This is a genomic window from Flavobacterium chungangense LMG 26729 (assembly GCF_000735715.2).
GTDB classification, from domain to species: domain Bacteria; phylum Bacteroidota; class Bacteroidia; order Flavobacteriales; family Flavobacteriaceae; genus Flavobacterium; species Flavobacterium chungangense.
Genome location: NZ_JASY01000004.1, coordinates 115,343 through 230,685 on the forward strand (window position 1 = coordinate 115,343; position 115,343 = coordinate 230,685).

The 115,343-nt window shown below is 33.3% G+C and carries 109 protein-coding genes and 2 tRNA genes (2 of these 111 running past the window's edge); 73 read left to right on the top strand and 38 right to left on the bottom strand.

The annotated features are described in order from the left end of the window. From JE46_RS09755 to JE46_RS09795, 9 genes are all read right to left on the bottom strand, one after another. On the bottom strand, nucleotides 1-240 hold the 5' portion of the coding sequence (locus tag JE46_RS09755) for a hypothetical protein (protein WP_031455091.1). 174 nt of this gene lie to the left of the window's left edge; only the first 240 of its 414 coding nucleotides appear in the window; the start codon lies at nucleotides 238-240; its stop codon lies off the left edge, out of view. 8 nt (nucleotides 241-248) lie between these two features. Continuing rightward, nucleotides 249-776: an NADAR family protein gene (locus JE46_RS09760; RefSeq protein ID WP_031455092.1), complete on the bottom strand. Its 528-nt coding sequence runs from the start codon at nucleotides 774-776 to the stop codon at nucleotides 249-251. Nucleotides 777-787: 11 nt separating this feature from the next. After that, nucleotides 788-1,870 carry an adenylosuccinate synthetase gene (locus JE46_RS09765; protein ID WP_031455093.1) on the bottom strand — a complete coding sequence of 361 codons (1,083 nt, stop codon included), beginning with the start codon at nucleotides 1,868-1,870 and terminating at the stop codon, nucleotides 788-790. Nucleotides 1,871-2,043: 173 nt separating this feature from the next. Then, on the bottom strand, nucleotides 2,044-2,910 hold the full coding sequence (locus tag JE46_RS09770) for a hypothetical protein (protein WP_031455094.1): 867 nt from the start codon (nucleotides 2,908-2,910) through the stop codon (nucleotides 2,044-2,046). A 2-nt stretch (nucleotides 2,911-2,912) separates the two neighbouring features. Further along, on the bottom strand, nucleotides 2,913-3,248 hold the full coding sequence (locus JE46_RS09775) for a hypothetical protein (RefSeq protein ID WP_031455095.1): 336 nt from the start codon (nucleotides 3,246-3,248) through the stop codon (nucleotides 2,913-2,915). Nucleotides 3,249-3,345: 97 nt separating this feature from the next. Then, nucleotides 3,346-4,164: a TIGR02452 family protein gene (locus JE46_RS09780; protein WP_031455096.1), complete on the bottom strand. Its 819-nt coding sequence runs from the start codon at nucleotides 4,162-4,164 to the stop codon at nucleotides 3,346-3,348. Beyond that, nucleotides 4,161-4,988: a ribose-phosphate diphosphokinase gene (gene prs / locus JE46_RS09785; protein ID WP_031455097.1), complete on the bottom strand. Its 828-nt coding sequence runs from the start codon at nucleotides 4,986-4,988 to the stop codon at nucleotides 4,161-4,163. Before prs ends, JE46_RS09780 begins: the two co-directional genes overlap by 4 nt. 76 nt (nucleotides 4,989-5,064) lie before the next feature. Further along, complete coding sequence (locus tag JE46_RS09790) at nucleotides 5,065-5,757, bottom strand: NUDIX hydrolase (protein ID WP_031455098.1); 693 nt, start codon at nucleotides 5,755-5,757, stop codon at nucleotides 5,065-5,067. A gap of 176 nt (nucleotides 5,758-5,933) precedes the next feature. Next, nucleotides 5,934-6,833: a LysR family transcriptional regulator gene (locus JE46_RS09795; RefSeq protein WP_031455099.1), complete on the bottom strand. Its 900-nt coding sequence runs from the start codon at nucleotides 6,831-6,833 to the stop codon at nucleotides 5,934-5,936. Between the two features lie 84 nt (nucleotides 6,834-6,917). Here JE46_RS09795 and JE46_RS09800 point away from each other — a divergent pair, with 84 nt between their 5' ends. From JE46_RS09800 to JE46_RS09810, 3 genes are all read left to right on the top strand, one after another. Continuing rightward, complete coding sequence (locus JE46_RS09800; protein WP_083480872.1) at nucleotides 6,918-7,682, top strand: type 1 glutamine amidotransferase domain-containing protein; 765 nt, start codon at nucleotides 6,918-6,920, stop codon at nucleotides 7,680-7,682. 4 nt (nucleotides 7,683-7,686) lie between these two features. Then, entirely contained in the window at nucleotides 7,687-8,844 is a 1,158-nt protein-coding gene (locus JE46_RS09805; RefSeq protein ID WP_031455101.1) for an iron-containing alcohol dehydrogenase, read from the top strand. A 420-nt stretch (nucleotides 8,845-9,264) separates the two neighbouring features. Beyond that, nucleotides 9,265-10,260 (top strand): NAD(P)H-dependent glycerol-3-phosphate dehydrogenase, encoded by a 996-nt coding sequence (locus tag JE46_RS09810; protein ID WP_031455102.1) that lies wholly within the window; start codon nucleotides 9,265-9,267, stop codon nucleotides 10,258-10,260. Nucleotides 10,261-10,331: 71 nt separating this feature from the next. Here the strand turns inward: JE46_RS09810 and JE46_RS09815 are convergent, their stop codons facing one another. The 8 genes from JE46_RS09815 to JE46_RS09850 form a co-directional block, all read right to left on the bottom strand. Next, nucleotides 10,332-11,078: a tetratricopeptide repeat protein gene (locus JE46_RS09815; RefSeq protein ID WP_031455103.1), complete on the bottom strand. Its 747-nt coding sequence runs from the start codon at nucleotides 11,076-11,078 to the stop codon at nucleotides 10,332-10,334. Between the two features lie 99 nt (nucleotides 11,079-11,177). After that, complete coding sequence (locus JE46_RS09820) at nucleotides 11,178-12,932, bottom strand: BatD family protein (protein WP_031455104.1); 1,755 nt, start codon at nucleotides 12,930-12,932, stop codon at nucleotides 11,178-11,180. Nucleotides 12,933-13,057: 125 nt separating this feature from the next. Next, the gene (locus JE46_RS09825) at nucleotides 13,058-13,825 is read right to left on the bottom strand and encodes a tetratricopeptide repeat protein (protein WP_031455105.1); all 768 of its coding nucleotides are present in this window, start codon (nucleotides 13,823-13,825) and stop codon (nucleotides 13,058-13,060) included. 38 nt (nucleotides 13,826-13,863) lie between these two features. Beyond that, nucleotides 13,864-14,898: a VWA domain-containing protein gene (locus JE46_RS09830; RefSeq protein ID WP_031455106.1), complete on the bottom strand. Its 1,035-nt coding sequence runs from the start codon at nucleotides 14,896-14,898 to the stop codon at nucleotides 13,864-13,866. A gap of 150 nt (nucleotides 14,899-15,048) precedes the next feature. Beyond that, nucleotides 15,049-16,050, bottom strand: coding sequence for a vWA domain-containing protein (locus tag JE46_RS09835; protein WP_031455107.1), 1,002 nt, complete (start codon nucleotides 16,048-16,050; stop codon nucleotides 15,049-15,051). After that, nucleotides 16,050-17,684: a hypothetical protein gene (locus JE46_RS09840; protein ID WP_031455108.1), complete on the bottom strand. Its 1,635-nt coding sequence runs from the start codon at nucleotides 17,682-17,684 to the stop codon at nucleotides 16,050-16,052. Before JE46_RS09840 ends, JE46_RS09835 begins: the two co-directional genes overlap by 1 nt. A gap of 130 nt (nucleotides 17,685-17,814) precedes the next feature. Continuing rightward, the gene (locus tag JE46_RS09845; RefSeq protein WP_031455109.1) at nucleotides 17,815-18,678 is read right to left on the bottom strand and encodes a DUF58 domain-containing protein; all 864 of its coding nucleotides are present in this window, start codon (nucleotides 18,676-18,678) and stop codon (nucleotides 17,815-17,817) included. A gap of 78 nt (nucleotides 18,679-18,756) precedes the next feature. Further along, complete coding sequence (locus JE46_RS09850; protein WP_017497457.1) at nucleotides 18,757-19,761, bottom strand: AAA family ATPase; 1,005 nt, start codon at nucleotides 19,759-19,761, stop codon at nucleotides 18,757-18,759. A 224-nt stretch (nucleotides 19,762-19,985) separates the two neighbouring features. Here JE46_RS09850 and JE46_RS09855 point away from each other — a divergent pair, with 224 nt between their 5' ends. From JE46_RS09855 to JE46_RS09865, 3 genes are all read left to right on the top strand, one after another. Continuing rightward, complete coding sequence (locus tag JE46_RS09855) at nucleotides 19,986-20,858, top strand: aldo/keto reductase (RefSeq protein WP_031455110.1); 873 nt, start codon at nucleotides 19,986-19,988, stop codon at nucleotides 20,856-20,858. 128 nt (nucleotides 20,859-20,986) lie between these two features. Then, nucleotides 20,987-21,739: an SDR family NAD(P)-dependent oxidoreductase gene (locus JE46_RS09860; protein WP_031455111.1), complete on the top strand. Its 753-nt coding sequence runs from the start codon at nucleotides 20,987-20,989 to the stop codon at nucleotides 21,737-21,739. A 130-nt stretch (nucleotides 21,740-21,869) separates the two neighbouring features. After that, nucleotides 21,870-23,009 (top strand): ATP-binding protein, encoded by a 1,140-nt coding sequence (locus JE46_RS09865; protein ID WP_031455112.1) that lies wholly within the window; start codon nucleotides 21,870-21,872, stop codon nucleotides 23,007-23,009. Between the two features lie 51 nt (nucleotides 23,010-23,060). On the opposite strand, the gene JE46_RS09870 is transcribed toward JE46_RS09865, so the two are convergent. After that, nucleotides 23,061-23,804 (bottom strand): DUF3298 and DUF4163 domain-containing protein, encoded by a 744-nt coding sequence (locus JE46_RS09870; RefSeq protein WP_031455113.1) that lies wholly within the window; start codon nucleotides 23,802-23,804, stop codon nucleotides 23,061-23,063. 105 nt (nucleotides 23,805-23,909) lie between these two features. Here JE46_RS09870 and JE46_RS09875 point away from each other — a divergent pair, with 105 nt between their 5' ends. Further along, nucleotides 23,910-25,052 carry a cystathionine gamma-synthase gene (locus JE46_RS09875; protein WP_031455114.1) on the top strand — a complete coding sequence of 381 codons (1,143 nt, stop codon included), beginning with the start codon at nucleotides 23,910-23,912 and terminating at the stop codon, nucleotides 25,050-25,052. 48 nt (nucleotides 25,053-25,100) lie between these two features. On the opposite strand, the gene JE46_RS09880 is transcribed toward JE46_RS09875, so the two are convergent. Further along, nucleotides 25,101-25,886: a THC0290_0291 family protein gene (locus tag JE46_RS09880; RefSeq protein ID WP_031455115.1), complete on the bottom strand. Its 786-nt coding sequence runs from the start codon at nucleotides 25,884-25,886 to the stop codon at nucleotides 25,101-25,103. A gap of 323 nt (nucleotides 25,887-26,209) precedes the next feature. On the opposite strand from JE46_RS09880, the gene gdhA reads away from it, so the two are divergent. The 11 genes from gdhA to JE46_RS09935 all read left to right on the top strand — a co-directional run bounded on the left by gdhA (nucleotide 26,210) and on the right by JE46_RS09935 (nucleotide 45,313). Beyond that, nucleotides 26,210-27,553 (top strand): NADP-specific glutamate dehydrogenase, encoded by a 1,344-nt coding sequence (gene gdhA, locus JE46_RS09885; protein WP_031455116.1) that lies wholly within the window; start codon nucleotides 26,210-26,212, stop codon nucleotides 27,551-27,553. A 158-nt stretch (nucleotides 27,554-27,711) separates the two neighbouring features. After that, nucleotides 27,712-29,982 (top strand): type IX secretion system anionic LPS delivery protein PorZ, encoded by a 2,271-nt coding sequence (gene porZ, locus JE46_RS09890; protein WP_031455117.1) that lies wholly within the window; start codon nucleotides 27,712-27,714, stop codon nucleotides 29,980-29,982. 17 nt (nucleotides 29,983-29,999) lie between these two features. Further along, nucleotides 30,000-31,034, top strand: a complete 1,035-nt coding sequence (locus tag JE46_RS09895) for an acyltransferase family protein (RefSeq protein ID WP_083480873.1) — start codon at nucleotides 30,000-30,002, stop codon at nucleotides 31,032-31,034. Next, nucleotides 31,024-31,737 carry a DNA repair protein RecO gene (gene recO / locus JE46_RS09900; RefSeq protein WP_031455119.1) on the top strand — a complete coding sequence of 238 codons (714 nt, stop codon included), beginning with the start codon at nucleotides 31,024-31,026 and terminating at the stop codon, nucleotides 31,735-31,737. Before JE46_RS09895 ends, recO begins: the two co-directional genes overlap by 11 nt. Nucleotides 31,738-31,815: 78 nt before the next feature. Continuing rightward, nucleotides 31,816-35,217, top strand: a complete 3,402-nt coding sequence (gene ileS / locus JE46_RS09905; RefSeq protein WP_031455120.1) for an isoleucine--tRNA ligase — start codon at nucleotides 31,816-31,818, stop codon at nucleotides 35,215-35,217. 9 nt (nucleotides 35,218-35,226) lie between these two features. After that, nucleotides 35,227-35,607: a TraR/DksA family transcriptional regulator gene (locus JE46_RS09910; RefSeq protein ID WP_031455121.1), complete on the top strand. Its 381-nt coding sequence runs from the start codon at nucleotides 35,227-35,229 to the stop codon at nucleotides 35,605-35,607. Nucleotides 35,608-35,696: 89 nt separating this feature from the next. After that, nucleotides 35,697-36,305, top strand: a complete 609-nt coding sequence (locus tag JE46_RS09915; RefSeq protein ID WP_031455122.1) for a lipoprotein signal peptidase — start codon at nucleotides 35,697-35,699, stop codon at nucleotides 36,303-36,305. 159 nt (nucleotides 36,306-36,464) lie between these two features. Beyond that, the gene (locus tag JE46_RS09920; protein WP_031455123.1) at nucleotides 36,465-39,623 is read left to right on the top strand and encodes a UvrD-helicase domain-containing protein; all 3,159 of its coding nucleotides are present in this window, start codon (nucleotides 36,465-36,467) and stop codon (nucleotides 39,621-39,623) included. Between the two features lie 73 nt (nucleotides 39,624-39,696). Next, a complete protein-coding gene (gene kbl, locus JE46_RS09925) occupies nucleotides 39,697-40,890 on the top strand; it encodes a glycine C-acetyltransferase (protein ID WP_031455124.1) in 1,194 nt (397 codons plus the stop codon). A gap of 112 nt (nucleotides 40,891-41,002) precedes the next feature. Continuing rightward, nucleotides 41,003-42,463 carry an OmpA family protein gene (locus JE46_RS09930; RefSeq protein ID WP_031455125.1) on the top strand — a complete coding sequence of 487 codons (1,461 nt, stop codon included), beginning with the start codon at nucleotides 41,003-41,005 and terminating at the stop codon, nucleotides 42,461-42,463. A gap of 84 nt (nucleotides 42,464-42,547) precedes the next feature. Continuing rightward, entirely contained in the window at nucleotides 42,548-45,313 is a 2,766-nt protein-coding gene (locus JE46_RS09935) for a PD-(D/E)XK nuclease family protein (RefSeq protein WP_031455126.1), read from the top strand. Nucleotides 45,314-45,826: 513 nt separating this feature from the next. Here the strand turns inward: JE46_RS09935 and JE46_RS09940 are convergent. Then, a complete protein-coding gene (locus JE46_RS09940) occupies nucleotides 45,827-46,633 on the bottom strand; it encodes an alpha/beta fold hydrolase (RefSeq protein WP_031455127.1) in 807 nt (268 codons plus the stop codon). Between the two features lie 510 nt (nucleotides 46,634-47,143). Here JE46_RS09940 and JE46_RS09945 point away from each other — a divergent pair. Both JE46_RS09945 and JE46_RS09950 read left to right on the top strand, forming a co-directional pair. Beyond that, the gene (locus JE46_RS09945) at nucleotides 47,144-47,500 is read left to right on the top strand and encodes a hypothetical protein (protein ID WP_031455128.1); all 357 of its coding nucleotides are present in this window, start codon (nucleotides 47,144-47,146) and stop codon (nucleotides 47,498-47,500) included. Nucleotides 47,501-47,589: 89 nt separating this feature from the next. Beyond that, nucleotides 47,590-48,108 (top strand): ferritin, encoded by a 519-nt coding sequence (locus tag JE46_RS09950; RefSeq protein ID WP_031455129.1) that lies wholly within the window; start codon nucleotides 47,590-47,592, stop codon nucleotides 48,106-48,108. Nucleotides 48,109-48,170: 62 nt separating this feature from the next. On the opposite strand, the gene JE46_RS09955 is transcribed toward JE46_RS09950, so the two are convergent. The 3 genes from JE46_RS09955 to JE46_RS09965 form a co-directional block, all read right to left on the bottom strand. Further along, nucleotides 48,171-49,463, bottom strand: a complete 1,293-nt coding sequence (locus JE46_RS09955) for an aminopeptidase P family protein (protein ID WP_031455130.1) — start codon at nucleotides 49,461-49,463, stop codon at nucleotides 48,171-48,173. Nucleotides 49,464-49,561: 98 nt separating this feature from the next. Then, nucleotides 49,562-49,960 carry a hypothetical protein gene (locus JE46_RS09960; RefSeq protein WP_031455131.1) on the bottom strand — a complete coding sequence of 133 codons (399 nt, stop codon included), beginning with the start codon at nucleotides 49,958-49,960 and terminating at the stop codon, nucleotides 49,562-49,564. Nucleotides 49,961-49,966: 6 nt separating this feature from the next. Further along, nucleotides 49,967-50,860 carry a hypothetical protein gene (locus tag JE46_RS09965; RefSeq protein WP_031455132.1) on the bottom strand — a complete coding sequence of 298 codons (894 nt, stop codon included), beginning with the start codon at nucleotides 50,858-50,860 and terminating at the stop codon, nucleotides 49,967-49,969. Between the two features lie 307 nt (nucleotides 50,861-51,167). Between JE46_RS09965 and JE46_RS09970 the strand changes: the two genes are divergently transcribed. From JE46_RS09970 to JE46_RS10010, 9 genes are all read left to right on the top strand, one after another. Beyond that, nucleotides 51,168-52,520, top strand: coding sequence for a DUF6602 domain-containing protein (locus JE46_RS09970; protein WP_031455133.1), 1,353 nt, complete (start codon nucleotides 51,168-51,170; stop codon nucleotides 52,518-52,520). A gap of 63 nt (nucleotides 52,521-52,583) precedes the next feature. Continuing rightward, nucleotides 52,584-53,141 carry a hypothetical protein gene (locus JE46_RS09975; protein WP_031455134.1) on the top strand — a complete coding sequence of 186 codons (558 nt, stop codon included), beginning with the start codon at nucleotides 52,584-52,586 and terminating at the stop codon, nucleotides 53,139-53,141. Nucleotides 53,142-53,197: 56 nt separating this feature from the next. Next, nucleotides 53,198-54,043, top strand: coding sequence for a tetratricopeptide repeat protein (locus JE46_RS09980; RefSeq protein WP_031455135.1), 846 nt, complete (start codon nucleotides 53,198-53,200; stop codon nucleotides 54,041-54,043). Between the two features lie 9 nt (nucleotides 54,044-54,052). Beyond that, nucleotides 54,053-54,424: a hypothetical protein gene (locus JE46_RS09985; RefSeq protein ID WP_157505905.1), complete on the top strand. Its 372-nt coding sequence runs from the start codon at nucleotides 54,053-54,055 to the stop codon at nucleotides 54,422-54,424. Nucleotides 54,425-54,499: 75 nt separating this feature from the next. Continuing rightward, nucleotides 54,500-54,679, top strand: a complete 180-nt coding sequence (locus JE46_RS09990; RefSeq protein ID WP_031455137.1) for a hypothetical protein — start codon at nucleotides 54,500-54,502, stop codon at nucleotides 54,677-54,679. Between the two features lie 168 nt (nucleotides 54,680-54,847). Then, entirely contained in the window at nucleotides 54,848-55,582 is a 735-nt protein-coding gene (locus JE46_RS09995; RefSeq protein WP_035136477.1) for an alpha/beta hydrolase, read from the top strand. A gap of 27 nt (nucleotides 55,583-55,609) precedes the next feature. Then, nucleotides 55,610-56,068, top strand: a complete 459-nt coding sequence (locus tag JE46_RS10000) for an SRPBCC family protein (protein ID WP_031455139.1) — start codon at nucleotides 55,610-55,612, stop codon at nucleotides 56,066-56,068. Nucleotides 56,069-56,120: 52 nt separating this feature from the next. Then, a complete protein-coding gene (locus JE46_RS10005) occupies nucleotides 56,121-56,690 on the top strand; it encodes a Crp/Fnr family transcriptional regulator (RefSeq protein WP_031455140.1) in 570 nt (189 codons plus the stop codon). A gap of 78 nt (nucleotides 56,691-56,768) precedes the next feature. Then, nucleotides 56,769-57,506, top strand: coding sequence for an SDR family oxidoreductase (locus tag JE46_RS10010; RefSeq protein ID WP_031455141.1), 738 nt, complete (start codon nucleotides 56,769-56,771; stop codon nucleotides 57,504-57,506). An 80-nt stretch (nucleotides 57,507-57,586) separates the two neighbouring features. On the opposite strand, the gene JE46_RS10015 is transcribed toward JE46_RS10010, so the two are convergent. Beyond that, nucleotides 57,587-58,948, bottom strand: a complete 1,362-nt coding sequence (locus JE46_RS10015; protein ID WP_031455142.1) for a hydroxymethylglutaryl-CoA synthase family protein — start codon at nucleotides 58,946-58,948, stop codon at nucleotides 57,587-57,589. A 362-nt stretch (nucleotides 58,949-59,310) separates the two neighbouring features. On the opposite strand from JE46_RS10015, the gene JE46_RS10020 reads away from it, so the two are divergent. The 6 genes from JE46_RS10020 to JE46_RS10045 all read left to right on the top strand — a co-directional run bounded on the left by JE46_RS10020 (nucleotide 59,311) and on the right by JE46_RS10045 (nucleotide 65,843). Beyond that, entirely contained in the window at nucleotides 59,311-59,976 is a 666-nt protein-coding gene (locus tag JE46_RS10020; RefSeq protein ID WP_031455143.1) for a succinate dehydrogenase cytochrome b subunit, read from the top strand. Between the two features lie 15 nt (nucleotides 59,977-59,991). After that, entirely contained in the window at nucleotides 59,992-61,992 is a 2,001-nt protein-coding gene (locus JE46_RS10025) for a fumarate reductase/succinate dehydrogenase flavoprotein subunit (RefSeq protein WP_031455144.1), read from the top strand. Between the two features lie 94 nt (nucleotides 61,993-62,086). After that, nucleotides 62,087-62,833, top strand: a complete 747-nt coding sequence (locus tag JE46_RS10030) for a succinate dehydrogenase/fumarate reductase iron-sulfur subunit (protein WP_031455145.1) — start codon at nucleotides 62,087-62,089, stop codon at nucleotides 62,831-62,833. Between the two features lie 152 nt (nucleotides 62,834-62,985). Continuing rightward, nucleotides 62,986-63,834: a hypothetical protein gene (locus JE46_RS10035; protein WP_031455146.1), complete on the top strand. Its 849-nt coding sequence runs from the start codon at nucleotides 62,986-62,988 to the stop codon at nucleotides 63,832-63,834. Nucleotides 63,835-63,966: 132 nt separating this feature from the next. Further along, nucleotides 63,967-65,004: a hypothetical protein gene (locus JE46_RS10040; RefSeq protein WP_031455147.1), complete on the top strand. Its 1,038-nt coding sequence runs from the start codon at nucleotides 63,967-63,969 to the stop codon at nucleotides 65,002-65,004. 71 nt (nucleotides 65,005-65,075) lie between these two features. Further along, nucleotides 65,076-65,843, top strand: a complete 768-nt coding sequence (locus JE46_RS10045; RefSeq protein ID WP_031455148.1) for an amidohydrolase — start codon at nucleotides 65,076-65,078, stop codon at nucleotides 65,841-65,843. On the opposite strand, the gene JE46_RS10050 is transcribed toward JE46_RS10045, so the two are convergent. After that, a complete protein-coding gene (locus JE46_RS10050; RefSeq protein WP_031455149.1) occupies nucleotides 65,840-67,531 on the bottom strand; it encodes an Ig-like domain-containing protein in 1,692 nt (563 codons plus the stop codon). The two genes, JE46_RS10045 and JE46_RS10050, sit on opposite strands and share 4 nt — an antisense overlap. 183 nt (nucleotides 67,532-67,714) lie before the next feature. On the opposite strand from JE46_RS10050, the gene JE46_RS10055 reads away from it, so the two are divergent. The 5 genes from JE46_RS10055 to JE46_RS10075 all read left to right on the top strand — a co-directional run bounded on the left by JE46_RS10055 (nucleotide 67,715) and on the right by JE46_RS10075 (nucleotide 72,048). Continuing rightward, on the top strand, nucleotides 67,715-68,719 hold the full coding sequence (locus JE46_RS10055; RefSeq protein ID WP_031455150.1) for a hypothetical protein: 1,005 nt from the start codon (nucleotides 67,715-67,717) through the stop codon (nucleotides 68,717-68,719). Next, nucleotides 68,679-71,000: a hypothetical protein gene (locus tag JE46_RS10060; RefSeq protein WP_031455151.1), complete on the top strand. Its 2,322-nt coding sequence runs from the start codon at nucleotides 68,679-68,681 to the stop codon at nucleotides 70,998-71,000. Before JE46_RS10055 ends, JE46_RS10060 begins: the two co-directional genes overlap by 41 nt. A gap of 33 nt (nucleotides 71,001-71,033) precedes the next feature. Continuing rightward, nucleotides 71,034-71,438 (top strand): methylmalonyl-CoA epimerase, encoded by a 405-nt coding sequence (gene mce / locus JE46_RS10065; RefSeq protein WP_035136483.1) that lies wholly within the window; start codon nucleotides 71,034-71,036, stop codon nucleotides 71,436-71,438. Between the two features lie 135 nt (nucleotides 71,439-71,573). After that, nucleotides 71,574-71,647 (top strand) — tRNA-Ile (locus JE46_RS10070). A 164-nt stretch (nucleotides 71,648-71,811) separates the two neighbouring features. Continuing rightward, nucleotides 71,812-72,048, top strand: coding sequence for a hypothetical protein (locus JE46_RS10075; protein ID WP_031455153.1), 237 nt, complete (start codon nucleotides 71,812-71,814; stop codon nucleotides 72,046-72,048). Between the two features lie 34 nt (nucleotides 72,049-72,082). On the opposite strand, the gene JE46_RS10080 is transcribed toward JE46_RS10075, so the two are convergent. After that, a complete protein-coding gene (locus tag JE46_RS10080; protein WP_031455154.1) occupies nucleotides 72,083-72,673 on the bottom strand; it encodes a riboflavin synthase in 591 nt (196 codons plus the stop codon). A 415-nt stretch (nucleotides 72,674-73,088) separates the two neighbouring features. Here JE46_RS10080 and JE46_RS10085 point away from each other — a divergent pair, with 415 nt between their 5' ends. From JE46_RS10085 to accC, 19 genes are all read left to right on the top strand, one after another. Continuing rightward, nucleotides 73,089-73,754: an HAD family hydrolase gene (locus tag JE46_RS10085; protein WP_031455155.1), complete on the top strand. Its 666-nt coding sequence runs from the start codon at nucleotides 73,089-73,091 to the stop codon at nucleotides 73,752-73,754. A 2-nt stretch (nucleotides 73,755-73,756) separates the two neighbouring features. Beyond that, a complete protein-coding gene (locus JE46_RS10090; protein WP_031455156.1) occupies nucleotides 73,757-74,563 on the top strand; it encodes a phosphoribosyltransferase family protein in 807 nt (268 codons plus the stop codon). Nucleotides 74,564-74,566: 3 nt separating this feature from the next. After that, nucleotides 74,567-75,121, top strand: a complete 555-nt coding sequence (locus JE46_RS10095; RefSeq protein WP_031455157.1) for a TerD family protein — start codon at nucleotides 74,567-74,569, stop codon at nucleotides 75,119-75,121. Nucleotides 75,122-75,124: 3 nt separating this feature from the next. Beyond that, the gene (locus tag JE46_RS10100) at nucleotides 75,125-75,733 is read left to right on the top strand and encodes a TerD family protein (RefSeq protein ID WP_031455158.1); all 609 of its coding nucleotides are present in this window, start codon (nucleotides 75,125-75,127) and stop codon (nucleotides 75,731-75,733) included. A 2-nt stretch (nucleotides 75,734-75,735) separates the two neighbouring features. After that, entirely contained in the window at nucleotides 75,736-76,824 is a 1,089-nt protein-coding gene (locus JE46_RS10105; RefSeq protein ID WP_031455159.1) for a toxic anion resistance protein, read from the top strand. Between the two features lie 35 nt (nucleotides 76,825-76,859). After that, nucleotides 76,860-77,828, top strand: coding sequence for a hypothetical protein (locus JE46_RS10110; RefSeq protein WP_031455160.1), 969 nt, complete (start codon nucleotides 76,860-76,862; stop codon nucleotides 77,826-77,828). Nucleotides 77,829-77,837: 9 nt separating this feature from the next. Next, nucleotides 77,838-78,389 carry a TerD family protein gene (locus tag JE46_RS10115; RefSeq protein ID WP_031455161.1) on the top strand — a complete coding sequence of 184 codons (552 nt, stop codon included), beginning with the start codon at nucleotides 77,838-77,840 and terminating at the stop codon, nucleotides 78,387-78,389. 19 nt (nucleotides 78,390-78,408) lie between these two features. Continuing rightward, nucleotides 78,409-79,068 (top strand): TerD family protein, encoded by a 660-nt coding sequence (locus tag JE46_RS10120; RefSeq protein WP_031455162.1) that lies wholly within the window; start codon nucleotides 78,409-78,411, stop codon nucleotides 79,066-79,068. A 125-nt stretch (nucleotides 79,069-79,193) separates the two neighbouring features. Next, nucleotides 79,194-79,829 (top strand): vWA domain-containing protein, encoded by a 636-nt coding sequence (locus JE46_RS10125; RefSeq protein ID WP_031455163.1) that lies wholly within the window; start codon nucleotides 79,194-79,196, stop codon nucleotides 79,827-79,829. 216 nt (nucleotides 79,830-80,045) lie between these two features. Then, nucleotides 80,046-81,098, top strand: a complete 1,053-nt coding sequence (locus tag JE46_RS10130; protein ID WP_031455164.1) for a TerY-C metal binding domain-containing protein — start codon at nucleotides 80,046-80,048, stop codon at nucleotides 81,096-81,098. A gap of 3 nt (nucleotides 81,099-81,101) precedes the next feature. Continuing rightward, nucleotides 81,102-82,511: a PP2C family serine/threonine-protein phosphatase gene (locus tag JE46_RS10135; protein ID WP_031455165.1), complete on the top strand. Its 1,410-nt coding sequence runs from the start codon at nucleotides 81,102-81,104 to the stop codon at nucleotides 82,509-82,511. Between the two features lie 2 nt (nucleotides 82,512-82,513). After that, the gene (locus JE46_RS10140) at nucleotides 82,514-84,025 is read left to right on the top strand and encodes a helix-hairpin-helix domain-containing protein (RefSeq protein WP_031455166.1); all 1,512 of its coding nucleotides are present in this window, start codon (nucleotides 82,514-82,516) and stop codon (nucleotides 84,023-84,025) included. A 29-nt stretch (nucleotides 84,026-84,054) separates the two neighbouring features. Next, nucleotides 84,055-85,047, top strand: a complete 993-nt coding sequence (locus tag JE46_RS10145; RefSeq protein WP_031455167.1) for a TerC/Alx family metal homeostasis membrane protein — start codon at nucleotides 84,055-84,057, stop codon at nucleotides 85,045-85,047. 197 nt (nucleotides 85,048-85,244) lie between these two features. Then, complete coding sequence (pdxA, locus tag JE46_RS10150; RefSeq protein ID WP_031455168.1) at nucleotides 85,245-86,294, top strand: 4-hydroxythreonine-4-phosphate dehydrogenase PdxA; 1,050 nt, start codon at nucleotides 85,245-85,247, stop codon at nucleotides 86,292-86,294. 106 nt (nucleotides 86,295-86,400) lie between these two features. Continuing rightward, nucleotides 86,401-86,970, top strand: coding sequence for a YceD family protein (locus JE46_RS10155; protein WP_031455169.1), 570 nt, complete (start codon nucleotides 86,401-86,403; stop codon nucleotides 86,968-86,970). 9 nt (nucleotides 86,971-86,979) lie between these two features. Beyond that, nucleotides 86,980-87,174, top strand: coding sequence for a 50S ribosomal protein L32 (gene rpmF, locus JE46_RS10160; protein WP_031455170.1), 195 nt, complete (start codon nucleotides 86,980-86,982; stop codon nucleotides 87,172-87,174). Nucleotides 87,175-87,346: 172 nt separating this feature from the next. Next, nucleotides 87,347-88,345 (top strand): beta-ketoacyl-ACP synthase III, encoded by a 999-nt coding sequence (locus tag JE46_RS10165; protein ID WP_031455171.1) that lies wholly within the window; start codon nucleotides 87,347-87,349, stop codon nucleotides 88,343-88,345. Nucleotides 88,346-88,368: 23 nt separating this feature from the next. Further along, entirely contained in the window at nucleotides 88,369-88,854 is a 486-nt protein-coding gene (gene accB / locus JE46_RS10170; protein ID WP_031455172.1) for an acetyl-CoA carboxylase biotin carboxyl carrier protein, read from the top strand. A gap of 95 nt (nucleotides 88,855-88,949) precedes the next feature. Further along, nucleotides 88,950-90,296, top strand: coding sequence for an acetyl-CoA carboxylase biotin carboxylase subunit (accC, locus tag JE46_RS10175; protein ID WP_031455173.1), 1,347 nt, complete (start codon nucleotides 88,950-88,952; stop codon nucleotides 90,294-90,296). 361 nt (nucleotides 90,297-90,657) lie between these two features. Here accC and JE46_RS10180 read toward each other — a convergent pair whose 3' ends face one another. Beyond that, nucleotides 90,658-91,914, bottom strand: coding sequence for an OmpA family protein (locus JE46_RS10180; protein ID WP_031455174.1), 1,257 nt, complete (start codon nucleotides 91,912-91,914; stop codon nucleotides 90,658-90,660). Between the two features lie 555 nt (nucleotides 91,915-92,469). On the opposite strand from JE46_RS10180, the gene JE46_RS10185 reads away from it, so the two are divergent. The 5 genes from JE46_RS10185 to JE46_RS10205 all read left to right on the top strand — a co-directional run bounded on the left by JE46_RS10185 (nucleotide 92,470) and on the right by JE46_RS10205 (nucleotide 95,175). Beyond that, nucleotides 92,470-92,766 carry a hypothetical protein gene (locus tag JE46_RS10185; protein ID WP_031455175.1) on the top strand — a complete coding sequence of 99 codons (297 nt, stop codon included), beginning with the start codon at nucleotides 92,470-92,472 and terminating at the stop codon, nucleotides 92,764-92,766. Between the two features lie 26 nt (nucleotides 92,767-92,792). Beyond that, the gene (locus JE46_RS10190; protein WP_031455176.1) at nucleotides 92,793-93,083 is read left to right on the top strand and encodes a hypothetical protein; all 291 of its coding nucleotides are present in this window, start codon (nucleotides 92,793-92,795) and stop codon (nucleotides 93,081-93,083) included. Nucleotides 93,084-93,098: 15 nt separating this feature from the next. Further along, nucleotides 93,099-93,395 carry a PepSY-like domain-containing protein gene (locus JE46_RS10195; RefSeq protein WP_031455177.1) on the top strand — a complete coding sequence of 99 codons (297 nt, stop codon included), beginning with the start codon at nucleotides 93,099-93,101 and terminating at the stop codon, nucleotides 93,393-93,395. Between the two features lie 16 nt (nucleotides 93,396-93,411). After that, nucleotides 93,412-93,708, top strand: a complete 297-nt coding sequence (locus JE46_RS10200; protein ID WP_031455178.1) for a hypothetical protein — start codon at nucleotides 93,412-93,414, stop codon at nucleotides 93,706-93,708. 126 nt (nucleotides 93,709-93,834) lie between these two features. After that, nucleotides 93,835-95,175, top strand: a complete 1,341-nt coding sequence (locus tag JE46_RS10205) for a sigma-54-dependent transcriptional regulator (RefSeq protein WP_031455179.1) — start codon at nucleotides 93,835-93,837, stop codon at nucleotides 95,173-95,175. On the opposite strand, the gene JE46_RS10210 is transcribed toward JE46_RS10205, so the two are convergent. Continuing rightward, nucleotides 95,172-97,610, bottom strand: coding sequence for an ATP-binding response regulator (locus JE46_RS10210; RefSeq protein WP_031455180.1), 2,439 nt, complete (start codon nucleotides 97,608-97,610; stop codon nucleotides 95,172-95,174). The genes JE46_RS10205 and JE46_RS10210 overlap by 4 nt on opposite strands. A gap of 133 nt (nucleotides 97,611-97,743) precedes the next feature. After that, on the bottom strand, nucleotides 97,744-99,645 hold the full coding sequence (locus JE46_RS10215; protein ID WP_031455181.1) for a S9 family peptidase: 1,902 nt from the start codon (nucleotides 99,643-99,645) through the stop codon (nucleotides 97,744-97,746). A 250-nt stretch (nucleotides 99,646-99,895) separates the two neighbouring features. Here JE46_RS10215 and JE46_RS10220 point away from each other — a divergent pair, with 250 nt between their 5' ends. From JE46_RS10220 to JE46_RS10235, 4 genes are all read left to right on the top strand, one after another. Then, the gene (locus tag JE46_RS10220) at nucleotides 99,896-101,008 is read left to right on the top strand and encodes an NAD(P)/FAD-dependent oxidoreductase (RefSeq protein WP_031455182.1); all 1,113 of its coding nucleotides are present in this window, start codon (nucleotides 99,896-99,898) and stop codon (nucleotides 101,006-101,008) included. Further along, the gene (mtgA, locus tag JE46_RS10225; protein WP_031455183.1) at nucleotides 101,008-101,775 is read left to right on the top strand and encodes a monofunctional biosynthetic peptidoglycan transglycosylase; all 768 of its coding nucleotides are present in this window, start codon (nucleotides 101,008-101,010) and stop codon (nucleotides 101,773-101,775) included. Before JE46_RS10220 ends, mtgA begins: the two co-directional genes overlap by 1 nt. Further along, complete coding sequence (locus tag JE46_RS10230) at nucleotides 101,762-102,721, top strand: lipid A deacylase LpxR family protein (protein WP_230408805.1); 960 nt, start codon at nucleotides 101,762-101,764, stop codon at nucleotides 102,719-102,721. Before mtgA ends, JE46_RS10230 begins: the two co-directional genes overlap by 14 nt. Before the next feature lie 108 nt (nucleotides 102,722-102,829). After that, nucleotides 102,830-103,159: a YegP family protein gene (locus tag JE46_RS10235; RefSeq protein WP_031455185.1), complete on the top strand. Its 330-nt coding sequence runs from the start codon at nucleotides 102,830-102,832 to the stop codon at nucleotides 103,157-103,159. A 237-nt stretch (nucleotides 103,160-103,396) separates the two neighbouring features. Here JE46_RS10235 and JE46_RS10240 read toward each other — a convergent pair whose 3' ends face one another. Next, on the bottom strand, nucleotides 103,397-103,960 hold the full coding sequence (locus JE46_RS10240; protein ID WP_031455186.1) for a DUF6642 family protein: 564 nt from the start codon (nucleotides 103,958-103,960) through the stop codon (nucleotides 103,397-103,399). Between the two features lie 189 nt (nucleotides 103,961-104,149). Between JE46_RS10240 and JE46_RS24265 the strand changes: the two genes are divergently transcribed. After that, nucleotides 104,150-104,323, top strand: a complete 174-nt coding sequence (locus tag JE46_RS24265) for a hypothetical protein (protein ID WP_167343429.1) — start codon at nucleotides 104,150-104,152, stop codon at nucleotides 104,321-104,323. A 54-nt stretch (nucleotides 104,324-104,377) separates the two neighbouring features. On the opposite strand, the gene JE46_RS10245 is transcribed toward JE46_RS24265, so the two are convergent. Continuing rightward, nucleotides 104,378-104,451: transfer RNA gene (locus JE46_RS10245), tRNA-Ala, on the bottom strand. Between the two features lie 106 nt (nucleotides 104,452-104,557). Here JE46_RS10245 and JE46_RS10250 point away from each other — a divergent pair. From JE46_RS10250 to JE46_RS10260, 3 genes are all read left to right on the top strand, one after another. Then, nucleotides 104,558-105,322: an enoyl-CoA hydratase/isomerase family protein gene (locus JE46_RS10250; RefSeq protein WP_031455187.1), complete on the top strand. Its 765-nt coding sequence runs from the start codon at nucleotides 104,558-104,560 to the stop codon at nucleotides 105,320-105,322. Nucleotides 105,323-105,483: 161 nt separating this feature from the next. Next, a complete protein-coding gene (locus JE46_RS10255) occupies nucleotides 105,484-105,936 on the top strand; it encodes a 6-pyruvoyl trahydropterin synthase family protein (RefSeq protein ID WP_031455188.1) in 453 nt (150 codons plus the stop codon). A 109-nt stretch (nucleotides 105,937-106,045) separates the two neighbouring features. Beyond that, the gene (locus JE46_RS10260; RefSeq protein WP_031455189.1) at nucleotides 106,046-106,789 is read left to right on the top strand and encodes a UDP-2,3-diacylglucosamine diphosphatase; all 744 of its coding nucleotides are present in this window, start codon (nucleotides 106,046-106,048) and stop codon (nucleotides 106,787-106,789) included. On the opposite strand, the gene JE46_RS10265 is transcribed toward JE46_RS10260, so the two are convergent. The 5 genes from JE46_RS10265 to recJ form a co-directional block, all read right to left on the bottom strand. Further along, nucleotides 106,790-108,004, bottom strand: coding sequence for a cytochrome c3 family protein (locus tag JE46_RS10265; protein WP_031455190.1), 1,215 nt, complete (start codon nucleotides 108,002-108,004; stop codon nucleotides 106,790-106,792). It lies immediately after the preceding gene. 72 nt (nucleotides 108,005-108,076) lie between these two features. Beyond that, nucleotides 108,077-108,433 carry a hypothetical protein gene (locus JE46_RS10270; protein ID WP_031455191.1) on the bottom strand — a complete coding sequence of 119 codons (357 nt, stop codon included), beginning with the start codon at nucleotides 108,431-108,433 and terminating at the stop codon, nucleotides 108,077-108,079. Between the two features lie 155 nt (nucleotides 108,434-108,588). After that, a complete protein-coding gene (locus tag JE46_RS10275) occupies nucleotides 108,589-109,503 on the bottom strand; it encodes an alpha/beta fold hydrolase (protein ID WP_031455192.1) in 915 nt (304 codons plus the stop codon). After that, on the bottom strand, nucleotides 109,503-110,783 hold the full coding sequence (locus tag JE46_RS10280) for an MFS transporter (RefSeq protein WP_031455193.1): 1,281 nt from the start codon (nucleotides 110,781-110,783) through the stop codon (nucleotides 109,503-109,505). Before JE46_RS10280 ends, JE46_RS10275 begins: the two co-directional genes overlap by 1 nt. Further along, nucleotides 110,773-112,473: a single-stranded-DNA-specific exonuclease RecJ gene (recJ, locus tag JE46_RS10285; RefSeq protein ID WP_031455194.1), complete on the bottom strand. Its 1,701-nt coding sequence runs from the start codon at nucleotides 112,471-112,473 to the stop codon at nucleotides 110,773-110,775. The genes JE46_RS10280 and recJ overlap by 11 nt, the downstream gene beginning before the upstream one ends. Before the next feature lie 227 nt (nucleotides 112,474-112,700). Here recJ and ade point away from each other — a divergent pair, with 227 nt between their 5' ends. Then, nucleotides 112,701-114,323, top strand: coding sequence for an adenine deaminase (gene ade / locus JE46_RS10290; protein WP_031455195.1), 1,623 nt, complete (start codon nucleotides 112,701-112,703; stop codon nucleotides 114,321-114,323). A 76-nt stretch (nucleotides 114,324-114,399) separates the two neighbouring features. Here ade and JE46_RS10295 read toward each other — a convergent pair whose 3' ends face one another. Both JE46_RS10295 and JE46_RS10300 read right to left on the bottom strand, forming a co-directional pair. Continuing rightward, the gene (locus JE46_RS10295; protein ID WP_031455196.1) at nucleotides 114,400-114,747 is read right to left on the bottom strand and encodes a HopJ type III effector protein; all 348 of its coding nucleotides are present in this window, start codon (nucleotides 114,745-114,747) and stop codon (nucleotides 114,400-114,402) included. A 36-nt stretch (nucleotides 114,748-114,783) separates the two neighbouring features. Continuing rightward, nucleotides 114,784-115,343: the end of an AAA family ATPase gene (locus JE46_RS10300; RefSeq protein WP_031455197.1), read on the bottom strand. The gene runs 1,333 nt beyond the window's last position; only the last 560 of its 1,893 coding nucleotides appear in the window; its start codon lies beyond the right edge, outside the window; the stop codon is at nucleotides 114,784-114,786.

Genomic DNA, 115,343 nt, shown 5'->3' on the forward strand with positions numbered 1-115,343 from the left:
AACTTCATACTTTTCCAGAAAGGCTGAATTGACATCAAAAGCAGTTACAATTCCAATAAATCCCGAAAACTCGTCAACGGTATTCCATTCAAAAGCAATCTGATCTGCATATTGCTGATTTGTTACCGGATAAAAAATAGGCTGCCATTCTAATCTTGACGGAAATACTTTGTAGCCTGAATCTGCAATTAATTCCATCTCTTTCAATCCAACCGGACGATATAATCTTGTTGTTTTCATAATCATTTTTATCTCAATTCATCCCTAACTTCCATCAAAGCAAAACCCAAAAGATTCAAACCTTTCCATTTCTCCGGATTCATAACATCTTTATGATCGCCTGCCATTCCAATTCCCCAGATTGAGTCGACCGGACTTGCTTCTACTAAAACTCTTTCTTTTGTATTTAATAAAAAGGTTTTCAAATCAGCATTTTGACTGAATTTGTGAAAGTTTCCTGCTTTTACGATTTCATATCGGTTTTCTAGCCAGATTTTATCATCGTAATTTCTCACTTCTCTTCCTAATTTTTTGGCTTCTGCCGGAGAATTGATATTGAGGATTTTTTCTAAAATTTCCTGATCCTGAAACAATTCGGCTTTTTTTGCCATCATCCAGTGCTCAGCAGTTTTATAGGTTACTTTTTCTACCTTAAAAGAATTTAACCACCATTGACTGAAACAGTTTTTGGTAATTTTTCCGTCTTTGTTTGGCTGATGTCCCCAGAAAAATAAAAACTTACTTTCCGGAGCTAGGGTATCTATAGTGTATTTCATTTTTTCTCTTTTTATTGAAACAAAGAAGTAATCTCTTTAAAATCTTTTGAATCAGGTGAAAATGATCCGTAGATTTCATTGAATTCCGTTGTGAGGCTTTCAAACTCATAATCCTGCTCCAGCTGATCCATACAGGTTACAACCAAATTTCGTTTTGCCATTGGGCTGTAAGCTGCATCGAGTTTTAGAGCATAATTTAAAAGTTCATAATTCAGACTTCCAAATCGTAAGTGTTTTTGGTATTCGTTAAAAACACAGGTTTCTTCTTCGTTGTTTTTTAATTTTATTTCTCCTTCATTTGCCATCCAGCCGTGTCCGTGTCGGGTTGCATAACTCCGGGTTACGTAATAAACTGCTACATCTTCAATCCTTAGTTTATTACAAATTTCAATCGCATTTTTTGAAGTTGTATTGGCGTACGTTACATTCGGAAAAACGCCGTGATCCATGTCGAGCAAAATTCCCTGACTGCCCTCAAAAATCAGATTTTCGTATTTTGAAAGCAACGTATAATCGACAATATTCCATTTCAATTTATCGATTGCTTCCAGATATTGACTGACTTCTTCGTCGATTTCACTTTCGTTTAAAAAGCCATAATAATAGGCGATTTGGTTTAGTTTTTCTAAAAGCATTTCGCGGGGCGCAATCAAATCGATGGCAAATAATTTATACGGACCTTCGTTTCTTTTCATGGTTGAACCGATACCTTTTCCGCAAGTTCCGTTTTCGATGTTTCGCACATTTCCTCTGTTATGCCAGACATCAAAAGGAGTGGTGACTTTTGCTAAAGGATGAATGTACAAATCCAGATTAGCTTCTTTTTCTTTTAATTCTTCTCTTTCATTATATAAAAAAAGCGGATGAATGGTGCAATACTCGCTGTAGTAAGAAGGTAATCCCCGAAGTGCACCGCTCGCAAAACTCGAATGAACGTGTTTTTTATCCCCAATCATTACGGTATGTGCTGCTTGTTGTCCGCCAGAAAACCGAATAACTATAGATTCAGGATTTTGCTTCGCCAGAAAATCTGTTGTTATGCCTTTTCCTTCATCACCAAATCCTAAACCTATAACTATTTGAGCTGTTTTCATTTTTTTAACTGTTGTGCAATTATTTTAAACACATAGAATCATAGACTTTGTAAGCTTAAAAAAGGCGTTTCACTAGTTTAAATTCACACAGTTACTATGTGTTAGAAACTAGTTTCTTTTTGTTTTCTTTTATTCACAAACAAAAACCTATGTTTTTATGTGTTTATAAAAAATTAAAGCATCTCTATATTATCTAAACCTGTACTTGTTGTATCAGAAACTGTAATTCCTTTTCCTGAACTTTTATGTTTATCGCAAATGATTTTCTTAATTACATTCGGGATTTCTCTGTGATCTTCGATTGACAAACAATTCTGTCCCAGTAATTCTTTCCACGCCACATTTGCTCTTATTGCCTGATCAGAATGTAAAACGCTGATATGGTACACTTCGTAACGTTTTTGCGCTTCTTGTAATAATTCGAGAGCCGTATACGTTTGCTGTCCCTGACCCATAATTTCCTTTATGGCTGATGCCGGAAGTGTGCCTAAATTTGGTTCATCACCAACAGTAAACAACAATCCTTTTTGTCCTCTTTTTTCGAAAGCATCAGTTTTCGTGTGAAAAGCTGCAAAATACCATGCAAGAAGATAACTTTCTCCGGCGTTTCCACCTCCGCCTGACTCAATATACGTTCGGGTTAACCACATATCGAGTTCTTCATCGCCAGATTCAAACTGTCCAACCTGAAGCGGATATCTGTCGCATTCGTGATCGCCAATTCCTAAAAATAAAAGTGCGGGATCCGGAACACCGCCCTGAATAATTCCGCCCATCAATTTTGGCAACCCTTCTTTGATCAGTTCATGCGGAATGTGACCCATACTTCCGGTAACATCCAGACCTAAAATAATCGGAACAGAATTGGGATGCACTTCAGAATCTCTGGCTTCCCGAAAAGTAATGCCATTCGGATTCATAGATTCATGCGCCATTCGTAAAGAATTCTGTGTGAAAATTTCACTTGCAGATTTTTTTCCATAACCTGCTGCTTCTGCTCTGCTCAAACGAGCTCCTAAATCATATCTTGTACCTCCCATGACTAAAATGTTTTACCAAATAAATATTCGAATCGTTTTTTTGTCACTTCAAACTGAATATTTAGATTTCTGATTGTTAATGATAATTCCATGTCTTTCTGAACAAAAGCTTCTGGTTGAAAATCGGCAAAGGTCAGACTGTTTTTATCCAGTGGACTAATGTCAATTAATCCTTCTTGTTCTCTTTCGAGCCTTTTGATTTTTAATTCAATATCTTCGACTCTTCTTCTGTAAATTAATTCAGAATCTTCACCAATTGTTTTGGCTCTGTCTTCTCTAATCTGATCATTGTTTCTTTTTAAAGACTCAATAAATCTTGGTTTTAAATCGTCGCTCATTATTTTTTGGTTTATTGTTAATAGTTTGTTGTTTCAGGTTTCAGGTTTTCTTTGTTTCAAGTTACTCTATACAACTTCAAACTTGAAACCTTTCAATTTAATTAAATGTCTCTTCAAATTGTTTAAAATTTGATTTCTTTTCAGAATTGTCAAATATGGCAAAGACAATTTTCTTAAAAGCTCCAGCATACTTTTCTGCAATAATTTCTTTGAATAATTGTGCCACATCTTTGGGCTCATTTCTAAATACACCACAGCCCCAGGCTCCCAAAATCAGTGTGTCGTTTTTTTGTTTTAAAGCAATTGCTAATACTTTATCCATTCTTGCTATTAAAATCTCGTCTGCTTTGGCAATTTCTTCTTTCCTGTTATGTTGCTGCATCGCACCTTTATTTGGTGCTGGTGAGGTAATCATATCTACAAGAAATGGTTTTTCAAAATAATTTCCATTGTCATCATTCCAAAACAAAACATTCGGGCTATAAATCATGTAATCTGAGTATAAAAACGAAGATTGATTTCTGTTAAAATCGTACATCGTTTTGTCTTTGATTTGTGTTGCATACAGATTTGACGATCTGGCCAGACTTTCTTCCTGAGCAGAAGCTCCTCCTAAGAACCCACCACCCGGATTTTTTGCAGAAGCAAAATTCAAAACGCAGATTTTACCATTTTTCTCCTGAACAATTGCTTCAATGGTTGAACAATTCTTTATAACAATTTCTGTTTCAAACTTATTTTCGATTGGAGTTTTTAAGATTTCATTCCAGTCATTTGGTGCAATTGTAAATGTATTTTGTATGGAATCTTTGAGTTCTTTTTCTACAGCAATCTTTTTTTCTTTGTATTCATAAAAACCATTCTGTATGATTTCTAATGTTTTATTTGCTATTTCTGTTCTATAATTTTTATTCATAATTCTAATTTTACGACTTCAACCTTTTCGTTGTCAAAATCTTTAAAAGAATTCGTTGTAAATATTTTGTCAAAACAATCTAAAACTTCAAATCCTTTATTGAAAATTCCGTGGCTTACGGCTAGGTATAATTTACCTGCATTTTTCTTTTTAAGTTCTTCGGCTAATCCTACGAAAGTTCCTCCTCCGTCGCAGATATCATCTACAATTAAACAATCCATTCCTTGCAAATCATCATTGTAAACTTTAAAACCAGATAATTTTCCGGTTTTTACGTCACGGCTTTTACTGCATTCTACAACTTCAACTCCGCCTAAGAATTCAGAAACTTTGTAGATTTTCTTCAAAGCGCCACCATCGGGAGAAATCAATTTTACGTTTTCTCCGATTACTTTTAAAACTTCCTTGATAAAAGTATGATTCGGAATGACTTCACAGTTATTTACCAATGCCGGAGTAACTTCAGAGTGTGCATCAAAAACAAAAACTTTATTCAATTGAAGCGTATTGATAATATCGGCATATACTTTTACAGATAAAGATTCCCCTTTAATCATCACACGATCTTGTCTTGCCGCCGGGAAATACGGAATAAAAAGATCAATGATTTTAACGTCCATTCTGCGTAAAGCATCAACAGTAATACACAACAAACCTAAATCGTTGAATGAATTTAACCGGTGAGTGATGGTTACTTTTTGTGTTGTATCAAAATCAGGATTGATTTTAATATGTGGTTCTCCGCCAGAAAAGGTAAAACTTTGAAACTGGATTTCTTCCTGGTTAAGGATAGGAGCGAATTTTGGGTCTAAATTTAGTATCATAGTTTTTTTTATTTTGCGTTAATTATACGCAAATATAGAATTATATTTTTGATTGACAATTTATTTTGTGTAAAAATTACGCAAACTTTATTTCAAAGTGAAAGCCTTTTTTGGTTAATTCATTATATTTCAATTTGTTAAACTTGAAAAGTTTTGCCGGACGTCCGCTTTTTGAGGATCCAAATTGTTCTGTTTCTTCAATGATTTCAAAACTTAATATTTTTTTTCTGAAATTTCTCCTGTCAATTTCTTTCTCTAAAATGGTACAGTATAAGTTTTCAAGTTCAGAAAAAAGGAATTCTTTTGGCAGTAAATCAAAGCCAACCGGTTCATAAGTAAGTTTTGCTTTTAGGCGTTCGATAGCTTTTTTTAGAATGCTATTATGATCAAAAGCTAAGGTTGGAACCTCATTAATTTTGAACCATTGTGCATGCTCGGCATCAGAATCGGCTTTGATGGTTAATTTGGAAGGATCAACCAGAGCAAAATAGGCCACAGAAATCACACGATTTCTGGGATCTCGATTTACATCATCACCAAAAGTAAAGAGCTGTTCAAAATAAGTTACGGTAACATTGGTTTCTTCTTTTAATTCTCTTTTTACTGCATCCTGCAACGATTCATCATTTTTGACCAAACCTCCCGGTAAGGCCCAATACGATTCCTTTGTGCCGAATTTCTGTTGTATTAAAAGGACATACAATTGGTTGTGCTGGTAGCCAAATACAATTGCATCAACAGCTACTCTGATATTTTGAATGTTAGTCATATTCTAAATGCGTAAGATTTACACAAATATAAAGTTTTATATTTCTTACGCTGAGCAATTTAAAGTTTAACTCAGAAAAAGTTCACAAAAATCAAATTCGCTATACGACAAATTTAATGTGGAATAGAATAGTACAACTCATCATTTTTGATGATTTTAAGTAAGGATTTTATCTTTTAAGTAGATAAAGCAATTCTTACCTCGTTGGCAATAATATCAAAAAAGGTTTTCAGATTGTTGTTTTTAGCAGCCAGTAAATAGACATATTCTTCAGGAACGTGAAAACTATTCCAGACCAATTGCAATTTGTTTTGCTGAATAAATTTTCTGGCATTACAATTCCAGGTTACGGCAACACCGGAATTTTTAGAGAGCATTTCCAGCATTTCATATTCTGACGGAATGATATAATTGGGAACCATGGAAGGTCTCTTTTTATGGAAAGCATGCAGCCAGAATAATTTTATATGTGGAATCCTTGCATCATGCGAATACCATTTTTGTTCGTTCAGCCATTGTTCTGCTTCCGAAAAATTATCTGATTTGAGTTTCTGTCGAAATTCGGTAATATCTAAATTCGTTGGTCCAACCATTACCAGTTTAATTTTGGCAACCGTTTCCTGAATGGTATCAAACGTATCATATTTTTTCGAAACAATAGCAAAGTCCAGTTTTTTAGAATCGACCAGGGAGAAAAGAGTATCATCATCGGCAAAAGTAAAATCGATTAAATCAAATTTTGGAATTAAAGCATTACCAACACTACTGAAAAGATGTTTTGAGATTCCCACAGAAATTAACCGGGTTGCATCTTCTGCTTTAGCCCTGAATGTGTTTTCCACATTTTCAAGCCGATCGAGTGCATCTATTATTAAGTTATTCAGTAACTTAGCATACTCGGTTGGTTCTACGCCTTTAGACTTTCGAATAAATAATTTGTTTCCAACATGAGCTTCGAGCATAGAGATCTGCTGACTTACTGCAGGCTGACTCATAAATAACTCCTTTGCAGCGATAGAAAAGTTTCCATTTTTATAAACCGCTTTAAACGTTCTGTACCATTCCAGATTTACCATGATATAGTTTTATTTATAACAAACATAGTTTATTTTATTTTTACAAATATCACATAAGCCGTAAATTTGTTTAAAATTAATCAAATGAACAAAATAGCATTATTTGCGATAATCGCTTTCACAGCAGGTAGCATTTCGACTACTGCTCAAAAATTAAATAAAAAACAGATGAAAAAAGTATTATTTGTGCTTACGAGCCATGACAAATTAGGAGATACAGGTGAAAAAACAGGATTTTGGACAGAAGAATTTGCTGCTCCTTATTATACGCTGATAGATCAGGGATATATTGTAGAGATTGCAAGTCCTTTAGGTGGTCAGCCGCCAATCGATCCAAAAAGTAATGATCCGAGTGCTGCTACAGAAGACACTAAACGTTTTGATGCGGATTTAGCTTTGCAGGAAAAGTTAAAACATACACATAAAATTACAGATGTGAATCAGAAAGATTTTGATGCAGTCTTTTATCCGGGTGGTCACGGACCAATGTGGGATTTAGCTGTAGATCAAAACTCAATCGCTTTGATTGAATCTTTTTACAATCATAAAAAACCAGTAAGTTTTGTTTGTCACGCACCGGCAGCATTAAAAAATGTAAAAATCGATGGTTCTTATTTAGTAAAAGACAAAAAAGTTACCGGATTTTCAAATACCGAAGAAGAAGGTGTTGGATTGACAAAAGTGGTTCCGTTTTTATTAGAGGATGCGTTAAAAGCCAATGGTGGTGAATATTCAAAAGGAGCTGATTGGGCACCTTATGCAGTAGAAGACGGTTTGTTGATTACAGGTCAAAATCCGGCTTCATCAAAACTGGTTGCTGAAAAATTAATGGCACAATTAAAAAAATAAGCAGATGTTAAACTTTGAATTATACAATCCGACAAACTTAATTTTCGGAAAAGGACAAATTGAAAAACTTTCGACTTTGGTTCCAAAAGATGCCAAAATATTATTGGCTTATGGCGGTGGAAGTATTTTTAAAAACGGAATTCACGAACAGGTAATTAATAACTTAAAAGGTTTTGATATTGTTGAATTTGGAGGCATTGAACCCAATCCGCATTTTGAGACTTTAATGAAAGCGGTTGAAGTTATAAAGGCAGAAAAAATCGATTTTATCCTGGCTGTTGGTGGCGGATCTGTTATTGATGGTGTAAAATTTATTTCGGCAGCGGTTCATTTTGATGGGAATCCGATTGATATTTTGCAAAAGCGTCTGTTCATTAAAGAAAATGCCGTGCCTTTTGGAACCGTTTTGACATTGCCAGCAACAGGAAGTGAAATGAATTCCGGTTCTGTTGTTACGATTAAAGCAACGCAAGAAAAACTGGCTTTTGGTGGAAGCGCTATGTTCCCAAAATTTTCTATTTGTGATCCAACTGTAATTGAATCTTTGCCAAAAAGACAAATTCAGAATGGGGTTGTAGATGCTTACACACACGTAATGGAGCAATATCTGACGTATCCGCATGAAGGTTTTTTACAAGACCGGATTGCTGAAGGAATTCTACAAACTTTAATTGAAGTTGGTCCAAAAGTTGTCGAAGATCCAACGGATTATGCTTTGGCATCCAATTTTATGTGGAGTTGTACAATGGCTTTAAACGGATTAATCCAAAAAGGAGTTCCCTCTGATTGGGCGACACATATGATTGGTCACGAATTAACCGCTTTATACGGAATCGATCACGCAAGAACTCTGGCGATTATTGGCCCAAGTTTGTATAATGTGATGTTTGAAACCAAAAAAGGAAAACTAGCGCAATACGGGAGAAGAATCTTCAACTTAACAGGTTCTGATGATGAAGTTGCAAAAGAAGCTATAAATAAAACAGTTGAATTTTTCCATACTATGGGAATGGATACTAAACTTTCTCAATACACAGATGATTACAGCGAAACAGCAGATTTTATTGTAAATCGTTTTGATGAAAGAGGCTGGAAAGGTTTAGGAGAAAATCAATTGGTGACTTTAGATAAAGTGAAATCTATTGTTGAAATGAGTTACTAAAAATAAAATTTCAAGTTTTTTTAAATTCCAAATTCCAACAGTAAACTAAATTATTGGAATTTGGAATTTTTGTTTAAGTTGAAACCTCTATTTAATATCAAGAGATAGAAATTGTTATTGGCAGCTTAAATTTTGGAATTTGAATTAAAAAAAAGGCGTTCTTAATTTTTTTAGGAACGCCTTTTTAAAATACTAAAACAAAACTAACTAACTCAATTCTTACTAAATTCATTTAAAAATCTAATTTATAATGTGTTACAACGTAATGATTTAGTTTTTATTGTGATAGAAGAAAAATAGTTGCTTTTTTTAAAGAAACTTGAAACCATCGTGTTTAAAGGCTTTTTTATGAAATTCTTAAACTACATTTTGTGATATTACTGCATTATTAAGTACTTTTGCTTTAAATTAATTAAAATAATGAGCCAAAATTTAAAATTTGCAGTAATTGGAGGAGGGAGCTGGGCAACTGCAATTGCAAAAATGTTATGTGTGAATCTTCCTGAAATTTCGTGGTATATGCGAAATGATGCAGCGATAGAACATATTCAGAAATACAAGCATAATCCAAATTATTTAAGTTCAGTTGAATTTGATACTACAAAGCTTAAATTAACCAACAATATAAACGAAGCAGTTGAATATGCAGATTACTTGATTTTTGCTATTCCTTCGGCTTTTTTAAGTGCAGAATTAGAGCCGTTAACGGTTTCTCTGGAAAATAAAATTATCTTTTCGGCTATTAAGGGAATTGTTCCTGAAACAAGTTTGATTGTTGGAGAACATTTTCATATTCAATACGATATTCCATACTATAATATTGGAGTGATTACAGGTCCTTGTCACGCTGAAGAAGTAGCTTTGGAAAGGCTTTCTTATTTAACTATTGCCTGCGGTGATCCTGATAAAGCCTGTACAGTTGCCAAAATATTATCGAGTAATTATATCAAAGCTAAAATTTCGGACGATATTATCGGAACTGAATATGCAGCAATGCTGAAAAATATTTATGCCATAGCTGCCGGAATTGCGCATGGTTTAGGATATGGTGATAATTTTCAGTCTGTAATGATGAGTAACGGAATCCGGGAAATGCGAAAATTCATCAAGAAAGTACATAAAATGAAACGAGATATCAATGACTCAGCTTATTTGGGCGATTTATTGGTAACAGGATATTCGGTATTTTCAAGAAACAGAATGTTCGGAAATATGATCGGAAAAGGCTATACCGTAAAAAGCGCCATGATGGAAATGAGTATGGTTGCTGAAGGGTATTACGCGACTAAAAGTGCTTATAAATTAAATCAGGGATATGGTGCAAAAACACCAATTATCGATGCGGTTTACGCTGTATTGTATGAAGGTAAAAATGCCAAAACAGTTTTCAAAAAGCTAACAGAATCTTTAGACTAGAGAGAGAATATAATCCCATAAAAAAGTCCGTTTCTGAATTTAGAAACGGACTTTTTTTATGAAATAATTTACTATTTAACTTCCCTGATAGCAGAAGCGTCAATCCAGCCTTCTGTACCATCCGTCAATTCGATTTTTTTCCAGTTTTCCAAAGCTTCTTTTACATAAACTTTGGCACCTTCATGCAATAAAAAAATGCTTGATCCTGCTTTTTGAGGTTCGCTTCGTACTTCTGTCATTTCGGCAAAAACTATCGCAGGACGATCATTATTATAGTGGTCTTTTTCAGTTATTCCTGCAGAGGCACTTAATACCAAAGCAAACAATAAAATGAACATTCCTATAAAATATATTCTCTTTGAAAGTGTAAGCTGTGAGAAATAATAGCCAATAAAACTCAGTAAAAAAGCAAATGCAATTCCTACCGAAATCCAGGCCCAGATGTTATAGTTAAAAATACCTGTAAAATTCTGAATTAGTTTTGCAAAACCAACTTTTGGGACTTCCTTAATTTCGTCGATGGTTAGTTTTTTGGCAAATTTTAAATTGTTTAAAGTCTCGGCATCATGTGGTTTTAGAACAAGAGCCTTTTCATAATTATAAATCGAAAGCGCTACTTTATTAAGTTTATAATAACAATTTCCTAAGTTAAAATACAATTCAGCAGAATGTTGTTTGTCTTCCTTAATGATGCTTTCATAAGTTTGCGCTGCTTGCTTGTATTGCCCCTTTTGATATAAGGTATTTCCCTTTTCAAAGCTGTTCTGAGCAAAGAAAACCTGCGAGATTAATAAAAAGAGATATAGTATGTTTTTCATTTGTTTATGATTTTCATTTTGTCAAGTTGAGCGAAGTCGAAACTCTCAAATGGTAATCTCGACTCCGCTCGATTTGACAAATGATTATAATTTATTCAATTAAACAATTTGTTTTTCTAATGCTGATATAATCAAAACAGCCTTATCATAATCCTGTTGAATTGATGCACTTGATGCCGGTGCATATCTTGCAAACTCGCAGTTTTCAGTTAAATTAATAAAGCTTTGAACAGTTTCCGGATTTGCATTTCTGGATAACAATAATTCACGGATGTTGTCTTTGCTCATTTCTGAAGTTTCAATATGCAATTTAGCTTTCAGGAAATTATGCATTGCTTTTTCCAATGCAATATAAAATGGCTCTTTATTGTTAAGCTGTTTTTTTGCTTCAGATAAATATTTCTTCGCAAGCTTATTATTCATCTTAATTCTATTGCCGGTAACATCGCTGTCAATTGCTTCTTTTTTCTTCTTAGCAATCACAATAATCGGTAAAATCACGAAAGGCAATAACAATAAGCTATAATACAAATCAGATCCGTAAAAATCATCTTTGGCTATAGCAACTAAAATGGTTTTTGGTTTAATGTATTTAAATTGCTCCGATTTTGAAATCACATTTTTCGATTTATTTGATGAAACGGCTTCAGTCTGCATCGGTCCATCCAGCACATCAATCATAATTTCCGGTGAAGTTATGGTTTTGTAACTGCCTGAATTCAAATCGAAATAAGAGAATTCCATTGGTTTTATAGCATATTTCCCTTTATATTGAGGGATAATCGTATACTTGTCCGAAATTGTACCTGACATTCCTGCAAGTGATGTATTCACTTTTTCATCATGTACAGGATCATACATTTCTAATGCATTTGGAACAACAGGCTTAGGTAAAGTAAACAATTTCATGTTTCCTGTACCGGTAGCACTTACAACCAAATCAAGGCTCTCCCCATTTTTTAAAGAAGTTTTTGATGGGGTTACTTTAAAATCAAGTTTACCAACAGCTCCTGTAAATCCAATTGGCTTATTTACTTCTGGTAGTGCTCTTACGTTGATCGTTTTGGCACCCGCAGAAACGGTTTTATTTCCATCATCAGTAACGATTCGTCCAAACATATCACGACCCCTTGGTACCTGAATACCGATGTCTAAAGAAAGCGGTTCAATAGTAAGATTTCCTGATTTTTGAGGGTATAGGATCGTTTTTTTAAGAACAACAAAATAACAGCGTTCCCCTTTATACAATCCTTCTTCAACTTGTAGTTGCTTGATATCGATGTTCTGATTCCAAAAGTCTTTGTATTTAGGTTTAGCCAGTTCTTTAAAGCCTGTTACACCAATACCATTAAAATATAATTTATAAACAACAGTTATGGGCTGATTTATATAAGGATTTGTTTTTGAAATTTCTGCTACCAGATTTAAAACTTCATTTCCGTTTACACCTCCTTGCTGTTGTTGCTGCACATTAGGGTCTCTTTCCTGAGCAACCGCATTGGTAACCGTTATTTTGATAGGAGATGTTTTGTAAATCTGACCATTATATTCAATTGCAGCCTGTTTGATTATAAATGTACCTTTTTGATTTGGCAATAAATAATAAGAATAAACTTTCTGAAAAGAGCTTCTTCCATTTACCCAGGACTGACTTATTTGTTGACTTGGCCCTCCTACAATCCTGAAACCGTCAAATGAAGGCTGTTCAAAATTATCACCATCGACATTCATGATAAAGTCAATTCGAAGTCTTTCGTTAACTCCAAGCGTATTCTTGCTTACTCTGGCTTCAAATTGAACCTGAGCCATAAGCCCCTGAAAAGTGAATAGTAATAGAATTAAATATCTTTTCATTACTTGTTTAATCGTTTTTTAAATCTTTTTAAATTAAAAAATTACATCGTTTATTATTTGTGAAGCTTAAGGGAGTCAAAGCCATTCCTTTTAAAAAAAACCTGATATTTATTTAAAAATAAAATCTACCAGTCTTTTTCATTTTTTTTAGGACTTCCTTTTACTTTTTTGGCATTTACTTTGTCCTGAATTTTCTTTTCTTCATTATTTACCGCATCTAGTAAATTCTGGACACGATCTTTAGAAATTCCTCCGGGCATAGGTTTTGGCTCTCCGTTATTGTTAGATTTCTCATCTTTTTTCGGATCGTTTTTTCCATCTTTTTTATTCTTGTCTTTATCGCCTTTGTCGTCTTTCTTTTGATCGTCCTTTCCGTCTTTCTTGTCTTTCTTGTCTCCGTCCTTTTTTTGGTCGTCTTTTTTATCGTTTTTCTTATCCTTGTTGTCTTTTTTATCGTTTTTAGGAGGATTCTCTTTTAATTTTTGTTTTGCATATGCATAATTGTACCTTGTTTCATCATCGGTAGGGTCATTACGAAGTGCATTTTTATAGGCTTCAACTGCTTGAGAATAATCTTTCTCTTTCATAAACACGTTTCCTAAATTATGGAAAGCCTTGTGTTTTTCCGGTCTGGTTTTGGCATTTTTAATAGCTTTTGCATAAGCAAATTTTGCCTCTGACGCCTGATTTTGTTTGTATATAGTATTTCCTAAATTATAAGAAGCTATAGCCTTTTTAGGAAATTTTGATTGTGAAATTCTGTAATTTGCCTCAGCATCAACAAATTTATTCTGTTTATATTCTTCATTGGCGTCTGGCAATGTTTTGTCTTTTTCCTGGGCGGAAACTGCCAAAGAAAAGGTTAGTAAAATATAAAGAAGTAAATTTTTCATTCTGTTTTTATTTTTTTGTTCCCGATTTATCAGAACAATTATTTCTTTTCGTTAAATAAATTCAGCTCGTTTATCCAGTTTGTTTTTCTTTCCAGTAGAAAGATGTCAAGGAATAATAGTAAGAAGGCAAAACCTAAAAACCATTGAAATTGCGATTGAAAGTCTGCCATTTGTGTAGCTTCAAATTCTGTTTTCTGAATATTATTCAATGCATTTTTTACGTATTCGAGAACTTCTTTAGTACTTCCTCCGTAAACATATCCGCCTTTGGTAGCTTTTGCAATCGCTTTTAAACCTTCCTGATTTAGTTTTGTAATAACAACTTCTCCGTTTTGATCTCTTTGAAAGCTTTTTACAACTCCATTTTCTTTTAATGGAATAGTTCCGCCTTTTTCTGTTCCAACACCAATTGTAATAATTTTCATTCCTAATTTGTTGGCTTCTTCCGCTGCTGCTGAAGCTCCTTCAGAATGATCTTCTCCGTCAGAAATCAAAATTAATAACTTACTGGTTTTACTTTTTTCATCAAAATATTTTGAAGATAAAACAATCGCTTCGTCCAATGAAGTCCCTTGAGATGATACCATATCAGGATTCATGCTTTGCAGGAACATTTTGGCTACACTATAATCTGTTGTAATGGGTAAAACCGGGAATGCACTTCCGGCGTAGGCCACAATTCCAATTCTGTCACTTCCTAAGTTATTGATGATTTGCGAAACTAATTGCTTGCTTTTTTCTAAACGGCTTGGTGCCACATCTTCGGCAAGCATACTTTTTGAAACGTCAACGGCAAAAACAATATCAATTCCTTCACGTTTCACAGTTTCCATTTTGGTTCCAATTTTTGGATTAACCAAACCTATAATCAAACAGGTTAAAGCCAAAAGAAACAATACTAATTTTAAAACAGGTTTAAAAACAGAACGTTCAGGGCTTAGTTTTTTTACCATTTCCAAATCACCAAACTCACGCTGTTTTTTTCTTTTCCAATACATATTGAAAAGAAAAACACATACCACAATCGGGATGAGAAATAATAGATATAAATATTTTTTTTCGTCTAATTCCATAAATATTTTAAAATTCCAATCTCACTAGTTTTTTGAGATAAATTCCAAATTCCAAATTTTGCTTTCGTACTAAATTAATTCCCAAATTTTAAATTCATAATTCCAAGTTGGGATTTGGAATTTAAAAATTGAAATTTTTTGATTTGAAAATCAAATGAAGCTTCTGTAAATTGTATTTTTTAAACCAACCTCCAACAATAGTAAAATCCCGGCGAGTAATACAAAAAATCTGTATTTTTCATCATAATCGTAGAATTTTAATTCCTGTATTTCAGTAGTTTCTAATTTATTGATTGCATTGTATATCTCCGCCAATTTATCATTACTGGTAGCTCTAAAATAAGTACCGTCTGTTTTTCTGGCGATGCTTTTCAGTAATTGTTCGTCAATTTCTACTTTTTGCATTTTGAATAAAAAACCACCATTTGGAGCATATGCGTAAGGAAATTCAGCCATTCCGTTAGTTCCTATTCCAATGGTATATACTTTTATTCCGTATTGTTTTGCAATGTCCGAAGCTGTTTCCGGTTCGATGAATCCGGCATTATTAACACCATCTGTAAGCAGAATAATAACCCTGCTTTTTGCTTTACTGTCTTTAAGTCGGTTTACGGCAGTTGCAAGCCCCATTCCAATTCCCGTTCCATCCTGTAATACGTTATCGTATTTAATTTCTTTAATAGCTTCTAAAATAATGGCCTTATCGCTTGTCACAGGAGTTTTTGTATAAGCTTCAGAAGCATATAAAACCAATCCGATTCGGTCATTTGGTCTTTCGTTAACAAAGTCAGCAGCTACTCTTTTTAAAGCCTCCATACGGTTTGGCTTTAAATCTTTTGCCAGCATACTTCCTGAAACGTCTATTGCCATTACAATATCAATTCCTTTAGTAGTTTTTGTCTGATTGCTGATATCAACTGTTCTTGGCCTTGCTAATGCAACAATCAAAGAACACAATGCAATAATCCTGAAGACATATAAGCAAGGTTTTAATTTTGTCAAAAGAGATTCAGAGTTTTTAAAGCCCTGAGTTGAACTCATTTTTAAGGTAGCAGATTGCTGGTTTCTTTTCCAGAAAAACCATCCAATTGCAATTGGTATTAGTAAAAAAAGCCAAAAGAATTCCGGATTTAAAAAAGTTATTTTTTCCATTAGTTTCCTGCTTTTTTAAGTTCAACAGAATTTAAAATTCTGTCCGAAATATCATTAGCATAAGTGTCACCCTCTTCATGAAATATAGCAATTTGCTGCAGACCGCCATCTTGCTTAAACATCAGGACTTCATAATAAAGTTTAGTACTCGAATTCAGTTTGTCGTTGATAAGAGTAAAAGTTCCATAGCCTTTTATCCCAGTGATTCCTTCTTTGGTTTCAAAATCTTCCTGTTTAACAATCATATTTTTAGCGCCCTGAGCTTCGATAATTTTTAAGTTACCTTCCAGTGCTTTTGCTAGATCAATGTCTGTTGGGTTTTTAAATTTCGCTGTAGAAACGGTAATGTAAAAGTTGTCAAGTAAACTTCCATACCCAAAAAGCTGCATTTCCTTAATTAGGGCCATAGCTTCTTTTGGCAAGACTTTTTGCGTATCAAGTCGCTGTAAAACCTTTGGAGTTTCTACTAAAACACCCGGGTTTCCATACTCACTTTTGACCCATTCCCCTTCGAGTAATTCTTTGGTTGGATGTCCAATTAAATTATCTTTTACGTAGTTGAAACCTTTAGTGACAACAAAATAAGTAGTTGTGGCGGTAAGTAAAAAAACAACTGCAGCAACCGAAATTATAATTCGTTTGTTTCTTTTTTTCTTTAACAGAAGCTGAATTTGCTTTTGTTTTTGTGCTTCATTTAATAATTGATCTTCTTGCTCAGCAGGAACTTCTGTTGGAATAGCATTGTCAAGCGTTAAAATTGCTTTCTGAATTTTATTTCTGTCTTCAGTAATTTCAAATTCTAAGGGTTTTGACTTTGCAAATTTTACCAAATCCGCCTGTCTCAAAACTCTTTCAAGGTTTTCAACAGTTTCAGGAGTCAGGCTCATTTTCTTTTTGGCAGAAGCCGTTTTAAGCCCTTGGATCAATTCAGAAGTTGTACTTTCCATTGCCGGTATCTGAATTGCTTCTTCGATATAATTTCGGGCAATATCGGTCAGTTCACTGTAATATTCTTTTATTTCGCCTTTTTGCCAAAGTTCTTTTTTCTCCAGAACATTTAATAAGCTGGTCGCTTTTTCGATAGGTGTTTTATAAACTTCCTCTTCAATTTTTTTCTTCTGATGTTTTTTGATGTACCAATACACAAAAGCACCAATTGCCAGAATAATTACACCAATTAAAAGATAAATCCACCAGTCTCCGATACCATTTTCTACAGTAGAAATGTCTTTTATGTCGTACATTTTTTGTTGTAGAGTATCGACTTTTATATTGTTTATTTCAACTGAAACAGGATCACTTAAATGTGGTTTTTTATCAATTAAGATTTTTACGCCTGGAATAACATATCTTCCCGAATCAAATTGTGTCAGGCCATATTTTTTAATCAATTCGTATGTGTCGTCTTTCTTAACAGTGTCAACAGGATACGATTGGATTACTTCTAAAGCGCCAATGTTTTTCAAATTTGGAAAAACAACTTTAGATTTTGAGCTGACTACCGTTTTAAGCGTGAGCTTAAACTCGGCACCAATTTTATTTTTTGTAGTATCAATACTCGTTTCAATCTGCTTGTTTTGTGCAAAAACAGCTGAAGAAAGTAAAAATAGAAATATGTAAAATTTTAATTTCATTTGATTTTTTGATTTCAGATTTTAGTCTAAAATGAATGCTTAAAACAGATTCAGCTTAAGCGATTTTATTTATAATTATTCTTCAAATTAATCTAATATTCTAACAATCTAAGATGTCTGATAATCTAAATTATCTCGATTTAAAATATCCCAGTAATTTAGTCACGTAATTCTCATCAACCCTTGTATTTACTACGCCAGCTCCGGATTTACTAAAAATATCTTTGAAATAATTTACGCGTTCCTGATAATGTTTTTCATAATTCATTCGAACCTTTTTCGAACCCGTATCAACCAGCTGAGTTTTTCCGGTTTCAGCATCAAGCATCGTTACCATTCCTAAATTTGGTATTTTTTCTTCACGGATATCATAAACACGAACACCAGTAATGTCATGTTTTTTAGAAGCAATTTTTAAAGTGTGCTCATAATTTTCAGACATGAAATCTGAAATCATAAAAACAATTGCTTTCTTTTTTTGTGTTCCTGAAAGAAATTTTAAAGCTTGGGCGATATCTGTTTTTTGGCTTTTTGGTTCAAATTCGATCAATTCACGAATGATTCTCAAAACATGCGAGCGGCCTTTTTTGGGCGGAATGTACAATTCGACATTATCCGAAAACAATATTAAACCAATCTTGTCGTTATTTTGTGTAGCTGAAAAAGCCATCGTTGCCGCAATTTCGGTTACGATGTCTTTTTTAAACTGACTTTTTGAGCCAAAACCTTCAGAACCCGAAATATCCACCATTAAAACCATGGTTAGTTCGCGTTCTTCTTCAAAAACTTTTACGTGGGCTTCGTTGTAACGTGCGGTTACATTCCAGTCGATGTTACGAATATCATCGCCATATTGGTATTGGCGCACCTCGCTGAAAGTCATCCCGCGCCCTTTAAATGAAGAATGGTATTCTCCCGAAAAGATATGATTGCTCAGTCTTTTGGTTTTGATTTCTATTTTCCGTACTTTTTTTAAAAGCTCTTTTGTATCCATTTTTGATTTGGTTTATGGTTTATGGTTAGGGTTGATGGCACATAAACCATCAACAAAAAACTATCAACCATCAACTTTTTAAGGTACTTCAATCTCGTTTACGATTTTGTTGATAATGTCTACAGAAGTAATGTTTTCAGCTTCAGCTTCGTATGTAATTCCAACTCTGTGACGCAGAACATCATGTACTACAGCACGTACATCTTCCGGGATTACATATCCGCGACGTTTGATGAATGCATAACATTTTGCCGCATTGGCTAAATTGATACTTCCACGTGGTGATGCTCCAAAACTGATAAGCGGTTTTAAGTCGGCTAGTTTGTACTTCTCCGGATAACGGGTAGCAAAGATGATATCTAAGATATATTTTTCGATTTTTTCGTCCATGTAAACTTCGCGAACCGCTTCCTGCGCACGCAGAATTTGTTCTACAGAAACTACAGGGTTTACTTTTTCGTAAGATCCTTTTAGGTTTTGGCGAATTACAAAACGTTCTTCGTCAATTTTTGGATAATCAATTACGGTTTTCAGCATAAAACGGTCAACCTGCGCTTCAGGAAGCTGATATGTTCCTTCCTGTTCAACAGGATTCTGAGTTGCCAATACTAAAAACGGACGATCAAGTTTGAAAGTTGTATCACCAATTGTAACTTGTTTTTCCTGCATTGCCTCAAGTAGCGCTGACTGCACTTTTGCAGGAGCACGATTTATCTCATCAGCAAGTACAAAGTTGGCAAAAATTGGTCCTTTTTTAATAGAGAATTCGTTTGCTTTGATGTTGTAAATCATCGTTCCGATAACATCGGCAGGTAATAAATCCGGCGTAAACTGGATACGGCTGAAAGAACCTTGTACTGCCTGAGACAATGTATTTATCGCTAAAGTTTTGGCCAGACCCGGAACACCTTCGAGTAAAATATGCCCTTGTCCCAAAAGACCAATTAATAAACGTTCGACCATATGTTTCTGGCCCACAATAACTTTGTTCATTTCCATTGTAAGAAGGTCTATAAAAGCACTTTCTCTCTCAATTTTTTCATTTATCGCTCTAATGTCTAAAGTCGTTGTATTTTCTTCCATATAAATATTTTTAAAAACCTTTTAAAACTCCTGATTTTTATACCTGATTTTTGAGAGTGCAAATTGAATATTTTTTGAGAAGTAGGATGTTAAAAAATGGTTAAAACTTCGACCAAGGACCTAATTTTAAGGACGAATTGTGAATCTATTTTTATATTTTTAAGAACTTTGATGATTATGCTATAAATAAGTATCATTATTACTAAAAATAATACAGCAAAACAATGAGCAAAACATTATTATCGCCTGTAATTTCGGGTATTAGGAATTGGGGTGTTTGGGACAAAAATCTTACTTCAAAAGAAATGGAAAGTATGATACAGCTCTGTATCGAAAACAAAATTACAACATTTGACCACTCTGATATTTACGGAGATTACACCACCGAGGCAGAATTTGGAAAGGCTTTTAAAGACAGTAAAATTTCCCGCGAAAAATTGCAATTAATTACCAAATGCGGTATCCAGATGGTGACTGAAAACCGTAACAATAAAATAAGACATTATGAACATTCGAAAGAATACATTATCTGGTCTGCAGAAGAATCACTGAAGAAATTAAAAACAGATTATATTGATGTTTTTTTACTGCAAAGACCAAGTCCATTAATGCTGGCTGAAGAAATTGCCGAAGCGGTTGAAAAATTAAAATCAGAAGGAAAGATTATTGATTTTGGAGTTGGAAATTTCAGCAATTCGCAAGTTGAATTAATTCGTCAGAAAACAGAAGTTAGTTATCATTCAGTTCAATTCTCGGCTACAAATTTTGAACCGATGGCAGACGGAACTTTTGATTATGCGCAAATACACGGAATCCGACCATTGGCATGGAATCCTCTTGGAACCGTTTTTAGGGAGGATACCAAACAAACACGCCGTTTGAAAAAATTACTTTCGACATTAGTAGAAAAATATCATTTAGGCTCTGATACACTTTTACTCGCATGGATTTTAAAACATCCTGCTAAAGTAATTCCGGTTGCAGGAACTGTAAATGTTGCCAGAATTCAATCCTTGATGAAAGCAGTTGAACTTGAAATGGATAAAGAAGATTGGTTTGCCATCTGGGCAGAAAGCAGAGGAGAAGACTTGCTTTAAAACAAATAGTTTACAAGTATAAAAAATTTTAAAACTCGCTTTAAGCGAAAAAACATTTGCCACAGATTAAAATTGGATTTTTCAATCTATGAAGGTTTTTTAATTTGTGGCAAAATATAAGAGTCAAAATGAAAAAAACAGTTCTAATTACCGGAGCAACCAGCGGGATTGGTAAAGCAACCGCTCAAATATTTGCCCGCAATCATTATAAAATTATCATTTGCGGAAGACGAAAAGATCGTCTGACTGAACTTGAAGAAGAACTTTCAGAATATACAGAAGTACATTCTTTGTCTTTTGATGTCAGGGATAAAAATGCTGTTTTTGAAAGTATAAATTCATTGCCGGAATATTTTTCTGCAATTGACGTTTTAATTAATAATGCAGGAAATGCACATGGATTAGATCCAATTCAGAATGGTGATATTGACGATTGGGATGCTATGATTGATATTAATGTGAAAGGGCTTTTGTATGTTTCGAAAGCTATTATTCCGCAAATGGTTGAAAGAGAATCAGGACACATCATCAACATCGGTTCAACAGCTGGAAAAGAGGTTTACGCCAACGGAAATGTATATTGTGGGTCAAAACATGCGGTAGATGCTATTACACAGGGAATGCGAATCGATTTGAACCCATACAAAATTAAAGTAAGCGGAATTCATCCTGGTTTGGTTGAAACAGAATTTAGCGAAGTGCGATTTAAAGGCGATACAGAAAGAGCTTCAAATGTATACAAAGGTTTCGATCCTTTAAAAGCAGAAGACATTGCTGATATTATTCATTTTGTGGTTTCACGACCGTACCATGTTAATATTGCGGATTTGATTGTTATGTCTACTGCTCAAGCATCATCGACGATTGTTAAAAAGGATTAATTAGATTTTAGACTGACTTAGACTTTCTTAGATTTAGCTGTTTAAATAATCTGAGAATTCTAAGGGCAAGATATTAAAAGTCCAATCTAAGAAATCTAAAAATCTAAGTCAGTCTAACATCTAAAAAATAATGATCAATAAACGCCTTTTAATAAAAAACCTGCTTGCTCACAATGATGAGAGCAGTTTTTATGATAAAAAAAGGCAACTGAATTTGCATTCACGTGAAGGAAAAGGAAAGTTTCTGAAACATATCTGTGCTTTGTCAAATTCAAATCCAACTAATAATTCTTATATCGTTGTTGGTGTCGAAGATCATGATAACGAAATCGTGGGTGATGATTTTTTTGATGATAGCCGGATTCAGAATCTGGTTAATGCATTTTTAGAAAACCCGCCTAAAATTCAGTACGAAAATGTGCCTTTTCCAAATCTTCCAAAAGACAAGGTAATAGGATTGGTTACCATTAAGCCTAAAAGCCAGATTTCGTTTTTCAAAAAGGGAATCCATACCATTCCGGCGAATAGTATTTTTGTGAGGCGCGGAAGTAATTCGGTCCCTGTAGAAGGCGAAATCGAAAAAAATTACCACAATACCGAAACTGTTATCGGAATCGAAAACAGTTCCCGAAACAGTATTCAGTATACACTTGACGGCGTATTCGATTTTATGAATTTCAGGCATAAAGACATGATGCCAAAATATCGTGTTTTTAAAGAATTGTTTGTGATTTGCTGGGCTGGAGTACCTAAAAAGTCAAGAGATAAAACGTTTCTTTCCCGTGTTGATATTGAATTGATAAATGAACAGATCAAGCTTTTTTATTCGGCTCAGGACGTTGTTACGATTGTTTTTGATGATGATACTTTTACCATAACCGAATATGTTCCTCTTGGATTAAATGATAAAACAAGCTATTATCCGTTAGAAAAACAGACTATACATTTTTTTGATAACGGTTATTATAAAATTGACCGTCAAATGTTGTTTAAGCCTCCTGAATTCAATAAGAGAATGCTGTTTCATATTTATAATTCGAATATCGCATTGCTTCAAAAACTGCAGAAAGGTTTTGCTTTATCTGAACGTGAATTAAAAGATTTAGAAAACCTGCCCTCTACTTTTATGATTTGTTATTTGAATGGTTTTGATGAAGCCAAACAAAAACTGATCGATGCTAAATTACTTTTAAAGCCTTTTGGACAGATATATTTATCTTTTAAGGAAGCATTACGGGTTTTACGTAAAATGAAATATGATATTCAATGATTTTCTGTAGAAATACACAGCAGTGTATCTAAATTAATTTATATTTAAGAATTATAGAAGTTTCAAATATTTACTCACCTGTTCATACGGAAACAATACCTCTTTTGGACCATCTGCATAAGAAGCCGCTTCGTAAGAGTTGTAATATAAAAGCAGGCCTTCATTCGTATAAAATATATTTTGTGGTAATTGAAATTTATCATTTTCAAACATTAATCCTGTTGCATTGATATTTGATTTCGATGGGATTTTATATTTGTTTCGAAACTCTTTTTCAGCAAAATCCTTAAACTCTTTTTCGTTTTTAAATAATTCATCGCAAAAAATAGTTTTTCCTGTATTTGGGTTAAATAGTAAAGAACGGTACCCCTGATAGCCATGAGCTCCGCCAGTAAATGTATAATGATCCAATTTGATGTTTAATATCTGATCAGATTGATATTCAACATCTCCTTTAACTTTGGCCTCCCAGCCGAATGTTTCTGTTGGAAATTTTTTATGCATTTCTTCATAAGAAGCAATAAAAGAATCAGCCAGACTATTGTAATCTTTTGCGTTTGATGGTTTTTCTCCAAAATAGAGGATTTCTTTTAAAACACTTAGTATTTTTTTATTAATGCTGTCTGCTACAACAGGAGCATTTCTTGCTACTGGTACATTTATTGTAATTTTAGGACAATCTTTTTTGCAGGGTATCTTTGATTCTTTTTCAATAATCTCGTTTTCAATAGTTAATGTTTTAGTGCAGCCATTAACTAATATAAGCACTATAACAAGAAGAGAGTAGTGTTTCATCTTAAAAAGTGTTAATTATATACAAAGGTAAGAGGTTCAGTCAGGATTAAAATAAATTAAACGGTAAATTTGTGAAAGAATTAAGTTTTAAAAATTTGTAACTATATGAAATTCAATACTAAAGTAATACATGGAGGTCAGCATCATGACCCGAGTACAGGAGCCGTTATGCCGCCCGTATATCAAACTTCAACTTATATTCAGACAAGTCCCGGACAGCCTTTGGGTGATTATGAGTATAGCCGTGCTTCAAATCCTACCCGTACTGCGCTGGAAAATGCATTGGCTAGTATCGAAAATGGTACTCGTGGACTAGCTTTTTCATCAGGTTTGGCAGCGACTGATTGTATTTTAAGATCTTTTAAAGCAGGTGATGAAGTTATTGCTATGGATGATTTGTATGGAGGTACCTATAGAATGTTTTCAAGGATTTATAAAGATTCGGGTATTAAATTCCATTTTGTTGATATGACGGATGTTACAAAATTAAAGTCTTTGATTAATGAAAATACTAAATTGATCTGGATTGAAACACCTACGAATCCTTTAATGAAACTTGCCGATATTGAGGAAATTGCCAAAATCACAAAAGAAAACAAAATCTGGCTGGCTGTAGACAATACGTTTGCAACACCTTATTTGCAAAAACCACTTGATTTAGGTGCTGATATCGTGATGCACTCGGCAACCAAGTATTTAGGAGGTCACTCAGATGTTATTGCCGGAGCTTTAATTGTAAAAGATGAGGCTTTGGGAGAACAATTGCATTTTCAGCAGTTTGCAACCGGGGCAACATTGGGGCCAATGGATAGTTTTTTGGTTTTGAGAGGAATTAAAACACTATCGTTAAGAGTTCAGAGACATTGCGAAAATGGTGAGAAAGTTGTGGCTTTTTTAAATAATCATCCAAAAATTAAAACGGTTTATTATCCAGGTTTGACAAGTCATCCGTTTCATGAAATTGCTAAAAAACAAATGAAGGCTTTTGGCGGAATGGTGTCTTTTACATTTGTTTCAGGTAAAAAAGAAGATTCAATCGCTTTTTTAGAGAAATTGAAAGTGTTTACATTAGCTGAATCTTTAGGAGGGGTTGAATCATTAGCTAATCATCCGGCTTTAATGACCCATGCTTCAATTCCGGCGGATAAAAGGGCTGAAGTTGGAATTACAGATGACCTAGTTCGTCTGAGTGTAGGGATCGAAGATGCCGAAGATTTAATAGCCGATTTAGAACAGGCTTTATCGTAAAAAAAACAAGACCCCAATTCTTTCGAGTTGGGGCTTTTATATATTTTTTTAGAATTCTAAATAATGGGAGTATCCAAAATTGAACCAGACTTGAGAATCTTTTGATTTGTTTTCTTTGTAAATATCTTTATTAGGATTTAATCCGTCAATCCAGTCTGAATCAAAGCCCTGATAACGTACTTCAAATAGTAAATCATTCATCTCATCTAATTTATATTGAACTCCAACCCCAAGAAGGACAGAGAATGTTATGCCGCTTTCGCTTGAAAAACCGTATTGATGACCGTCTGAAGGGACTAAATATTTGTCAAAAGTTGTAGCTGGTGTTCCTAATGGTCCAAGAGAAGAACTGGCCGTAGTAGCATAATAACTCGCCATAGCGCCTACACTTAAGTAGGGATAAAAACTGCCTACATATTTTTCAAACTCATGTATTGTTGTAAAAGGCGAAAAATTTAACTGAGCTCCAAGGTTTAACATGCTTGTTTTTCCACTCATGGCTTTTAATTTTTCTTTTCCAGCTGATGGTTTGCCTTCTATCCATTTTCCAAAATGCTGGAAATTGGTGTGAGTGAAAGAAAGTTCAGAACGAACTTTAAAATGCTCGTTAAAATATTCGTTTCCATTTGCAGCTGATGAAAAGTTTATCCAATGCACCGCACCAATACCAAATCCTGTATTTCCGATGTTTGTTGATTGATCATGCCTTTGTCCATAATCAGACTGAAAAGCTACAGGACCACCTATGAATCCAATTTCGTAGGCTAATTGTGCATTTGATACCGAGGAAATACCAAATATTGTAAAAAAAGTTAAGGCTATTTGCTTGAGCATGAGTTTTTCGGCTTTCAAATGATTGCAAATATATAAAAAACATAATCTATTTAAAATAATTTAATTTCTTAATTAAAAAATAAGTAGCAAAATGCTTAAAAAGATAATTATAATATTGAGGTTAGATTCTAAAAGAATAGTTGTAAATGCTAATTTTAAATTTGTTTGAAAAATATGCAATTATGATAAAAATGTTATAAAATTAATTTCTGAATTATGTTTTTAATCTACCTTTGTTGGAACAGCGAAAACGTTTTCTTAAGCATGTTTTCTTATGTAATTAATACAAATTATGATTTATTTGAATAATTTATTTCAAAATGATGAAACAAAAAATAAATGAGTTTATGGCTCTGGTAGAGTCAAAAAATCCAAATGAGCCTGAATTTCTTCAGGCTGTCAGAGAGTTTGCTGAAACGGTAATTCCGTTTATTGCCGAACAAAAAAAATACGATGGAAAAAACTTACTTCTTAGAATTGCTGAGCCGGAGCGTTCTATAATATTTAGAGTTCCCTGGGTAGATGATAAAGGAGAAATTATTGTAAACAGAGGCTTTAGAATTCAGATGAATTCAGCTATTGGACCATACAAAGGCGGAATTAGATTTCATCATACTGTAAATCTTTCCGTTTTAAAATTTTTGGCTTTTGAACAGGTATTTAAAAACAGTCTGACAACACTTCCTATGGGAGGTGGTAAAGGAGGCTCTGATTTTGATCCGGAGGGAAAATCAGATGCTGAGGTAATGCGTTTTTGTCAATCATTTATGACCGAATTATGCCGTCATATAGGCCCGGATCTGGATGTGCCTGCCGGAGATATTGGTGTTGGAGCCAGAGAAATTGGTTATTTGTTTGGGCAATATAAAAGAATTAGAAATGAGTTTACCGGTGTTTTAACCGGAAAAGGAATTGCATACGGTGGTTCTTTAATAAGACCTGAGGCTACAGGATATGGAGTTGTTTATTTTACAGAGCAAATGTTGCGTACTATTGGGCATGAAATAAAAGGCAAAACGGTCGCTGTTTCAGGTTTTGGAAATGTTGCCTGGGGTGTTGCTTTAAAAATAAATGAATTGGGAGGAAAAGTGGTAACTATTTCCGGTCCAGATGGCTATATTTATGATGAAGAGGGGATTTCAGGAGATAAAATTGACCATTTGCTTGAAATGAGAGCAAGCGGCGATAATCGTGCAGAACTTTATTTGAAGAAATATCCAAAAGCAATTTTTTATAAAGGGAAAAGTCCATGGGAAGTAAAAGTTGATATTGCAATTCCGTGCGCTACTCAAAATGAATTAAATGGAGAAGATGCCCAAAAACTCATTGATAATGGTGTTTTGTGTGTAACAGAGGCTGCAAATATGCCTTCTACATTGGATGCAATTAAATTATTTTTAGATAATAAAGTTTTATTTGCGCCTGGTAAAGCAGCAAATGCAGGTGGTGTAGCGGCATCCGGTTTAGAAATGACACAAAATTCAATTCGTTTAAACTGGACAAGTGAAGAAGTAGATTTGAGGCTCAAAGATATAATGATTGGAATTCATAATCAATGTAAGAAATACGGCAAGGGCGAGGATGGTTATGTTAACTACGTTAAAGGAGCTAATATTGCCGGATTTGTTAAAGTTGCTGATGCCATGCTTGCTCAGGGAGTTGTGTAGTGTTTTTTAAAATTTAAAAATGCCTTCATTCGTCTTTTAACAAGGGATAGAATTGAAGGCATTTTTGTTTGTTTTAAATTTTGAAAATAATAATTTAAAACAGAACAAAAATCAAATACTTTCGTTTGTATTATATTTGTGAATCTGAATTTGTCAAAATGAAAAAGAGTTTTCTGTATATTTTATTTTTAATAGTTTTTCCAAATTGCTTTTGCCAGGGGACTTTATCTTGGGAGAGCTATTTTTCATATTATGAAATTAATGATCTTTCTATAAGTTCAACTTCAATAATAGCAGCTTCAGAAAACGCCTTGTTTTCAAAAAATTTAACTACAAATATTCTTAAAACAACTACAACTGTTGATGGGTTATCCGGTCAGACTATATCGTCAATATATCATAATGAGGTTTTAAATAAAACTTTGATAGGGTATGAAAATGGTTTGATGATTGTGATTAATGAAAAGGATGGAAGTATGCTCAAAGTGGTGGATATTATCAATAAACAATTGCCATCTAGTATAAAAAAAATCAATCATTTTATGGAATATAATGGATTGATTTATGTTTCTTGTGATTTTGGAATAGTGCAGTTTAATTTAGCCACTTCAAAATTTGGAGACACTTATTTTATTGGCGATACCGGTGCGGAAATTAGTGTAAAACAAACCGCCGTTTTTAATGGTTTTATATATGCAGCTACATCACTCGGAATTAGGCGTGCAAACAGTACCAGTACAAATTTGGTCGATTATAATCAGTGGTCAGTTGTAAATTCTGGAGACTGGTCTAGTGTTGAAACTTTGGATTCAAATTTGATTGCTGTGAATTCTGCAGGTTATATTCATAAATATAACTCAGGTTCTTTTATTGGTTTTTTACAGCTTTCTCAGTCTTCTACAGATATGCGGTCCGTAAATCATAATTTATTTATTACGACGCCAAGTTCAGTTTATGTTTATAACAATCAGATGGCTCTTATTCGTCAGATTTCAAATACTCAGGTTTTAGATGGTAGTTTGAGTTTTACTTGTGCAACATCAAATGGAGATGTTATTAGTATAGCTACTAAGGAAAATGGTTTATTTAATTCTTCGTTTTCTACTTCAGCTTCTTTTGAAAATAGTATGCCGTCAGGACCATTACGAAATAGTATTTTCGCGCTTCAAACAGGAGAAAATTCTTTATGGGCTGTCTATGGAGATTATGGAGGAGATTATAATCCTTATCCAAAGGATAGTTATGGGATTAGTAAATTTACTCAAAGTGGATGGCTAAATATACCTTATGAAAAAGTCTTAGATGCCAAATCCTTAATAAGGGTCGCTATTGATCCTAATGATGAAAATAAAGTTTATATTGGATCATTTGATACGGGGCTTTTAAAAGTAGAGAATGATGTACCAACGTATTTATATGGTAAAGCAAATAGTTCTTTGGAACCTATTCCAAATACCCCAGATGTTTGGGTAAATGGACCTGTGTTTGATAAATCAGGAAATCTTTGGATGAATAATAGTCAGGTTGATAACGGAATAAAAGTTCTTAAAGCAAATGGTAGCTGGGAAATTTTTTCAACCAAATCGATAATAAATGATGTTTCAAGTTGCACTTTCGGTAGAATGTCAATTGATAAAAACGGAACTAAATGGATGGCAACCATTAATAATGGAATTATAGGTTTTAATGAAAAAGAAAATGTTTTCAAAAAAATAACAACTGGTACCGATACTGGGAATTTACCTATAGTTGATGCCAGGGTCGCCGTTCCAGATAATAATGGCCAATTATGGATAGGTACTACAAGAGGACTTAGAGTTTTAACAAATGTGAATAGCTTTCAAACCGAAAACCAATTAACGACCAAACCGATTATTATTGTTGAAGATGGGTTGGCACAAGAATTACTATACGAACAGTTTATTACAGATATAGTTGTAGATGGTGCTAATAATAAATGGATTGGCACTGCTGACTCCGGAGTATTTTTGGTTTCTTCAAATGGTCAGGAAACAAAATATCATTTTACAATAAATAATTCACCATTGCCTAGCAATACTATAAACGACATAGAAATTAATAGTAGAACAGGCGAGGTATTCATAGCTACTGATAAAGGCATGATTTCTTTTAAGGGAACGGCGACTATTGCAAAAGAAAATTTGAATAATGTGTATGTATACCCTAATCCTGTGAGGCCAGAGTTTCTAGGAACTGTAAAAATCGCAGGCTTATTAAATAAAGCAAATGTAAAAATTACAGATATTGAAGGTAATTTAGTTTATGAAGCTATTTCAGAAGGAGGTACAATAGAATGGGATACAACTGCATTCGGAAGGTATAAAGTCGCTACAGGAGTTTATATGATTTTCGTTTCGGCTCAGGACGGTAGTGAAACCAAGGTTAAAAAAGTAATGATTGTTCGATAATTGTAGATAAATTAACCATGAATAACAAGAATTGTTTTGACTTTTTAAGGTTCTTCTTCGCTATAAATATTTTATTATCACATCTTTCAGAGCTTTCTCAAAATAAAAGTTTGTTTTTTTTGTCTCATTTTTCTAATGCAGTTATTGGTGTAAAAGGTTTTTTTATAATAAGTGGTTTTTTAGTTGCTAAAAGTTATGTAAATACAACTTCCCTAAAATTGTATTTTATCAAGAGAATAAAGAGGATTTTGCCTGCATATTTCGTTTTGATTTTTCTTTCTGCTCTAATTTTTTCGGTTTTTAGTAGTTATGGAGTCTATGGTTATTTTTCAGATATAAGTACTTATAAATATTTGGGGTGGAACTTAGTTTTTTTGAATTTTATGCATCCTTGTCTGCCTGGGCTTTTTGATAATAATCTTTTGTGTTCTGTTAATGGAGCATTATGGACTTTGAAAATTGAAGAAGGATTTTACATTGTTTTACCTTTGATTTTTTACGGAATAAAAAAAACACAACAACCACTTTTAATACTCTCAGGTCTTTATTTTTTTTCATTAGGGTATTGGTTTCTGCTAAATCATTTGGATCAGCCTTTGTTAGCAAAACAATTGCCGGGTTATTTGTCTTATTTCGTAACAGGAATTTATCTGTTTTTGAGTTTTGATTATGTGATGAAGAATAAAAAAGTACTTTTGGGTTTATCTGTTGTGATTCTAATTAGTTATTATGTTTTAAGTTTTCATGTTGATTTTTTATATCCTGCGGCTTTTGGTCTTATTGTGATAATTGCAGCATATAATATTCCTTTTTTTGATAATTTTGGGAAATATGGTGATTTTACATATGGCCTGTATATTTATCATTTTCCAATAATTCAGTTAATTAGGCAATATGATTTATTCGAAAAATACAATCCTTTTATTGTTGCAATAGGTGTGATTTTAATTTCATTGTTTTTTGCTGTATTGTCTTGGTTTGTGATTGAGAAAAGATTTTTAGACAGGTTTAAAAGCAATAATAAAAAGATAACTCCAGGTTATGTTGGTTAAAACCAAAGCAATCGTTATTTCGGCTTTAAAGTTTAAGGAAAAAAGCCTCGTCGTAAAATGTTTTACACTTTCAAACGGTTTGAAATCTTACTTTGTACGCGATGCTTTTTCGAATAGGAAAGCCAGTCAGAGAATTGCTTATTTTCAGCCTTTGTCTATTTTAGAGATCGAAGCAGTTCATAAAAACAAAGGAACTTTAGAAAATTTCAAAGAAATAAAAATAGCTGTCCCCTTTCAAAGTATTCATACTGATTTTGTAAAAAGTACAATGGTTATGTTTTTGTCAGAAATGCTGTACTATTCAATACAGGAAGAAGAAAAAAACGAATCACTTTTTGTGTTTTTAGAAACTGCATTAACATGGCTGGACCATCATGATGAAATTTCTAATTTTCATTTGATTTTGCTTTTAGAAACAACAAAATATTTAGGTTTTTATCCTGATGTGTCGAATATTGATCTGCCTCATTTTGAAATGAATGATGGTATTTTTACTCTTTTTCATGGAATGGGAAGTTTGACAGAACATGAAACAGGTTTACTAAAGAAGCTAATCGATTTAAAATTCGATAATGACCAAAAAATATTTCATGTTATTGAAAGACAAATGCTGTTAAAAATTCTGATTGATTATTACAGTTTTCATTTAGATGGATTCAAAAGACCTAAATCTTTAGATGTTTTAAGAGAAGTTTTTTCTTAATCTGTAACTTTTGACTTTCGACTTTCAACTTCTGACATAATTTTAGTATTTTCGCACCTCGTTTAAGAAAAGGATAAAATGAGTACAAAATTTACTGAATACAAAGGACTTGACTTGCCAACTGTAGCTTCTGAAGTTCTTGATTTTTGGAAGAAAGAAAATATATTTGAAAAGAGTGTAACAACCCGCGAAGGTGCTGAGTCTTACGTATTTTTTGAAGGCCCGCCTTCAGCAAACGGATTGCCAGGAATTCATCACGTAATGGCGCGTGCGATTAAAGATATTTTTTGCAGATATAAAACTCAAAAAGGTTTTCAGGTAAAAAGAAAAGCCGGTTGGGATACTCACGGTTTGCCTGTAGAATTGGGTACCGAAAAAGAATTAGGAATTACAAAAGAAGATATTGGCAAAACGATTTCGATCGAAGAATATAACGAAGCGTGTAAAAAAACTGTTATGCGTTATACCGATGTATGGAATGACTTGACAGAAAAAATGGGTTATTGGGTTGATATGGAAGATCCGTATGTGACCTATAAACCAAAATATATGGAGTCAGTTTGGTGGCTTTTAAAACAAATCTACGATAAAGGTTTGTTGTACAAAGGATACACGATTCAGCCATACTCTCCAAAAGCAGGAACAGGATTATCTTCTCACGAAGTAAATCAGCCGGGAGCTTACAGAGATGTTACAGATACTACAATTGTAGCGCAGTTTAAAACTTTGCCGGAAACGCTTCCGAGCTTTTTACAAGGTTTTGGAGATATTCACATTTTGGCTTGGACGACAACTCCTTGGACATTGCCATCGAATACAGCTTTAACAGTTGGACCAAAAATCGATTATGTTTTAGTAAAAACATTCAATCAATATACTTTTGAACCAATCAATGTTGTTTTAGCTAAAAACTTAGTTGGAAAACAATTTGGAAAAGGATTCTTCTTAAGTGAAGATGACGCTGATTTTGACAACGTTAAAAATGGCGACAAAAAACTTCCATATAAAATCTTAACCGAAGCAAAAGGTGCTGATTTAGTAGAAATTCGTTACGAACAATTATTGCCTTATGTATTGCCATACGAAAATGCTGAAAATGCATTTAGAGTAATTGCCGGAGATTTCGTTACTACAGAAGATGGAACGGGAGTAGTGCATACAGCGCCTACTTTTGGTGCAGATGATGCTAAAGTAGCAAAAGAAGCAAAACCAGAAGTGCCGCCAATGTTAGTTTTAGACGAAAACGGAACAGCAGTTCCTTTAGTAGACTTACAAGGGAAATTTACATCACATTTAGGAGATTTAGCAGGTAAATACGTTAAAAATGAATATTACAATGCCGGCGAAGCCCCAGAGAAATCAGTAGATGTTGAAATTGCTATTCGATTAAAAGAAGAAAATAAAGCCTTTAAGGTTGAAAAATACGTACATAGTTATCCACACAGTTGGAGAACTGATGAGCCGTTGTTATATTATCCACTAGATTCTTGGTTCATAAAAGTAACCGATGTAAAAGATAGAATGTTCGACCTGAACGAAACTATCAACTGGAAACCTAAATCTACTGGTGAAGGACGTTTTGGAAATTGGTTAAAAAATGCCAACGACTGGAACTTATCTCGTTCTAGATATTGGGGAATTCCGTTGCCAATCTGGAGAACGGAAGACAAAAAAGAAGAAGTTCTGATTGGTTCTGTTGAAGAATTATACAATGCGATCGAAAAATCGATCGAAGCTGGTTTTCAAAAAGAAAATCCATTTAAAGGTTTCGAAATCGGAAACATGTCTGAATCAAATTATGATTTAATTGATTTGCACAAAAATGTAGTTGATCAAATTACTTTAGTTTCGGCTTCAGGTAAGCCAATGAAACGCGAAAGTGATTTAATTGACGTTTGGTTTGATTCTGGAGCAATGCCTTATGCACAATGGCATTATCCTTTTGAAAACAAAGATAAAATCGACGAGAATAAAGATTTTCCTGCGAATTTCATTGCAGAAGGAGTAGATCAAACTCGAGGATGGTTTTATACCTTACACGCAATCGGAACATTGGTTTTTGATAAAGTAGCGTATAAAAACGTAGTTTCAAATGGTTTGGTTCTAGATAAAAACGGACAAAAAATGTCTAAACGTCTAGGAAACGCAACAGATCCTTTTGAAACTATTGCAGAATACGGTCCGGATGCCACACGTTGGTATATGATTTCAAACGCAAATCCCTGGGATAACTTAAAGTTTGATATTGAAGGAATTGCTGAGGTTCGCCGTAAATTCTTCGGAACACTTTATAATACCTATTCTTTCTTCTCGTTGTATGCTAACATCGACGGATTTAAATATGCTGAAGCTGAAATTCCGTTAAACGAACGACCTGAAATCGATCAGTGGATTATGTCTGAATTGCATACATTGATAAAATTTGTTGATGAATGTTACGAAGATTACGAACCAACAAAAGCAACAAGAGCAATTTCTGATTTCGTTCAGGAAAACTTAAGTAACTGGTACGTTCGTTTATGTCGTCGTCGTTTCTGGAAAGGCGAATATGCAAAAGATAAAATTGCAGCTTACCAGACGCTTTATACTTGCTTGCTAACAATCAGTAAATTAAGCGCTCCGGTAGCTCCTTTTTTTATGGATAAATTGTACCGGGATTTAACAGCGTCGACGGGAACCGAGGATTTTGCTAGTGTTCACTTGGCTCAATTCCCAAAATTTGTCGAAAACTTTGTTAATAAAACGTTGGAAAGCAAAATGCAGAAGGCGCAAACCATCTCATCTTTGGTTTTATCACTACGTAAAAAAGAGATGATTAAAGTGCGTCAGCCTTTGCAAAAGGTAATGATTCCGGTACTTGACGACAATCAGCGTGCTGAAATCGAAGCGATTTCTGACTTAGTAAAAGCCGAAGTTAACGTGAAGGAAGTGGAGCTTTTAGACGATGCTTCAGGTATTTTGGTGAAACAAATTAAGCCTAATTTTAAAGCATTAGGTCCGCGTTTTGGAAAAGATATGGGATTGATTTCTAAGGAGATACAGTCTTTTTCTGCAGATCAGATTAATCAGTTAGATAAGGAAGGCTCGTTAGATATTGTTATTGCTGGAAATAGTGTAACTTTATCTCTGGAAGACGTCGAAATAACTTCTCAGGATATTGAAGGATGGCTGGTTGCAAATTCAAACGGAATAACAGTTGCACTTGATATCACAATTTCTGAGGAATTAAAAAATGAAGGTATCGCGAGAGAATTGGTAAACAGAATTCAGAACATCCGTAAAGATTCAGGATTTGAAGTTACTGATAAGATTAAGGTACAAATAAAGAGAAACGGCATTTTAGAAGATGCAGTTTTAAAAAATGATGACTATATTAAGTCTGAAACATTAACAGATAGCTTGACTTTTGCTGATACTTTAGAAAGCGGCACAGAAATTGAGTTTGACGATATTAAAACATTGATATTAATTTCAAAATAATAGAATACCATGATAGATGAAATTACAAGATACTCAGACGCTGATTTAGCGGAGTTCAAAGAAATAATACAAGCAAAAATACAAAAAGCACAAGCAGATCTTGATTTGATCAAAAGTGCCTATATGAATGATTTAAATAACGGAACGGACGATACTTCTCCAACTTTCAAAGCATTTGAAGAAGGAAGTGAAACAATGTCTAAGGAAGCAAACTCTCAATTGGCTATCAGACAAGAGAAGTTTATCCGCGACTTAAAAAACGCTTTATTCCGTGTTGAAAATAAAACATATGGTATTTGCAAAGTAACAGGTAAATTAATAGGCAAGGAAAGGCTTAAAATCGTTCCGCATGCAACAATGAGTATCGAGGCTAAAAACATGCAGAGATAATCACCTTTTAATTACAAAAGAATTAACGCTCCATCAGGGGCGTTTTTTTTGATTTAATTGTTACTTTTGCCAACATTAAAATTCACAAGATGTCATTAAGAAAAGCGTATCTCCTTATATTTATAATATTATTGATTGATCAGGTTTCTAAAATCTATGTAAAAACTAATTTTACTTTGGATAGGCCGGGTAACGAAGCTTACGTATTTGAATGGTTTAGAATTCATTTTATTGAAAATGAAGGAATGGCGTGGGGAACGAAAATCCCAGGAGAATATGGAAAATTAATTCTGACTGTATTTAGAATTTTTGCTGTATTTGGAATCGGATATTGGTTGGCTGACTCTATTAAAAAGCGTTATTCAAATTATTTAATTGTTGCAATCGCTTTGATATTTGCCGGAGCTGCAGGAAATATTATTGATTCTGTTTTTTACGGAGTTATTTTTGATGACAGCTATGGGAAATTAGCGACAATGTTTTCGCCTCAGCCTTATGGAACCTGGTTTCATGGCTTAGTTGTGGATATGTTTTATTTTCCTATCTGGAAAGGAAACCTTCCTAACTGGATTCCTTTTTTTGGAGGAAAAGAATTTGAGTTTTTTAATGCTATTTTCAATGTTGCTGATGTGGCAATTTCTACGGGTGTTGGAATTTTGCTTGTTTTTAATAAAAGAGTTTTTCCAAAACACGCATAACTTTTGTAAAAATTACAACTTCGAAGTGTCGGGTAAATTCCAAATTCCAATATTCTGTGCGATAGAAAATATCAAACATTGGAATTTGGAATTTGAAAATTTTGTAATACTGGGGTTTGATATTATTGTATTATTTTTACAATACAAATACCTAAACTTATGCAAAGTCCGTCTTTTTCTATTTATGATGCTTCAGCCGGTTCAGGAAAGACGTATACTTTGGTTAAGGAATATCTCAAGATTATTCTTTCTTCACCAAAAAATGATGCTTATCGAAATATCCTGGCCATAACATTTACCAATAAAGCAGTTCATGAAATGAAAAGCCGTATTGTGGGTAGTTTGTCTGAATTTACCAAAGACGAGCCTTCAGTGAAAGCTATTGAATTGATGGAAGATTTGTCTCGTGAAACAGGACTTTCTGTAATTAAAATCAAAACAAAATCTCAAAATATTATTAAGCATCTTATTCATAATTATGCTGCTTTTGATATTTCTACCATCGATAAATTTACGCATAAAGTAATTCGTGCTTTTGCCCATGACCTGAATTTACCCATGACTTTTGAGGTAACTCTTGATACTGAGAATTTATTAGTAGAAGCAGTTGATGCTATTATTGCGCAAGCAGGTCAGGATGAAACTTTGACAAATTTGCTGATTGATTTTACGATGGAAAAAACCGATGATGATAAAAGTTGGGATATTTCGCGTGAAATTCTGGAAACAGGAAGGTTGGTTTTAAATGAAAATAACCGCAATGAAATTTTGCATTTTCATGATAAATCGATCGAAGAATTTGTTGTCATAAAAAAGAAAATGTCGGTCTTGTGTGCTGATTTAGAAAAAGAAAATGCTGGGTTGGCTGTTGATCTTCTTGAATTGATTGATAAAAACGGAATAGATTTAAAATCATTTTCAAGAGGAACATTTCCAAATCATTTAGAAAGTATTCGTGACGGGAAATTTAATCCAAGAAATAAAACCTTTCATGAATTCGAAGATATTGCAATTAATAAAACAGCAAAAGACAAAGCTTTAATCGAAAATCTTATTCCTGAATTTCTTCAGGTGCTAAGTAAAATATATAAAAACTTTGAAAAAAGAGATTTTTACAAAGCATTCCTTAAAAATATAACCCCGCTTTCTTTACTGAATACTGTTAGTAATGAATTGGCAAAAATTCAATCTGAACAAAATATTTTATCAATTTCAGAATTCAACGCGATTATTCATCGTGAAATCCAGAATCAGCCTGCTCCCTTTATTTACGAACGTCTGGGAGAACGTTACCGTCATTTTTTTATTGATGAATTTCAGGATACTTCAGAAATGCAGTGGCAAAATTTAATTCCGCTTATTGATAATGCGCTGTCTGGTCAGGATGATTTTGGCAATAAAGGGACTTTGATGATTGTTGGAGACCCGAAACAATCAATTTATCGCTGGCGTGGAGGAAAAGCAGAACAGTTTATTGAATTAAGTAAAGACAATAATCCGTTTAGTAATAAGGATAAAAAGATTGAACATTTAGATACTAATTACCGTAGCTATAGTGAGGTAATTGATTTTAATAATGCCTTTTTTAAATTGATTTCAACTGAGTTCTCCAATGAAGATTATAAAAATCTATATGAAAATCATAGTTTTCAGAATACAAATTCTAAAAAAGGAGGATATGTCAATATTTCTTTTCTTCCAATAATTGAAAAAAATGATTTTGCCGATGAAGAAGAAGTGATGGAAAAATCTGATTTATATGTTCTGGCAACTTTAAATACAATTCAGAAAGTTATTCGTGAAGGTTTTGAATATAAAGACATCGCGATTTTAACCCGCAAAAGAGATCAGGGAATTGCTATTGCAAATTATCTGACAGAACAAAATATTCCGCTTTTATCATCAGAAACACTAATGATTCAAAATGCTACAGAAGTGAGAATGATTATTCATTTACTAAAATATCTTAATAACAGCATTGATTTAGAGTCAAAAGCAAACTTTCTGCATTTTTTAGCTAACACAAAAGAAATTGAAATGCCAATTCACGATTTTATTTCTAAGGGAATGAAGCAAACCCTAGAAAGTGATTTTGAAAAATGGCTTTTAACTTTTGATGTTTTACTTTCGTTTGAAGATATTCGAAAAAAATCACTTTATGAGGCTGTGGAAATTATCATATCTAAATTCGTTCTTCCTTCAGACGGAAATGCTTATGTGCAATATTTTCTTGATATTGTGCTGGAACGGGATATTAGAAATCAGGCAGGAATAGCTGATTTTTTAAATTATTGGAATAAAAATGCAGAGAAATTCAGTATTCCGTCTCCAGAAGGGAATAATGCGGTTCGAATTATGACCATCCATAAATCAAAAGGTTTAGAATTTCCGGTTGTGATTATGCCTTTTGCAGAAGAAGATTATAACAGAAAGCCAAAAGACAAATTATGGCTTGATGCTGAAGAAGCAAATTTAGGTGTTCCTAAAGCTTTAATTGATAATAGTAGTGCTGTGGAGGGTTTCGGAGAAAGTGCCTCAGCTATTTTTAATTTGAAAAAGCAAGAGGAACTGCTTGATAATATTAATGTTTTGTATGTAGCATTAACACGTGCCGAAGAACAATTGTACGTAATTTCTCAATCGTTAAAAGAAAGAAAAGATGGTGATTTTCCAAATAATATGGCTTCCTTTTTTATTAAATATTTAATCCATAAAGGAGTTTACGATTCGGAAAAACTGGAATATGAATTTGGAAATTCAATGAAACTTTCTCCTCCGGGCAAGGTGTTGGATTTAGTAAAGACCATTCCAATAGTTTCAGAAGTCTTAAATCCAAAAAACATTAAGATTGCCCAGCGAGAAGCTCTTATGTGGGGTACACATCAGCAGGAGGCAATTTCATACGGAAATATTGTACATGAGATTTTGGCTTTTGTAAAAGATAAATCAGATATTGATTTGGCAATTACAAAAGCAATCGAAAACGGATTAATTATTTATAGTCAAAAAGAAACAGTTTCGAAAACATTGAACGAAATAGTTAATCATCCTGAAATAAATGTCTGTTTTAATGGTGAGGATTCGATTTTGAACGAGCAGACTATAGTTCAAAAGGAAGGAAAAACATTAAAACCTGATAGAATTGTCCTGACTAAAGATAGAACTGCATATTTACTGGATTATAAAACCGGAGCTAAAAATCCCAAATATATAAATCAAATTCAGGAATATCAAAATGCCGTTGAAGATTTAGGTTACAAAGTGTTAAAAATGGCTTTGGTGTATATAGGAACCGAAATCGATGTGGTAAATTTGTGATAAAATTAATCAGATGTTAAAAGATTAAATGAGTTTTTAACTTGTTAATTTTTAACATATTAAAATTATAAAAATGTACGGAAAAATTAAAGAGTACTTGCAAAGTGAGCTGCAAACCATTGAAGAAAACGGGATTTTTAAAAAAGAACGTATTATAACTTCAGCGCAGGACGCTGAAATCACTATTTCTACAGGAGAAAAGGTTTTGAATTTTTGTGCTAATAACTACTTAGGTCTTTCTTCTCATCCCGAAGTGATTCAGGCAGCAAAAGACGCTATGGATACACATGGTTTTGGAATGTCGTCAGTACGTTTTATTTGTGGAACACAGGATATTCATAAAACTTTAGAAAAAAAGATTGCGGATTTTTATGGTACCGAAGATACGATACTTTATGCAGCGGCTTTTGATGCTAACGGTGGAGTTTTTGAGCCTTTGTTGGGCGAGAACGATGCTATAATTTCAGATAGTCTTAATCATGCTTCGATTATCGATGGAGTCCGTTTGTGTAAAGCGGCTCGTTATCGTTATGAAAACAGCAATATGGAAGATTTGGAAAATCAACTAATTAAAGCTAATGAGGCAGGATCACGTTTTAAGCTGATTGTTACTGATGGTGTTTTCTCTATGGATGGTCTTGTTGCCCCATTAGATAAAATTTGTGATTTGGCTGATAAATATGATGCGATGGTAATGGTTGATGAATGTCATGCTGCAGGATTTATTGGAGCAACCGGAAAAGGGACCCTTGAAGCAAAAGGCGTTATGGGGAGGGTTGATATTATAACCGGAACACTTGGGAAAGCACTTGGGGGTGCTATGGGAGGATATACAACTGCTAAAAAAGAAATTATTGAATTGCTTCGTCAGCGCTCACGCCCATATTTGTTTTCAAATTCTTTAGCACCCGCAATAGTAGGAGCTTCAATAAAAGTGTTTGAATTATTAGAAAAAGATACTTCTTTAAGAGATAAATTAGAATGGAATACAAATTATTTTAAAGAAGGAATGAAAAAAGCGGGATTTGATATTATAGATGGCGATTCTGCAATTGTACCTGTAATGCTATACGATGCAAAATTATCTCAAACTATGGCAAATGAGCTGCTAAAGCAGGGAATTTACGTAATTGGGTTCTTTTTTCCTGTAGTTCCTAAGGGAAAAGCACGCATTAGGGTGCAATTATCGGCTTCTCATTCTAAAGAACATTTAGACACTGCGATCAATGCTTTTGTTAATGTTGGTCAAATGTTAAAAGTTATATAATTACCATTTTAATCAATTTTTGTAGGTTTTTTTTAACATTACATTTTGTATTTAAAAAATTAGGTGTTACTTTTGTCTGTAATTAACTAAATTGTAATTAAAAAAAATTAGTATGAAACATCTTAACAAACTTTTAGTTGCTGTGATGATGGTGATGGGTTTAAGCTCTCACGCACAAGACAGTAACAATCCATGGGCGATCTCTTTTGGAGTTAATGCCGTTGATACTAGAACTAGTTCTAATTCAGGAAGCGGGTTCTTTGATCAACATTTTTCTCAACCATTTGCTGTTAAAGACAACTGGAATATTCTTCCATCTTTATCTTACATTGGTGTGTCTAGATACGTTGGTAGTGGTTTCTCTCTTGGTTTACAAGGTTCTGTAAACAAAATTGATAAATATGTTACTTATGATCCGACTGATGCAGAAGCTGATTCAAGAGGTAATGTAGTTAATAATCCAGGGGATTTAATGTACTACGGTATTGATGCTACTATCAAATATAGCTTCAAAGAATTAATTAAATCTAAAGTAATTGATCCTTCGTTATCTGTTGGTGGTGGTTACACTTTCTTCGGAGATAGTAGTTATGGAACTGTTAATCCAGGTGTTGGTTTAACTTTTTGGTTTACAGATGCTATTGGTCTTGAGTTAGCTTCAAGATACAAATGGGCTGTTGCTGCTGGTGATGATGGTAGAGAGGATGCTGCTGGTGTTCCTGATGCTCCATCTCATTTCCAACACACAGCTGGCCTTGTTTTCAAATTTGGAGGTAAAGATACTGATGGTGACGGAATTTATGATAAAGATGATGCTTGTCCAGATGTTGCTGGTTTGAAGCAATTCAATGGATGTCCTGATACTGATGGAGACGGAATTGTTGATGGTAGTGATGCTTGTCCAGATGTATTTGGTTTAGCTGCTTTAAACGGTTGTCCTGATACTGACGGAGACGGAATTGCTGATAAAGATGATGCTTGTCCAGATGTTGCTGGTTTAGCTGCTTTAAAAGGTTGTCCTGATACTGACGGAGACGGAATTGCTGATAAAGATGATAAGTGTCCTACTGTTGCAGGTCCAAAAGAAAATGGCGGTTGTCCTTTCTTAGATGCTGATAAAGATGGTGTTTTAGATAAAGATGATGATTGTCCTACTGTAGCTGGTCCAGCTAGTAACAGAGGATGTCCAGAAATCACTTCTGAAGCTTTAGAAGAACTTAAAGTTCAGGCAAGAGCAGTATACTTTAATTCAGGTAAAGCTACTTTCAAAACAGGAGACAAAGAAACTCCAGCTAGATTAGATGCAATTAAAGAAATCCTTAAAAACTATCCAAATGCGAAATTCAGTATTGAAGGACACACAGATAGTGATGGTGCTGATAAATTGAATCTAAAACTTTCTGAAGACAGAGCTGCTGCAGTTAAGAATGCCTTAATTGAAAGAGGTGTAAATGCAGAAAACTTAGAGTCTAAAGGTTTTGGTGAAACTCAACCAGTTGCAAGTAATAAAACTGCAGCAGGTAAAGCTCAAAACAGAAGAACAGAAATTAAACATATCGGTTCTAAGTTCTAAAATATTAAAGTAATTTATAATTTTACTTTCTAAATAATTTTAAAAAGCCATTCTTAATTGAATGGCTTTTTTTATTTTTATAATATGATAAATACTTCTTTTTTAGAAAAAATTGCTGCTACTATTCTTCACGATTATTCTTCAAGGTTATTTGAAATTACTATTATTCTGCCTAATAAAAGAGCAAAGGTTTTTTTGATTGAAGCTTTGAGAAAACAAATAGATCAGACTATTCTTTCTCCAAATATTGTTTCAATTGAAGATTTTGTTCAAGAGGTTGCCTCTGTTCGTTCAATCGATCCAATTGAGTTGTTGTTTGAGTTTTATGAAGTATACCTTTCGATTACAGAAAAACAGCATCAGCAATCATTTGAACTATTTGCAAATTGGGCAAAAACACTTCTTCAGGATTTTAATGAAATTGATCGTTATCTTCTGGAGCCATCACATGTTTTGTCCTACTTAAAAGATATTGAAGATATAAAAAGATGGGGAATTGAAGTTGAGAATAAAACAAAACTTCTTGAAAACTATATTGATTTCTGGAAGTTACTCCCACGATATTATGAGGCATTTTACACTCACTTGGTGAATAAAGGTTTTGGCTATCAGGGATTAATTTACCGTGAGGCGGTAAATAATCTAAATCATTTTTCGAATACTATTACAAATAAAACGTATGTTTTCGCTGGTTTTAATGCTTTAAATGCAGCCGAAGAAAAAATTGTGCAACATCTTTTGGCTCTTGATCAGGCAAAAATTTTTTGGGATATAGATCAAACTTTTCTAAACGATCCTTATCACGATGCAGGTCTTTTTGTTCGACGATTTAAAGAAAGTTGGAAACATTACAAATCAAATCCCTTCGAGTGGATTGTAGATGATTTTTCTCAGTCAAAGAATATTCAGGTTATTGGAACTCCCAAAACAATTGGTCAGGCAAAACTTTCCGGAAGTATTATTGAAAATATAATTAAGGATAATACAAATTGTTCTCTTGATAAAGTGGCTATAGTACTTGGAGAAGAAAATTTATTGATGCCAATCTTGTATTCGTTGCCGTATTCTGTTGGAGCGCTCAATATTACTATGGGGTATTCGGGTAAAAACAATCCTTCGCAAATTTTAATTGCAAAATTGTTTAAAATGCATACAAATGCAATTTCAAGAAATAGTACGAATTACGTTTTTTATTACAAGGATGTATTAGATATTTTGACACATCCACTAATTGAACCTCATGCTAAAACAAGTCAATTAGTTAAAGTGATAAAAGAGAATAATTATACTTTTATTACTTATTCCAAATTAAACGAGCTCAATTTGAATTCATCTGATTTGTTTGATTTGTTGTTTCAAAAATGGGAGAATGGCTCTTTGGCTGTTCTCGAAAGTATCTCAGCACTTTTACTTTTAATAAAAGAAAATTTTAATAATGAAAACGAGGAAGAAAAAATTGCAAAAACTTTTGTGTTCTCCATTTTTAAAGTTATTAATAAATTAATCAATTATTATTCTCAACATAACCATATAGATAATATTCAAACTTTATATGCAATTTATAAGCAAGTGATAGATATTGCAGAAGTTTCGTTTGAGGGGGAGCCTTTGAATGGTCTTCAGATTATGGGAGTTTTAGAAAGCCGTGTTTTGGATTTTGATACGGTAATTGTAACTTCGATGAATGAAGGGAAATTTCCTGCTGGGAAATCTCAAAATTCTTTTATTCCATATGATGTGAAAAAAGAGCTTGGTTTGCCAACTTTTAAGGAAAAGGATGCAATTTATACCTATCACTTTTATCACCTGCTGCAAAGAACCAAAAATATTTATTTGATCTATAATACTGAAAATGATGGATTGGATCCTGGTGAACGCAGTCGTTTTATAACGCAGTTAGAAGTAGAAAAACAGCCTAAACATAATTTAACTTTTGATATTTACAATCCTGTTCTGCCTGCGACAGCTTATAAGCCAGTGGTGATTCCAAAATCGGATGCTGTAATGGAACGTTTAAAAGAAATTGCCGAAACAGGATTTTCACCTTCTGCTTTGACAAGTTATATTCGAAATCCGATTGATTTTTATTTTCAAAAAATACTCCGTATCCGTGAAGTGGAAGAAGTGGAAGAAAATATTGCGTTGAATACACTTGGGACCATAATTCATGAAACATTAAAAACACTATATGATCCGTTGATTGATAAATTTGTTTCAGAAGAAGATGTTTTTAATTGTTTCAAATTATTAGATGATGAAGTTTTAAGACAGTTTAAATTGGTTTATAAGGAAGGAGAAATCAAAAAAGGGCGTAATCTTTTAGCTTTTGAGGTGGCTAAACGAAATGTTTTCAACTTTTTAAAAATGGAATTAGATGCAATTAAAAATGGAGATGCAATTAAAATCATTGCTTTAGAAAAAACTTTTCAGCGGGAACTTAATCATCCTAAGTTGCCATTTCCTGTTTTAATTAAAGGAAATGTAGATAGAATTGAGCTGCGCAACGGAAAAATACGAATCATCGATTATAAGACGGGAAAGGTAGAAAAAGCCAATGTAATCCTGAAATCATGGAATGGATTGACACAGGAGCTTAAAAATGATAAAATTATCCAGGTACTGGCATATGCTTTTATGTTTGAAAAAGAAGCGGGTGATATTCCTATGGAAGTTGGGATTATTTCGTTTAAAAATTTAAAGTCAGGTTTTTTGTCATTTGGTTTTAAAGAAGATAAAGAATTAAATAGTACGGTTACAAAAGAAATTTTAAATGATTATTTGGATGAAGTTGTATTGTTGTTGAATGAGATCTTTAATGCCAATATTCCTTTCGAAGAAAAAATAAATTAAATATCTTATCCTATTAAATATATTGCACTCGTTTAGTTTTGATTAAAGATGGTAAAATCCATAATATTAATCAAATAAAAAATCGTGTTGAGAAAGGTTATTTATGAATAGCTATTTTTTCTATAAAGGAGTTAATTATTTTACTTTCAAAAGCGACTTTTTTTACTTTTTTAAGGAATTGTATAGTTTAATGGTTTCAAATAGCCCTAATTCCTAAATTAGGAATTAAATATCATTAATTTATCTGTTTGTTTTTTAATGAGATATGAATTATTTATTAAGATTTTTTATGCAGTTTATTTTAAAAATAAAGAATTAGTGTGTTATTAATAAAAGTAATTAAAAGCTCGTTTTAGGGGCTTTTTTTAACAGGAGCTGAATCAAAAGTTATATTTATTAGATATACCTTTGTCGCATCTAAAAAAAGATTATTTTTAGAAACCTGACACAATATGTCAATTAAAATTGTTTAAAATTTTTGCCCCCGATAATTAGAAAAAGACCGTTTCAAATTCATGAGCGGTCTTTTTTGTTGGAAGACCTTTTATTAAAAAAAATCTCAAGAACCTTTTTCAATTCTTCTTTGTTTTCAATTTGACTCATATGTCCGTCTTCAAAAGAAATAAGTTGTGCAGATGTATTATCAATTTGAGAAATGCTTTCATTATAATTTAATACCGGATCCCTTTTTCCTAAAACTAATAAAATTGGAAAAATATTTTGTTTTAAAAGACTCTCTCTGTCTTTTCTGATTTTCATGCCTTCGAGAGAAGCAACAATTCCTTGTAAAGGCGTTTTTAATGCTTCTGTTTTTACGTTTTCAATTTCTTTTGAAAGCCTATCTCTGTTATTTTCGCTGAATAAATTTGCGATTGCCAAACTAACAAAGTTGACATAGTTTTGCTTTACTGCTTTAATAGCTCGTGTTCTGTTTAGTTTCTTTTCGGCACTGTCTTCTTTGGAAGTTGAATTCAGTAAAACTAATTTCTGAATTTTTTTTGGATATAATTCGGCGAAAGCCAGACCAACATACCCACCCATAGAGTGTCCTACAATGATAGCTTTTTGAATATGTAACTCTTCTAAAACCTCGTGTACCACATTAGCATTGGCTTCCATCGAATGCACATAGCCCAAACAGTCTGATTCTCCATGACCTAATAAATCAATAGTAATTACACGATAGTTTTCAGAGAATAAAGCAACATAATCCTGCCACATTTTTTTATTTTCCAGAAAGCCATGAAGAAATACAATGGTATTTCCGTCACCCGAATCAGTATAAGATATTTTAGTGTTTTTGTATAGAAGAGTTTTCAAAATAGAATTTTATAATATGAGAAGCAAAGATAAGAAACCTTAAACAGATAAGGAATTTAAGTTGAATGCAGATAATTCGGTACATTATGTTATAAGTTAAAGATCTAACAAATGCTGTAATGATATAAATAAAACTATTTTTGATTAATAAAAGCGGTTTCTGTTTGTTATCTCACAAGACAGTTAAATTTATTTATTACTATTAGCTCTAATCTAAGTTTACAACTTTATTTAATATAACATTGTTCATGTATTGTGATAAAAATTTAGTTCCCGCAAAAATGCAATAACATTAGTTTTACTCTCCGCTTTAAATGCTTACTCTTTTTATGGAATCACTATAATGATCTGATGAATATCTAGAAGAAAGATGCTTCGAATATTACAGTTTTTAATGATCTTAAGCTATTTTAAAAATATAAACTGTTTTTGTTATTTTAAATTAGTCTTAATTACGTGTTTATTTGGTGTAAATTATATATTTTTGCACCGTTATAAATTTATATCAGAATGGCATTAGTTAGCGATTTGACCACCAAAGTATTATTTGAAACCGAAAAAGGATACAGTTATCAGTGTGATTTGACTAATAGTATCATTATCAATTTTATTGATACGGTGTCAAGTTATAAAATTCATGATTTTTTGATTTTCCAAAGAAAGGTCAATAGTGTCGATATTTTAGATATGCTTTATGACTTGTCTGATCAGTCGGATGCACAGCTGATTGAAACTACTAAAAGAAATTTTTCCAGAAATCTTACCATCTGCGAAATAGTACAGCTTCGTGAATTATTAAACGGGACTAAATTTACCCTCAATTTACATTCTATGCTCTGCAACATTGTAAATGTTGAGCTTATTTAGAATCTTACTTAGATTAAATCCAAATTTTCAGACATTTAGGGCTGTCTTCTTTAATTTTAGTAATTTTACAGTTCTAAAAATTAAAGGTTATGAAAGATTTACTAAGAACAAGCACGTCATTAACTGAAGGCGTAGAAAATATATTGAATTTACAGGCAAAATTAGAAAGCGACGCTTCTAACAAATATTTAGCGATGGCTGCATGGCTGGATAGAAATGGTTTTGCAAATACAGCATCGTATTTGTATAAACAGGCGGAAGAAGAAAGAGAGCATTTTCTAAAAGTTTTCAAATATATTACAGATATGGGAGGGATTGCAATCACGCCATCTGTTCCTGAAGTTCAGCAGGAATTTGCTTCTTTGAGAGAAGTATTTGAAATTGCTTTGCAAAATGAAATTGCAGTTACTCAGGCAATCAATAAAGTAATCGCAAAATGCAGAGCTGAAAATGACTATGCTACAGAAGATTTTATGATGTGGTATGTGGCTGAACAAAGAGAAGAAGAGAAAAACGCAAGAAGAGCTTTAGAGCTTTTTGAACTAATCAACGAAAACGCAGCTGATGGCAAATTTCAATTGGATGTGCAAATAGCAAAAATCGGGTAATAACCGATTTATATAATTAAAAAAGCCCTTAATGATTTGAAATTATTAAGGGCTTTGTTTATTTAAGAATTCATCAGCGTTTCGATTTCGTCAACTTCAACCGGAATATTACGCATCAGGTTAAAAGGTTCTCCTTTTTCCTGAACCACAACATTATCCTCTAAACGAATTCCGAATTTCTCTGCCGGAATGTAGATTCCAGGCTCCACCGTAAAAACCATATTGGCTTTCATTGGCTCATGAAGCAAACCGTAATCGTGCGTGTCAAGTCCCATGTGGTGAGAAGTTCCGTGCATGAAATATTTTTTATAGGCTGGCCAGTCCGGATTTTCGTTCTGAACATCGGCTTTGTCAATTAATCCCAAACCTAATAATTCAGAAGTCATGATTTTACCCACTTCAACATGGTATTGTTTCCAAAGCGTTCCCGGAGTCAGCATTTTTGTCGCTTCGTTTTTCACTCTTAAAACAGCATTGTAAACCGCTTTTTGACGATCAGAAAAACGCCCCGAAACCGGAATCGTTCTGGTCATATCGCTTGAATAATTCGCATATTCAGCAGCAACATCCAGTAAAATCAAATCCCCGTCTTTACATTGCTGGTTGTTTTCGATATAATGTAAAACATTTGCATTGTTTCCCGAAGCAATAATCGGCGTATAGGCAAAACCTTTTGAGCGGTTACGAATGAATTCGTGCGCCAGTTCGGCTTCGATTTCGTATTCGGTAACATTTGGTTTTACGAATGATAACAATCTGCGGAAACCTTTCTCGGTAATATCACAGGCATGCTGAATCAAATCGATTTCTTCGCTTTCTTTTACAGAACGAATGCGCTGCAAAATCGGGTTGCTTTTCGCCACATTATGTGCCGGATATTTTTCTTTCCACCATTTTACAAAACGGGCTTCGCGAGTTTCTGTTTCAACAGCTGCACGATAATGTTCGTTGGTATTGATGTACATTGTATCGGCATACGTCATCATTTCGTTCAAAATCTTATGAAAATCCTGCAGCCAGTAAACCGTTCTGATTCCCGAAACCTGAAAAGCACGTTCTTTACTTAGTTTTTCACCTTCCCAAACTGCAATATGATCATTCGTTTCTTTCAGAAAAAGAATCTCCTTTTGGTTTTCATAAGGTGCATCCGGAAACAAAAGCAAAATACTTTCTTCCTGATCCACACCACTCAGATAAAAAATATCCCTGTGCTGCGCAAAAGGCAAAGTACTGTCGGCACTAATCGGGTAAATGTCGTTTGAATTGAAAACAGCAACGCTGTTCGGTTTCATTGCTTCCGTAAATTTTCTGCGGTTTTTTACAAAAAGATTGCTGTTTATTTGATGATATTTCATAATTGTTTCATTTTTGAACTTTGAATTTCAAAATTACATATTTTAAGCCATCAACGTAAAATTGATTTCTTAAAATTTTATTATTTGTTTGGGGATTTTTATTTGACACTAAATACTCCCGCAATAGTTATATGAGTTATAAAAAACACCAAAAAAGGAGTGCTAAGTTCCAGCCAGTATGCTGTAAAAGAAAATTGTTGAAAATGATCTACAATCTCTATATCATTCAAAATGCAATAAAAAACAGAAGCAATACAGCAAAATGAAAAAGGCACAGAGAAACGGCATACAAAGTTTGGAGCAATAACTTTTACCTGTTCCAGAAAAATGAGTAAAAAGCAATAGACAAACGTACCGATAAAAGTAATCGGAACCCCAATGATTATACCCATTGTCTGATTGAAAGACTCGCTTACAGATGAGGCGATTATGAAAAAGGTAAGGGTAGCTGCTGTGGCACAAAACAAACTTTTCAGTATCGGATTTTGAACTTTCATAATCAATTACTTTTTGGGTTTAATGATGAAATTAGTACCTTCTATTATGCAGAATTCAGGATTAACAGGCGAGCAGGAATAAACCAAATCTGACCTGTCACTCCAGACTTCTCGTTTTATTTTCAAAGTATCATTTTTTATAAACAGATTGTAATAGGCATCCACTTGCAATAAATTAGTACCATGCTGGCTTAGCTTGTGAGTGTAAACAGGGAGAATTGTTTTTTGCTTCTCACTCTGTTCTTCGGGTTCCGGGTAAACATAGATTTTTTTGCCGTAAAGCGCATACCATTTTTGGTCTATCAAAAAAATAGCTTTATCAAAAAACGCTTCCGTGTCGCCATTGTATTTTGTAAAAACCGATTTGAAAAAATAAACAGAACTCGCTTTTTTCGACAATCTTTCAAACTCCTCAAATGTGCGATCAGTATCCCAGTCTGCCTTTGGGTTTAATTCGGTGTATTTATGGCGGGTGCTGTCATTGTCAATAATCCACGAGATATAATCGTCTTCAGAAATTAAATATTTTTTACGGACTTTATAGTAATCAGAACTATTTACAATCAGGCTGTCCATTAGTTTTCCCTGAATGTTGAATTTATAATACAATCTAAGCGGATCGTGATCATAAGAAAAACCATTTTTGTTCGACTGTATAACCACCGTTTCAGACATTGGCGAAAAGTAGAAGTTGCTGAGATTTAAAAGGTCGTCCGGTAATTTTATAATCTCAAAGTGGTTTGATGCAGGCTTGTTTTCAAGGTTTTTATAGGTCAGATATTCTTTTGGCAAGTCAGGCTGCGTGATAAAATTTCTAAAAAAATAACCATACAAAATGTAACATACTGTAAGCAACAATGAAATGCATACAAAATACAGGTTTTTTCTATAAAGGCTCATAGATATAAAGGCTATTAATTTAAATCCAAATCTAAAACCTTTTTCGGATTATAAGGTTATTTTTGTAGATAAAGAATTACAAATGTAATGGACATACAACTTGATTAAAGAATACTTTTAATCTTTTGGGCGTGTCCCAAGGGCCGGGCTTTCGGCTTTATTCCCAATTAACAAAAACTACGGTTAAAAAACCTTGTTTTTCTAAATCGGGAGATACCGCCTCTATCCCTCACGCAAATCTCGGTTTCATAATATATTTAAATTAATTAAACTATTTTAGACGAACATAATAGTAAGACTTTGATATATGGAAAATTTTTATGGGCAACATGGTTGGCAAGAATTTAATAGGAATAGAAAAGATATACTTGTAGAGTTTGATAGAATACTTGAATTAATAAAGAGTCGTCCTGTTAAGACTGCGCATGGAAATGGGGTTGAAGCGTATTTAAGGAAATGGTTAGCTGAGTTTTTACCTAAAAAGTATGGAGTAACTTCTGGCTATATTATTCCTGATTTGTATGATAATAATATCAAACTTTTTCATTATGATGTTATAATTTTCAATCAACTAGACTCTCCAGTTCTATGGACAGAAGGCAATGAAGATCAAAGCGAACAGGGGAAATTTAGAGCCGTTCCGGCAAAGTATGTCATGGCTGTATATGAAGTTAAATCTAGATTAAATGTTGCAAGTGTAACAGATGCTCTAAATAAGCTTAGGGAAGCAAATGATTTTAAAGAACAACTACACCCTTTGTATAGTTGTGGCGTTATTTTTATTGATTTAAAAGATAGCGAAAACAATAATGAGTCAATTATTAAAGGATTAATAAAAGGGAAAGACGTTTTTGGATTTAATGGAGGTATGGTACTTAGATATGAAGGAGATGAGTCTTGTATTGGTAGTATAAGATTATTTGATGTTGATGAAGGTTATAAGGATAATTATGAGCGTTACATTCCAATAGCAAAGAATATAGACGATTTAAATATTTATATAAGTGAAGAAGGTAATCTTACATTAGGAGAGCAGGGAGGAGGGATTAAAATTTTTAAAAATAATGACGAATGGTTGGTTTCGAAATCCTATAGTGTAGATTTTTCGGAAGAAAATAAAAGAGTTCATTTAAGTTGGTCAAGAAGTCATTTTGCTGAATTCTGTATCGATTTATTGAGTACTTTAGAAGGCTTAGCCTTCAATGATGAAAGAAGACCAAGATTTGGAAGAATATTTGATCATGTAGAATTAAAAAAAACTCCTCAACAAAGTTCAACTTTTGAAAAAGGCAAAGCTTTTTTGGTTGTGAAATTATTAGAGCAATCGGAAATATCAACAAATGAATCTGAAGATTTTGAAATTTCATATAAGGTTTCTATAGAAAATAAAGGAGATTTAGAAGTTATTTTTTCCGATGATCTTTTTAAAAGTAAATGTACGCTTCCAGTAGGAGAAACAGCAGTAAAATTATTTGAATACAAAACTACTTTTGGGGAAAAAATAAAAAAAGCATCAAAATTATTAAAAAAGAATCCTGTAATCATACCTTATAGAATTGCTTATTATCCAAGTAATACTGATAAAGAATTTTGTTTAGTTGAGAAAAAAATAAAAATTACTGATAAGGGAATAATGATATTGGATAATGAATCCACTTAATTGTAATCTCAAAAAACTGTAACAAAACCTAACTTCACAAGTCTTTACAACAAACCAAAATCTATGAAACCAAAAACCATTTGCCTAATTGGCTTGTTCTTTTTTGTTCTGAGTTACATTATGTTTTCAAACAGTGCCGCTTTTGAGTATTTCAAAAAACCGGTCGATTTTGCGCATTGGTTTAATTTAATCGGGGCTTGTTTGCTGTTGTCATTCAATAATGTGTTTCCAAAAAACAGATTAAATTCGGTTGCTTCTGTCATCACGGCTTTAGGAGTTGTGGCTCACATTGGACTTTGTACCATCGATTTTATTATGTGGAGTTATGGTGACAACGAAGCAGCAAAATCCATATTGAGCGAACATTTAAGCAATACGCCTTCCATTTTGTTTCCGTTTGTAATTGTGGGGCCATCGTTGCTTTTTATAGGGTTGGCGGTACATGCTGCAAATTTTATCAAAACGCATACAATAAAAGCTTTAATGGTAATTGTTGGAGCACCTTTGGTGGGGGTTTCATTCTTCATATTAAAAAACGGAATTTTAATGTTGCTGAGTTGCGTCATTTTTTCTTTAGGACTGATCTTGCTTATTTGTAAGAATGATAGTAGTGATTTATAATGAAATTGATATATTTGAATTTCTAACGACTACCATCATAAACCCTGTAAATTAATATGAATAAGATTTTTACCTTTCTTTTTTTAGTTTTGACATTCAATTTATCAGCACAAAGTCAGCTTCAATTTGACAAGAAGTTTGTTGAGTGTGAAGATAAGTGGGTTGTTTTTCCGGCAGATAGTATTGGGAATTATAATTTCGGATTCATATATATTGATGCTCAGGCTGGTCTAACATTGGAATATGAAGGCTTTTTTAAAATTGATAAAACGGGAAAATTTATAAGTGATAGAAAAGAAAAGACAAGTTCGATGAAGTATCGGTTACAGCCAAACAATACTTTAGTAGCATTTATGCCAGAATCAAAACTTGACGAGTTGCATATTCAAAAAATACCTGACTGGCTCAAAATTTATAAAGGAGATGAAAATTCAATAGGACATCTTTATAGGTGGGGCTTTATGTATAACGGTTGGAATGAATGTCAAAAAGCTCTTGAATATCTTGAAAAAGCAAATAAAATTGATCCAGATTATAAGGGACTTCGGGTTGAATTAGCTTTTTCTTATAATTGTCTAAAGCAATATCAAAAAGCAGTTGATGTGCTTAAAATTGCTTTGAACAAAGATCCTCTTGATGCCTACACGAATAAGGAATTAATTTATGCTGAAACTAAAAATGGCAACATCGAGGAAGCGGAGAATGTATGCCGAAAAGTATTTAAAGAGTGTAAAGACAAGACTTATAATTCTGAAAATGCATACAACGTTTTGCAGGCTTATTATATCAAGAAAGATATTAAAAATTTCAATAATTGGTTTGCAGAGGCAAATTCATACTTGATGAGCCATAAAAAAATCAAATCGCTTTCCGAGAAAATGAAAGCTGAATTAAAACAATAATCTAATAAAGTGAAAAAACATTTAAAATACCTGATTTCACTCATTCTGGCTTTGGCCGTGATGACAGGCGACGGTATTTTGTGTTCTCAGTCTAATGCTCCCGAATATTATCAGTCATCTTATCTTGATTCAGGAAAAGAAATTGATCTGAAGAATATTCGGTTATACGTTTTCAATCGTGCAACATCATTCGGCAAAACTTTATTTCCGATACTTCTAAGTTGCCTTGAATTTAAAGAAGTTTTCAGTCTTCAGACAAACATTCTTTTGCGGGTTTGCAACAATCTTCATCAAAATATTATTTCATTTATAAAGCAGTCTGTTTTTATAAACGAACATCGTATTTCAACCGACTTCAAAAAAAGTTTATACAACGCTTAAGGAATTTCTTCCTTAGCAATTATGCTATTCAAAGCATAAGATGATTCATAATGTCTAATCATTTATCATTTTAAAATGTATAAACACAATCATAAAAAAGGTTTAGCGCAATCTAAACAGCCGCTTCATTGGCTCAAAAGAAAAATTATTGTAATCCTAACCGCCTTCATGTTAGGAATGGCAAACGGAATGCACACTGAAGATACCAGAATTAAAGGCAATCAAAATTATACCGAACAACATAAAAAAGATTGATTTTTATAATTAGAAAATTAGTCAATGAGGGAATTAGAAAATTTTTTAAAATAGAGCTAAAAAAAAACCGAAGCTCAATGTCTTCGGTTTTTTTATGGAGTTATTCAGAGAAATGCTAAATTTGAATGTTTGCATTTAGATTTATAACTCAATAAATATCAATCGAATATGGTAGAAAAAAGATGGAAGTTAAAAAGGATTTTAAAAACAATCTGGATTACAACAGGTGTATTGTTTACAATCTGGCTGTTTTATTCTTATGAATCGGATGGTGTGGACAAGTCTTTTTTGCAAAGCAATGATTCGGTAAATGTAGAAGATGCTTCTGATTATTATTTATTTACGCCGAAAAAAGAATTCAAAAACGTTGTAATTTTTTATCCCGGAGCAATGGTAGAAACAGAAGCTTATGTTCCGCTTTGTCGAAAATTGGCGGATCAAAACATGAAGGTCTATTTGATAAAAATGCCATGGCGTCTCGCTTCAAAAGGGTATAACAAACCGAAAAACTTGCATCTTTTTGACGATACTTCTAAAACCTATATTCTGGCAGGACATTCGCAGGGCGGAAAAATGGCAGCGCAGTTTGTATATGAAAATCCGAAACTAATTGACAAACTAATCTTGATGGGAACTTCACATCCAAGAGATATTTCTCTGGCAAGTGCTGAAATCCCAATCTTAAAAATTTACGGTTCAAAAGACGGTGTGGCAGATGAAGGATCTATTTTGAAAAACAAATCGAAATTGCCTGAAACTACAAAATTTCTAAAGATAGAAGGAGCAAACCATTGTCAGTTTGGGTATTATGGGTTTCAGTTAGGAGATGACAAAGCGACAATTAGCAGAGAGCAACAGCAAAAAGAAACTTTAAACACAATGGTTTCATTTATAAATGAATGATTTTGTGTTTCATTAAATAATAAAAATATGGCGTCAGAAAATATTTCAGCAAAACCGGAAAACGAAATCGTATCCACAAGAATTATAAACTTTCCAAAAGAGCTTGTTTATGCAGCCTGGACAGAACCGGAACATTTAAAAAACTGGTGGGGGCCAAAAGGCTTTACCAATACGTTTAATGAATTTGATTTGCGTCCCGGCGGAAAATGGAGTTTCATTATGCACGGACCTGATAAAGGAAATTATGCCAATGAATGTGAATTTCTAAGAGTAGAGAAACCTGATTTTTTGAGCTGGAGACGATTTTCGAAACCGCTTTTTCAGGTGGCAGTATCATTTGAAAAGGTTTCAGATAATCAAACTAAAATTGTTTTTAAAATGATTTTTGACACGCCTGAAGAATGCAACAAATTAAAACCATATGTAATCGATAAAAATGAAGAGAATTTTGATAAACTGGAAACTGAATTATCCAAAATGATCTGATTTTTTGCCAAATGACAAATCATGGAAAAACAACTTTGATTAACTTGCCATTATGAAAGCATTTATAGACTACATTTTGCAGTTTGGTGATTTAAACCAACAGCAAATTGACTTAATTACAAAAAAAGCGAAAATATTGGAACTTCCAAAAGAGGAGTATTTTTCGGAAGCGGGAAAAATTGCACAGCAGGTTGGCTTTGTTCTGGAAGGTGTTATTCGGGTTTGTTACTACAATAACAAAGGCGAAGAAATCACCAAATATTTTATTGACGAAAACAATCTGGTGGTTGATTTGGAGAGTTTTAACAATGATATTTGCTCAAACGCTTATGTGCAGGCGGTTACGGATTGCAAACTTTTGGTTTTTTCTAAAAAAGACTGGAAAGAACTGTTGGATATTATTATTCCGTGGCAGGCGATTGTAAATAAAATTGTTTCAAGAGTTTTAATACAAAAAGTAGAAAGAAGAAGTCCGCTGGTTTCAGAAGATGCTACGACGCGTTATTTGATGTTTCTAAAAATTTATCCGAACGTTGTCAATCGTGTTCCGCTTTCTTATATCGCTTCGTATTTAGGTATCACGCAATCTTCTTTAAGCAGAATTAGAAAAAACATTCGATAAATTGCTTTTTGCCAAATGACAAATGATTTCATTTTTAAACGAATCACCTTTGTAGGGTTAATTTAAAACAGTAAAAAAATGAAATCAGTATTAATAACAGGAGCCAACAGAAGTATTGGTTTGGAAGTAGTAAAACAGCTTTCGAAAAAAGGATTATTTGTTTATTTAGGAAGTCGTGACCTGGAAAAAGGCAAAGCAGTAGTAAAAGAATTAAATGAAAATGGTTTTGAGAATATTCAGGCCATTGAAATTGATGTTACAAATTCCGATTCGATCTTGGCGGCCAAGAAAACTATTGAAAGCGAGCAGGGCAAATTGGATATTTTAATCAATAACGCCGGAATATTGGGCACAAATCCACAACTGGCATCAGATACAAGTATTGCGGATATTCAAAAAGTATTTGATACTAATTTCTTTGGTGTAATTAATGTTACACAGGCATTTTTGGAATTGCTTAAAAAATCGGAAAGCCCGCGAATCAGTAATATTACTTCCGGATTGGGTTCCTTAACATTGCACAGCGACCCAAGCTGGAAATATTATGCGATTAAAACAGCCAGTTACGGGACGTCGAAAGCAGCTTTGAATGCGTATACTATTGCGTTGGCTTATGAGTTAAAAGAATTGTCTTTTAAAGTAAATGCAATTGATCCGGGCTATACCGCAACAGATTTCAATCACCATAGCGGACCCGGTACAGTTGAAAGTGCAGCTAGTTTTATCGTAAAACATACCTTAACGGAGGATGATGCGCCAACAGGAAAGTATTTCAGTAACGACATTGAAGATGAAACGGAAGAAAGTCCGTGGTAATAAAGTAATTTTAAAAATTCATTTCCTTAAATAAAATGAAAAACCCGAAACGTTTTAAAAATAGTTTCGGGTTTTGTTATTTAATCAATCCATTTGTAATAACGCGCTCCAATTAAAGTTGGAATATCTTTTTCGATTCGTTCTAAAACCCATTCGTTTTTAGGAGTCCTTACACTTTGTTTTAGTTCTTTTTTGTGAAGGCTTTCGTAAGTCTCAAATCCAATTTCTGTACTTTCCTCCAGATTTTCAAAAAGTTTGGTTTTGGCTAAAGCCGATTGCCATTCCGGTTGAATTGTTCCTTCAAAAACTTTTGATTTCGATCCGCTTCCGTAAGCTAAGAAACCGAATTTAGTTCCTGCAACTTCTTTGTTAGTGTCATAAAAATGAGCCAGAGTTGACAATAATCCCATGAAGATAGATCCGGTGTAAAGATTTCCAATTAAAGAAGAAGCCAATTCAGCAGGCTGTAATTTTTCGGTAACAAAAGTTCTGTAATCTTCAGATTTTGCCACTTCTTTAATTTTAGTCTGATAATCAGCAGGCGCAATATCATCCGCAATAATTTTTTCGGAACTGTCTAAAGCATAGATTTCAGACAACATTCTTCTTCCTTGAAAAGAATAAGGTAAATGCATCACAATACTATGCCAGGTGTTGTATAAAGTTTCGGTAGTATTTTTTAGTTTCTTGAATGAAAAGTAAGCGTTACGCGTACGATCCATATAACACTGATTGGAATATTGTCCGTCAAAAACCGGCTGGTCTTTGTGGATTTCGATTTCGGCTTCTAAATTGTCAAACCAGGAGTCGTTATTTGAATTTTGTGTAATTGCTTCTTTTGAAATCGTTCTGTACGGTTTAAAGAAATCAAAAACACCTTTTGTGCTGGTTGCCCAATTATTATCAAAAGCAATAATTTTTGGATCTGAAGTAATTAGCATGGCAAGAGCTCCTGCACCCTGAGTGTATTCTCCGCCTGAATTTAAATCGTATTTTGCAAAATCCGTCGTTACGACAATCGCTTTTTTAGCCGGATTTAATTTTACAAAATCAAGACAGTTTTGTAAAGCATCAACTCCGCCAATACACGCGAATGTGAAATCAACTACGTCACATTCTGCCAAAGCATCTTCGCCAAACTTTTGCTCCATTAAGTTAATCAGATAAGAAGCGATTGGTTTTGAACTGTCAATACTGCTTTCGGTACCAACATAAATTCGGCTTATTTCGTTCAGGTTGATTTTATGGTCAATAATAAGTTTTGTTAAAGCATTTGCTCCAAAAACAATAGCATCCTGATGAACGTCCGGGAAAGTCATTTTCAGTAAGCCAAGACCTTTTTCTAATTTTTCCGGTTCAATATTTCTGGCAATCGCCAATGTTTTTATGGGTAAATGTATGTTGGCTACATCAAAAGAAATAGCATCAATTCCTGTTTTCATTCTCATTTTTTTTGAAGGCGGTAAAGGTAAAGTTATTAGAATGGAATGGCAATTTTTTGCTAGTATAAAATTCCGGCCCAGGGGTACTTTTGTAGAAAAGAGGTCAAAAGTTGGAGTAAAATAATAATTTAGTAAACTTTTGTTATTTTTTTGCGGGATGCATATTTTATGAAATAAATCGACTTAATTATATAATTGAAAATTTTTATAATAAATAAATGAGTAATTCATTTTTTTTATACGTAAAAGTACGTATACGTAGTCTATTTTAAAATCATTATAAATAACAACGAAATGGTTGTAGTTGATGTCTATTTGCGCTATTTTTGCTTAATTTTTTAAAACAAACTACTTAAACAATTATGGCACAATCTGCACTATTGAATGCTTCCATCTTAAAGAAAGTCGCAATGGCTCTTTCGGGAATATTCTTAATCACGTTTTTAGCGCTGCATGTTTCCTTAAATTTTATTTCTATTTTGAGTGAAGACGTTTTTAACGAGGCATCTCACTTTATGGGTTACAATCCGCTGATACAATATGTAATGCAACCGGTTTTGGCAATCGGAGTAATTTTCCATTTCATAATGGGATTTGTACTGACTATTCAAAACAGAGCTGCAAGACCAATTGCTTACGCAAATTACAACGGAGCTGCAAATGCTTCATGGAGTTCCAGAAATATGATTATTTCAGGATTGGTTATCCTGGCTTTCTTAGGATTGCATTTTTATGATTTTTGGTTTCCTGAGGTTGCCTATAAATATATTGCAGGTAATGAGCCGGATGCTACAAGATATTATGGAGAATTAGTTCATAAATTCCATGATCCGATTCGTACAGGATTATACTGTATTTCTTTCATCCTTTTAGGATTTCACTTATGGCACGGATTTGCATCTTCTCTTCAGTCTGTAGGGATGCACAATAAATATTCAAGATTTTTGGCAAAAGTTGGTTACTGGTTCTCAGTTGTAGTTCCTGCTGCTTTTGTAATTATCGCCTTATTTCATCATTTCAACCAATAATTAATATCAATTATAATGGCATTAGATTCAAAAATTCCAAATGGTCCTATAGCGGACAAATGGACAAATTATAAAGATCATATTAATTTAGTAAACCCTGCTAACAAACGTAATTTAGATATTATCATTGTTGGTACAGGTTTGGCTGGAGGTTCTGCTGCGGCAACTTTAGCTGAATTAGGGTATAACGTAAAAGCATTTTGTTTTCAGGATTCACCTCGTCGTGCGCACTCTATCGCTGCACAAGGGGGTATCAATGCTGCAAAAAACTATAAAGGTGACGGTGACTCTGTTTACAGATTGTTCTACGATACTGTAAAAGGGGGTGACTACCGTGCACGTGAGGCAAACGTTCACCGTTTGGCTGAAGTTTCTGCTAATATTATTGACCAGTGTGTGGCTCAAGGGGTGCCATTGGCTCGTGAATATGGCGGACTTTTGGATAACCGTTCTTTTGGAGGAACATTGGTTTCCCGTACTTTTTACGCACAAGGACAAACTGGTCAGCAGTTATTGTTAGGAGCTTATTCTGCGATGAACCGTCAGATTGGTCGTGGAAAAGTAAAAATGTACAACCGTCACGAAATGCTTGATTTAGTAATCGTTGACGGAAAAGCAAGAGGTATTATCGCCCGTAACTTAATCACAGGAGAAATAGAAAGACATTCTGCTCACGCTGTAGTAATTGGATCAGGAGGATACGGAAACGTATTTTTCCTTTCTACAAATGCTATGGGAAGTAACGCAACAGCAGCATGGAAAATTCATAAAAAAGGAGCATTTTTCGCAAATCCTTGTTACACACAAATTCACCCAACCTGTATTCCGGTTTCTGGAGATCACCAGTCAAAACTGACGTTGATGTCTGAATCGTTACGTAATGACGGTCGTATCTGGGTTCCTGCAAAATTAGAAGATGCTCAGGCAATTCGAGAAGGAAAGAAAAAAGCAACTGATTTATCTGAAGCTGAAAGAGATTATTTCTTAGAAAGAAGATACCCTGCTTTTGGTAACCTTGTACCTCGTGACGTTGCATCCCGTGCTGCAAAAGAAAGATGTGATGCCGGTTTTGGAGTTAACAAAACAGGAGAAGCGGTTTACTTAGATTTTGCTGCCGCTATCGAACGTTACGGAAAAGAAGCAGCTTATGTAAAAGGATTGGATGCTGATGATAAAGCATTAGTAACTAAACTGGGAACTGACATCGTGAAAAGCAAATACGGAAACTTATTCCAAATGTATTTGAAAATTGTTGATGAAAATCCATATGTTACGCCAATGATGATTTATCCTGCGGTTCACTACACAATGGGTGGAACATGGGTTGATTATAACTTAATGACTACAATTCCGGGATGTTTCTCAATCGGTGAATCTAACTTCTCTGATCACGGAGCAAACAGACTTGGAGCTTCTGCTTTGATGCAGGGATTAGCTGACGGATATTTTGTATTGCCATACACAATCGGAGATTACTTAGCTCCGGATATTAAAATGGGACCAATCTCTACAGATTTGCCGGAATTCGTTGAAGCTGAAAAAGCGGTTAAAGATCAAATCGACAGATTTATCAATAATAACGGAACGCATTCTGTAGATTATTTCCACAAGAAATTAGGAAAAATCATGTGGGATAAAGTAGGTATGGCGCGTAATGAAAAAGGATTAAACGAAGCTATCGTTGAAATCGCTGCTTTACGCGAAGAGTTTTACAGAGATGTAAAAGTTCCTGGAAGCGCTAACGAATTTAATCAGGAATTAGAAAAAGCAACCCGTGTTGCCGATTTCTTAGAATTAGGAGAATTGTTTGCGAAAGATGCTTTACACCGTAATGAATCTTGTGGAGGTCACTTCCGTGAGGAGTACCAGACAGAAGAAGGAGAAGCACTTCGTGACGATGATAACTTTGCATACGTTGCAGCCTGGGAATACAAAGGAAAACCAAGTGATGCAGTGTTACACAAAGAACCTCTTAATTACGAAAACATTAAATTAGTTCAAAGAAGCTACAAATAAGAATTTGGTCGAAAGCCCAAAGTCTTAAAGTCCAAAGACAAATGTGTCAGGCGACTTTCGACTTTCGACTTTATGACTTTCAAACTAAAACGGTATGAAACTTACATTAAAAATATGGCGTCAGAAAAACGCCCAGGATAAAGGAGGAATCGTTGATTACCCAATCGACGGAATCGAACCGGATATGTCTTTCCTTGAAATGCTTGACGTTCTTAACGAACAATTAATCAATAAAGGAGAAGAACCTGTAGCATTTGACCACGATTGTCGTGAAGGAATCTGCGGAATGTGTTCTTTGTTCATCAATGGAGAAGCGCACGGACCGGACAGAGGTGTTACAACTTGTCAGTTGCACATGCGTATGTTTAAAGATGGTGATACAATTTTTATCGAGCCATTCAGAGCAAAAGCTTTCCCGGTAATTAAAGATTTAGTTGTTGACAGAAGTTCATTCGACAGAATTCAGCATGCAGGAGGATTTATCTCGGTAAACACTTCAGGAAATACAATCGATGCGAATACAATTCCGATTAACAAAGACGATGCAGACAAATCATTTGATGCTGCTGCGTGTATTGGTTGTGGAGCTTGTGTTGCAACTTGTAAAAACTCATCAGCAATGTTATTTGTTGGTGCAAAAGTATCTCAGTACGCATTGTTACCACAAGGTAAAGTTGAGGCTACTGAACGAGTACTAAACATGGTTCACCAAATGGATTTAGAAGGTTTTGGTAACTGTACCAATACCGGAGCTTGCGAGGTAGAATGCCCTAAAGGAATTTCTCTTGAAAATATCGCACGTATGAACCGTGAGTATTTAGCAGCAAGTTTAAAAGGATAATTTAATTTGTCATTTAGACAATTGTATGATATAAACGCCGCGAGAAATCGGGGCGTTTTTTTGTAGTATAAATAATCTTAATATTTTGTTTATATTTGAAAAAAAAGCTTTACTATTTAATAAAAAAGCATCTGTAAAATCAATAAAAATATATGAAAAACAAACTACTATTATTGTTCCTAACTTCTGTTTTAATTGCTTGTTCAAGTGATTCATCATCAGATGATTCATCAAATTCATCTTCTGATAAAATAAAAAAAATAGAAGAGATTCAAAACGGTGTAATCATAAAAACAATTGATTACGAGTATAACAGTTTAGGAAACATTTCTAAGTTAACTGTAAAAGATGAGGCGAAATTTTACCAGACGACCTATAATTACGACTCGACTAATAAAATGATTAGCTGGAATCTAAAAGAATACTATATATCGAGTCCTTCTGATGTAATTGAACAATTGAATTCACTGGAATATACCAACGGACTGATTACTAATATTTGTATTGACCGAACAGAAAAAGAGTCGGGTTATGTAACAAATTCAGCTGATAGAATTAGTCAGAGCTATTCAGGTTCTGGTCTGACTTCTATAAAACATTATACTCAAATTACTGGAGGGGAGAACACATCATGTGATGAAGTTACAAATGTTGATAATGAGGAACTTTTTGAATACTCTAATGGAAATTTAATTCGTTATGAAGCACCAGGGTTAGGTTTCTTTGACGAGTATTATAAAATAGAACATGACGAAGGGAATAATTATTTATCAGGAGTAAAACCAGACGCATTTCGATACTGTTATGGAAGTCAGGTATCTGTCAATAATTTAAAAAAGATAAACATATATAATTCTGATACTGATAAACTCACGGCAACAGTTCAATTTGAAAACACTTATGATAAGAATAAAAACATTATAAAAGCCGTAGAAAAGTATTATTATACAGGCAGTTCAACTCCTTCTAATATAACAACGATAAATTATCATTATTACTAATCCAAAGTCAAAAACAGGCCAAGGTTTATGTAGAAAAAATAACTGTTTTTAAAAGCGCATTCATTAATTTGGATGCGTTTTTTTTATACTATTTTTACATTCAGATAAATAATTGTAAACGAAATCATTTAAATGAAAAGTATTTTATTGGTAATAATGTTTGTTCTAAGTGTTGAAAATTATGCTCAGGTAGCGGTTACTCCATCGGAACGAGGGGCTAATGAAGAATTTAAAAAAGGGCAATTAGAAAATTTTAAAACAACAACAACAGTTTTTGTTTTACCTGAAACGTACAAAAAAGAAGAATATGAAAAAGTTTTAAAAGAGGTTTGGACGGTTACCTCTTTTAAAGTGGTAGATTTTAAAGATTTTAAGCATTTAGATTTTGTGAACGGGAGTTACTCGTTTGCTGAAATTTTTGGCGACCTTTTAAGAACTTCAAGCGGAACAATGTATCTTCATACTAATTTAGGGATAAAAGTTTTAAGTAAAGAGAAGTTTGAAAAAGAGTTTCGAAAGCTCAAAACCGATGATAAAAATTATGATAAGAAATTAAGAGATGTTATTAATGAAAGTTTATCATATGTAGCAAGAATTCCACTTTGTCCTACTAATGAATTTTTAAGGAATGCTTTAGGGTCTTTGGATCTTATGAAATTAAAATTCCCCGAAGAAAAAATGGGAAAATTATATGGAGAAATGTATGCTAAAGTAAGTTTTACAAATGTGAACTTAGGAATGCTTAAAAATTATTTTCAACAAATTAATCAAATTATTACTAAAGGAGAACATTGTGGGCTTTATGAAGATTTTGTTAATCCGAAAATAAAAAACTTAAAGGAAAGTATACTTTATATTCCTGAAGTTTATATGATGAAATATGATGCATGGAGATTTAGTGAAACGCTTAGAGATGAAAAAGAGATTAAGAAACTTTTAGAAGATTATAAATATAAGTTTCAGTTTATAAAAGATGAAGATTTGGAAAAGAAAATTTTAGATAATCAAGATATTTATTATTTAAGATATGTTAGTATGAATGGAAATAAATACTTGCAAATTGTAAATGCAAAGTCTGGTGATCCTGCATATTATATTTATGATGCGATGAGTTATAATTTAAAAGATGATGATTTTAAGAAAATTAATAAAGCTATAGAAGCTAAATGATTTTAAATTGTAAAGAGGACGTATTCATTAATTTGAATACGTTTTTTTATCTTTATATAAAATTAAGTATTATGAAAATTGCACTTATTCAATCGGGTCTTGTTTGGGAAAGTCCAAGTGATAACAGAATTAATCTTGAGGCTAAAATAGCCGAAATAAACGCTTCTGTTGATTTGATTGTACTTCCGGAAATGTTTTCTACTGGATTTAGTATGAATGCCTCTAAAATGGCTGAAACTATGCAGGGAGAAACTGTTTTGTGGATGCAGACTTTAGCGAAAAGCCAAAATTGTGCGATTACAGGTAGTCTGATTATTTCTGAGGAGGATAAATTCTATAATCGGTTATTGTTTGTTTTTCCGACTGGAGAGATTCAATTTTACAACAAAAGACATTTGTTTACTCTGGCAGGAGAAGATAAAGTGTATACAGCAGGAAGCAAAAAACAAATCGTTGAATATTTAGGCTGGAAAATTTGTCTTCAAGTTTGTTATGATTTGCGTTTTCCTGTATTTGTCAGAAATGTAGAAAACTATGATTTACTCTTGTATGTCGCCAACTGGCCAAAGGTAAGGGTAAATGCGTGGGACATTCTGATGAAAGCCCGTGCAGTAGAAAATCTTAGTTACGCAATTGGAGTCAACAGAATAGGTGTTGATGCTAATAATCATCAATATAATGGTCATTCGCAAGTTGTTGATTATTTGGGAAATTATATTTTAGAACCTCAGGAAAACGAAGGTGTTTTTATAGTTAAATTAGATACAAACAATATGCATGAAACCCGAAAAAAAATGGATTTCCTTAGGGATAAAGACAGGTTTGAAATTCAAGACTAAAAAGCAGTTTTCTTTCTCTTTTTTTCTGCCTTTTGCTTGTCCTCTTCCTTCTTTTTTTCTAGCTCGGGACTGTAAGGAATACTTAAATCCATAGATTCAATTTTGTCCCAATTGGCATGCAGATCAATTTCTTCCTGATAATAAAAAACTTCCTCAGCATATCTTTTCTCCAAATAATTACCGGGGTCATATCTTTTGTTTTTGTTGTCGTCATAAATAACCCGAACATTATATACAGCTGGTTCTAAAAGCAGAAACTCAAATTTAGTCTTGGATTCAGAATAATCACTGGCCAACACAACATCCCCTTTTTTATTGGTTAGTTCAACAATAATCGGGAAACGTTTTACATTTTGTAAATTTAGCGTAAGATTTCCGTACTCTTCTATTTCGCGTGTGTTCAGCTTATAGGATAAAGTATCATTAGATTTTTCATTAAGATCGGTTAAAGCACCTGGTAAAAATGTGAAATTATATTTTTGTGCGGGTTCTTTTTTAAAATCGAAATATAGTTTTTGTTCAAACTCATCGTATTCTGTTGTATAAGGAACTGCAGTTGAATCTTTATTAACTAATTGTATTTTGGACTTATCAAATTTGATAAGAGGAGTTGCAGTTTCAAGAGTAAATCTGTCTCTAAAATGTAACACACCGTTTTGTAAAGCAGTAATATTCAGCGAGTCTTTTTTCTGGTTTTTGATTTTAAAATTAAACTTTTTCTCATAGTTATCTTTACTGATTTCAAGTGATAATGAATCTGCTTTTATTGGTTTGTACCAAACTTGCAGCGAATCCTTTTTTGGAAATTGCGTTATGATAGTTTCAAGAACTTCATTGCCGTTTTTAAGTACAATTTTAGGTTTCGAATCTTTAAAATTTTGTTTTCCTTCATACGGAAGCAATAATCGGTTTCCGGATGCCTGGATTGGTTTGAAAGCCTTTAACGGAAGCCTTTCCTTAAATAATTCCAATTCAAAAATCGTATCGTTAGGTATAGTTATAGGTTGTTTAAAAAAACCAATTTTATCATCCTTTGGGTTAAATTTATTGTTGTTTCCTTTGTCTTTTAAGGCTACTAAAAGATATTTTCCTGCTTTTAGATTTTCTAGTCTAAAAGTGGTTAAGCTGTCTAAAGTATTGGTTATATAACGTGGATTTTCTTTATAAATAACAGAATCTTTAAACTTATCGTTAACCTCATAAAGCATAACAGTTACAAAATTATCGACAGTTTTGTCGTATGAATCTTTGATTTTTCCGTTTAGGGCAAGAGAATCAATATAGGTTCCTGTTGAAAACACATATTTGAATTGATTATACGGATTTCCTTCGTTATTATCTGCAATACTTTGCCCGAAATTCAGACTGTAAGTTGTATTAGGTTTTAAAGTATCTAAAATTTTTATATTTATAAATTTGCTTGCATTTGTAGGCGTAATAACCGGCGGATTTTTCATTGGTGGAGAAATAATCAACTGTTTATTGGCATTTTTAAGTTTTACATATTCATCAAATGTCAGAATGATTTCATCGGCCTTGAAGTCAGTACTGAAATTTTTAGGAGAACTTGATTTTAAAATAGGAGCAAGTGTATCTTTTAAACCTCCGGTTATGCTGCCGCGCTTTGCGCAACTTATCATTAAAAATACCAATAAAAAAGTAAAATATTTTAAGTTGTTTTTCAACATAACGATTTGTGATTTAATTCCACAAAATAACAATTATATTTGCTTTAATCGAAATTTTTTATCGTTTTATTAGGTTTTAGAAGTTTGCGTAATGTTGTTTTTAAATTTAATAAAAAGTTATATGTGCAAAATTACAAACAGCATATAATTTCTTACATTTGGCTTCAATTTAATTTACAGGTTTTGAAAAAGATTTTCTTTTTAGTATTGCTTTCCCTTTTGTTTATTTCGTGTAATGAAAATACTAAACCGATTGTTTCTTTTTACTATTGGAAAACCATTTTTAAATTATCTGAAACAGAAAAAGAAATTCTCCGGGCAAATAATGTCCGTAAAATTTATATTCGTTATTTTGATATTGATTTGAATCCAAACGATACAAATCCAATTCCTGTAACTCCAATTCGTTTTCAGGAAACAATGAATAATTTTGATGTTGTTCCGGTAATTTATATCAAAAATAAGGTAATGCTAAAACCGAATATTGATATTGAAGATTTAGCCAAGAAAACTGTTGGGTTGATAAACGAAATCAATTCTAAAAATAAAATTTACAGTAAGGAAATTCAAATTGACTGCGATTGGACACTTACAAGTAAGGAAAATTATTTGAAGTTTATTGATATATTCAAGAAGTTTTCAGGAAAGAAACTTTCAGCAACAATAAGGCTTCATCAGATAAAGTATTTCAAAAAAACAAAGATTCCCAATGTAGATTCAGGAATTCTGATGTATTATAATATGGGAACCGTGGCTTCAGATTCTTTAAATTCTGTTTATGACAGAAAAATTGCTGAGCGTTATCTTAAAAGTTTAAAAAAATATCCTCTGCATCTTGATTTTGCTTTGCCAATATATTCCTGGGCTGTTCATATCAAAAATCATAGAGTAGTTGGACTACGGTCAAAATTAAATATTTCAGAACTTAAAAAAGATGGAAATTTCAAACAAATGAGCTCTGTTTTTTTTAAGGTTATACATTCTAATTATAAAAATGGCATATTTTATGAAGAAAATGATGTGCTGAAAATAGAAGCCATTTCATCGGAGGATTTAATCGAAATGGCGGAAGACCTGAATGGCAATAGCCCTCAAAAGCCAAACGAAATTATTTTTTACGATTTAGACGAATACAATTTAAAAAACTATGAAAAGAATATTTTTGAACAAGTTATTTCTTGTTTCTAGTGCCTCTTTACTTTTTGTTTACGGAATAATTTTTGCCTGTGGAGGAGGTGATGATTGGGATTATTTTGGTTATAATTCAAATTTTACCCCGGAAACATTTGCAGATAAATCATACACGCCGCTTTTTTTATCAGGCAATATTTTTTACGGGATTGGTTTTGATAACGGTCATAATTCCCGTTTCAACGGAAATATAAAATCAGATTGGGGAACGTATCTAAAAGGAAAAGCAGATACTACTTCTGTAAACTATTTTCTTATTGGTGACGAAAAACCGGTTTCTTATGATGATCGAAATAAACCCGCTGCCAATAAAACAGAAGTAGAACAGCTTCATGTTTTTTTTAAAACCAGGAAAGAGAATAAGGCTTCTCTAAAATGGGGTAAGAAAATCAGTTTGAAAGATGAGAAAATCAAAAGCTTTATTGAGTTTTTATATTTGGCTCAAAAAATAGAAACAGTGTCAATTGGAGAAAATTACTGGAGTTATGATCCCGTTGTGGCCAAAACATTTAAAGACTTAAAAATGATTCAGTCGATCGAGAATGTTTACAATACTACAGCAGATCCTTTTCTGAAAAACAGATACTGGTTTCTGACAATGAAAGCACGTTTTTATAGTACTGACAAGCAAAAAACTATCTTGTTTTTTAATAAAACAGAGAGTTCGGTGCCTAAAAACATTTTGTATTATCGTGCGCTTTCTTATGTAGCAGGAATAAATTATCAACAAAAAAAGTACGCAGTTTCAAATTATCAATATGCTCAGGTGTTTGATAAATGTCCTGAAATGAGAGTGGTGACGGCATATTGCTTTAATCCAAAAAGTGAATCCGATTGGAACAAATCATTGGCAATGGCCAAAAATAATAAAGAGAAAGCTGCTCTTTGGGCAATTCATGGTTATCATAAAGATGAAAAACAAGCGATTGAAAAGATTTACGAGCTGGATCCGAAAAGTGAACATTTAAATTATCTGGTAACACGATTGGTAAACAGACAGGAAGAAGGTATAAATAATTCCTTTAAGCAGAATGCCGGAGAAAATCTTCCGATGAAAGAACAGTCAATTGTAGAAAACAGAACTGAAAATTATGCTAAACTGGATAAAAATGCCTTTGATTTAATTGCTAAAATTTCAGCAGCAGGAAATACAGAAAGACCTTATTTGTGGGATATTGCATTAGGGTATCTGCAAACATTAAAAGGCGATTTTGCAAATGCAGACAAGAATTTTGATAAAGCCGAAAAAACACTTCCAAAAACTGAACTGGCAGGTTATCAGTTAAGATTGTTAAGATTTGTAAATAATATGAGCAAAATTGATAAGCTTACAGATAAAAATGAAAAAACAATTCTGTCTGATTTGAACTGGCTTTATAATGAACTCCCAAAGACTTATAAAGGACAGGAATTTCGTTATGAAAATGCTGCACAATGGAGTAAAAATTATTTGGCAGTTTTATATAAAGCAAAAGCAAATCCTGTAATGGCTGAGCTTTTTGGCTCTTCGAATTATGGGTATTGGAGTTCAGGAAACACTTTTTATGATAATGAAAAAGATTTATTAGACATGAAAGCGTTTTTGAGTAAATCCAATAAAACCGAAATCGAGAAAATTGCGGCCGGAATTTATCATTTAAAATTAAAGGATATTAATAACTTTCAGGCAGTTCAGGCAACTTATAAAAATAAAATTCCGGAAGCTATTGTCTTTATGCAGCAGACAGATTCTGTTCAGTACTATACTTTTTTAGGAAATCCGTTTAATGGAAGTATAAAAGATTGTCATGATTGCGATCATGCGGCGTATCAAAAAAAGAAATATACTCAAATAGAATTTTTGACTACCATAAAAGCGATGCAGGATAAAATTGCTCAAAAAGAAGATGTTTATACTAATAGTTTATTATTAGGAAATGCATTTTATAATATTACTTATTTTGGAAATGGCAGAACCTTCTACGAAATTAGTATATCAAGTAATGATTCCGGGACTTATTCCTGCGATATTTCTAAAATGTATTATAAAAAAGCATTTGATGCAGCAGCAACAAAAGAACAAAAAGCGAAATGTATATATATGATTGCAAAATGTGAGCGAAACGATTATTATAACAATAAATATAAAAATGTCAGCTGGTGGGAGAGACAGGATGATAAAGTTAATTTTATTGCCTGGGAAGGATTTAAGACATTAAAAAAAGACTATTCTGATACGAAATATTATGAGGATGTAATCGCTGAATGTGGTTATTTTAATACTTATGTCAATCAATAATTAAAAAGTTTTTTTACTCATGAATTTTATATTATGGTGAATAAAATTGAACATATAGGAATTGCAGTAAAAAATATAGATGAAGCCAATATTTTGTTTGAGAAATTACTGGGTGTTCCGTCTTATAAAACCGAAATTGTGGAGTCAGAAAATGTAGTGACTTCTTTTTTTCAAACCGGAACAAATAAAATTGAGCTTTTAATGGCAACAGACCCCGAAAGCCCAATTGCTAAGTTTTTAGAAAAAAAAGGAGAAGGAGTTCATCATATAGCTTTTGATGTTGATGATATAGAAGCAGAAATTGCCCGATTAAAAAGTGAAGGTTTTGTTTTGATAAATGAAAATCCAAAACCAGGAGCAGACAATAAAATAGTAGTTTTTCTGCACCCTAAAAGCACAAACGGTGTTTTAGTAGAGCTTTGTCAGGAAATCAAATGATTTTTAAGATTTAATAATTGGTTGATAATCAATTTGATTTTAAATAAGAATCGTTAATATTGAAATTAAGTGTAAATGATAGTCTAAAATATTTGGAGCAAATAAAAAATAGTAGTAATATTGCATCCTCAAACCGGTCCTATAGCTCAGCTGGTTAGAGCACCTGACTCATAATCAGGTGGTCCCTGGTTCGAGCCCAGGTGGGACCACTTAAAAAAAGCTTCATAATTTTTTATGAAGCTTTTTTTTTAGACGCTATTTTTTTTGAATAAAAAGCAATACATTTGTTGCAGATTAGTGGAAGAACCACGCTTTCATTAATTACAAAAAAACATTTTTAAGTTTATACTAAGATTTAAAGTATTTGTTTCATATGAAAATGATAAGTAAAATTGTAATTGTGTTTCTGATGTTGTTTAGTGTAATAACTGTATTTGCTGCGCCAGAACCACCAAATCCATCTACTGCTAAGGCGGCTAAGACAACTGCGACTGATCCTTTTCCTGAAACAGATATAGATGATAATTTGATGGTATTAATGTTTTTTGGACTTTCCTTAGGTGCGTTTGCAATATATAAACATAAATTAAAAACAAAAGCTTCAGTTTAAACTGAAGCTTTTGTTTTTTAAAATCGTTTTATAACTATTTATTTATTGAATAGAGTCTCGAAATGTATTTTCCAACTACATCAAATTCTAAATTTATCTTCGTTCCTATTTCGAAATTTTTAAAATTTGTATTTTCAAAAGTATAAGGTATTATTGAAACACTAAATTCGTTTGTTTTAGAATTTACTACCGTTAAGCTAACTCCATTTACGGTTATTGAGCCTTTTTCAATAGTTATGTTGTTCAGGTTCTTGTCATATTCAAAAGTATAATTCCAACTACCGTTGGCTTCTTCGATTTTAATACAAGTACCGGTTTGGTCTACATGACCTTGTACAATATGTCCGTCAAGTCTGTCACCAAGTTTCATTCCTCGCTCAAGATTAACTACGTCGCCGGTTTTCCAGTCCCCAATATTTGTTTTTAAAATCGTTTCCTCGATTGCTGTTACAGTATAAAAAGAATCTTTTATAGCGACAACCGTGAGGCAGATTCCGTTATGAGATACACTTTGGTCAATTTTTAATTCGTTTGTAATAGAAGAATCAACTGTTAGATGAAGATTATTTTGGTCTTTTTGTATTTCGTGAATCCTTCCTAAGGTTTCTATAATTCCTGTAAACATATTGCTTTTGTTTTACTAAATGTTAATTATAAGGCAAAGTTATAATTAAAAAGCGAAAGCAGGTGTCAGGAAAACACATTTGCCTTCCCGGCTTCCTTCTTTGTTGATAAATATTTCTGTTTTCCAGAATTCCTCATTTATACTTAGTACGCTTTTTCGTATTATTGTAAGTTTTAAGATTTCAACAATAGTACTAGTTGTAAATTTTCAAAAGATCAAACAATTGACATCTGGTTGTCAAAAATGACTATTGGAAAAATCATTTTGTAAAGAGATTTGCTGAATTTGATTTATAGATAAAAAATATAAAATTTAAGATATTGCAGGAACTGATTTAAGTAAAATGTTTTTTGAGTTTAAAAAAACAGGATTCATTTTACTCAACAGCATACTTGCCGACTAAAAATACATACCATTGAAAATAAATTATGAAAATTACAGTCACCTTTCTTTTGATCTGTGGCTTACATTAATAAAATCGAATCCTGAATTTAAGCAAAAAAGGAATTTATTGTTTCAGAATTTTTTTGAAATCGAACAACCAATTGAAAAAGTCACTGAAGTTGTACGATATTATGATGTTCTGTGTAATAATATAAATGAAAACACGGGATTAAATATAGAAACATTCGAAATATATTATTTAATTTTAGGAGCTCTAAATGTAAATCTCAGTAATTATGGAACCGAGAAGCTATCTCAGTTTTATAATCTTACAGAAGAATTGTTTTTAGAAAATAAACCGGTTTTAATTTTTACGGACATTCAAAAAATGTTTGATAAAGTTATTAGTGAAGGAAAATCGATCAGTGTTTTGAGTAATACGGGTTTTATTAAAGGTTTTACATTACGAAAATTATTAAAATATTACGATCTGCTTGATTATTTTAAGTTTCAGATTTACTCGGATGAAGTTGGCTTTTCTAAGCCGAATATAGAGATTTATCAATTGGTGTTTGATGAAATTAATAAATATAAAAAAATAGAGAAAAAAGATGTTTTACATATTGGCGATAATAGTGTTGCCGATTATAACGGAGCTTTGAAATTTGGTTTTAACGCTCATCTCTTAAAAATATAACAGTGAATAAAAGTTACAGTTTACACAAAATAACAGAAAAAGACAACTGCCCATTTACGGAAGCAGAATACAGCAGGTTTAAATTTGGAGATAAGTTCTTTGCAGAGAAATTTGCAGAAGAACTCTTTGACGGATTTGTGGCGCAATTTAAAGACGTAATCTTATCTGAAAAAGATATTGTAATCTTACCCAGCCCTTATTTGTCTATTCCTACGGCATCCAATTTTTTATGCTACTATTTTAAAAAAGAACTTAATAGCTTCTTGTTTAAAAATGGTAAAAAAGCCTGTATTGAATCTAAAATTTACAGAAACCAAACCTATGTAACAGATTATGGGAATTTGGATTTTGAACAGCGTGTTAAATTAATTTCTAATGACACGTATTATATAGACCGTAATTTTATTGAAGACAAACTTTGCATATTTGTTGATGATATCAAAATAACAGGAAGTCATGAACATACCGTAAATAAAATTCTGGATCAATATGCGGTAAAGGGAGATTTTGTGTTTGTGTATTTTGCAGAATTAATAAACAAAGACATTCATCCCAAAATAGAAAATCATTACAATTATTTTGCTGTTAAAAATGTAGAAGATATTGTTTCAATAGTAAATAGTGAAGATTTTCAATACAATACCAGAATCGTAAAATTTATTTTAAGCATGGATGATAAACAGTTTGCTTATTTGATCTCTAATATTTCAAGAAAAAAAAGCAACGAATTATTTCATCTTGCGATAAGTAATAATTACCATCAAATTTTAGAATATAAAAAGAATATTAACGTAATAAAAATAGATTAGACTATGGCTATCAATTTGCAAAAAGGACAAAGGGAAAATATAAATGCACCAAAATTTACTATTGGTTTAGGATGGGACACGAATAACAGCAGTACAGGTTCAGGTTTTGATCTTGATGCCTCTGTTTTTATTCTGGGTGATAACGGAAAAATTTTATCTGATTCACATTTTGTTTTTTACAATAATTTAAAATCACCGGATGAAGCTGTAATACATACTGGTGATAACCTGACAGGAGAAGGTGAGGGAGATGATGAACAGATTAAAATTGATTTAACAAAGATCAATCCGACAGTAAAGGAAATCTGCATTGTTGTAACCATTCATGATGCTGTAAGCAGAAAACAAAATTTTGGCCAGGTTCGAAATTCATTCATTAGAATTGTGGATGACAGTAATAATACAGAATTGGTTAAATATGAACTAGAAGAAGATTTTTCGATAGAAACAGCAGTTGAATTTGGAAGAATATACAATAAAGACGGACAATGGAAATTTGAAGCCATTGGAGTTGGTATGAAAGGCGGATTAGAGGATTACTTAAATAAATATAACTAAGATATGGCAATTAATTTAGAAAAAGGACAACGTATAAATCTTGAAAAAAGTAACGGTACAAAATTACAAAACATTTGTGTTGGAGTAAATTGGGGAGCAATTGAAAAAAAGGGATTCTTTGGGACAAAGAAAGAAGCAGTAGATTTAGATGCAAGCTGTGCAGTTTATGATGATAAAAAAAATCATATTGATTCAGTAAACTTTAGAAAACTGATTTCAAACGACCGCGCAATTAAACATAGCGGAGATGATTTGACCGGAGATTTGAATGGAGATGACGGATTGGATAACGAAGTTATAACCTTAGATTTTTCTCAATTAAGTCCGGCAGCTAATCACGTAGCGTTTTTTATAAATAGTTTTAGAGGTCAGGATTTTAAAGATATTCCATTTGCTTCTATTCGCATTTACGAAGGAACACCAACCAAGGTTAGTCAGGAATTTGCACGTTTTGATGTTGCAAACGATGCTACTTTTGCCGGAAACGTTTCTATGGTTTTAGGTGTTTTTTACAAGAGAAATGATGAATGGAAATTTAGTGCAGTTGGTGTACCAACAAACGATAAAAAACTAGAGCAGACAATCGTTACAATTCAACAGAATCATTTATAGTCATGTCAGAAAATCAATTAGTTACTCAGGAAAATTCTGCTTTAATTGATAAAGATGGAAATGTAAACTTAGCTTCGATTACAGAAGCTGATGTAAATAATTACAAATCTATTTCTAATCAGTTAAATGAGAATGATGCCAATTCAATTCTGAATTATGGTGCCGAAATTCAAAACTCTATTGCAAAGCAGAGTGATACTTTCTTAACAAATGTCAGAACTTATAATTCCGGCGAAGTAGGAACTCTTATCAATGATCTGCTTACTGAATTGAACTATGTAGATGTTGATCAATTAGATCAGGGACCATTTAAGAGATTTATCTCTAAAATTCCTTTATTGAATAAGTTAATTACCGATGTAAAAAAATTATTTCAGGAATATGATCGAATTACTGTAAATATTGAAAAAATCAGTAATAAGGTAAAAGCCGGAATGATCAACTCTGTGAAAGATAACAGCGCACTTCAGACGATGTTCGATGGTAATGTGAATCTGATCAAAGAAATGGAAAAGCACATTATTGCAGGGCAAATTCGATTTAAGGAATTAAATGAAGAACTTGCTGTAATGGAAGGCAATAGTGCGCAATATCAGGATTATCAGATTTCTGATAAAAGAACTTTCATTAACAGACTGGACAAACGTCTTGCTGATATGAAAATTGTTCGTTTTATCATGTTGCAGTCTTTGGCGCAAATTAGAGTAGTTCAGAACAATAATACTTCTATAGCAGAAAAAGCACAGTCTATTTTGACTACAACAATGCCGGTTTGGAAAAACCAATTGACACTGGCGGTAGCATTACAAAGACAAAAACAGAATATTGAAGTTCAGCGTAGAGTTTCTGAAACAACAAATACAATTTTGCAGAAAAATGCTGAAATGCTGAAACAAAACAGTATTGAAGTTGCCAGAGAAAATGAAAACACTATTGTTTCACTTGAAACGCTGAAAATGACAACCAAATCATTGATCGATACTTTGACAGAAGTAAAACAAATACACGATCAGGGTACAGAAACCAGAAGACAGCTTGATGCAGGCTTGCAAAGTCTTGAGCAAGAATTAAAAAAAGGCGTTGTAAGCTAGAAAATTACAAAAATCGAATATTGGAAATTAGATAAATGCAGGAGGAAGAAGAAGAAAGATATCTTCAAATAATAAAAGACAGTAACAGAAAACTTGTGGTTTTAGAATTGTTATCCAATTTCTTTAACCACAAGGATCTTGTCGGGATTTTGGTAAGGACAAAAATTATTCATACTCTTTTTGAAAAAAACCGGATATTAGATATTAATAAATTAGAACTGTTTCACATTCAGTTTACAAGCAGTCTTATTGATTTGTTTCAAAAAATAAAAAAATCAAAAGAACAGCAATATGTTTTAATCAGTGATGAAATCTATATTAATGAAGATATTTTATCAAAATTAAAACAGGAAATAGGAGAGAGTAAGTTTGCCAAACAAATGCAGCTGCATGCTCAAAATATGTCCAAAAAGATAGAAGAACTCTATGAGTTATTTGTTTCAGAAAAAGATGTTTTTTTTAATTGGAATGATATAATGATTTTTTCTCAGAGTATTCAGGCCGAATATTACAGGGAGATTACAATTGATCAGTACGAAAAGCTTTCACAATTGAATAAAAGTGTATATGAAAATCCATATGCCAAATTTGAAAAAAAGCTTTTAGGACGTTTGAATATTCTGAATTTTAAAATTAAGTTTTTGTGCGGACTGGTTTGTAATAATGAAATAATTGAGGTTTATGAATTTAGGGATTCTAATGATAAATTTGTTTTTGTAGCCAATGAAAAATCATTTTATTTTTTGAATGAAGAAAATACTAAGGATATTGATATTTCAAAAAACGGATCTGCAAAAGAAGAAATTATAATAGATCTGAAAAACAAAAATGCAGAATTGAAGAGAGAACTCAGTGTCGTAAAAACAACGTTGCCCGAAAATGTTTTAGAAGTACTAAAGGAATATCATGACAAAATTTCATCAGTAGATTTCCTGGAAGAACTTCAAAATGTTGATGAACAAACCAATATTTTAAAAACAATGTTGAATATAAATATTAATTAAAGAGATAAAATGGCAATTAACTTAGAAAAAGGACAAAGACAAAGTATAGATGCACCAAAGTTTACTGTAGGTCTTGGATGGGATAGTAACTCAAGCAATACCGGATCAAGTTTTGATGTGGATGCTTCAGTATTTTTAGTTGGTGCAAACGGAAAAATTCCGAATGACAACCATTTTGTTTATTACAATAATTTAAAATCGCCTGATGGAGCAGTAACTCATGCAGGAGATAATTTAACCGGTGATGGTGACGGAGATGATGAAAAAATCCAGATAGATTTGTCCGTAATCTCTCCGGATGTTCACGAAATTTCTTTTGTAGTAACGATTCATCAGGCAGATACAAAAAGACAAAATTTTGGACAAATTAGAAATTCATTTATCAGAATTCTGGATCAGACAAACACAGAATTGGTTAAATATGAACTGGATGAAGATTTTTCTATTGAAACTGCAGTAGAATTTGGGAGAATTTACAAAAGAAACAACGAGTGGAAATTTGAAGCAGTAGGGATTGGAATGAAAGGTGGTTTGCAGGATTATTTAAATAAATATAACTAATTAAAACCTGATTAAAACTATGGCAATTAATTTAACGAAAGGACAAAAGATTGATTTAATAAAATCAAGCGGCGAGTCATTAATAAATTTTTGTGTTGGTGTAAACTGGGGAGCAATTGAAACGAAAGGATTTTTAGGATTATCAAAAAATGTAACAGAAGTTGACTTAGATTTAAGTTGTGTGTTAATTGATGACCAAAATAAACTGTGTGATCATTTATATTCTCCTTTATACAAAGTAGAAGTCTTACAGCAATTTGGCCTTCCAAAAGGGAAGTTGTTGAGTGTAGATGGTGCCTTAAAACACACCGGTGATGATCTTGCCGGAGATAGTGGAGGTGATGATGGTTTGGATAATGAAATTATTACTGTAGACCTTTCTAAAGTTGATGCTAAAGTGAATCAGATATTTTTCTTTCTGAATAATGCAGGAAAAGAAGATTTCTCTCAAATCCCGTATGCAAAAATCAGAATGTACGAAGGTACTCCCACAAAAGTAGTTTCAGAATTTGCAGCTTACAATGTTTCTGCAGAAGCGCAATATGTAAACAAACGTTCCATCATTATGGGAAAATTATACAAGCGTAATGGTGAATGGAAATTTAGTGCCATTGGAGATCCTACAGATGATACTTTCTTAGGACAGACTATTCATAAAATTGTAGAGTCTTATCTGTAGAAGGTTAAATACTATTGGAGTGCTAAATAACAGGAATAACATGTCTCTGATATTCATGTGTGATATTTCGGGATATAATGGAGAAATTGGGTTAGATTAATTATTATGAAATTTTTTCAAGTGATATGAGAAGACTACCGGTATATTTTTTATTAGACACTTCCGGTTCTATGTACGGAGAACCAATTCAGGCATTAAACAATGCTTTAAGCGGCATGGTCAATACTTTGCGTTCAGATGCTCAGGCCTTAGATTCACTCTGGATCAGTATTATTACTTATGATCGTGAAGTAAAAGAAATTGTTCCATTGACAGAACTGGTTCACTTTCAATTACCTGAGATAACCTGTCCGCAAAGTGGTCCTACAAATACAGGAGCAGCACTGGATTTTGTTATTCAAAAAGTAAATAAGGATGTTATAAAGGGTTCAGCTACCCAAAAAGGAGACTGGAAACCTTTACTTTTTGTATTTACTGATGGGAAACCTTCAGATATTCAGCTTTACAGGCAAAAAACTCAGGAAATAAAAAGCCTAAGTTTTGGAGCTGTAGTTGGTTGCGCGGCCGGACATATGGCAAACGATGAAATTCTAAAAGAATTGACAGACCATGTGGTTCATCTGGCCTCTGCCGATAGTTCGACACTAAAACAATTTTTCAAATGGGTATCAGAAACCATCGAACAAGGCAATAAAAGTCAGGGAACTGGCGAAAGTGTTACGCTGCCTCCTCCACCAAGCGAAATAATTGTAGTGATTTAATTTGAACAACACATTGAGATATTAATCATTCTTAGTAGCTGCAAAATAAATTGAATATTGACTTCATCTGTTTTGATTTTTTTGCGATCGTATTTTCTTCTACATTTAATTTTATAAACTACTGATAAACCTTCTCAGTTTGGAGTTGGTTTATCTGTTAATATAACTCAGATTGTGCTTTCAATTATATTTTAATGATATTAAATTCCCTTTAAAATGAGAAGATTACCCATATATTTTTTAATCGATATTTCAGAGTCAATGGTTGGAGAGCCTATTCAGGAGGTTGAAGAAGGATTGGCTACTATTATTCAGGCATTAAAAACAGATCCTTATGCACTTGAAACCGTGTTTGTATCAATTATAGTATTTGCCGGTCAGCCTAAAACATTGGTTCCTCTTCAGGAAATAGTGAGTTTTTATCCTCCTAAATTTCCAATTGGCAGCGGTACATCCTTAAGCAAAGGCTTAGGACATTTAATGTATGAATTGCGCAGTAATATTGTAAAAACAACATATGAAGTTAAAGGTGATTGGAAACCTATTGTTTTTTTATTTACTGATGGAGTTCCAACTGATGATACTAAAATGGCAATTAACGAATGGAAACGAAACTGGCAGCGAACAGCCAATTTAATTGCGATTTCTTTCGGAAACGAAACAGATACAAAATTATTAGGTGAACTTACAGACAATGTTTTGCATTTTAAAAATACAAATGTTCAGTCATACAAAGAGTTTTTTAAATGGGTAACAGATTCTATTAAGACCAGTAGTATAAGTGTCGAAAATAATTCTAGTGGTTTTGAATTGGCAAAATTAGACGGAGAAACACTTTCGAAAATAGACTTAACTAAAGAGGTGCCAAACCGTCAATATGTCGATGATAATTTTGTGGTTTTAAATGGTAAATGTCAAAATACTAAAAGGCCGTACTTAATGAAATATCGCAAAAGTATTGCGGAGTCTATTTACGCCGGAATTGAACTATCTTCTAAAAGTTATAGATTGGTAGGTGCCTATCAGGTCGATAATTCTTATTTTGAGTTGGCTGATTCTACAAATTTTAGCACTAAAGTAAATACAGATGAACTTATCGGAGTGCCAACCTGTCCCTGCTGTGGAAACCAAATAGCTTTTGCGGTTTGTGTTTGTGATAAAATACATTGTATTGGCGATGAAGAAATAAGTACTTGTCCATGGTGCAATAATCAGGGAAGTTACACTTCAGGAGAAGGCGGATTTGATGTGAGCAGAACACAAGGGTAATTCATGAAGGAAGTCAAAAGATATATCCAGTCTTTTTTATCCCAGCATAAAATAGACATTTGTTCAGATAAAGCAGCTCTCTTTGATGAGTTTATTTCCGATGAAAAAAATATCATTGCAGTAAAAATAATTCAGGAAAACCAAAAAATGATTATGCAGAATTGGATATTGAAAAATAGAGTTGATGATATTTTGACGCAGACTGTCTCAATTCCGAACGGCATCGTAAATATAAAATATCAGGCAAAAATTGATTTCAATACTTTGGGTTGGAATGATTTTATTTCCTTTGAAATTAATGGTTTAGAAAATACAGGACTCGAATTTAATGAGGCGGACGAAATGCTTTTTGGAATTCCGAAAATAAGCGGCGATTTAAAAATAAGCATATTATTTAAAATTGATGGTGAACCGGAAGATTCGGTTTTAAATAAAAAAACACTAACACTTATCATAAATCCTGATCCTAAATCCTTATGGAAAAATCTTGAAAGTGATAAAAATGATCCATTTTGGAAACTGGATAACGAAGCAGTTTTTTTGGGATTTTTGGATAAAAATATTGTAATATCTTCAAAAAGAGGACGAAGCCATGCTAATGTCGGATCTTTTAGAGAAGATGATTTTGTATTTAAAAATTTTAATGAAATTGGCTGGAGTGTAGTAGCTGTTTCAGATGGAGCAGGTTCTGCGAAATTATCCCGTAAGGGGTCAAGAATAGCGTGTGAGTCTGTAATTCAATATTTTGAAGAAAATTTGAACCCGGAAAACCTAAAAGAATTTGATGAGGTATTGGCCAACCATCATAATAAATTAAGTGACGTAACATCAAAAAAAATAAATCAGTTTGTTTATGAAAATCTTTCAAAAGCAGTACATTTTGCACATCAAAAACTAGAAGAATTTACAATAAAAAACAAAACAGAATTAAAAGATTTACACACAACTTTAATTTTTGCCCTGGTTAAAAAATACGATTTTGGATATGCTATTCTAACTTTTGGAATTGGTGATTGTCCAATAGGATTGTTAAATAAAGAGCTCACAGAAATCAAATTAATGAACTGGCTTGACGTTGGTGATTATGGAGGCGGAACACGATTTATTACCATGCCTGAAATTTTTCAAGATGATAAATTTTCTTCAAGATTTGGTTTTAAATTAATAGATGACTTCTCTTATTTAGTGCTGATGACAGACGGTATTTATGATCCTAAATTTGTAGTTGAAGCTAATTTGGAAAAAATTGAAAACTGGAGAGGATTTATTGATGATTTGAAAGGGAAAAATGTAGATGGAATCCAAGTTGAATTTGATAAAAATAATCCTGAAATTGCGAAGCAGCTTTCTGCCTGGATGGATTTTTGGAGTCCGGGAAATCATGATGACAGAACCCTTGCTATAATTTATTAAAAATGAATACGATTACAGTAAAATCAATCAATGATGCTGCAAAAACCTATCAGTTTGTTGATAATGGTGAGCCTATGCGTGGTGGTTTTAAGGATGTTTATTTTAGTCCCGACAAAAAATATGTTGTTGCATTATTTAGAGATAAATTAGATTTTAATCAAAAAGAAAGATTACAAAGAATAACCAATAAATATTTAGCACAAATTCAAAACGGAGATGCAGGCGATTACTATTTAAACGAAGTGTACAGATGGCCAACAGATGTTGTTGAATGTAAAGGTTTAACCGGAATCATAGTCCCGACTTACAATTCTAAGTTTTTCTTTAATAAAGGATATGAAACGAGTGATTTAATTCAGGGAAAAGAGAAAAACGGGAAATGGTTTGCAGGTGCTAAATTTAGAAATCCGCACTTTCCGCTACGTGTTGCAAAATCAGAGTTGGGCGACTGGCTAAGTTATTTTCAGGTTTGTGTTAATCTGACCCGCGGTGTAAAAAAGATGCATGCAATGGGATTGGCGCATTCTGATTTATCATACAATAACGTTTTGATTGATCCCGTCAATAAATCGGCTTGTATGATAGATTTGGACGGATTAGTGGTTCCGGGATTGTTTCCGGCAGAAGTAATTGGCACAGCAGAATTTATTGCTCCGGAAGTACTTTCGACCAAGCATCTCAATAAAACCGATCCAAACAGGAAATTGCCAAACCGATTAACCGACTTACATGCATTGCCGGTTTTAATTTATATGTTTTTATTACACAGGCATCCATTAAAAGGAGGGAAAGTACATGATTTAGATACTGAAAGAGATGACTTGCTGTCAATGGGTGAAAAAGCAATGTTCATCGAGCATCCAACAGACTCGATGAACCGACCAAAACTCGATCAGGTTTCGAAATGGGATTTGCCCTGGGCAGATATTGTCAAATTGCCCTACACAATCACAGGACCTTATTTAAAAAACCTGTTTGATAAAGTTTTTATTGATGGATTGCACAATCCAATGCAAAGACCAAATGCCGAAGAATGGGAGATAGCATTACTGAAAACAACTGATTTAATGCAGAAGTGCCAGAATATTTCATGCGAGCAAAAATGGTATGTTTTTGATAATACAAATACGCCAATATGCCCGTTTTGCAATACTTCTCACAAAGGGACGCTGCCAATTTTAGACTTGTATTACCAGTTCGAGGAAACCGTTTGGAAACCTGAAAATCATAGGTTAATGGTTTATAATGATCAATACTTGTTTCAATGGCATGTTAATCGTAATATTGCCAGAAATGAAAAGCTGGCTGCTCAACATAAAGTCCCTGTAGGTTATTTTACTTTTTTTAATGATAAGTGGGTGTTTGTCAATCAAAAACTAACCTCATTAAAAGATGTTACAGAAGACAAAGAAATTCCAATTGGATCAATGCTGGAACTTACCGATGGTAAAAAAATACTCTTATCAAAGGAAGAAGGCGGCCGGGTTTTAGTAGTTACAATGGCTAATAAATAATTTAAAATCTAACTTAATTAATATTTAAAATGAATCAACACCCTATTTTTTCAGAACATCCAGGACTTATAATAGTTTTTGCGGTCGCTGTACTAATCATGCTATTACTGGATTTGGGAATTTTCAACAAGAAGAGCCATGTCGTGACCAATAAAGAAGCGATTACCTGGTCATTAGTCTGGATAAGTTTAGCTATGATTTTTAGTGGTTTGATTTATCACTTTGCGGGTGCTGCTAAATTTTATGAGTTTCAGTCTGCATACTGGATCGAAAAGGCGCTTTCTGTAGATAATCTATTTGTTTTTATATTAGTTTTTAAGTTTTTTGATGTACAAAACGAAAACAAACACAAAGTTTTATTCTGGGGAATTATTGGAGCCCTTGTTTTAAGAGCGATTTTTATATTTTCCGGGGCTTTCTTAATTGAGTTAACGTACTTAAATAAGCTTTTAGGCTTAGCAGGTATAGAAGGGTTCAAATATGATATTAACTTAATCATGACTGCCTTTGGTTTATTCCTTGTGTATGCAGGAATCAAATCTTGGTCTGCGGGCGATGACGATGACGAAGAAGATTATAACAACACAAGAGGAGCAAGACTGATCAGAAAGTTTTTCAGCGTTTCTGATAAATACGATGGGGATAAATTCTTCACATACGAAAACGGGAAAAAATTAGCTACTCCGCTTTTAGTAGTTGTTGCGGTAATCGAATTTACGGATTTATTATTCGCAGTAGATTCTATTCCGGCAATTTTTGCTATTTCAAATGATCCGTTTATCCTTTATACGTCTAATATTTTTGCTATTTTAGGATTAAGAGCGTTATTCTTTTTATTGGATAACTTTATTCACCTATTCAGCAAACTGCAATACGGGCTGGCAATTATCCTTTCTTTCATTGGTATAAAAATGATTATTGCGCCATTTTATCACATCGAATCAATTTATTCGCTGATTGTTATTGGAGGAATCCTTATAATTTCAGTATTATTGTCAATTATGCTGCCAGAGAAGAAATAAGTTTAAGTAAGAGCACTTATATTGATAATCTAATAATAAAGGGGCTGAAAATTAATTTAATTTTCAGCCCCTTTTATGTAAAACCAATTTCTTTTAAATGGATTGAATTTGAATTGATATGTTGCCCGATTAGGCTATTTATAAGCTTAATTATTTATATCTTTGCACATTAATTTAGTAATAAATAATCTGAGCTCATGAATAAAAAAGCAGAAAATATAATTGTTGGAATTTCGATTGGAGATTTAAACGGTATTGGAAGCGAAGTTATATTAAAAACATTCGAAGATTCTCGTATGTTAGAATTATGTACGCCGGTTATTTTTGCCAATGCCAAAATACTTTCTTTCGTTAAAAAAAGCTTCACATCTACAGTTCAATTTCATGGAGTTGATAAATTAGATCAGGTTTTACCGGGGAAATTGAATGTTTTCAATCTTTGGAGAGAAAGTGTTGACATAAATTTAGGCACAAATGATGAGAAAATAGGCGAGTATGCTATAAAATCGTTTGTCGCTGCGACAAAAGCCTTAAAAGATGGAGATATAGATGTTTTGGTGACTGCCCCAATAAATAAATATAATATTCAATCAGAAGATTTTAAATTCCCTGGTCATACAGATTATTTGGATCAGGAGCTGGAAGGGAATGCATTAATGATGATGGTTCATGATGATTTAAGGATTGGATTACTGACAGATCATGTTCCTTTAAGTGAAGTTTCTTCTCAGTTGACGGAAGAATTAATTACAAGAAAAATCGAAACAATCAGAAAATCATTAATTCAGGATTTTAGTATTGTAAAGCCAAAAATTGCAGTATTGAGCTTAAATCCACATGCCGGTGATGGAGGTGTAATTGGGAAAGAAGATGATTTGGTATTAAAACCTGCTTTAAAGAAAATATTCGAAAAAGGAACTATGGTTTTTGGACCATTTCCTGCAGATGGTTTTTTTGGAAGCGGTCAGCATGAAAAATATGATGCAGTTGTGGCGACCTATCACGATCAGGGATTAATCCCTTTTAAAACATTATCATTTGGGAAAGGAGTGAATTATTCAGCAGGACTTAACAGAATCAGAACTTCTCCGGATCATGGCACTGCTTATGATATTGCAGGGAAAGATATGGCAGATTATAATTCTTTTAAAGAAGCAGTTTATCTTGCAATCGATATTTTTCGTTCGCGTAATCAATATGAAGAGATTAGCACAAAACCTCTTAAAATAAAAGAAAAACAGTTATAAACAAAAAAAGGTGAATAAGATTATTAGTTTTATAATAATTTTATATCTTTGCACCCCAATTCAGGTATCTGAGTTTTAGATATGAATTGATCAAATTGATGTTGAAATGAGCAAAACAAAAGAATTTTTAATTCCTTTCGTGGGATTAAAACTAGGAAAACACCATTTTGAGTATCAAATAAGTAAGAAGTTCTTTGAGGACTTTGATTATGATGAATTTCAAGCTTCGGATATCAAAGTCAGTTTAGTTTTAGATAAAGGAAGCAGCTTGTTAGAGTTAAATTTCAAACATAAAGGGACGGTGAATGTACCTTGTGATTTAACAAGCGAGGATTTTGATTTGCCTATAAAAGGAAAAATGAGACTCATCGTTCGTTTTGGTGACGAATTTAATAATGACAATGAGGAATTGCTTATTTTGCCACACGGTGAGTTTGAACTAGATGTAGCACAATACATCTATGAAATGATTGCATTGTCAGTTCCGCTTAAACGTGTTCACCCAGGTGTAAAGGATGGAAGTTTACAAACTGAAGCCCTGACAAAACTAAATGAATTAAAAGTCAAAGACTCGAGCGATAGCCAACAGGCGAAGCAAGTCAAAGAAGAGAGTAAACAAGAAGAAGATATTGACCCGCGTTGGGACAAATTAAAGAAACTATTAACGGATAAATAATATAGTAAAATGGCACATCCTAAGAGAAAAATCTCGAAAACAAGAAGAGATAAGAGAAGAACACATTATAAAGCTACTGTAGCTCAGATCGCTACATGTCCTATTACAGGTGAAGCACATTTATACCACAGAGCTTACTGGCATGAAGGTAAAATGTATTACAGAGGGCAAGTTGTTATCGATAAATCTGAAGCGGTTGCTTAATACGTTTTTGTAAATGATATGAGAACTCTCACTATGTGAGAGTTTTTTTTGTTTGTTATAACTTTCTTTTTTAAGGAAATTTACGACAATACGTTTAGAATTTTTTTTGTAATTTTCAAGTCTTTTAAAAATTTTTCAAATAGCAATATTTGAGAGGAAATAATAGAATATAATGAATACAATCACAGCCGCAATTACCGCTGTTGGAGGATACGTTCCTGATTTTGTGCTTTCTAACAAAGTGCTAGAAACAATGGTTGATACCAATGATGAATGGATTACTACCCGTACCGGAATAAAAGAAAGAAGAATTCTTAAAGATGCTGATAAAGGAACCTCCTACCTTGCTATAAAAGCAGCACAAGATTTAATAGCAAAAGCCAATATTGATCCGTTAGAAATTGATATGGTAATAATGGCAACAGCAACACCGGATATGATGGTGGCAGCCACAGGTGTCTATGTAGCCACAGAAATTGGAGCGACTAATGCATTTGCCTACGACCTGCAAGCAGCTTGTTCCAGTTTTTTATACGGAATGTCTACGGCAGCAGCTTATGTGCAATCCGGACGTTACAAAAAAGTGCTATTAATTGGTGCCGATAAAATGTCATCAATTGTAGATTATACAGACAGATCGACCTGTATTATTTTTGGTGATGGAGCGGGAGCAGTTTTATTTGAACCAAATTATGAAGGTTTAGGTTTACAGGATGAGTACTTAAGAAGTGATGGTGTAGGGCGAGATTTTCTTAAAATTCCTGCAGGAGGTTCTTTAATCCCTGCTTCTGAAGAAACCATTAAAAACAGACAGCATAATATTATGCAGGATGGTAAAACAGTTTTTAAATATGCTGTTACTAATATGGCTGATGCAAGTGAATTAATTTTACAAAGAAATAATTTAACAAAAGAAGATGTAAGCTGGTTAGTGCCACATCAGGCAAACAGACGTATTATTGATGCTACTGCAGGCAGATTAGATCTTGATGAGTCTAAAGTGCTTGTAAATATCGAAAGATATGGTAATACAACTTCAGGAACCTTGCCATTAGTATTAGCTGACTTTGAGGACAAGTTTAAAAAAGGAGATAATGTTATTTTTGCCGCTTTTGGAGGTGGATTCACATGGGGATCTATTTATCTGAAATGGGCTTACGATAAGAAATAAATTAAAACTAAAAACGAATCATTATGGATTTAAAAGAAATTCAAAACCTAATCAAATTTGTAGCAAATTCGGGAGTTGCAGAGGTAAAGTTAGAAATGGATGATGTAAAAATCACCATTAGAACAACTTTAGAAACAAATGTAACTGAGGCTACTTATGTACAACAATTACCAGCTCAGGCTGCATTGCCACAAGCAGTTGCTCCTCAACAGGCACCGGTAGTTGTAAATGTAAATAGTGAAGCAGCAGCTCCAGCTGAGAATTCTAAATTCATTACTATAAAATCTCCAATTATCGGAACTTTTTATAGAAAACCATCTCCGGATAAACCAGTTTTTACTGAAGTAGGAAGTGTTATTTCAAAAGGTGATGTTCTTTGCGTAATTGAAGCAATGAAATTATTCAACGAAATCGAATCAGAAGTTTCAGGTAAAATAGTGAAAATTCTTGTTGACGATATGTCTCCTGTAGAATTTGACCAACCTTTATTCTTAGTTGATCCATCTTAATTTTAGATCTTAGATTTTTAGATTTTAACTTTTTGAAAGTGTCTAAATCTAATCATCCAATTGTCTAATTATCCAAATTATCTAATTTTAAAAAGATGTTTAAAAAAATATTAATTGCGAATAGAGGGGAAATTGCACTTCGTGTAATTCGTACTTGTAAAGAGATGGGAATCAAAACTGTTGCAGTTTATTCTACAGCTGATGCAGAAAGTTTACACGTTAAATTTGCTGATGAAGCGGTTTGTATTGGTCCTCCTCCGAGTAACTTATCGTATTTGAAAATGTCAAATATAATTGCTGCTGCAGAAATTACTAACGCAGATGCAATACATCCGGGATACGGATTTCTTTCTGAGAATGCTAAATTCTCTAAAATTTGTCAGGAACACGGAATCAAATTTATTGGTGCTGCCCCTGAAATGATTGACAGAATGGGAGATAAAGCTTCTGCAAAAGCGACAATGAAAGCAGCAGGAGTTCCATGTGTACCAGGTTCTGACGGATTATTGGAATCTTTCGAACAAACACAAAAATTAGCTAAAGAATTTGGTTACCCGGTAATGCTTAAAGCAACGGCCGGTGGTGGTGGAAAAGGAATGCGTGCTGTCTGGAAAGAAGAAGAACTATTGAAAGCATGGGAAAGTGCGCGTCAGGAAGCTGCTGCAGCATTTGGAAATGACGGAATGTACATGGAGAAACTTATTGAAGAACCACGTCATATCGAAATTCAGGTTGTTGGAGATTCATACGGAAAAGCATGTCACCTTTCTGAAAGAGATTGTTCAGTACAGCGTCGTCACCAAAAATTAACTGAAGAAACACCTTCACCTTTCATGACTGACGAATTGCGTGCTGCTATGGGAGAAGCTGCTGTAAAAGCTGCTGAATTCATTAAGTATGAAGGAGCGGGAACAGTTGAGTTTCTGGTAGACAAACACAGGAATTTTTACTTCATGGAAATGAATACACGAATTCAGGTAGAACACCCAATCACAGAACAGGTTATTGATTATGATTTGATTCGTGAGCAAATTATGGTAGCTGCCGGAATTCCAATTTCAGGAAGAAACTATTTGCCGGAATTACATGCTATAGAATGTCGTATCAATGCTGAAGATCCTTATAACGATTTTCGTCCTTCACCAGGAAAAATTACTACGCTTCATATGCCTGGAGGTCACGGAGTTCGTTTAGATACTCACGTTTATTCTGGTTACAGTATTCCGCCAAATTACGATTCGATGATAGCAAAATTAATTACGACTGCGCAATCACGTGAAGAAGCGATCAGTAAGATGCGAAGAGCTTTGGATGAATTTGTTATTGAAGGAATTAAGACTACAATACCTTTTCACAGACAATTAATGGATGATCCAAGATATATTGCAGGAGATTATACAACTGCATTTATGGATACTTTTAAAATGAATCCAATCGAATAAATACTAAAAACCTCATTGAAAAATGAGGTTTTTTTTATGTTTTAACTTATATAATTTATGTTTTCGAAACTTCTGATTCGCATTGATTGAAATTTCAGGAATATCGTTCATTAATTATTCGTTTAAATAGGATTTTTTATTTAGCAGACTGACATTATATTATTCAAATTTAAAACTGGAATACTATAAAGACGATATTTTTGCCATTAAAAAAGCATGGAATCTGGTTTGTCTCTCTTTATTGCAGTTTTTATGGGATGTGTAATACTCTTCACTGAAAGATTTCTAATAAAAAAAGCTACATCTTATTTGATGTAGCTTTTAGTTTTTTAAGCAGTATTTTAAAACTTAGAATGTTATTTTAATTTTTTATTTTGAAAGTAACTCTTCTTGCCAGCTTTCTCGCTAAAGCAGATTCTTTATCTACAGAAGCATCTACACCGCCACTAGTAACATTTATTCTCTCAGAAGCAATCTTTGCTTTAAGAAGGATGTCTTTTACACTATTAGCTCTTTCATTAGCTAATTTTTCATTGTATGAAGCGTTACCAATTTCATCAGCATAACCTGTAATTTCAACAGAAGCTGAAGGATTGTTTCTTAAATAGTTGACTACAAAATTAATACCGTCAATAGAAGAATCAGTAGGTGTAGATTTGTTAAAGTCGAAATATGCAGCAACATAGCCTCCGTTAACTAATTTTGTAATTGATTCGCTATCGCTTATCGGATCATTACCGTTAATTTTGTTTGGGTAAGTTTTTGTTAAATAACTTTCTAACTCATCAGGTATGCCATTATTATTTAAATCAACAGCTCTTCCTTTAGAATCTACCATAAGTCCTGCAATAGTATTAGGTTCAAGATCTAAATAATCTGCTACACCATCTTTATCACTATCGATTAACATTTTTTCAAGATTGTCAATTCTTTCTCTTTGCGCTAATGCATCTTTGTCAATAAGTGTAATCCAGTCAGCGTGTTTTTCGTTTTTGCCTAAGTATAAAGTTAGACCTATTGTACCATTAAATAATATTCCTGAAAAACCAGCTACCTTGTTCGTACTTGCTGCATCAAAAGAATAATCTTGACTGGCATTTAGAATTGTTGTTAAATCTCCAGTTATGGCTAACTTGTTTGATAATTTAATTTGTGCAGTAACTCCAGCAATAAAATTAAACATTTTGTCTTTTATTGGAGAATTTTGATCTTCGAAATGTGCAGCTCCAAAGCCTCCATGTCCTAGCAAACCAATTGTATTTGTCCAGTTTTCAAAATTCATGATTCTTCCTAAATTTGCTACTCCCTGAAGACCAATTCTGTAATACTTTGTGCTGAATTCAGGTGTATTTTTCCCTTCTTGAAAGCTGTTGTAACCAAAGTCAGCTTTTAAACCAAATTTATTATTGAACATGTAACGTGCTCCTAAATCAACAACGTAAAGGTTGGGAGTTGAAGTAGAAAATGTCATAGGCTTTTGCGGCTTATTAAATCCACCTGCAAATTCGATAGACCATTTATTATAATTTCCATCTGTTAAACTTTCACCAGTGCTTGTCTGAGCAGTAACGTTCCCCAATGTCGCAATTAGGACAAGTAATAGTACTATTTTTTTCATTATTACAATTTTAAAATTTTGACGCAAAATTACGACTTAAATGTTAATAAAAAGGGAAGATGAAGTAATTGTAATGCTATTGTTGATAATTATGTGAAAAAAAAGGAGATGAGATGTTTTTTTTGATAATAAAGCTGTTTAAGTTGTCTTTTTTTGATTAAAATAAATCATGTAATTTTCTGTTTATCAAATATTTGATTCATTAAGTAAGGTTAATATGTCAAATTAAATAAATTTAGAATTTTCAGTAATTCTAAATTTCGAAATGCCATAAAAACCGAATAATGTTTTAGAGTGATTATTCATACAAAACGGTATTAGTCTAATACATTTTGAAATAATTTGGATTTAGAAATCGAGAAATACATTTGTGTATACTTTTTACACACTGTTTTTTCAAAATTACACACTATGTGGCTATTAAAAAAATGCTTATATTTATTAATTAATTAAAAAACAGTACTTTAGCTTTTGTTGGCTGTGTGGTTTTTGTTGTGGCATAATAATTTCTTTATCTTATGTGTAAAACAATATTAATAATTAAATATATACATTATGAAAAATTTATTTTTATCAGCCGCAATCATTTTGGGAGGTTTAACTTCATTTGCATCAACTTCTCCAATTTCAAATACTATAGTGAAAACGATTTCAATTCAGGATGAATATACAGAAATTAAATTAGAAGAAGTACCGGCAGCAATTACCGAAGCTCTAAAAAAAGCATATCCTGATGCAGTACTTTCTAAAGCATATAAAAATGCAAAATCTGAATATAAACTAGATGTTGCTGTTGGTGACAAAGTTGGTAATCTGTTTGCGAATGCTGATGGAACCTGGATCAAAAAATAATTTAAATAATCCTTAAAACAATTATTATGAAAAAGTTAATCTTATCAGCAGCCATCGTTTTAGGAAGTTTGTCAATTCAGGCAGCGACATTTAATCCAACAAATGCAACTGCTAATTCAGTAAATGTTCAGGACGAATATAAAGAAGTTGATTCTGTTCCGGCAGCCGTTAAAACGGGATTAGATAATGCTTATCCAGGTGTAAAACTTGACAAGGCATATGTAAATGACAAAAAAGAATATAAAATAGAGATAACAGTAAGAAATGAAAAATCTATTGTTTATACAGATGAAAAGGGAAATATCATTAAAAAATAATTTTAAAAAAGCATTATGAAAAAATTGATCTTATCTGCAGCAATTATTTTAGGAGGTTTATCAGTTCAGGCTGCTATTCCTGAAGGTACAATTTCAGCTATTAATTCTGTAATTATTCAGGATGAATATACTGAAGTAGCCTCAGATGCGGTTCCGGCAGCTGTAAAATCAACAGTTGAAAAATCTTTTCCAAACACTAAGCTCGAAAAGGCGTATAAAAATGCAAAAAACGAGTACAAACTGGAAATTTCAAGCGGGGAGAAGAAGTATACAATTTTTACAGATGCATCAGGAAATATTATTAAAAAGTAACTAAAATTAAAATATTATGAAAAAGTTAATTTTATCCGCAGCGATTGTTTTTGGAAGTTTGTCAATCTATGCATCAACAATTACTGATGCTCAACCAGTAAAAACTTCCGTAGTCTTTCAGTCAGAATATACTGAAATTAATAAGGATGATGTTCCTGCAGCAGTGAAAACTGCATTAGAAACAGCTTATCCGGGTGCAGTGCTTGAAAAAGCGTATAAAAATGATAAAAACGAATACAAATTAGACATTTCAGTTGGAGACCAAAAGGCTACTGTTTACTCAGATGCCAATGGAAACTGGTTAAAAATATAATTAGGTGAATTAGATTTATGTTTTTGGTGAAAAAGAGATTGCATTAGCAGTCTCTTTTTTTTTACATAATTTTGTGAAAATACTGTATTAATAGTGGTATTTTAGCAAAAAGTCCCAAGACACAAAATGCTGAAGATATTATTAATAGAAGACGATATTTCATTCTGCAAATTATTAGAAAAATTTCTGATAAAGAAAGCATACGAGGTAACCATTGCTTTTTCAGCAGAGGAAGCGAGATTGTGTGTCAAAAAAGAATCCTTTGATTTAATTTTGATGGATCTTCGTTTACCTGATGCTGATGGTATTGTTTTGATGACCGAATTTAAGATTTCGCATCCTCAAATTCCTGTTGTGCTTATGACAGGCTATTCAGATGTAAATACAGCCGTAAAAGCAATAAAAAATGGAGCTTCTGATTACATCTCGAAGCCGTTTAATCCCGATGAAGTTTTACTGGTTATTACAAATGCATTACAAACCGTACCGGCCGAAAAAGAAATAGTAAAAGAAAAAAGAATTCCAACAAAAGAGGTTTCTTCTGACAACGAATTTGTACGAGGAATTTCTGTTGCCTCAAAAAAATTGTTAGAACACATTAAATTGGTCAGTCCTACGGATATGTCTGTTTTAATTATTGGTGAAAGCGGAACCGGAAAAGAGATTATCGCTAAAAGTATCCATCAGCAAAGCCACCGTAAAAACAATAACTTCATCGCTGTTGACTGTGGTGCTATTCCGAAAGAGTTGGCTGCCAGTGAATTCTTTGGACATTTAAAAGGATCTTTTACAGGAGCAATCAGTGATAAAACCGGTTATTTTGAAGCAGCAAATGGAGGAACCCTTTTTTTGGACGAAATTGGAAACCTTTCTTATGAGAATCAGATTCAATTGCTGAGAGCACTTCAGGAAAGAAAAATAAAACCTGTTGGTAGCAATAAGGAAATCAATGTTGATATCCGAATTATTACAGCAACTAATGAGGATTTGCGTGAAGCTGTAAAAAATGGCGATTTCCGGGAAGATTTGTATCACCGTATTAATGAATTCTCTATTCAGTCTCCTTCATTAACAGACAGAGGAGAAGATTTGATGGTTTTTGCAGATTATTTTTTAGACAAAGCAAATCATCAGTTGAACAAAGATATTATCGGATTCTCACCGGAAGTAGTGGCTATTTTTCAAAAATATAGCTGGCCTGGGAATCTCCGTGAACTTCAAAACTGTATCAAACGAGCCACGCTTTTATCTCAGGGAGACTTCATTGAAATTGATGTTTTGCCTATTGAGTTTTTTCAGACAGAAAAACAAAGTAATTCCGGTAGTTTTTCTTTATCAGATAATGAAAAAGAAGCTATCATTCATGCTTTATCCAGAACTCAAAACAATAAATCAGAAGCAGCAAAGCTTTTGAAAATAACCCGAAAAACACTTTACAATAAATTGAAACAATATAATATCGATTAAAAATTTTCCTTTTTTAAAGTTTCAAAAAGTAAATCAATTTTGACTTTTAAATTATTATAAAGAGAATTTAGTTCTGAATTATCTAAATTATTTTGTTCCAGTGTTTTTAAAATTTCACCAATTTCATCTGCCTGAATCTGTCTGAACATAGGGGCTATCCGGTGTGCAATTGAATTTATTTCGGATATATTTTTTTCTTGCACGGCATTTTCCAAAGCGTTTAAGTTGAGCTTTGTGCTTTCTATAAATGATTCTATAAACTCTTTTGAAGCATCATTATCATTTCCCAAAAACTCTTTTAAAGATGTTAAAGAATACGATTTTGAAGATAATTCCTTTTTAGTTTTTACAATTTTATCAGAAAGAATATCGTTGTCTAAAACACGCTGGATAGTTTCAAGCAGAATTTTTGGAGAATATGGTTTTTTTATCACAGTTGAAAAACCAGCTTTTGAATAGACATAAAAATCTAAATCTGTTCGTCCGGTTATAGCAATAATGGGTTGACCTTTATAAAAGGAATTGGTTTCTTGTTTTAATTTTTCAATAAACAAAAAACCATCAACTTCTGGCATTTGAATATCAGTAATGATAAAATCAAAATCAGTGTTTTGAATTGATTCTAAAGCTTTTGTAGCATGTGTAAAGGAGAATACCTGATGATTTTGCTGTTTTAATACAGTACTGGTTAAATTCAATAAATTGATGTCGTCATCAACAACAATAAAAGTTAAGTTTTTAGAAATCGGAATAATTTCTTCTGATTTAGTCTTTTTTAAACTTACACTTGAATCGAATAATAGTGGAAGGGTAATTTTAAAAGTACTTCCTTCTCCAAACGTACTTTTAAGGTTTAATTTTCCACCTAAAATCGAAATTATTTTTTGACAAATAGCCAGTCCCAAACCAGTTCCGCCATATTTTTTTTCGATGTTTTCATTTGCCTGAGCAAATTCTTCAAAAACTAATTTCTGGTTTTCTTTCTCAATTCCAATTCCTGAATCTTCAATAGTAATTGTAAAAAAGTCATTATCTTCGGCTACATAAGCACTAATTTTTATAAAACCTTCTTCAGTAAATTTATAGGCATTCCCGATAATGTTGCTCAAAATTTGTTTTAAGCGAAACGGATCTCCAACGATTTTTGTGCTCAGTTTTTCATCAGCATTGATAATAAGGTCGATATTTTTTTGTTTGTAAACAGTCTGAATGTTTTTAGCCACTTCATCAATGATTTCAGGTAACAAAAAAGGAACTTTCTCAATTGTGATTTTTCCGGCTTCAATTTGAGAAAAATCCAATAGATCCTGGACCAATTGAGTAATATATTCAGAGGAATTCTTGATATTTTTGATAAAGTAGGATTGTTTGGTAGTAACATCAGAATTGCCCAAAAGTTCTGAATACCCTACAATGGTACTCAAAGGTGTTTTTAAATCATGACTTACTGTCGAGATTAGCTGTTCCCGGCTTTTAAGCAGGTTTTTGGTTTTAAAATTGGCAATTTCCAACTGCTTTTTATACAATTGCGATTTTGAATAATCGCTTACAATTATAATTGAGAAGACTACCGTAAGTAATAAACCGATAATGGCCGAAGCGGTAACAATTTCGTTCACTTTTTTAAGAGATTTTTCTTTTAGTGAATTGTTTTTTATTGAGTTGATGATAATTTCCCGCTCAATAATCCGAAGCACTTTTCGAAGTTGTTCAGAAATGGCAATTTCGTTTTTAAGCAGTTTGTTTTCTTCGAAATTTAAAGATTCTTTTTTCTTTTCGGCTTTTTGTTTTACATCGCTCAGAAGTTTTTTTGAATTGGCCAAAATCGAATCAGAAGCTTGTTTGCTTAAAGTATTCGTGCTGTCATCCGGAATATTCTGATTGAGGTAATCAACGTATTTTTGCAAAACATTTCGTTGATAACTCCCTAGATCATTCGGACTTTTGGTAAAATCCTGAAGTTCCAGTTTTCGTAGTTTAAACTCCATTTTGGTAATTTCATCAATAGCAGTGTTTACAGAAACTTCATCTTCGGCTTTGTTTTTTATGGTTTTTAATTGTCTGATGTTTTCTGTTTTTTCAGATAATAAGTAAGTTACGCTATCCAATAAAACTTTTTGATATTCTGTTGTAACAATTTGTTTTAGAGTGTCTATTCGGGAACGTAAAGAATCAGTTTCAATTAAATAACTTTTGAAATCTTTTTCAGAGTTGGTCTGAATTGTCTTTCGGGCTAAACTTTCTGTTTTATATACATTCGAAAAAAGTTTGCTTACCCGTAATATTTTGGTTTTTTCATAGGCAATTTTATTTTCTAATTTATTGTATACTACATTTTCAGAATATAAAAACCACCCTACGGTAACAACAAGTGCCAGTAATGCAGCATAACTAAAGAGAACCTTGATGGGCATGTAGCTTTTTTTACTTTCCATAAATTGTTAATGTAGCTTTTTTGAAATGATTACTGCAATTTATTCAATATTATCTGTTTTAAAAAGCCAAACTTTCCTAAAAAAAAAGACCACAGACTATAAATCTGCGGCCAGTTCTAATTTAGTTTTTTAATTAAAGAGTTTCGTCTAACCATTTAAAAAATTCGTTTTGCCAAACCTGTGCATTCTGAGGCTTTAAGACCCAGTGGTTTTCATCAGGAAAATAAAGTAAACGGCTTTTTATGCCTCTTAACTGCGCTGCCTGAAAAGCTTCCTGACTTTGTCCGATTGGTACACGAAAATCTTTTCCGCCCTGAACAATTAAAATAGGCTTGTTCCAGTTTCCAACCAAAGTTGCCGGATTAAATGTTGTGTAGGTTTTTTGTGCAACCGCATTATCTTTTTCCCAGTAAGCACCGCCAAAATCCCAGTTATTAAAGAAAACTTCTTCGGTAGTGCCAAACATGCTTTGTGTATTAAAAACGCCATCGTGAGCAATGAATGTCTTAAATCGGTTTTTGTGAATTCCGGCTAAATAAAATACAGAATATCCTCCATAGCTTGCGCCCACACATCCTAAACGGCTTTTATCAACGTAGTTTTCTTTGGCAACATCATCAATAGCAGACAGGTAATCATCCATAACCTGACCTCCCCAGTCTTTACTGATTTGCTCGTTCCATTCTACACCATGACCCGGCATTCCACGACGGTTTGGCGCTACAACCACATAACCTTTCGCAGCCATTAAAGAGAAATTCCAACGGAAAGAATACGATTGTGTCAACGGACTTTGAGGGCCTCCCTGACAAAACAATAAGGTTGGGTATTTTTTTGAAGCGTCGAAATTTGGAGGCAAAATTACCCAAACCAGCATTTTTTTGCCATCAGTTGTAGTCACATAACGCTTTTCGGTTTTGCTCAGGGCTAACGTTTCGTATGTTTCTGTGTTAATGTTTGATAATTGCTTCCAGGTGTTTTTCTTCAAATTAAAAGAATAAATTTCAGAAGCGTGATTCATATCAGATCGCGTTGCAATAATGTCATCACCAGAGAAACCAACTAAGTCATTTACGTCAAAATCACCATTTGTTAATTGACGAACTGTAATTGCAATTCGGGTTACTCCCGGAAAGTTTACTGTGAAAAGCTGTTTTGTTCCGTCGACAGGAGCAACAAAAAACACATTTTTGCCATCTTTGCTCCAGATAAAATTATCTACAGTTCCATCCCAGTTTGCTGTTAAATTTTGTTTGGTTCCTTTAAATTCAACAATAATATCATTTTTATCAGACTCGTAACCGTCACGTTTCATTTGCAGCCACGATAAATTTCCTGTTGGAGAAAATTGCGGAGCCGTATCGTAACCCAAATTGTCCTCAGTTCTGTTTACTGTTTTTTGGGTTTCTAAATTGTACTCGTAAATATTTGTATTTGTAGAAATAGCATATTCAGTTCCGGCTTTTTTCTTGCACACATACAGGATGCTTTTGCTGTCCGGAGACCAGATATAATCTTCGTCACCGCCAAAAGGTTTTTGAGGGCTGTCAAAATTTTCACCTTTTAAAATGTCAATTCCTTTTGCGCCGTCTTTGTTTTCTTTATAAAAGACATGATTAAATTTCCCTTCGTTCCAGGTATCCCAATGGCGATAATCCAGGCCATTATAAATTTGGGCCTCCGCTTTGTCAAGATTTGGATAGAAATCTTTTCCTAACACTTTTTCCAGTTTTACTTCTTCATTATACACCAGATATTTTCCGTCAGGCGAAATGTTTTTGTCGGCCAGAATTTCTTTTGTGTCTTTAATTTCAGTTGCATTTCCTCCGTTTACCGGGAGAATATAAAATTTAGAATGTGATTTGTTTTCTTCGACAGAAGGGGTCGAAACCTTAAAAACAATATTTTTGGCATCTTTTGAAAGTCCAAGCGGTGTTACTCTTCCTAATTTCCATAGTAATTCCTGCGACATTACATTTTGCCCGATAGCGTTTAAACTCATCATTATTAAGGTTATAAATAATACTTTTTTCATAATAAAAATTCTATTTTTTTGTGGTGCTAAAAATACAACATTTCAGCTCCGATTAGTTAAATTTCAAATACTATATAATTGTTAAAGTTTAGGAGTTTAAATGCCGGTTCTTAAATTCAAATTTCAAAAAACTACAGTAAGAGTTTTTTTATCATGAATAAATTTAAAATTAAGTTTGGGATTCGGAATTTCAGATTTGAATTTATTTTTTTGGTACAAAAAATCATTATTTTTATAAAAAATTGACGTGATGGAATTAAGTTATTGGGAACTTAAAAATTGGTTCACAAACGTAGATTATACCATAGTTGGAAGCGGCATTGTAGGTTTGCATGCCGGATTGCGCTTACGCGAAAGATTCCCAACAGCAAAAATTCTAGTGCTAGAAAAAGGAATGTTGCCAGAAGGAGCCAGTACCAAAAATGCAGGTTTTGCCTGTTTTGGAAGTATTTCTGAAATTATGGATGACTTAAAGACGCATACCGAAGAAGATGTTGTTCAATTGATTGAAAAACGCTGGAAGGGTTTGCAGCTGCTTCGAAAAAGGCTTGGGGATGATGTAATAGATTTCAGGCCTTACGGTGGTTATGAATTGTTTTTGAAAGAGGATGAATTTGGTTTTAATGAATGCGTGAACAGATTGCCTTTTATTAATGAAATTTTAAAACCACTTTTTAAAGCAGAGGTTTTTACCAAAGAAGTAGACCGTTTTGGATTTGAAAATATTCAGGAATATTTGATTTTTAATCCGTTTGAAGCACAGATTGATACCGGAAACATGATGCAGGAATTGCTGAAACAAGCTGTCGCTGCTAACGTTTTAATTCTGAATCAGCAGACAGTAACTTCTTATACTGATACAGGAAATTATGTTGAAGTTGTTTTAGACGATTTTAGCTTTATTTCAAAAAAAATACTTTTTGCCACCAATGGATTTGCCAATACCCTGACAAAAGGTGCTGTTATGCCAGCCAGAGCTCAGGTTATAATTACGGAGCCAATTGCTAATTTAGATATCAAAGGGACTTTTCATTTAGACAGAGGTTATTATTATTTTAGGAATGTCGGTGATAAAATTCTGCTTGGAGGAGGAAGAAACTTAGATTTTGAAACTGAAAACACTACAGAATTCGGTCAAACCAAAATTGTGCAAAATAAATTGGAAGATTTACTTAAAAATGTAATTTTACCAAATCAGGATTTCCGGATTGCACACCGTTGGAGTGGGATTATGGGAGTAGGGAACAGTAAGAAACCTGTTGTGTTACAACTGTCTGAAAACGTGTTTTGTGGAGTGCGTTTAGGCGGAATGGGAGTAGCAATAGGCAGTTTAATAGGAACAGAATTAGCAGACTTAATATAATGGCAGTTAAAAAACCAATACAAAAAAAAACAACCACAGGTAAATCTAAACCGGCTTCTAAAAAGTCAAATCGTAATTTAATGCAAAAAATAAAATGGTTTTTCATCAAAGCTGCTTTATGGTTTTTCGGAGTTTCGATTGCGTCTGTTGTTATTTTCAAATATGTTCCGGTATTCTTTACACCACTTATGGTAATCCGGGTAATTGAAAATAAAATGGCAGATAAAGAAGTGTATTTTGATCATAATTGGGAACCAATTGAAAAAATTTCGAAGAATCTTCAAAAAGCAGTGATCGCCAGTGAAGACGGAACTTTTTTGTATCACAATGGATTCGATTTTAAGGCACTTCAAAAGGCATATAAAAGCAATGAACGTGGCCGTAGAATTCGTGGAGGAAGTACTATTTCACAGCAAACAGCCAAAAACGTTTTTCTTTGGCAGGGAAAGAGTTATTTTCGTAAAGGTCTGGAAGCTTATTTTACAGTTCTAATTGAACTCATCTGGGGCAAAGAACGTATCATGGAGGTTTATCTGAACAGTATCGAAATGGGAGATGGAGTTTATGGCGCTTATGCAGCAACAGAATATTGGTACCGCCGTGATGCCTCAAGCTTAACACCAATGCAGGCTGCAGGAATTGCAGCAATTCTTCCAAATCCGAGAAAATTTAAAGCGACAGGTTCATCAAGTTATATTGTTAGAAGAAAAGAAAGAATTGTTCGTGAGATGCGTGCCGTTGGAAAAATCAATTATGATGGGAAGTAAAAAAGCTTTTTTTGCATTCCTGATAATGGGCACATCCTTAACTTTTGGGCAAGGAAAAACAAAAGAAATTGGGCTTATTACAGATAACGATTTGTATACTTCGTCTAAAAATGACATGTATTATACCAATGGACTGGAACTTTTTTATCGTTTTTTGTCAAAAAACAGTAATGAGAAAATCAATAAAAAAATTACTGAACTCAGAATCGGGCAATACATTTATAATCCTAGATTTATTAATGAGGAAGCGGTTACGATAAATGATCGGCCTTTTACGGGGTATCTTTTTGCAGAAGTTGGACGCAGCTTTTTTTATCAAAGTGAATCAGTTTTAAAAACAGATTTTCAGCTGGGCTATATGGGACCTAATGCTTTTGGTGAAGAAACACAAAAAAGTTTTCATCATATCATAGGGTATAAAAAAGTGTATGGCTGGGAAAATCAACTCCATAATGCTTTGGCTGTACAAGCACATATTGTATATTCTAAAAAATTATTCGCCGGTAAGCATAATGATTTTATAGATTTTCATTTTCAGTCAGAAGCGAATTTGGGGACTATTTTTACAGGGGTTTCTACGGGATTTTTAGCCCGGTTTGGTTTTAAGAAGCTACTGCCGGTTTACGATTCTAATTTGCATGATGCATCAGTAAGTTTTGAACCACAGTATACTATTCGGGAGTTTTATTTTTATGCAATTCCAAGCGTGAATTATCAGTTTTATGATGCCACGATTCAGGGCAGTATGTTTAATGACTCAAGCCCGTTGACTTTTGATTTGGAACCCTTGCGTTTTAATGCTGAGGCAGGTTTTAAGTATCGTTATAATAATCTTAATTTATCTTACTCCTTTATTTATCGTGGAAGAGAATTAAAAGATCCTGTTCACAATACCAATACAGGTTATTTTTACGGATCGATTCGTTTAGGTATTTTACTAAAGTAGTTTATAAATTCAATAATTTATGGGAAACCATAAAATCCTATTTCTAAGTTTTGTAATTTTATAGAAGTACAATAAGAATATTTCTAAACTTAAACCAAAAAAATCAGCATGGGAAAATTTGTAATTACCAAGAGAGCCAACGGAGAATTTCAATTTAATCTAAAGGCCGGCAACGGTCAGACCATTTTAACAAGCGAAGGTTATTCAACAAAGGCAGCTTGTTTAAACGGAATAGAATCTGTAAAAACGAATTCGCAGGATGATTCAAAGTATGATAAAAAAGAGTCATCAAGCGGAAAACCGTATTTTAATTTAAAAGCATCAAACGGTCAAATCATCGGCGCAAGCGAAATGTACGAAAGCATTGCAGCCAGAGATAACGGTATTGCCTCTGTAAAAACTAATGCTCCGGAAGCTACAACTGATGATCAGGCTTAGGTTTGAATTTAAACAATATAATTGAAAGCTCTCGTAAATGAACTGCCCCCAAAAAGTTAGACACTATTTGGGGCTTTTTTATTGTAAATGTCTAAAGTTTCTTGAAAAATCGAGAATCTCTAACTTAGCCCTGATGGGAGCGGTATCCTTTTTATGGCTTTTTTAGACAGAAAAAGATATAGCGGACAGCAGGACAAAATTTCTATTTGAAAACTTAAATAAACTGCTCCTAAATAGTTAATAATACATTCTAAAATCGAGTAGTTTACAAAGATCGTAATGCTTTTCGTAAAGAGTCTCTACAATTTCAATAAGATCGTCTTCTTCCTGGCATAATTTAAAAAAAGCTTTGTCGACAGAACCGGTACTGGTAAATTTATTAGACTCTGTTCCGTAGCCGGAAATAGCTCTTGCGCCGGTAATATCCAAAAAATATTGCGCTTCCTCTTCGTTTAAATCCAGTATTTTTGAATTGGCAAAATGTAGAATCTTCCCCTTCATTTTTCCTTCGAAGATTTCGGCAATTTCTTCTAAACTATAATAGTAGTCATGAAGGCAAATATTGTTGGGTTCGCCTTTCATCACGAGATAGATTATTTCGTAATCTTTAAAATTATGGTCGTCATATAACAAAGTATTCAGGCTTTCTTCAAGTCCTTCGATCGTGTCACAAGTTTTATAAATGCTCGAAATACCCTGATTAAAAGCCATTTTTTCAAGACTTTTAACCACTTCAGTAGCCGTGTTGTTTTCTATATCTGAAACGCCTTCAAGGCAAAAAATAAATTTATCAGAATCCATGACATTTGATTTTATATAAACGATGTGAGCTAAAAAAAGAAGCCATCGTTTTAATCCCTGACAGCAATTTAATTATAATTGTTAAGATAAAAAAGACCGTAAAAGACAGTTTAACACAATTGCTGAGATTTAACCTTTTGATAATATCCTTAAAATTTAGAAACCATAACTTTAATAAAATTTAAGAATATGGAAATCAATTGGATAATAATAGGAATTGTGGCGGTTGTGCTAATTGCGCTGATTTTGTTTACGGTTAAAAAAAATCAAAAAGAGAAAAAGAAATTAATGGAACTTTTAAATAATGACTTTAAAAAAGCGGATGAAGACGAACCGGATTTTGACAATGTCAGCGAACGATGATTTATTTGTAAAAAGTAAAAAACCGTATCACAATTAAGGAATACGGTTTTTTTGTGGAGAATACCGGATTCGAACCGGTCACCTCTTGCCTGCCAGGCAAGCGCTCTAGCCAAATGAGCTAATCCCCCATAACGAGAGCAAATAAAGTCAATTAATTTTCAAAAACCAAATTTCAAACCAATATAGCACAAAAAATAGTTATCAAAACCGTAACTTTACGTTTAAAACTATTTTATGAGCTCAGAAAATCAAAGCGGATCTTTGCAGACTACTTTTCAAAATGCAGTTGCTACGGTGCAATTTGGTCACCCGGCAAGCAATTCTTTTCCGCGTGAATTATTGGATCGTTTGACAGCCGAAATCAATTTGCTGAGCAGAAATGAAACCATTGCCGTAATTGTCCTGCAAAGCGAAGGTTCGAAAGTATTTTGTTCAGGCGCATCCTTTGACGAGCTTCTGACCGTACAAAATGAAGAACAGGGAACCGAATTTTTCTCCGGTTTTGCCCATTTGTTAAACGCAATGCGAAACTGTACCAAACTCATTATTGGCCGTGTTCAGGGAAAAGCTGTTGGCGGCGGCGTAGGCATTATTGCCACCTGTGATTATGTTTTGGCAACGCCGGAAAGCGCTGTAAAACTTTCGGAATTAGCTATCGGAATTGGACCGTTTGTGATTGAGCCGGCCGTTTCCCGTAAAATTGGAAAAACAGCAATGACACAATTGACTTTGGCTGCACACGAATGGAAATCGGCAAGCTGGGCTTTACAAAACGGACTTTTTGCGTCGCTTCATAACGCGGAAGATCTGGATACAGAAGTTCAAAATTTTGCTCAAAAACTAAGTTCATACAATCCTGAGGCTTTATTTGAAATGAAGAAAATTATTTGGGAAGGTACAGAACAATGGGAGTCCATACTAATCGAGCGTGCTAAAATAACCGGAAAGCTGGTTCTGTCAGATTTTACAAAAAAGGCTTTATTGCAATTTAAGAAGTAGTTTTTTCAGGAGCTGTTTCCTGCTGTCCGCTATATCTTTTGTGCCGAACCCCGGCACAAAAGGATGCCGCATCCATCAGGGCTAAAACCCTAAATAAGACCTTTTTCTATTAAAAGATTTTTTCTCGCTTGTATTTGCTAAATTTGCAGAAAAAACAACCGATGAGTAATATCAGAATTACAAAACAATTTAGCTTCGAAACCGGACACGCTTTATACGGCTACGACGGAAAATGTAAAAACGTTCACGGACATAGTTATAAATTATCGGTAACGGTTATTGGTTCGCCAATTACAGACCGGTCAAATGTAAAATTCGGAATGGTAATCGATTTTTCGGATCTAAAGAAAATTGTAAAAGAAGAAATCGTCGATCAGTTTGACCATGCCACTGTATTTAACGAAACTACCCCACATATCGAATTGGCAAACGAACTGAAAAATCGTGGGCATCATGTAATTCTTGTCGATTATCAGCCAACCAGTGAAAATATGGTAATTGATTTTGCAGCCAGAATTGTAGCAAGATTACCTTCAGGAATTAAACTTTTCTCACTAAAACTTCAGGAAACAGACTCTTCATTTGCAGAATGGTACGCTTCTGATAATCTTTAAAATTCCAATTCTTAATTTCCAAATTCCAACCCTTCGACTTCGTTCAGAATGAAAATAGGACTGAATTATAAAATCTAAGAAGTCTAAGATCTAACAATCTAAAATCTAAATGAAAAAAATATATTTTGCTTCTGACCAGCATTTTGGAGTGCCGACTCCTGAATTGAGTTTGCCTCGTGAAAAGAAATTTGTAGCCTGGCTTGATGAGGTAAAAGAAGATGCAGAAGCTATTTTTTTATTAGGTGATTTATTCGATTTTTGGTTCGAATATAAAACGGTTGTTCCAAAAGGGTTTGTTCGTATTCTTGGAAAGCTGGCCGAAATTCGCGATAGCGGAATCCCAATTTTTTTCTTTGTTGGAAACCATGATTTATGGATGAATGATTATTTTGAAACCGAATTGAATATTCCGGTTTATCATGATAATAAAGAATTTGCCTTTAACGGAAAGACTTTCTTAATTGGGCACGGTGACGGAAAAGGTCCCGGAGACAAAGGTTATAAGCGAATGAAAAAGGTCTTTACAAATCCGTTTTCTAAATGGTTTTTCCGTTGGCTTCATCCTGATGTTGGTGTACGTTTGGCGCAATATTTATCAGTTAAAAACAAATTGATTTCTGGCGATGATGATGTTAAGTTTTTAGGTGAAGAGAACGAATGGCTGGTTTTGTACGCCAAACGTAAACTCGAAACCAAACATTATAATTATTTCATCTTTGGACACCGTCACCTACCTATGATTATTCCGGTTGGTAAAGACTCTGAATATGTAAATTTAGGTGATTGGATTGGCTATTTTACCTATGGCGTTTTTGATGGTGAAAAATTTGAACTCCAAAAGTTTGAGAAATAATTATTTTTTAGCTGTTGGATAAATAGCTATTTTGTGTGTTCTTAACGAGTAACTGGTAACAGCTGAACTATTTGATTGCTGAAAACGGATTGCTTTTGAATCTTGTTTTGGCATATGACATTCCACACAATTATTCGTTAACTTCAATTTTGAGATTGTTTTTAGGGTTACAGCATTGTGTTGTGCGTTTTGATGACAGCTGATGCAAATTTTAGAATAAGACACGTAGCTTTTTGGTGAGTCCTGATGAGGATTATGGCAGGTAATACAATCCATAGTCTGGCTTTTCTGAAAACATTTGCTTCGAGAAAGCAAGCCCAATTGATTACCATGTACATCATAATTTAAAGTGTCTTTTGAGCGTTGGTTCTCTTTAAAATAATCAGAAAGACTTTCTCCGGGTTTAAATTGAAATCTTGATTTTAGTTTAGTGTGATCACCACCTGAATGGCATAGTCCGCAAGCATCTATTCTTTGCTGCCTGTTTAGATTTCTAAAAGATACCATATTTTGAGTTTTCTTTAAATCAGGAAATTTTAAATGCGTCTGAACATGTTTTTTTGCCGGTCCATGGCAACGTTCGCAATCTATTCCGTAAAGTAAAGTGTTTTTGTTCATAAAGTCATCGACTTCCATCCCCATAAAAGTATAGGTTTCGGTGCTGGCTGTAGTCACATATTTGCTTGCGATATTGGAGCTGTGACATGCAAAACATTCTTTTATTATTTTTCTGTTAAAATCAGGTTTGGTTGCAGAATAATTAGGACTTGTTGCCCAGTTGTTTATAGATTTATAATAAGAAATGGGTAGCTCATAAAATCGGTGGTTTTTCCAGTAGCCGCTGGTTTGTGCATGTTTGAACCCGAAAATAACGTCAAAGGGATATGCTTTAATCTCTTTACCGTTTTTGTATAATACCTGATAAAGGGAATCATTACGTTCCTCCATGACTACTCTAGTATTCTTGTCATAGACAAAAGTATTTTTGCCATTTGCAAAATATCCTAGAATGTTTTCTTTAGTAGCAGGTAATGAGGCTTTAAAATGACCACTGTGAATAGCTGTTTGATGTTGCTTTTGATGACACTGAACACAACTTTCAGAGCCCGCATAATCTGTTCCGCGAGGGTCTGTATAATCGTCCGATTCATTTTTGCAACCTGTTAAAAATATGCCGAAAATAAAAATGGTAAAAACAATACGTGCTTTCTTCATAATTTAAATTTACTTTTTTAAATAAATATATTTAAATTATAAAAAAATAACTGTTAAAAAAAATGATACTTCTTAATTTAAGCCTGCCCCATATACATATTCATCCAGATCTAATCGAAATAAAGTTCCTTCGACCAAATCCTTTATGGATTTTATTTCTTTCATCGAAACTGCTAAATCTACTTGTGGCAGAGGGGTTTTGAGTAAAAATTTATGGCAGCTGTTTTTTATCTGACAGGATTCACAACAAGTATTTTCAATAAGACTGTCCTCAATCAAATCACAAAACTGATTCAATTCGGCAACAGAAAGATAAAATCCGGTCTCTCTAAAAACCAATTGTACTTTATCTAATATCGTTTTGTTTTCCTTTTTCCAGTAAAAGGAAACTCCAAAGTTATTATGGTATATCTGTTCAATATCTTTCATTTACAAATCCTTTATTCAAACAAATATAAATATTATTTATATTAATTCTAAATAAAGAATCTTGAAAATTGTTATTTTTTTTTATTCCATAAGTAAAATTAATCCAGAGATTCATTCGTCATAAAAATTTTAATATCATTCGCGAAATATTAAAGCTAATGGAACCATTTTTTTATTTGATTTATAAATTCATCTTGTTGATCTACAAATAAATAGTGAGAACAATTTTCAATAAAAGCAAAATGATTGCTACCGGTTATATTTTTAAGCGAAGTAATTTGTACCAATGAAAAAATGCTGTCATCTTTTCCGTAAATTCCAAAAACAGGAATACGGTTAGTTTTGATTTTTTTCAAAAAAGGCCGGCTGTCAATATTGTTTTGTTTTTCGTTTTGATAAAAAAGCAATGGTGCATTTTTATTTCGGATGTTTGTTTTGAAAAATTCTCCTGTTTCATATTCAGTGTATAAATTTTTAGAATAATCCGTAGGTTTTGGCATTTTGAAAAAATTGTTTTCTCCTGCAAGTTCAAAACATCCTTTTCGATATGCTGCAGACTTTTTGTCTAAATTTTCAACATAACTTATTCTCTTCAGTTGTTCAGCATCATTACTGTATTTTTTTTGAAGTGTATTTAAAATATGGTTATACGTTTCCTGCTGCGAAAATAAAGCACCGGCAAGAACCAAAGCACTAACATGCTGTGGATATTTATTAGTGTAAAGCGTCGCTACCAAACCACCAAAACTATGACTTAATAAAATAGCCTTTTTTAAATGATATTTTTTATAAATTGAATTTAAATCCTGAAATGCTTCATCGTAAGTAAACTTTGCATTTGGATCTGCAGATCTTCCTTCTCCTCTTCTGTCATAAATAATTACATAAAAACCAGTATCTGCCAGTTTTTGTGCTGTTGTTGCTTCAAACAAAGTTGCGTTGCCTCCTGGACCTCCATGTATAAAAATTACTGCTTTGTTTGTTTGATTTCCGTATGTTTTAATATAAAGATTTTGTCCCTTTGCGAAAAGAGATATTGCTAAAAATAATGCTGTTAGTAATGATTTCATTATTCCATATTCTGATGATCTTCCATATCTTTTTGAAGATCTAAATTTCTAAAGGTTGGTGAAGCCGCTCCGAAACCTAAAACAGTTAATAATGTCATACTTCCTCCAAAAATTACAGAAATCACGGGTGTCATTAATTTAGCTGTCAAACCGCTTTCAAAGGCGCCTAACTCATTTGATGAGCCAACAAACATTGAGTTTACCGCCGCTACACGCCCACGCATGTGATCGGGAGTTTTAAGCTGCAGAATAGTCTGGCGAATTACTACTGAAATTCCATCAGCAACTCCGCTCAAAAATAAGGCTGCGACTGAAAGCCAGAAAATAGTAGAGATTCCGAATAAAATTATACACAATCCGAAAACAAAAATGGCGATTAAAAGTTTCATTCCGGCTTTCTTATACAAAGGAACATAGGCAGAAATTAACATGGTAATAAAAGCACCAATAGCCGGAGCTGCCCTTAATACTCCAAATCCTTCTGGTCCTACTTTTAAAATATCCTGAGCAAAAACAGGTAATAAAGCGACTGCACCACCAAACAGAACCGCAACCATATCTAATGAAAGTACACCAAGGATGGTTTTATTGTTAAACACAAATTTGATTCCTTCTTTCAGGCTCTCCATTACCGGTTCACCAATCTTTGGATTTAAAATCGGTTTTTTCTCTATTTGTGATAAAGCAATTAAAGAGAAAACAGAAAATCCAACAACTGTACACATAGACCAGTGAACTCCAATGAAATTAATTGAAAAACCCGCTACAGCCGGTCCTAAAACTGCTCCGATCTGCCAGACAGAACTACTCCAGGTAGCAGCATTTGGATATGCTTTTTTAGGTACAATTAATGACAAGAGAGAGAAAATTGTTGGTCCAAGAAAAGCACGAACCAGTCCTCCTAAAAAAACCAGGGCATAAATAGAATATAAAATTGTATCTGATGAGAATCCGTCTACAACTTTTGGCCAGGTTAGTAAAAAGAGTCCGAAGCTAATGACAGAGAATCCGAGGATACATTTTACCAATAAGCCTTTTTTCTCTCTTTGATCGACCATATGTCCGGCAAATAAGGCCATCGAAACAGCCGGAATTACTTCCATTAAACCAATCATTCCCAAAGAAAGCGGATTCTTAGTTAAACTATAAACTTCCCATTCAATAACAATAAACTGCATGGACCAGGCAAAAACCATGGCGAAACGCAATAATAAAAAAACATTAAATTCTCTATAACGTAACGCCTGATACGGGTCGTTTTTCTTTTCTTTATTCTTCATTTTTTCTAATATCTTTAAGCATAAGCTGAGTTGAAACAGTGTCATTCCACTCATTTTCAGCCAGTGAATAGGCTAGCTGAAAAGTATTTTGATTTTTTGTGATTTCAATTTTTTTTCCAAGTCCAAAACCTATCGCCGCAATTCCGTCTGAATTATTTTGTTTTACAAAAAGTCTCAAATGTTCATCATCTGCACCTAATGTCTTTGCGTAGCCTGTATCTTTTACGTTGGAAGACATAAAAACCGGTGTCATGTTTTGTGGACCAAAAGGTTCGAACTGTTTTAAAATCCGAATCAGTTTTGGCGTTATATCTGAGAAATCAATTTCGGCATCAATTTCGATTTCGGGAGTACGCATTTCGGGATGAATAGTTTCTTCAACACATTTCTCAAAAGCTGCTTTGAAAGCCAGATAATTTTCTGCCTTTAAAGTCATGCCGGCTGCATACATATGTCCTCCAAATTGCTCAAGATGTTCTGAACAGGTATCTAATGCATTGTAAACATCAAAACCCTTTACTGATCTTGCAGAAGCTGCATATTTGTCACCGCTTTTTGTAAATACCAAAGTAGGGCGATAGTAGGTTTCAATTAATCTCGATGCGACAATTCCGATTACGCCCTTGTGCCAGTCTTCCTGAAAAACAACGGTAGAAAAGCGATCTTCTTCCTGGTTTTCTAAAATTTGCTGAAAAGCTTCTTTGGTAATTTTTTTATCCAAATCTTTTCGGTCTGCATTGTATTGTTCTATTTCTGAAGCAAATTGCTGCGCCTGTTCAAAGTCAAATTCGGTCAGCAATTCAACAGCATGATTACCATGTTTGATTCTTCCTGCGGCATTAATTCGGGGAGAAATAATAAAAACAACATCGGTAATATCTAAAACTTTCTTTTTGATTTGATGTGTCAGGGCTTTAATTCCAGGTCTTGGCTCACTGTTGATTACCTTTAATCCAAAATAAGCCAAAACCCTGTTTTCACCTGTAATTGGAACGATATCTGCTGCAATTGCCGTAGCAACTAAATCCAGGTAGGGAACGAGATCTTCGATTGTCTCATTCCATCTTTGGCCTAAAGCCTGAATCAGTTTAAAACCAACTCCGCAGCCGCATAATTCATCGTAAGGGTAGGAACAGTCTTCTCTTTTTGGATCTAAGACTGCAACAGCATCCGGAAGAATTTCTCCTGGTCTGTGGTGGTCACAAACAATAAAATCGATGTTTTTTGCTTTCGCGTAGGCGATATGATCGATTGATTTTATTCCACAGTCTAAAGCGATAATCAAAGAAAATCCGTTGTCGTCTGCAAAGTCAATTCCTTTAAAAGAAATTCCATAACCTTCATCATAACGATCCGGAATATAAGTCGCAATATTTGGGTAATGGGATTTTAAATACGAAGAAACCAAAGAAACAGCAGTCGTTCCGTCGACATCATAATCACCGAAAACCAAAATGTTTTCCTGATTTTCAATTGCCGATTCGATTCGGGCCACAGCTTTACCCATATCTTTCATCAGATACGGATCATGCAAATGTTCTAATGAAGGGCGAAAGAAATTTTTGGCATCTTCGAAAGTTTCAATTCCACGCTGAATCAAAAGTGTGGCTACAAAATCTTCTACGTTTAAGGCGGCTGCAAGATGTTTTACCTTTCCTTCTGAAGGTTTTGATTTGAGGGTCCAGCGCATAAATAATTATGAATTGAAAATTAAGAATTAGGATTTTATGTGAGAGAACAAATTTAGTTTAAAATAGCGAATCATTTTAATCTTCTTCAATGCAAATTTAATCAAATAGAAACCTTAAGTTATCTTATATGGTTATCTGTGTTAATAAGCGATATTAAGTCATATGAGAAAAGAAAAATGAAAATTTGTTATTACTTTTGAATATATCATTTTTAAAACAAACAAAAATGCAAATTCAGGGACAAATTATTGATATCCGGAACCGACGTATTTATGCTGGGGAAATCACTGTCGAAAACAAAAAAATCACTTCGATAATTGAGAAAAAACACAATGTAAAAAATTACATTCTGCCGGGATTTATTGACGCCCATATTCATATCGAGAGTTCGATGCTCGTTCCTTCCGAGTTTGCAAAAATTGCTGTACTTCACGGAACAGTCGGTACCATTTCTGATCCACACGAAATCGCAAATGTTTTAGGAACGGCAGGCGTTTATTATATGATTGAAAACAGTAAAAAAGTACCGTTGAAATTTCATTTTGGCGCACCGTCCTGTGTTCCTGCAACTTCTTTTGAAAGTGCCGGTGCTATCATAGATTCAGACGGAATTAAGGAATTATTGGCTTCTCCCGACATTTATTATTTGGCAGAAATGATGAATTATCCTGGTGTTTTATTAAATGACGAAGAAGTTTTAAAGAAAATTCAATGGGCGAAACATTTTAACAAACCCGTTGATGGTCATGCACCGGGATTAAGAGGTGAAGCGGTTAAAAAATACATTTCGGCCGGGATTTCTACCGACCACGAATGCTTTACTTTTGAAGAAGCCGAAGAAAAATTATCTCTGGGAATGAAGGTAATTATTCGTGAAGGAAGTGCTGCCAAAAATTTCGAAGCGCTCATCGATTTACTTCCAGAAAATTTCGACAACATGATGTTTTGTTCAGACGACAAACATCCTGATGATTTGATTGTAAGTCATATTAATTCGCTTTGCGCTCGTGCAGTTGCGAAAGGAATTGATGTTTTTAAAGTCTTACAAGCAGCTTGTGTGAATCCTGTGAATCATTATAAAATTGATGTAGGTTTGTTGAAAGTAAACGATGCTGCCGATTTTATAGTAGTCGAAGATTTAGTTGATTTCAAAGTGAAACAAACTTACATCAACGGCGAATTAGTTGCCGAAGACGGTGAGTCTTTCATAAAACATACTCCATTTGAAACGCCCAATAATTTCAATATCACTTCTAAAGAAATAAGCGATTTTAAAGTTTCAGGTTCGGGTTCAAAAATCAGAGTAATTGAAGCTTTGGAAGGACAATTAATTACCAATGAAATTCACCATCAATCATTAATCGTTGATGGAGAAATCGTTTCAGATACCGAAAATGATATTCTGAAAATGGCTGTTGTGAATCGTTATCAGGATACCAAACCTGCTATTGCCTTCATTAAGAATTTTGGTCTGAAAAAAGGTGCTATCGCCAGTTCTGTAGCGCACGATTGTCATAATATTGTTGTTGTGGGAACTTCTGACGAAGAAATTTGCAATGCTGTCAATCTGATTATTAAAAATACTGGTGGAGTTTGTGCCGTAAATGGTTCTGAAAGCAAAATATTGCCGTTGCCTGTTGCCGGAATTATGAGCGACAAAAACGGTTGGGAAACTGGAAAATTATATCAGGAAATTGATGCAATGGCAAAAGAATTGGGGAGCAATCTGAAAGCGCCTTTTATGACGCTTTCGTTTATGGCTCTACTGGTTATTCCCGATTTAAAGTTATCCGATAAAGGATTATTTAGCGGAAATAGTTTTTCATTTGTTGATTTGGAAATTATTTAACCATAAAAGGTCAATTAAGAAGTAACTTATTTTTCTCAATATTAGTGAAAATCCGTTTTATCTGTGGCCAAAATATTTAAGATTTCAAAGTCAAAGCTTCTCCTTGAAATTGAATTCCGTCCCAACCTAAGTTGATGAAGTTTCTAATGTTTTGGTGATTGGTTCCGTTTGGATCTTTTAAAACCTCTTCAAAATAGAAAGCGCCAAAACAGGCTAAAGTTTCTTCTTTGCTTAACTTTTGCAATTTTGCAAAAGAAAACAATTTGCAGGAACCTGAATTTTCGCCTGCAGCGTTATGTTGTGTCCCGTTTTGAAAAGCGGTTGGAGTAAAGTTGTAGTTTTCTTCAATTACTGCAATAGTTTCAGGAAATGTGATTTGTGTGGGTGTTTGTTTTACTTTTTCTAAAAAAGATGCGATGCTCATTGTGTATTTATTTAAGTTTTAATATTACAATTAAAATTATTTTTGGTTTATGAATTTATACAAGTCAGATATTATATTGTCAAGTTGTTCATTATTTTCAATTAGTTCTGGATAACTATAATCTCCATTAATGACAAATCCACATAGCTTAGTTTTATATGAAGATTTTAAAGTGCCACTGTCATCTTTAAATTTTTTAAAATCTTTTATATGATTTTTTTTAAATAAATCAGTAATAAATTGTCCAAGTCCTATTGAAATATAATCTTTTCTATCAAAATAAATTTCATTGACCTTTTGTTTTTCAGAAGAGTTAACTAGCTCGACTAAAAAATCTTTAATAACCTTTACAGGTAAAAGATTTTCAATTTCTCTATAATTTGTATTTTGATATTTAAAGTGCTTTTCTTTTTTAGAGATATCTTCTAATCCTTGCCTTCTTTTAAGTTTTTTATCTTTGGCATTATCGTTATCAGATAGAAGATAAATTTTATTGGATAAAGCAAATGAATTGATTTTTTCTCGAACTTGTTCTTCACTAAAAATTTCCTCGAAATTATCATCAAATAAATAATGTTCAATTAAGTTCCCTCCAT

What these genes read in the sequence shown, in the direction of transcription:
- JE46_RS09760 (WP_031455092.1), bottom strand. Translation starts at nt 776, where the DNA reads ATGAAATACACTATAGATACCCTAGCTCCGGAAAGTAAGTTTTTATTT.
- JE46_RS09765 (WP_031455093.1), bottom strand. Translation starts at nt 1,870, where the DNA reads ATGAAAACAGCTCAAATAGTTATAGGTTTAGGATTTGGTGATGAAGGA.
- JE46_RS09770 (WP_031455094.1), bottom strand. Translation starts at nt 2,910, where the DNA reads ATGGGAGGTACAAGATATGATTTAGGAGCTCGTTTGAGCAGAGCAGAA.
- JE46_RS09775 (WP_031455095.1), bottom strand. Translation starts at nt 3,248, where the DNA reads ATGAGCGACGATTTAAAACCAAGATTTATTGAGTCTTTAAAAAGAAAC.
- JE46_RS09780 (WP_031455096.1), bottom strand. Translation starts at nt 4,164, where the DNA reads ATGAATAAAAATTATAGAACAGAAATAGCAAATAAAACATTAGAAATC.
- prs (WP_031455097.1), bottom strand. Translation starts at nt 4,988, where the DNA reads ATGATACTAAATTTAGACCCAAAATTCGCTCCTATCCTTAACCAGGAA.
- JE46_RS09790 (WP_031455098.1), bottom strand. Translation starts at nt 5,757, where the DNA reads ATGACTAACATTCAAAATATCAGAGTAGCTGTTGATGCAATTGTATTT.
- JE46_RS09795 (WP_031455099.1), bottom strand. Translation starts at nt 6,833, where the DNA reads ATGGTAAATCTGGAATGGTACAGAACGTTTAAAGCGGTTTATAAAAAT.
- JE46_RS09800 (WP_083480872.1), top strand. Translation starts at nt 6,918, where the DNA reads ATGAACAAAATAGCATTATTTGCGATAATCGCTTTCACAGCAGGTAGC.
- JE46_RS09805 (WP_031455101.1), top strand. Translation starts at nt 7,687, where the DNA reads ATGTTAAACTTTGAATTATACAATCCGACAAACTTAATTTTCGGAAAA.
- JE46_RS09810 (WP_031455102.1), top strand. Translation starts at nt 9,265, where the DNA reads ATGAGCCAAAATTTAAAATTTGCAGTAATTGGAGGAGGGAGCTGGGCA.
- JE46_RS09815 (WP_031455103.1), bottom strand. Translation starts at nt 11,078, where the DNA reads ATGAAAAACATACTATATCTCTTTTTATTAATCTCGCAGGTTTTCTTT.
- JE46_RS09820 (WP_031455104.1), bottom strand. Translation starts at nt 12,932, where the DNA reads ATGAAAAGATATTTAATTCTATTACTATTCACTTTTCAGGGGCTTATG.
- JE46_RS09825 (WP_031455105.1), bottom strand. Translation starts at nt 13,825, where the DNA reads ATGAAAAATTTACTTCTTTATATTTTACTAACCTTTTCTTTGGCAGTT.
- JE46_RS09830 (WP_031455106.1), bottom strand. Translation starts at nt 14,898, where the DNA reads ATGGAATTAGACGAAAAAAAATATTTATATCTATTATTTCTCATCCCG.
- JE46_RS09835 (WP_031455107.1), bottom strand. Translation starts at nt 16,050, where the DNA reads ATGGAAAAAATAACTTTTTTAAATCCGGAATTCTTTTGGCTTTTTTTA.
- JE46_RS09840 (WP_031455108.1), bottom strand. Translation starts at nt 17,684, where the DNA reads ATGAAATTAAAATTTTACATATTTCTATTTTTACTTTCTTCAGCTGTT.
- JE46_RS09845 (WP_031455109.1), bottom strand. Translation starts at nt 18,678, where the DNA reads ATGGATACAAAAGAGCTTTTAAAAAAAGTACGGAAAATAGAAATCAAA.
- JE46_RS09850 (WP_017497457.1), bottom strand. Translation starts at nt 19,761, where the DNA reads ATGGAAGAAAATACAACGACTTTAGACATTAGAGCGATAAATGAAAAA.
- JE46_RS09855 (WP_031455110.1), top strand. Translation starts at nt 19,986, where the DNA reads ATGAGCAAAACATTATTATCGCCTGTAATTTCGGGTATTAGGAATTGG.
- JE46_RS09860 (WP_031455111.1), top strand. Translation starts at nt 20,987, where the DNA reads ATGAAAAAAACAGTTCTAATTACCGGAGCAACCAGCGGGATTGGTAAA.
- JE46_RS09865 (WP_031455112.1), top strand. Translation starts at nt 21,870, where the DNA reads ATGATCAATAAACGCCTTTTAATAAAAAACCTGCTTGCTCACAATGAT.
- JE46_RS09870 (WP_031455113.1), bottom strand. Translation starts at nt 23,804, where the DNA reads ATGAAACACTACTCTCTTCTTGTTATAGTGCTTATATTAGTTAATGGC.
- JE46_RS09875 (WP_031455114.1), top strand. Translation starts at nt 23,910, where the DNA reads ATGAAATTCAATACTAAAGTAATACATGGAGGTCAGCATCATGACCCG.
- JE46_RS09880 (WP_031455115.1), bottom strand. Translation starts at nt 25,886, where the DNA reads ATGCTCAAGCAAATAGCCTTAACTTTTTTTACAATATTTGGTATTTCC.
- gdhA (WP_031455116.1), top strand. Translation starts at nt 26,210, where the DNA reads ATGAAACAAAAAATAAATGAGTTTATGGCTCTGGTAGAGTCAAAAAAT.
- porZ (WP_031455117.1), top strand. Translation starts at nt 27,712, where the DNA reads ATGAAAAAGAGTTTTCTGTATATTTTATTTTTAATAGTTTTTCCAAAT.
- JE46_RS09895 (WP_083480873.1), top strand. Translation starts at nt 30,000, where the DNA reads ATGAATAACAAGAATTGTTTTGACTTTTTAAGGTTCTTCTTCGCTATA.
- recO (WP_031455119.1), top strand. Translation starts at nt 31,024, where the DNA reads ATGTTGGTTAAAACCAAAGCAATCGTTATTTCGGCTTTAAAGTTTAAG.
- ileS (WP_031455120.1), top strand. Translation starts at nt 31,816, where the DNA reads ATGAGTACAAAATTTACTGAATACAAAGGACTTGACTTGCCAACTGTA.
- JE46_RS09910 (WP_031455121.1), top strand. Translation starts at nt 35,227, where the DNA reads ATGATAGATGAAATTACAAGATACTCAGACGCTGATTTAGCGGAGTTC.
- JE46_RS09915 (WP_031455122.1), top strand. Translation starts at nt 35,697, where the DNA reads ATGTCATTAAGAAAAGCGTATCTCCTTATATTTATAATATTATTGATT.
- JE46_RS09920 (WP_031455123.1), top strand. Translation starts at nt 36,465, where the DNA reads ATGCAAAGTCCGTCTTTTTCTATTTATGATGCTTCAGCCGGTTCAGGA.
- kbl (WP_031455124.1), top strand. Translation starts at nt 39,697, where the DNA reads ATGTACGGAAAAATTAAAGAGTACTTGCAAAGTGAGCTGCAAACCATT.
- JE46_RS09930 (WP_031455125.1), top strand. Translation starts at nt 41,003, where the DNA reads ATGAAACATCTTAACAAACTTTTAGTTGCTGTGATGATGGTGATGGGT.
- JE46_RS09935 (WP_031455126.1), top strand. Translation starts at nt 42,548, where the DNA reads ATGATAAATACTTCTTTTTTAGAAAAAATTGCTGCTACTATTCTTCAC.
- JE46_RS09945 (WP_031455128.1), top strand. Translation starts at nt 47,144, where the DNA reads ATGGCATTAGTTAGCGATTTGACCACCAAAGTATTATTTGAAACCGAA.
- JE46_RS09950 (WP_031455129.1), top strand. Translation starts at nt 47,590, where the DNA reads ATGAAAGATTTACTAAGAACAAGCACGTCATTAACTGAAGGCGTAGAA.
- JE46_RS09955 (WP_031455130.1), bottom strand. Translation starts at nt 49,463, where the DNA reads ATGAAATATCATCAAATAAACAGCAATCTTTTTGTAAAAAACCGCAGA.
- JE46_RS09960 (WP_031455131.1), bottom strand. Translation starts at nt 49,960, where the DNA reads ATGAAAGTTCAAAATCCGATACTGAAAAGTTTGTTTTGTGCCACAGCA.
- JE46_RS09965 (WP_031455132.1), bottom strand. Translation starts at nt 50,860, where the DNA reads ATGAGCCTTTATAGAAAAAACCTGTATTTTGTATGCATTTCATTGTTG.
- JE46_RS09970 (WP_031455133.1), top strand. Translation starts at nt 51,168, where the DNA reads ATGGAAAATTTTTATGGGCAACATGGTTGGCAAGAATTTAATAGGAAT.
- JE46_RS09975 (WP_031455134.1), top strand. Translation starts at nt 52,584, where the DNA reads ATGAAACCAAAAACCATTTGCCTAATTGGCTTGTTCTTTTTTGTTCTG.
- JE46_RS09980 (WP_031455135.1), top strand. Translation starts at nt 53,198, where the DNA reads ATGAATAAGATTTTTACCTTTCTTTTTTTAGTTTTGACATTCAATTTA.
- JE46_RS09990 (WP_031455137.1), top strand. Translation starts at nt 54,500, where the DNA reads ATGTATAAACACAATCATAAAAAAGGTTTAGCGCAATCTAAACAGCCG.
- JE46_RS09995 (WP_035136477.1), top strand. Translation starts at nt 54,848, where the DNA reads ATGGTAGAAAAAAGATGGAAGTTAAAAAGGATTTTAAAAACAATCTGG.
- JE46_RS10000 (WP_031455139.1), top strand. Translation starts at nt 55,610, where the DNA reads ATGGCGTCAGAAAATATTTCAGCAAAACCGGAAAACGAAATCGTATCC.
- JE46_RS10005 (WP_031455140.1), top strand. Translation starts at nt 56,121, where the DNA reads ATGAAAGCATTTATAGACTACATTTTGCAGTTTGGTGATTTAAACCAA.
- JE46_RS10010 (WP_031455141.1), top strand. Translation starts at nt 56,769, where the DNA reads ATGAAATCAGTATTAATAACAGGAGCCAACAGAAGTATTGGTTTGGAA.
- JE46_RS10015 (WP_031455142.1), bottom strand. Translation starts at nt 58,948, where the DNA reads ATGAAAACAGGAATTGATGCTATTTCTTTTGATGTAGCCAACATACAT.
- JE46_RS10020 (WP_031455143.1), top strand. Translation starts at nt 59,311, where the DNA reads ATGGCACAATCTGCACTATTGAATGCTTCCATCTTAAAGAAAGTCGCA.
- JE46_RS10025 (WP_031455144.1), top strand. Translation starts at nt 59,992, where the DNA reads ATGGCATTAGATTCAAAAATTCCAAATGGTCCTATAGCGGACAAATGG.
- JE46_RS10030 (WP_031455145.1), top strand. Translation starts at nt 62,087, where the DNA reads ATGAAACTTACATTAAAAATATGGCGTCAGAAAAACGCCCAGGATAAA.
- JE46_RS10035 (WP_031455146.1), top strand. Translation starts at nt 62,986, where the DNA reads ATGAAAAACAAACTACTATTATTGTTCCTAACTTCTGTTTTAATTGCT.
- JE46_RS10040 (WP_031455147.1), top strand. Translation starts at nt 63,967, where the DNA reads ATGAAAAGTATTTTATTGGTAATAATGTTTGTTCTAAGTGTTGAAAAT.
- JE46_RS10045 (WP_031455148.1), top strand. Translation starts at nt 65,076, where the DNA reads ATGAAAATTGCACTTATTCAATCGGGTCTTGTTTGGGAAAGTCCAAGT.
- JE46_RS10050 (WP_031455149.1), bottom strand. Translation starts at nt 67,531, where the DNA reads ATGTTGAAAAACAACTTAAAATATTTTACTTTTTTATTGGTATTTTTA.
- JE46_RS10060 (WP_031455151.1), top strand. Translation starts at nt 68,679, where the DNA reads ATGAAAAGAATATTTTTGAACAAGTTATTTCTTGTTTCTAGTGCCTCT.
- mce (WP_035136483.1), top strand. Translation starts at nt 71,034, where the DNA reads ATGGTGAATAAAATTGAACATATAGGAATTGCAGTAAAAAATATAGAT.
- JE46_RS10075 (WP_031455153.1), top strand. Translation starts at nt 71,812, where the DNA reads ATGAAAATGATAAGTAAAATTGTAATTGTGTTTCTGATGTTGTTTAGT.
- JE46_RS10080 (WP_031455154.1), bottom strand. Translation starts at nt 72,673, where the DNA reads ATGTTTACAGGAATTATAGAAACCTTAGGAAGGATTCACGAAATACAA.
- JE46_RS10095 (WP_031455157.1), top strand. Translation starts at nt 74,567, where the DNA reads ATGGCTATCAATTTGCAAAAAGGACAAAGGGAAAATATAAATGCACCA.
- JE46_RS10100 (WP_031455158.1), top strand. Translation starts at nt 75,125, where the DNA reads ATGGCAATTAATTTAGAAAAAGGACAACGTATAAATCTTGAAAAAAGT.
- JE46_RS10105 (WP_031455159.1), top strand. Translation starts at nt 75,736, where the DNA reads ATGTCAGAAAATCAATTAGTTACTCAGGAAAATTCTGCTTTAATTGAT.
- JE46_RS10110 (WP_031455160.1), top strand. Translation starts at nt 76,860, where the DNA reads ATGCAGGAGGAAGAAGAAGAAAGATATCTTCAAATAATAAAAGACAGT.
- JE46_RS10115 (WP_031455161.1), top strand. Translation starts at nt 77,838, where the DNA reads ATGGCAATTAACTTAGAAAAAGGACAAAGACAAAGTATAGATGCACCA.
- JE46_RS10120 (WP_031455162.1), top strand. Translation starts at nt 78,409, where the DNA reads ATGGCAATTAATTTAACGAAAGGACAAAAGATTGATTTAATAAAATCA.
- JE46_RS10125 (WP_031455163.1), top strand. Translation starts at nt 79,194, where the DNA reads ATGAGAAGACTACCGGTATATTTTTTATTAGACACTTCCGGTTCTATG.
- JE46_RS10130 (WP_031455164.1), top strand. Translation starts at nt 80,046, where the DNA reads ATGAGAAGATTACCCATATATTTTTTAATCGATATTTCAGAGTCAATG.
- JE46_RS10135 (WP_031455165.1), top strand. Translation starts at nt 81,102, where the DNA reads ATGAAGGAAGTCAAAAGATATATCCAGTCTTTTTTATCCCAGCATAAA.
- JE46_RS10140 (WP_031455166.1), top strand. Translation starts at nt 82,514, where the DNA reads ATGAATACGATTACAGTAAAATCAATCAATGATGCTGCAAAAACCTAT.
- JE46_RS10145 (WP_031455167.1), top strand. Translation starts at nt 84,055, where the DNA reads ATGAATCAACACCCTATTTTTTCAGAACATCCAGGACTTATAATAGTT.
- pdxA (WP_031455168.1), top strand. Translation starts at nt 85,245, where the DNA reads ATGAATAAAAAAGCAGAAAATATAATTGTTGGAATTTCGATTGGAGAT.
- JE46_RS10155 (WP_031455169.1), top strand. Translation starts at nt 86,401, where the DNA reads ATGAGCAAAACAAAAGAATTTTTAATTCCTTTCGTGGGATTAAAACTA.
- rpmF (WP_031455170.1), top strand. Translation starts at nt 86,980, where the DNA reads ATGGCACATCCTAAGAGAAAAATCTCGAAAACAAGAAGAGATAAGAGA.
- JE46_RS10165 (WP_031455171.1), top strand. Translation starts at nt 87,347, where the DNA reads ATGAATACAATCACAGCCGCAATTACCGCTGTTGGAGGATACGTTCCT.
- accB (WP_031455172.1), top strand. Translation starts at nt 88,369, where the DNA reads ATGGATTTAAAAGAAATTCAAAACCTAATCAAATTTGTAGCAAATTCG.
- accC (WP_031455173.1), top strand. Translation starts at nt 88,950, where the DNA reads ATGTTTAAAAAAATATTAATTGCGAATAGAGGGGAAATTGCACTTCGT.
- JE46_RS10180 (WP_031455174.1), bottom strand. Translation starts at nt 91,914, where the DNA reads ATGAAAAAAATAGTACTATTACTTGTCCTAATTGCGACATTGGGGAAC.
- JE46_RS10185 (WP_031455175.1), top strand. Translation starts at nt 92,470, where the DNA reads ATGAAAAATTTATTTTTATCAGCCGCAATCATTTTGGGAGGTTTAACT.
- JE46_RS10190 (WP_031455176.1), top strand. Translation starts at nt 92,793, where the DNA reads ATGAAAAAGTTAATCTTATCAGCAGCCATCGTTTTAGGAAGTTTGTCA.
- JE46_RS10195 (WP_031455177.1), top strand. Translation starts at nt 93,099, where the DNA reads ATGAAAAAATTGATCTTATCTGCAGCAATTATTTTAGGAGGTTTATCA.
- JE46_RS10200 (WP_031455178.1), top strand. Translation starts at nt 93,412, where the DNA reads ATGAAAAAGTTAATTTTATCCGCAGCGATTGTTTTTGGAAGTTTGTCA.
- JE46_RS10205 (WP_031455179.1), top strand. Translation starts at nt 93,835, where the DNA reads ATGCTGAAGATATTATTAATAGAAGACGATATTTCATTCTGCAAATTA.
- JE46_RS10210 (WP_031455180.1), bottom strand. Translation starts at nt 97,610, where the DNA reads ATGGAAAGTAAAAAAAGCTACATGCCCATCAAGGTTCTCTTTAGTTAT.
- JE46_RS10215 (WP_031455181.1), bottom strand. Translation starts at nt 99,645, where the DNA reads ATGAAAAAAGTATTATTTATAACCTTAATAATGATGAGTTTAAACGCT.
- JE46_RS10220 (WP_031455182.1), top strand. Translation starts at nt 99,896, where the DNA reads ATGGAATTAAGTTATTGGGAACTTAAAAATTGGTTCACAAACGTAGAT.
- mtgA (WP_031455183.1), top strand. Translation starts at nt 101,008, where the DNA reads ATGGCAGTTAAAAAACCAATACAAAAAAAAACAACCACAGGTAAATCT.
- JE46_RS10230 (WP_230408805.1), top strand. Translation starts at nt 101,762, where the DNA reads ATGATGGGAAGTAAAAAAGCTTTTTTTGCATTCCTGATAATGGGCACA.
- JE46_RS10235 (WP_031455185.1), top strand. Translation starts at nt 102,830, where the DNA reads ATGGGAAAATTTGTAATTACCAAGAGAGCCAACGGAGAATTTCAATTT.
- JE46_RS10240 (WP_031455186.1), bottom strand. Translation starts at nt 103,960, where the DNA reads ATGGATTCTGATAAATTTATTTTTTGCCTTGAAGGCGTTTCAGATATA.
- JE46_RS24265 (WP_167343429.1), top strand. Translation starts at nt 104,150, where the DNA reads ATGGAAATCAATTGGATAATAATAGGAATTGTGGCGGTTGTGCTAATT.
- JE46_RS10250 (WP_031455187.1), top strand. Translation starts at nt 104,558, where the DNA reads ATGAGCTCAGAAAATCAAAGCGGATCTTTGCAGACTACTTTTCAAAAT.
- JE46_RS10255 (WP_031455188.1), top strand. Translation starts at nt 105,484, where the DNA reads ATGAGTAATATCAGAATTACAAAACAATTTAGCTTCGAAACCGGACAC.
- JE46_RS10260 (WP_031455189.1), top strand. Translation starts at nt 106,046, where the DNA reads ATGAAAAAAATATATTTTGCTTCTGACCAGCATTTTGGAGTGCCGACT.
- JE46_RS10265 (WP_031455190.1), bottom strand. Translation starts at nt 108,004, where the DNA reads ATGAAGAAAGCACGTATTGTTTTTACCATTTTTATTTTCGGCATATTT.
- JE46_RS10270 (WP_031455191.1), bottom strand. Translation starts at nt 108,433, where the DNA reads ATGAAAGATATTGAACAGATATACCATAATAACTTTGGAGTTTCCTTT.
- JE46_RS10275 (WP_031455192.1), bottom strand. Translation starts at nt 109,503, where the DNA reads ATGAAATCATTACTAACAGCATTATTTTTAGCAATATCTCTTTTCGCA.
- JE46_RS10280 (WP_031455193.1), bottom strand. Translation starts at nt 110,783, where the DNA reads ATGAAGAATAAAGAAAAGAAAAACGACCCGTATCAGGCGTTACGTTAT.
- recJ (WP_031455194.1), bottom strand. Translation starts at nt 112,473, where the DNA reads ATGCGCTGGACCCTCAAATCAAAACCTTCAGAAGGAAAGGTAAAACAT.
- ade (WP_031455195.1), top strand. Translation starts at nt 112,701, where the DNA reads ATGCAAATTCAGGGACAAATTATTGATATCCGGAACCGACGTATTTAT.
- JE46_RS10295 (WP_031455196.1), bottom strand. Translation starts at nt 114,747, where the DNA reads ATGAGCATCGCATCTTTTTTAGAAAAAGTAAAACAAACACCCACACAA.